Genomic DNA, 109,459 nt, shown 5'->3' with positions numbered 1-109,459 from the left:
ATCTGACCCAACTTGCCGAAACCATCCGCCTGCATGAGGTGGCACAGGGCCAGCCGATTTCGCGCCTTGGATATTTCTGCGCGCCGTTCCGCCCCGCCTCGGGGCCGTTTTCCGACAAGGTGATCAAGGTCTATCGCGGCCTGCCCGACGCCGCCGCGCTGGACCGGCTGGCACAGGCGCATGACGATTATGTCGCCGCGCTGCGTCAATGCGGCGTGCCGCTGCCCGAGACGGAATTTCACCTGCTCGACGCGCCGGGGGGGCGCTTTCCCGTCATCGTGCAGAATGCCCTGCCCGAAAGCGCCCTGATGCGCCCCCGAATCCAGCGCGAAAGTCGCGAGGCGACGCTGGCGATGATGGAGGCCGCCGGGCAGGTCATCGCCCGGTTCTGGAATGCCGCCGACGCGATTGCCCCTCGCATCGGCTTTCACCCCTCAATTCGCAATTTCGCGGTGCTGGAGGATGAGGCGATCTTTTACGACACCTTCCCGCCGCTGATCGGCTATTCGCGCGAAGAGATGGGCCGGATGCTGCTGCTGTTTTCGGAAAAGCGGCTGATGCGCTGGGTCGGGCCGCTGATGCGCGCCCGTGTCACCGGCATTCAGGATGAATGGTACAGCGCGCCCGAAACGCTGGTGGGGCTGGTCGGCTCGGCCTGTCGGCTGCGGCCGGAACATGCGCAGGCCTATCTTGACTGGGGCCGTGAGTTTGCCGCGCGCGAGATGCCGCGCTGGGCGGATGAGGCCATCGCCGGAATGCATTTGCCGCCGAAGCTGCCCGGCTACTGGACAGGCTTTCGCAAGCTGCTGGGCTTGCAGGGCGAACCCAACGTCTGAAAACGGCGTCCGGGAAGGCCCCGGACGCCAGAGATGTCAGGCCGGTTGTCGGCGCCGCGTGGTGAATACCAGCGCGATCTCGACAGCCGCGAGCAGCAGCATCGTCAGGCCGACCAGCGGAAAGAACAGCCCCGCCGCCAGCGCCATCACCAGCAAGCCGCGCGGAATGCGCCAGTCGGCGGGCACTTGCGGCACGCCAAGCGCGCCCGAGGGGCGGCGTTTCCACCACATCGTCGCCGCCGACACGCACAGCCCGACCATGGCAAGGCAGACCAGCAGCAGCCCTAGCTGGTTCACCAGCCCCCATTCCTGCCCCATATGCACGCTGATCCCCCATTCGGCCCAACGCCCGAGCGTGCCAAGATCGGCCAGCCCTGCGTCGTACAGCACCGCGCCGCTGTACTGATCCAGATGGATCACCCGTTCATAGGTGATGTCATCGGGATAGACCGAGGCGGTGAACACCCCGGTCTCACCGCTTGGCATGCTGACCGAATAGCCCGGAACGATCCCCAAGGCTTCGACCCGCGCGACCACGCTGTCCAATGCCAAAGGCACGCCAGCGGTGGTTTCGGACAGCGGCATCGGCTGGTTTTCCATGATCCACGGCGCGCGATCGACCACATCCTTGACCGGCACCGTCGAGACTGGCTTGTTCGACCAGTAGCCATCGGGCATCCCCAGCCCCAGCGCATAGGCGCTGTCGTAGAATTTCGGCCCCCAGACGGCGGACCACGGCAGCCCGGTCATCGCGAGAAACACGATGAAGCCACCGACATACAGCCCCGTCACCGCGTGCAGGTCGCGCCACAGCGGCCGCCCCCGCTTTGCCTTGACGGTGACGGTGCCAAGATTGCGCCCGCGCGGCAACCACAGATAGATGCCGGTGCCGACCAGCAGCACCATCCAACCGGCGGCGGCCTCGATCAGCCAATTGCCGAGCCAGCCGACATATTCCAGCGAATGCAGCTTGCGCACGACGTACATCGCCGGGCTGCCAGAGGCTCCGGCATCCCACAGCGTGCCCAGCACCGCGCCGCTATAGGGATCGACATAAACCGTATCGCGCAGCCCGTCCTCGCCCAGAATGTCGACCTCGGCGCTGCGATCCGGGGCGCTGGGCGGCGTATAGGCCTTGAGCGTGCCGGGATGTTCCCCCAGCGCCGAGGCGACAAGCTGCGAGGGCGCAAGGGGGCTGCCCGCGGCTTCGACAAAACGCAGCGGCGCATGGGCGGCGTCGTTGATCTCGTCCTTGAAAAGATAGATGCCGCCGGTGATCGCGAGGATCAGCATAAAGGGCAGGACGATCAGCCCCGCGATGAAATGCCAGCGCCAGACAGCACGATAGAGCGCGGCAGTGGCCGCACGAGGGGTGTTTTCGGTCATGAATCCATTCCGATTGGCCCGCCGGTTCGAGGCGGGCAATATACAAAAGAGCCAGATGCGTTGCAGTCAGGCCGACGCGGGGGGCGCTCTTGGGGAATGGTTCGGGTTGCGGGCCTGCGCGGCGCGCCACAGATCGTCGCCGCGCCGCCATCTGTCATGCGCGCGCAGCAGCGTGGTGACATCGGCCCGCGCAAGGCGTGGCGCCTCTGGCAGGCCATGGCAGAGCGGGCAGTGATGCTCGGCGTGGGCCATCTCGCCGCAAAGCTCGATGTCCGAAAGGCCAAGCGCCAAGGCCTGCGCTTCGAGCTGAAGTGTGGCGCGGTCGGGGGCCATCATCGCCGACGACACGACGCTCGACATGCTGAACAGCAAGGCGAGGGCAAGGGCGAACACAGATGTCAGCCGCGGTGTCATCACACAGCTATGACATTTCGTGAGCGGTTCGGGAAGCGCGGCGTCAGCAGCTTTCTTCGAGATAGGCGAAAAGCGGCCCGGTCATCGGTTCTGGCAGCGCAGCGGCGAGGCAGTCGCGCAGCAGCGGCCATTCCTCTGGCAGCTCGCGGATGGTTTCGCGCAGGTCCATCATCACGCCGCGCGCGCCGCGCGACAGCAGCCCGTCTTCGTCGCCGCTGGACAGGGCGTCATCGAGCATGTCGTCGAATGCCTCGCCGAAATCTTCGGGCGAGGCGCGGTAGAGTTCCTGCTGACAGGTCTGATAGGCAAGGATCAGCGCGCGCTTTTCCAGCAGGCTGAGGCCCGATTCAACCTGCCGGATGGATCGCGGTGTGCCCTTGCCCCAGCCCATCTCAGACGATCTTGATGCCGGCGGTCTCGGCATCCGTCAGAAAGGCGGTAAGGCCCTTGTCGGTCAGAACATGGCTGGCCATCGCCTTGATGACAGCAGGCGGCGCGGTGGCCACATCGGCCCCGATCTTGGCACACTCCGACATGTGGTTGGCCGAACGGATCGAGGCCGCAAGGATCTGCGTCTCGTAGCCGTAATTGTCATAGATCCGCCGGATGTCGGCGATCAGTTCGAGCCCGTCGATGTTGATATCGTCCAGCCGCCCGACGAAGGGCGAAATGAACGTCGCCCCCGCCTTGGCCGCCAGCAGCGCCTGATTGGCCGAAAAGCACAGGGTGACGTTGACCATGCGCCCTTCGGAAGTCAGGGTCTTGCAGGCGCGCAGCCCGTCCAACGTCAGCGGCACCTTGATGGCGATGTTCGGGGCGATCTCGGCAAGGACGCGGCCTTCCTCGAGCATGGTCTCGTAATCTGTGGCGACGACTTCGGCCGACACCGGGCCATGCACCAGATCGCAGATCTCGCGGATGACCTCGATGATGTTGCGGCCGGATTTGGCGATCAGCGAGGGGTTCGTGGTGACACCATCGACCAGCCCCAGCGCGATCAGGTCGCGGATGTCATCGACATTGGCGGTGTCTACGAAGAATTTCATTCGCTGCGGCCCTCCCGGCCAAGCTTGGCATTCGGATTTTGCTGTCATACCCCATGCAGGGGCAGGCCGAAAGGGCTGCCTTACGTGCGCAGATGGAAAGGGCCCCATGGATTCGTTCTTCGAAGAAGGCAGCCTCGTCGCGGTTCTGACAACCCAGCCGCTGGATCGGACGCTGGATTACAAGGCGCCTGCGGGCGGCTGTTTCGAGGGCGCCTATGTCGAGGTGCCGCTTGGCCCGCGCAAGATCATGGGCGTGGTCTGGGGGCTGGGACGGGGCGATTTCGATATCGCGAAGGTGCGATCGGTAATCCGGGTGCTTGACGTGACCCCGATGCAAGCCGAGCTGCGCGAGTTCCTTCAGCGCGCGGGCGATTACACGTTGACGCCGATGCCAGCGATGCTGCGGCTTGCCACCCGCGCGCCGGGGCTGTCCGAGGCGCCCTCGCTGCGCAAGATCTATCGGCTTGGCGATGTCGAACCCGACCGGATGACCGATCCGCGCCGCCGCGTGCTCGAGGTGCTGCGCGAGATCGGCGGGCTGGCCTATACGCTGGGCGAACTGGCAGAGGCCGCGGGCGTGACGTCATCGGTGATCAAGGGGCTGGCGAAGCAAGGTGCGGTGCGCGAGGAAGAGGCCCCGCGCGATGTGGCTTTTGCCCGGCTCGACCCCGAACGCGGCGGCAAGACGCTCACCGCCGATCAGGAGGCGGCGGCGCAGGTGCTGCGCGAGGCGATCGCCTCGGGGCGCTATGGCACCACCTTGCTGAAAGGCGTCACCGGCTCTGGCAAGACCGAGGTCTACCTTGAAGCGGTGGCGGCCTGCCTGCGCAAGGGGCGTCAGGCGCTGGTCCTGCTGCCGGAAATCGCGCTGACGGCGGAATTCCTGACACGGGTCGAGGCACGCTTTGGTGCGCGCCCGGCGGAATGGCATTCCGGGGTCACCATGACCGAACGGCGGCGGGTGTGGAAACAGGTGTCGCAGGGGGGCGCGCAGCTGGTGGTCGGCGCTCGCTCGGCGCTGTTCCTGCCGTTTCGCGATCTTGGGCTGACCATCGTCGATGAAGAACATGACACCTCGTACAAACAGGAAGAAGGCGCTTTGTACAACGCCCGCGACATGGCGGTGCTGCGTGCTTCGATCTGCGCGGGGCAAGTGGTGCTGGCCTCGGCGACGCCGTCGCTGGAAAGCTGGGCCAACGCGGATGCGGGCAAGTACCGGCGGCTGGATCTGGTGTCGCGCTTTGGCGCGTCGGTGATGCCCGAGATGGGCGCGATCGACATGCGCGGGCAAGAACTGCCCTCAAATCGCTGGGTGTCGCCGGCGCTGGCGGCGCAGGTGCGGGCGCGGCTGGAAAAAGGCGAGCAGGCGATGCTGTTCATCAACCGGCGCGGCTATGCCCCGGTGACGATCTGCCGGGCCTGCGGCCACCAGATCGGATGTCCCCATTGCGACGCGCGCATGGTCGAACATCGTTTCCTTCAGCGGCTGGTCTGCCACCAGTGCGGCGAGACCATCCCCAAGCCCTCGGAATGCCCCGAATGCCATGCCGAAGACAAGCTGGCCGCCGTCGGCCCCGGTGTCGAACGGCTGGCCGAAGAAGCCGCCGAGCTGTTCCCCGAGGCGCGGCTGGCGGTGCTGTCGTCGGATCTGTTCGCCTCGGCGCGGGCGCTGAAGGACGAGATCGAAAAGATCGCCAGCGGCGGCGCTGACATCATCATCGGCACGCAGCTTGTGGCCAAGGGGCACAACTTTCCCCACCTGACCCTTGTCGGAGTGATCGACAGCGATCTCGGGCTACAGGGCTCGGATCTGCGGGCGGCAGAGCGGACGTTCCAACTGATGCGGCAGGTGGCCGGGCGCGCCGGGCGGGCGGAAAAACCCGGCACGGCGCTGATGCAGACCTTTCAGCCCGAACACCCGGTGATCCGGGCGATCCTGTCGGGCGACGAGGAAGATTTCTGGAAAGCCGAAGCCGAAGAGCGCCGCGCCGCCGGAATGCCCCCATACGGCAGGCTCGCCGGGATCATCCTGTCTTCGACCGAGGCACAGGAGGCATTCGACCTTGGCAACGCCTTGGCGCGGCAGGATGGGCCGCTCCGCCGGGTCGGCGCGCAGGTCTATGGGCCCGCGCCTGCACCAATCGCAAGAGTACGTGGCCGCCACCGGGTCCGGCTTCTGGTGAAAGCACCAAAGGGCGCGGCGCTGCAACCCGCGCTCACGGCATGGGCCGCCCAGTTCCGGCTGAAGGGCGAGCTGCGCATGGCGATCGATATCGACCCGCAGAACTTTTTTTGAGTCGTGGCGCCTTTCTCTTTTTGTTGCAGGGGGCTCTGCCCCCGCCCTTCGGGCCCCCCGGGATACTTTGGGCCAGAAGAAACCAAGGCGCAGCGCCTTGACTTCATCTTGCCAGATAAACTCCCGCCGGAGGCATCCGGCAGTGAAGCTGGCGCGGCAGTGGGCAGTCGGGTGATGCTGTCAGGCCCGGCCGAGCCAGAGCTTGTATTGCAGCCGGGCACCTGCGCGGCGCGCGAGGGTCAGCTTATCGACGAGAAGCCGGAAGGCGCAGGCGGGGTTGTGGTGATCCTCCCAATTGCTTCCCGGGGCGTCGGCGCCGAGGATTTCCCAATCAGTATCGCGGGGGGGTTCGTGAAGGGTCAGGGCTGACGCTTCCATCAGCCGAACGCCGTAGCCGCGCATCAGCGCGTAGCGGGCGAGGCTTTCGGCCTGCAGGGCCGAAAGCCAGGGGGTGCCCGCGCCGGTTTGGCCGGCGCTCAGCCACGCATCGAGCGTGGGGCGCGGCGAAGGAGCCGGCGCGGGGTTTGTCATCACACGCTCAGGCAGACGTATTTCAGCTCGAGGTAATCCTCGATGCCGTGGTGGGAGCCTTCGCGGCCAAGGCCGGATTGCTTGACGCCGCCGAACGGCGCGCCTTCGGTCGAGATGATGCCGGTGTTGACGCCGACGATGCCGTATTCCAGCGCCTCCGCGACCTTGTAGACGCGGCTCAGGTCCTTGGCGTAGAAATACGACGCAAGCCCGAAGATCGTGTCATTGGCCAGCTCGATCACGTCCTCTTCGGTCTCGAACTTGAACAGCGGTGCCAGCGGGCCGAAGGTTTCATCGGTCGAGAACAGCATCTCGCGGGTGGCCCCGGTGACGATGGTCGGTTCGATGAAATTGCCCGTCCCCTGAAGCACATCGCCGCCGCCAAGAATCACGCTCGCGCCTTTTTCCTTTGCGTCTGCGATGTGTTGCTGCACCTTGTCGATGGCCTTGGGGGTGATCAGTGGGCCAAGATCGGTGCCCTCTTCCAGCCCGTCGCCGACCTTCATCTTCGACACGGCGTCCTTGAGCTTTTCGGCGAAGGCGTCATAGACGCCGGCCTGCACATAGATCCGGTTGGCGCAGACGCAGGTCTGGCCGTTGTTGCGGAACTTGCACATGATCGCGCCCTGCACCGCGGCATCCAGATCGGCATCGTCGAACACGATGAACGGCGCGTTGCCGCCCAGTTCCATCGAGCATTTCTTCACCTGATCGGCGGCCTGGGCCAGCAGGATGCGCCCGACGCCGGTCGAGCCGGTGAAGGTCAGCTTGCGCACCTTGGGGTTCTCGCAGAATTCCTTGCCCACTTCGGAGGCGCTGTCCGAGGGCAGCATGTTGAGCACGCCCGCCGGAATGCCCGCGCGGTCGGCCAGCACGGCCAGCGCCAGCGCCGACAGAGGCGTCTCAGATGCAGGACGCCCAACAAAGCTGCACCCGGCGGCCAGCGCGGGCGCGGCCTTGCGGGTGATCATCGCGTTGGGGAAGTTCCACGGCGTGATCGACGCTGCCACCCCGATCGGCTGCTTCATCACCATGATCCGCTTGTCGGGCTGGTGGCCGGGGATGGTTTCGCCGTAGATGCGCTTGGCTTCTTCGGCGTAGAATTCGATGAAGGACGCGCCGTAGGCGATCTCTCCGGCGGCCTCTGCCAGCGGTTTGCCCATCTCGGCGGTCAGGATCGTGGCAAGGTCTTTCTGGTTCGCCATGATCAGGTCGAACCACTTGCGCAGGATCTGGCTGCGCTCTTTGGCGGTGCGGGCGGCCCAGGGTTTCTGCGCGGCATAGGCACCGTCGATGGCACCGGCGATCTGCGCGCGCGACAGATTCGCCACTCGCGCGATGACATCCCCGCGCGCCGGATTGGTCACGTCGAATTCGCCGTCCGCGCCAGTGATCCATTCACCGTTCACATAGGCTTTGGTCTGCAAGAGAGTGGGATCGTCCAGCAGCGAAGGGAGATTGGTTGCGGTCTGGTCGAGCATGGCATCCTCTTCGAAATTGATTTCTGCGCTGGGCAGAACAGGTGTGTTCGAAGAAGTCTAGCGCCATCACGGGGAAATACCATGGATCTGAGCGACTCCTACGCCAACGGACGCTACATTGCGCAGGCGGAGGACTACCCGCCGCGCTGGGCCGGGGCTGCGGCCTGCTTTCGCAAGGCAATGGCGCTGAGCGGGCGGTTGCGCGAGGGGCTGTCCTATGGCCCCGCCGGGCGCAACCGGTTCGATCTGGTGCTGCCAAAAGGCTCTGCGGCGGGGCTGGTGGTCTTTGTGCATGGCGGCTACTGGATGAAATTCGGGCGGGCCGACTGGACCCATCTGGCCGGCGGCGCGGTGGCGCGCGACTGGGCGGTGGCGCTGCCATCTTACGAGCATTGCCCGCAGGTCCGGATTTCCGACATCACCCGGCAGATCGCCGACGCAATCACCGCAGCGGCGGTCGAGGTCTCTGGCCCAATCCGACTGGCCGGGCACAGCGCCGGAGGCCATCTTGTGGCGCGGATGCTGGCAGGCGGCCTGTTGCCGGACGCGGTGGCCGGGCGGCTGGCGCATGTGATGCCGATCTCGCCGCTGTCCGACCTGCGCCCGCTGTTGCAGACCGACATGAACGCGACCCTGGGGCTGGATGCCGCCGAGGCCGAAGCGGAGAGCCCGGTTTTGATGCCGCAGCCCATGGTGCCGGTCACCGCCTGGGTTGGCGGCGACGAACGCCCCGCCTTCATCGATCAGGCGCGCTGGTTGTCGCAGGCCTGGGGCTGCGGGCTGGTGATCGACGAAGGCCGCCACCACTTCAACGTCATTGACGGGCTGGCGGCGCCGGATAGCGCGATCACCGACCGGCTGCTCGGCTAGGCCTCGGGCGAGGCTTCTGGGCGGGCAGGGCGCCCGCCTGCCTGTCACGCCCGGCGGCGGATCACCGCAATCCCGAAAAGCCCGAGGCCCAAATCCCAGATTGCCGCCCGGCCGCCCCAAACAGGCGCGCCGCTGTCGATGGTGACGTTGAAATCGTTGACGCCGGTCTTCGGAACGGCGGTTCGGGCCGCAATAGGGTGGCAGTGTGACACGGCGCCAATCCAGGGGCGATCCGGCGTGAAAATGCACCTGTCGCCGGACCGTCACGGAACCGTCGCGAGATCGTTACGCGCCGGGTCCAATGGCTGCAGCGGACACTTGGATAGGGGATACCCATGACACTGCGCACGATCTGCCTGACTTCTGCGCTCGCGCTGACGGCGTCGGCTGCCGCCGCCGAGATGAACTTCAATCGCATCGCGTCGTTTGCCACGCCGGACAACATGGCCGATGGCGAAGACAGGGGCCGCGTCACCTCGGCCGAGATCATCTACGCCACCGAAGATGGCAACACGCTGGTCTATACCGACAGCCCGTTGGGGGTGATCGGGCGCATCGACATCACCGATCCCGCCATGCCCAAGCCGCTGGGCAATATCGACATGGGCGGCGAGCCGACCTCGGTCGCCATTGCCGGCACCACGGCATTTGTCGGCGTGAACACCTCGGAGAGCTTCACCAATCCGTCGGGCAAGCTGGTGGTGCTGGATGCGTTGTCGGGCGAGCTTGCCGGAGAATGCGACCTTGGCGGGCAGCCGGATTCAGTGGCGCTTTCGCAGGATGGCAGCTTTGTCGTGATCGCCATCGAAAACGAGCGTGACGAAGACCTCGGCGATGGCCGGGTCGGGCAGATGCCAGCGGGCTATGTCACCATCTTCGACGTGGCCGGTGGCATGGCGCAATGCGACAGCATGGTGACGGCCGATGTCACCGGCCTCGCCGAGATCGCCCCCGAAGACCCCGAACCCGAATTCGTCGACGTCAACGGGCTGGGCGAAATCGTCGTGACCATGCAGGAAAACAACCACATCGTGGTGCTGACGAAGTCAGGCGAGGTGTTGTCGCATTTCTCTGCCGGGGCAGTGGATTTGGAAGGCATCGACGCGACCGATGAACGCGCGGCGCTGCTCTTTACCGAAAGCCAGCCGGGCCGCCTGCGCGAGCCGGATTCGGTGCAGTGGATCGATGACGACCATTTCGCCACCGCCAACGAAGGCGACATGGATGGCGGCTCGCGCGGTTTCACGATCTTCGCCAAGGACGGCACCGTGGTCTATGAATCGGGCGCGGATTTCGAAAAGGCGGTGATCGAGGTCGGTCATTACCCGGACAAGCGTTCCGATGCCAAGGGCGCCGAACCCGAAGGGCTGGAATTCGCGACCTTCGACGGCACGCCCTACCTGTTCGTGATGTCTGAACGCGGCTCGGTGGTCGGCGTCTACGACGTGAGCGATCCTGCAGCCCCGGTGCTGACACAGATGCTGCCCTCTGGGATCGCGCCAGAAGGCATCGTGGCGATCCCGTCGCGGGGCCTAGTGGCAACCGCCAACGAGGAAGACCTTGTGGAAGACGGCGGCGTGCGCTCCCATGTCATGGTCTACGACTACACGGACGGCGCGGCGCAATACCCGACGCTGACCTCGCAAGGCGCGGACGAGCTGATCGGCTGGGGCGCGATCTCGGGCATGGTCGCGGGCGATGACGGCATGATCTACGCGGTCAACGACAGCTTCTACGGCTTCCAGCCGACGATCTTCACCATCGACCCGTCGCAGACCCCGGCACGGATCACCAAGGCGCTGCGCGTCAGCCGTGGTGGCTATCCGGCGCAGAAGCTCGATATGGAAGGCATCACAACCGACGGGCAGGGGGGCTTCTGGATCGCCTCCGAAGGCCGCTCGGACCGGCTGGTGCCGCATGCGCTGTATCACGTGGACGCCCAGGGCGTGATCACGGACGAGATCGGCCTGCCCGCCGAGTTGCTCGCAAACGAGGTGCGCTTCGGTTTCGAAGGCATCACGATGATCGACGGCACGCTGTGGATGGCGATGCAGCGCGAATGGGGCGACGATCCCAAGGATCACGTCAAGCTGCTGTCCTACTCCCCGGACACCGGAGAATGGGGCGCGGTGCTCTATCCCAAGGCATCCCCGGAGAAGGGTTGGACAGGCCTCTCCGAAATCACCGCCCATGGCGACCACGTTTATATCGTCGAGCGCGACAACCAGATTGGCGCGGCCGCAGTGACCAAGAAAATCTACCGCGTATCCGTCGCCGACCTCAAGCCCGCCGCGCTTGGCACTGACCTGCCTGTGGTGTCCAAGCAAGAGGTTCGCGATCTGATCCCTGATTTGAAAGCGTGGGGCGGCTACGTCGTCGACAAGGTCGAAGGCATGGCGATTACGGATGACGGCACCGTCTACGTCGCAACCGACAACGATGGCGTTGATGACAGCTCCGGTGAGACCTTCTTCTGGTCCTTCAAGCTGAACAATTGATCTTTAGAGAAAAAGGGGCGGGGGCCGAAAGGTGCCCGCCCAGTCCGGATGCCCCACCCGGCCAAAATGCCCGGCCTGCCTCCGGCGGGAGTTTTTCTGGCAAGATGAAGGCAAAGCGCCGCGCCCCTCCTTCATCTTGCCAGATAAACTCCGGGGGGAGCCGAAGGCGGGGGGCTGGCCCCCCTCAGACTTCAAAGTCCGTTTTTTCCGGTCGATCATTGCGGGACGCGGTCAGGCACGCTAAATGGCGTCCCTGCATCGGACTGGACGATGCATCCCCGTCCCGACCCCAAACGAGGCCCGACGCGCATGCAGACGCCCTATTACCTGATCGACAAGTCCCGACTTCTTCCGAACATGGAGAAGATCGCCCGGCTGCGCGAGCAGTCCGGTGCCAAGGCGCTGCTGGCGTTGAAATGCTTTGCGACCTGGTCGGTTTTCGACATGATGGCCGAGTACATGGACGGGACCACCTCCTCCTCGCTGTTTGAGGTCAAGCTGGGGCGCGAGAAATTCCCCGGCGAGACCCATGCCTATTCCGTTGCCTGGGCGCCCCATGAGATCAACGAGGTGCTGGCGTCTTCCGACAAGGTCATCTTCAACACCGCCCAGCAACTGGCACGTTTCGAAGAGATCAGCCGTGATCACATACGCGGCCTGCGCGTGAATCCCGGTGTTTCGACCTCCGGCTTCGATCTTGCAGACCCGGCACGGCCGTTCTCGCGTCTTGGCGAACACACACCCGAGGATATCGAGCCTGTCATCGACCTTGTCAGCGGGTTCATGTTCCACAACAATTGCGAGAATGCCGATTTCACCCGTTTCGACGCGATGCTCGGCATGATCGAGCAGCGCTTTGGCCATCTGATCCGTCGCATGGACTGGATCAGCCTTGGCGGCGGCATCCATTTCACCGGCGCGGATTATCCGTTGGACGCCCTGGCCGAGCGGCTGAAACGCTTTGCAGGCGAAAACGAGGTGCAGGTCTATCTCGAGCCCGGCGAGGCGGCGATCACCAACTCCACCACGCTTGAGGTCAGCGTTCTAGACACGCTTTACAACGGCAAGAACCTTGCCATCGTCGACAGCTCGATCGAGGCGCATATGCTCGACCTGCTCATCTACCGCGAAAGCGCCAAGATGCTCGAGGATGGCGAACAGGAGTGGATGATCTGCGGTAAATCCTGCCTTGCGGGCGACATCTTCGGCGAATTCCGCTTTCCCAAGGCGTTGCAGCCAGGCGACCGGCTCTCCATCCAGGATGCCGCCGGCTACACCATGGTCAAGAAAAACTGGTTCAACGGGGTGCAGATGCCATCCATCGCCATCCGCGAGCTGGACGGGACCGAACGGCTTGTGAAAGCTTTCACCTACGACGATTTCGCGGCTGCCCTGTCGTGATCTGCCTGCGCCCGCAAACGGCGCCTCATCATCCAAGGGGGTTCTGACTTGAAGAAGAACGTTCTCATCATCGGCGCCGGCGGCGTCGCCCAAGTGGTCGCGCATAAATGCGCCCAGAACGCCGATGTGCTGGGCGAGCTGCACATCGCCAGTCGCACCAAGTCCAAATGCGAGGCCATCATCGCATCGGTGCGCGCCAAGGGTCATGACTGTGCCTTTACCGCCTATGCGGTCGATGCCACCCAGATCCCGGAGGTCGCGCAGCTGATCCGCGACACCGGTGCCCAGATCGTCATCAACGTTGGCACTGCCTTTGTGAACATGCACGTGCTGGATGCCTGCATCGACACCGGCGCCGCCTACATCGACACCGCCATCCATGAAGAGCCGGAAAAGATCTGCGAAACCCCGCCCTGGTACGCCAATTACGAATGGAAGCGCCGCGAGAGCTGCGCCGAAAAGGGCGTGACCGCGATCCTCGGTGCCGGGTTCGACCCGGGCGTGGTCAATGCCTATGCGCGCTTTGCCATCGACCAGATGGACGAGGTCAAAAGCATCGACATCGTCGATATCAACGCCGGCAGCCACGGCAAGTATTTTGCCACCAATTTCGACCCCGAGATCAACTTCCGCGAATTCACCGGCACGGTCTACTACTGGGAAGACCAGCAGTGGAAGGAAACCTCGATGTTCGCGTCGGGCCATGAATGGGATCTGCCCGTCGTCGGCCCGTCCAAGGCCTACCAATCCGGCCATGACGAGGTGCACAGCCTCGCCACCAACTACCCTCAGGCGGATGTGCGCTTCTGGATGGGCTTTGGCGATCACTATATCAACGTCTTCACCGTGCTGAAGAACATCGGCCTGCTGTCCGAAAAGCCGGTCACCACCGCCGAAGGGCAAGAGGTCGTGCCGCTCAAGCTGGTCAAGGCCTGTCTGCCGGACCCGGCCAGCCTCGCGCCCGACTACACCGGCAAGACCTGCATCGGCGATCTGGTCAAAGGCACCAAAGACGGCAAGGACATCGAGCTCTTCGTCTACAACGTTGCGGACCACAAGGATGCCTACACCGAAGTCGGCAGCCAAGGCATCTCCTACACTGCCGGCGTGCCGCCGGTCGCCGCCGCCATGCTCGTCGCGACCGGCGAATGGGACGCCAAGACCATGAAGAACGTCGAAGAACTCGACCCCAAGCCCTTCTTCACCCTGCTCGATCGCATCGGCCTGCCGACCCGTGTCATCAAGGGCGGCCTCAAGGGCGAAGACATGGCCTGGACCGACTACACCGGCTGACAGAGGCGCCGCGCCCGGGCTTCTTCTGGCTGAAAATATCCCGGGGGTCCGGGGGCTGGCCCCCGGCCGACCTCACAAATAGCAAAAAGCCCCGGCCAATGCCGGGGCTTTCCAACTCTCAGACCTGCATGGCTCAGTTCACCGACGAGCCATCCACCACATCCTGCGCAATCGCCGGATGGCTAGAGGCTCGGGCGATCTCGATCCGGCGCGGTTTCAGCGCTTCGGGGATCTCGCGCTTGAGGTCGATGTGCAGCATGCCGTGCTCATGTACGGCACCGGTGACACGCACATGGTCGGCAAGGGTGAAGCGGCGCTCAAAGGCGCGGGTGGCGATGCCACGATGCAGGTAAGTCTTGCCCTCATCTTCTTCGGCCTTGCGGGCCGAAACCACCAGCTGCTGTTCCTTCAACTCGACCGACAGGTCGCTGTCGGCAAAGCCCGCCACGGCGATCGAGATCCGCCACGCATCCTCGGCGGTCTTCTCGATGTTGTAGGGCGGGTAGCTCGGCTGCGGTGTGTCGCTGGCAAGCGTGCGGTCCATCATGTCGGCGATCTGATCGAAACCGACAGTGGCGCGGTAGAGCGGGGCGAAATCAAAATGACGCATGGGGTATCCTCCGTAAAGCGAAACCATGGTGTGATGCGCCTTCCCTTCAGGGACAGGCGACTGAGTGAGCCGGGGCCCGATCATCGGCACCCCGGTCAGGCGAATCTGGGAACGGGAAATCGGGGTTTCAAGACCCTGCTAGCGTCACGGCGTCACGAAACGCGCTGTCATGCCGGACCGATCACTGCCCAGAGTGATCCGCCGGGCGCCGGCGCTGACCGGAGGGCGGCTGCCATCCCGGCTCAGTCGCGCCGACAGGCCCGATACCAGCGCGGGCAGGCTGGGCCCGTAGGCCTCGCCGCTGCCGGTGATCGACGAGACCACCGACAGGATGCGCAGCCGCCCGTCTTCGCGCACGAACACCGGCGCGCCGGACGAGCCGAAGATCACGTCGCAGTCAAATCCCAGAATGCCGTCCTGATACTCTCGCGTCAGCGCGCAGTCACGCTGGCGCGACAGCACCTCTTCGCGGCCCCGGCCATAAGAGGCGACCGACAGCGGTGTTCCGGGATCTGCGGCAACGTGAATGCGAAAGGCGTCGGCCTCGGCGCTCGACAGCGGGCTGTCTAGTCGCAGCAGCGCCACGTCAGACGCGACGGCCTCGGCGCTGGTCGCGCGGCCCTTGGCCGCCATAAGCGCAGCGTAGCGGTCTGGCACCACCCAGCGCAGAACCCGCCGCGCGGCGATCTGCTGGCCGCGATGATAGCCCGCGCGAAACACCATGCGGGCGCTGTCACGCGGTGTGCCGGTATCGGTATCATAGACGCAATGCGCCGCGGTCAGCACCGTATCGGGCGAGATCAGCGCCCCGCTGCAAAAACCGCCGCCAAGATCCAGCCGCCCGACGCCTTCCCAGCCCAGCAGCGCGCCGCGACTGTCGAGCACATCGAACACCGCGCCCTGCTGCGCCTGCGCGCCAGAGGCAGAAAGCGCCAGCATCAGCGCGACAGATCTCAGGGCGTTATGAATTTTGCCCCCGTTTCCCGGCGCGCCCCTGCATCCAGCGACAATCGCACCGAATCAAGACTCAGCTCCTCGTACAAGACGTTCAGAGAGCCGGACAGCTCGGTGCCAAGCGACACCTCGCGCCCCAACGCCCGTGCCTTGGCCGAGATCACCGACACGATGCGCGGCTCGCCGTCGACAAAGGCGAACACCGGCGAGCCGGAACTGCCGAAATCCACAGGGCAGGACAGCACGAGCATCTGCGCCTCCTTTGCCAGCACCTGACAGAGACCTTGCAGCGACGGCGCTTCGGAGCGGTCATGCGCATAGGACACAACGCTGAGATCCGCGCCCTTCGACGGGGCCGGGGCCAGCCCGAACGGGGTGATCGTGGTGTTGCGGATCGGCAGCTGCAATTCGATCAGCGCAAGGTCGTGGCGCACCCGTTCGGTCTTTTCGCTGGCGTCGTACACATAGTCGGGATGGGCGACGGCGCGGCGCACCCGCCGATAGGCGGCGGCCCGCCCACTGCGCCAGCCTGCCAGAAACTGGATCTGGTCCACCGGCACCGGCGCGCCGGTTGTCACGTCATACAGGCAATGCGCGGCGGTCAGCACCAGATCCGGCGCGATCAGCGCACCGGTACAGAATGCCTTGCTGGCCAGCTCTAGTCGGCCAACGGCCTCCCATGCGCGCCCGTCCTCGCGGCTGCCCATCGAGAACAGCCCGCCATCGGCGGATGCCGCCACAGGCAGGCACGCCGCCAGCAATAAGCACAGAAGTCGCCGCATGGAATCCCCCGATCGCGCGCTTGAATAGTGGGCTGATATGGCGAAATTGCGGCGGTGCGTTGCAAGGCTGCGTCAGTCGTTCACAAGCGCGCGCGGCTTGGGCCCCCCCGTCGCCCAGTCGAGCAGCTCGACCGTATGCACCACCGGCACGGCTGTGCCCGACCCGATCTGCATCATGCAGCCGATGTTTCCAGCGGCGATGATGTCGGGGGCCTTGGCCTCCAGCGTGCGCAGCTTGCGCGCCTTGAGCTGTCCCGAAATCTCGGGTTGCAGCAGGTTGTAGGTTCCGGCGCTGCCGCAGCACAGGTGGCTGTCGGCGGGCTCGACCACCTCGAACCCGGCGGCGCGCAGCAGCGCCTTGGGGTGATCCTTGATCTTCTGCCCGTGCTGAAGCGAACAGGCGGCGTGATAGGCGACGCGGATGGCGCCCGTTGTCGGCCGCTCGGGGGCAATGTTGATCCCGGCGATCTCGTCGCGGGCCTGATTGCGGGGCGCCGCCGGGGCCTCTGGCATCAGCTTTGCCAGCAGTTCCGAAATGTCACAGGCCAGCGCCGAGACCTGCGCCGCCTCTTCCGCCAGCGCTTCGGTGCGGAACATATGACCGTAATCCTTGACCGTGGTGCCGCAGCCCGAGGTGTTGATGACGATGGCATCCAGCCCCTTGCCAGCCTTCTCGGCCATCCATGCGCGGATGTTGGCGGCGGCAGAGGCGTGGCTTTCGGCCTCGCGCCCCATGTGATGGGTCAGCGCGCCGCAACAGCCCGCGCCCTTGGCCACCACCACCTCGCAGCCCAAACGGCGCAGCAGGCGGATGGTGGCATCGTTGATGTCGGTGTTCAGCGCCTTTTGCGCACAGCCGGTCATCAGCGCAACGCGCATCTTCGGCGCGGTTTGGGGTGCAAAGCTTTGCGGGTCGTCATTGCGCGACACCGGGGGGATGCGCTTGGGGGCCATTTCAAGCATGGCGCGCAGCCGCGGATCAGGCAGAAACCGGGCAAGGGGCCGCGCGACCTTGGCGCCCAGCAGCGCCAGCCGGAACCGCCCGGGGTAGGGGATGATCCGCGCCAGAAGCCAGCGCAGCGCCCGGTCGGAAAACGGCCGCTTGTAGCGCTTTTCGATATAGGCGCGGGCGTGGTCGACAAGATGCATGTAATGCACCCCCGACGGGCAGGTGGTCATGCAGGCAAGACAGCTCAGGCAGCGGTCGATGTGCTTGACGGTGCGCGCATCTGGCTCGCGATCATTCTCGAGCATGTCCTTGATCAGGTAGATCCGGCCCCGCGGCGAATCCAGCTCGTCTCCGAGCACCTGATAGGTCGGGCAGGTGGCAGTGCAAAAGCCGCAATGCACACAAGCGCGCAGGATCTCGTTGGCGCGGGCGGTGCCGGGGTCGGCCAGTTGCGCGTCGGTAAAGGTGGTCTGCATGTCGCGAACCTCTGGTCAGGGAACAAGGCTGCGGGCGGTGGCGAGCCCGAACCAGGGAAGGGTGGTGGCCAGCAGGCCAATGATCATGGTCCAGCGCTGCCGCGCCGTGCCCAGCCTGCGCCGCGTGGTCACCGCCAGCAGCGCCAACGCCAGAACCCAGGCCAGCCACAGCATGGCCAGTGCGCTCAGCATCCAGCCGCCAGCCTGCATCAGCAGCGCGGCCACCACGCTGGCCACCGTGGCCAGCGCCAATGACAAAAGCACGCGCAACGAGTTGCCGTATTGCAGCAGCAGCGCAAACAGCAGCGGCCCGGCCACGAAACAGGTCACAAAGACCGCGAGGGCCGGAGCGCTCATGCCATGAGACCGGGGTTGAGAATGCCCCTCGGGTCGAACCGCGCCTGCAGCCCCTTGGCAATCGCCGCAACGGCCTCCGGTTGCGGCGCAAAACGTGGTTGCGAGGCGCCGCGCACCAGCGTGGCATGGCCGCCGATCCCGGCCAGCGCTGCACGGGCATCGGTTCCGGTGGGCAGCAACGCCCAGACCAGCCCGCCACCCCAATCCAGCAGCAGATCGCCGCCCAGCCGCGCGGCCACCTCGGGCGCATCCGACGGCTTGCACGAAATCCGCCAGACATCGCCGGCGCGGCCATGAAACGGCGCAACGTCACGAATGCCGCGCCAAGCCTCTTCAACCACCACTACGTCACGCTCGATCCGCCCCGCCAGCAATGCCTGCAGCCGCTCGGCGCGATAGTCAACGCTGCCCTCGAAGCCCTCGATGCGCAGCAAGGTCCGCCCGGCCAGCGGATCATGCGCCGCCCCGGTCACATCGAACGCCGAGCCAAGCGCCCGCGACATCGCCGCCACCGCCTCGGCCACCGAAAGCCCCTCAAGCACCAGCATCGCCTGCGCGGCGGGCTTGGGCAGCACCTTGAACGCCACCTCGGTCAACACCCCGAGCGTGCCGAAACTGCCCGCCATTAGCTTCACTAGGTCATAGCCGGTGACATTCTTCATCACCCGCCCGCCATTGGACACCACGCGCCCCGCGCCATCGACAAACCGCACGCCCAGCATGTAATCCCGGCAGGCCCCCGCCTGAATGCGCCGCGGCCCCGAAACATTGGCCGCTGCCATGCCGCCAACGGTCGGAACGCCCTCGCTCTCAAGCAGGCCGCGCGCATCCATCGGCTCGAACGGCAGGCGTTGATCCGCGCCCTCAAGCACCGCCTCCACCTCTGCCAGCGGCGTGCCAGCCTTCGCCACCAGGGTCAGCGCCCCCGGCTCGTGCAAGACGATGCCCGACATCCCGCCGGTCTGCAGAACCTCGCCTGCGCCGCTCAACCCGCGCGTGCCGCCGCCGCAGATCCGCACAGGCCCACCTGCCGAGGCAATCATCCCGGCCAGTTCGTCTTCGCTCGATGGTTTCATGTTTCTTCTGGCCTCAAATATCCCGGGGGGAGCCGTAGGCGGGGGGCAGCGCCCCCCTCTCGCCGCGCCGCTGTCACTCCGCCGCGATCCGCCGCGCCGCGCTGGCCGCCAGCGGAAAAACCTTCGCCGGGTTCAGCAACCACTTCGGATCGAACACATCCTTCACCGCCATCTGCGCCTCAAGGTCGTCGGGGCGATATTGCACGCCCATCAGGTCGCGCTTTTCGATGCCGACGCCGTGCTCGCCGGTCAGGCAGCCGCCCACCTCGACGCACAGCTTGAGGATCTCGGCCCCAAGCTGCTCGCACAGCTCGAGCTGCCCGTCCTGATTGGCGTTGAACAGGATCAGCGGGTGCATGTTGCCATCCCCGGCGTGGAACACATTGGCGACCTCCAGCCCGTATTCCGCCGACAGCTCGCCGATCCGGCGCAACACGCGCGGCAGTTCGGACACGGGGATCGTACCGTCAAGGCACATGTAATCGTTGATCTGCCCCATCGCGCCAAAGGCGCTCTTGCGGCCCAGCCAGATGCGCCCGGCCTCTTCGGCGTCCTTTGCCTCGCGCAGCTCGACCGGGTTGTGCCGCCGCGCGATGTCCAGGATCAGGTCAAGCTGCTCGTCGATCTCGGCATCCGAGCCTTCGACCTCGACGATCAGCAGCGCCTCGCAATCGGGGTAGCCCGCCTTGGCAAAGGCCTCGCAGGCGACGATGCAGGGGCGGTCCATGAATTCGATCGCCACCGGCAGCACGCCCGCCTTGATGATGTCCGACACGCATTCCCCGGCGACCTCGTTCGAGTCAAAGCCCATCAGCACCGGCCGCGCGCCCTCGGGTTTGCGCAGGATGCGCAGGGTCGCCTCGGTCACCACGCCTAGCTGGCCTTCGGAACCGCAGACCACCCCCAGCAGGTCCAGCCCGCCCGCATCCAGATGCGCCCCGCCCAGCTCGATCACCGTGCCATCCATCAGCACCATGGTCACGCCCAGCAGGTTGTTGGTCGTCACGCCGTATTTCAGGCAATGCGCCCCGCCGGAGTTCATCGCGATATTGCCAGCGATGGCGCAGGCCAGCTGCGAGGACGGGTCGGGCGCGTAAAAGAAATCATGCTCTTCCATCGCGCCGGTGACCGACAGGTTGGTGCGCCCGGTCTGCACCCGGATAAAACGGTTGTCGTAATCGGTTTCCAGCACCTCGTTCATCCGCGCCACCCCAAGGATCACGCAATCCGCCGTCGGCAGCGCGCCACCAGCCAGCGAGGTGCCCGAGCCGCGCGGCACCACCGGCACGCCCATCTCGTGGCAGAGCGCCAGCACCGCCGACACCTCTTCGGTCGACGATGGCAGCACGGCACAAAGCGGCGGGCAGCGATAGGCCACCAGCGCGTCGCATTCATAGGCGCGGGTTTCGACGGGATCGTCGATCACCGCATCGGGCGGAAGCACCTGCCGCAATCGCGAGACGATCTCGGCCTTCAGCGACAATACGCGCTTGCTCGGGTCCGGCATCTGCATCGGGTGGATCCTCCTTCGCCGTGAGTGGCGCCAGTATTGGTAAAGTCTTGTAACCAATTTGGCCATGCTCGGAAAGAACTTTTCCGCGCTTCGCGCCGTGACGCCCCTTGCGCAGGCGCATAACCCCGGCCATCAAGGGCCTATGGATTGGGTCAAGATCATACATCTTCTATGCGTGATGGGGTGGATGACCTCCATCTTCGCGGTGCCGCGCGCGCTGATCTACTGGAAGCGCGAATACACCCGGCTACAGGCTTTTGGCCCGCTGGGCGATCTGACGGTGCGGCTGTATCGCTTTTCGGCAGGGCTGGCGGTGATCGCGGTGATCACCGGGCTGGTGCTGGCCGATTTCTGGTCTTGGGCACCTTGGGTGCATCTCAAGATCGGGCTCGTGCTGCTGCTGGCGCTGCATTACGGCTGGACAGGTCGTCTGGTGATGCAGGCGCGCAAGGGGGTCTTTCCCGACTCCGATCTGTTCCTGCGGATCTTCAACGAGGTCAGCGTCCTTGGCGTGATCGCGATCCTCTGGGTCGTCGTCGCCAAGCCGTTCTGAGCATGGACTGGGTCATCCGTCTGTCATATTTCTCGGTGCTGGACGGGATCGCCGTGGCGCTGCTGGTGCTGGCATGGCTCGGCTCGTCGCGCATCATCGAGCACCCGCCGAAATCGCGACCGTCGGTGTCCAAGCTGATGACGCGCTACCGGCGGGCATGGATGGTGCATTTCGTCACCCGCCAGCCGCGCATCTTCGACAGCCAGATCGTCGGCTCGCTGCGGCAAAGCACGGCGTTCTTTGCCTCGGCGGCGATGATTGCCATATCGGGTCTGTTTGCGCTTCTGGGTGATGCCGACCGCTTGCGGGGCGTGGCGGGAGATTTCGCCGATGCCGACGCGCCGGTGATCGTCTGGGAGGTCAAGCTGTTCCTGACCTTGCTGTTCGCCGCCAATGCCTTTTTGAAATTCGTCTGGTCGAACCGGCTGTTCGGCTATTGCTCGGTGATGATGGGCTCGGTGCCCAACGACGCGTCGGACTTGGCCTATCTGCGCGCTGCCAAGGCCGCCGAGATCAACATCTTTGCCGCGCGCAGCTACAACCGTGGCCTGCGCTCGGTCTATTTCGGCATCGCCAGCGCCGCGTGGCTGCTGGGGGCCGAGGCGCTGGTGCTGGCCACCGGGGTCACCCTGACGGTGATCCTGCGCCGGGAATTCGCCTCGCAATCGCGCGAGATCCTGATGCAGGATGAGCCCAAGCTCTGAAAGGCTTGCAAATCCCCAGGTGAAGCATTTGCGTGCACATAATCACTCACGAGGACACCATGACCACTGATCCCTTCTTCCACCCCGTTTCCGGCATGGATCTGCCGCGCTTTGCCGGCATCCCGACCTTTATGCGCCTGCCGCTGGTGCAGCCCGATCACGACCGTTTTGCCGAGGTCGATATCGGCCTTGTGGGCGTGCCATGGGACAGCGGCACCACCAACCGTCCCGGCCCGCGCCATGGCCCGCGACAGCTGCGCGACGCCTCGACGATGATCCGCGCCCAGCATGCAGTGACCGGGATGCGCCCGTTTGAAACCGTCGCCTGCGCCGATCTGGGCGATGTCGGGCCGAACCCGGTCGATATTCTCGACAGCATGGAACGCATCACCGCCTTCTACAACAAGATGAAGCGGGCCGGCATCCGGCCGCTGACGGCGGGGGGCGACCATCTGACCTCGCTGCCGGTGCTGCGATCGGTGGCGCGCGACGATGCGCTGGGCATGGTGCATTTCGACAGCCACACCGACCTGTGGCACAGCTATTTCGGTGGCCAGCTCTACACCCACGGCACGCCGTTCCGCCGCGCCGTCGAAGAAGGGCTGCTGGACCCGAAGCGCGTGGTGCAGATTGGCATTCGCGGCAGCATGTATGACACCGAAGATCGCGATTTCGCCGCCGCCAATGGTATCCGCATCATCCCGATCGAGGAATTCCACGCCCGCGGCGTCGCCGATGTCATGGTCGAGGCGCGCGAGATCGTCGGCACCGCGCCGACCTATGTCAGCTATGACATCGATTTCGTCGACCCGACCTTTGCCCCCGGCACCGGCACCCCCGAGATCGGCGGGCCGAACAGCTATCAGGCGATTCAGGTCGTGCGCGAACTTGCCGGGCTGAACATCGTCGGTGCGGATATGGTCGAGGTGTCGCCGCCCTTCGACCAGACGGGCGGCACCGCCTTTCTGGGCGTGACCATCATGTTCGAACTGCTCTGCGTCATGGCGGGCAATTCGGCGGGCAAGTAAGACAGCGCCGGGCGGTCAGTCGTTGTCGACCGCCCGGATCAGCTTGCGTTCCAGAACGCGCAGCACGGTCCGCAGATCCTGCCCGCGCTTGAGCACCTGCCCCTCGGGGCCAAACACCGCGTACATGCCTTGCTTGCCGCGCAGCTTTGGGTGTTTCTCAATCCGGTACATCGGGTTTTCGGCGGTGCGCCGGAACACCGCGAACACCGCGCGATCCTTCAGCGAGGAAATCCCGTAATCGCGCCATTCTCCGGCGGCGACCATGCGGCCATACAGTGACAGGATGATATTCAGCTCGGGTCTCTGGAAGGCGACGACCTCTGGCGAGGCCGCCCCCCGACCCGGAAAGGGCGTGAGGCTGTTCATCCTTTGAAGCTGCGCCCGGTTGGCGCACAAATCAAGCCCAAGCTGCGCGGCGGGCGGGCAATTGCATAGGGTTGTCCATGATCGGGATCAAGAGCGGGGCCGTTCGGGGCGCGCCGAGTCGCCCTTTCCACGGGCCTTGAGCGAGCGCCAGCGCCAAACCAGAGCAAAACGGCGTGATCGCGGTGGGCCTTTAAACGCGTGCGAATAGCGCAAATTGTCGCAGAAGGTGCACGTTGAGGGCATCTTTTTTCAAGCCTGCGTGAGTTTTTCACCTTTGGCGCCAGATGTGGCGATCCGTCGCAGCGCTACCTTGGCGCGGCGGGGCTAATTGACGCCTGCAACCCTTGCTCCGGACTGCCTGCTCCTCCCCCTTGCTGGCGGCGTTCCCGGACTAACAAGAGGCCGAAACATTGTTTGCTATCAAAAAACCGCTACTGGCGGCACTGGGCGCCTTGGCGCTGTCCGGGTGCCAGTATGACGTGCTCTTTCCGCACGGCTGGGTTGGTGAGCAGCAGCGCGACCTGCTGATCATCTCCACTCTCCTCATGCTGATCGTGATCGTTCCCGTGTTGATCATGGCGGTATGGTTCCCGCTCAAGTATCGCGCCGACCGCGAGGACATCTCGGATTACGATCCCGATTTCGAACATTCCAACAAGCTCGAAGCGGTGGTCTGGGGCGTTCCGATCCTGATCATCATCGCGCTGGGCTGGTACACTTGGGTCTATACCCACCGGCTTGACCCCTATGCCGCTCTGCCCACCGAGGTTTCCGAGCAAGAGCCGCTGCGCGTGCAGGCGGTGTCGCTCGATTGGAAATGGCTGTTCATCTACCCCGACTACGGCGTCGCTTCGGTTAATGAACTGGCGATCCCGGCCGGGCGTCCGGTGGAATTCTCGCTGACCTCCTCGACCGTGATGAACACCCTGTCGATCCCCGCGCTGGGCGGCATGGTCTATTCGATGGCCGGCATGGAAACCAAGCTGAACCTGATCGCCGGTCAGCAGGGCACCTATGCGGGGCGGTCTGCGCATTACTCGGGGCCGGGTTTTGCGGGCATGATCTTTGACACGCTGGCCATGAGCAACGCCGAGTTCGACACATGGGTTGCCGAGCGCCGCGACAGCGGCGATGCGCTGACCCGCGCCAGCTATCTCGAGCTGGAAAAGCCGACCATGAACGCGCCAGTGCAATATTACGGCAGGGTTGAGGACGGTCTGTTCGGCCGGATCGTCGAGCTGTGCGTCGAAGACGGCAAGGTCTGCATGGGCCACATGATGATGCAGGACAAGATGGGCGGCGGCGGCCTTGCGGGCATTCCAGATGCGGCGGCCTACAGCCACGACCGTGCCCGCACCATCGACGGCTTTGGCAACCTTGTCGAACTGCCGCCGCTGGAAGGCCACGGTGCCCACGGCGCCGGTCACGATGGCCATGATGGCCACGATGCCGAGCACGGCAGCGACCACGAGGCGCTGAACACAACCGAAACCCGGAACTATGTTCTGGCGCTTGATTCCAACGCACTTTGCAGCCCCCTCGGGGCCCAGACGGAGGCACAGACGAATGGCATCTGAGCAACCAGCAGAAACCTTCTCGCCGATCTTCGGGCGTCTGACGCTTGACTGGATCCCGATCCACGAACCGATCCTGATCGGCACCTTCGCCGGCGTTGCACTGGGGGGGCTGATCTTCCTTGCGTTGATGACCTACTTCAAGCTGTGGGCGCCGCTCTGGAACAACTGGGTGGTCAGCATCGACCACAAGAAGATCGGCATCATGTACATGGTGCTTGGCTTCATCATGATGGTGCGCGGCTTTGCCGACGCGCTGATGATGCGCGGCCAGCAGGCCATGGCCGCCGGTGGCAACGAAGGCTGGCTGCCGCCGCACCACTACGATCAGGTGTTCACCGCGCATGGCGTCATCATGATCTTCTTCGTGGCGATGCCTTTCGTGACCGGTGTGATGAACTATGTCATGCCGCTTCAGATCGGTGCCCGCGACGTGGCCTTCCCGTTCCTGAACAACTTCTCGTTCTGGATGACGGTGTCGGGCGCGCTGCTGATCAACGTCTCGCTGTTCATCGGTGAATTCGCGCGCGTCGGCTGGCTGGCGTTTCCGCCGCTGTCGGGGGCGAATTATTCGACCGGGCCGGGGATGGACTATTATCTCTGGGCGCTACAGATCGCGGGCGTGGGCACCACGCTGTCGGGCATCAACCTCATCGCGACCATCCTCAAGATGCGCGCGCCGGGGATGAAGATGTTCGACATGCCGATCTTTACCTGGACGGCGCTGATCACCAACGTGCTGATCGTTGCCGCCTTCCCGGTGCTGACGGCCACGCTGGCGCTGCTGACGCTGGACCGCTACCTTGGCTTCCACTTCTTCACCAACGACTTTGGCGGCAACGCCATGATGTATGTGAACCTGATCTGGATCTGGGGGCACCCCGAAGTCTACATCCTGATCATTCCCTGCTTTGGCATCATCTCGGAAATCGTGTCGACCTTCTCGGGCAAGCCGATCTTTGGCTACCGCACGATGGTCTGGGCGACCGCCTGCATCATGGTGCTGTCCTTTATCGTGTGGCTGCACCACTTCTTCACCATGGGGTCGGGCGCAAGCGTCAACACCTTCTTCGGGATCACCACGATGATCATCTCGGTGCCGACGGGGGTGAAGATCTTCAACTGGCTGTTCACCATGTACAAGGGCCGCGTGCGGCTTGAAGTGCCGATGCTCTGGGTGATCGGCTTCCTCGTGACCTTCACCATCGGCGGCATGACCGGCGTGATGCTGGCCATCCCGCCCGTCGACTTCCAGCTGCACAACACGCTGTTCCTCATCGCCCACTTCCACAACGTCATCATCGGCGGGGTGGTGTTCGCGATCTATGCGGGCGTGACCTACTGGTGGCCGAAGGCCTTTGGTTTCCAGCTCGACGAGAAATGGGGCAAGCGCGCCTTCTGGGGCTGGTTCATCGGCTTCTACGTTGCCTTCATGCCGCTTTACGCGCTTGGCCTGATGGGCGTCACCCGCCGGATGAACAGCTACCCCGACGCGGGCTGGCAGCCGTATTTCATCATCGCCGGCATCGGTGCGCTGATCATCCTGTTCGGCATACTGTCGACCTTCATGTGCTTTGCCGTGTCGATCATGAACCGCAAGAAGCTTGCCTGCGGCAACGATCCTTGGGATGCGCGTACGCTGGAATGGGCGACCCAGTCCCCGCCGCAGCAGTACAACTTTCCGCAGGAGTTGAATGTCACCGGGCGCGAAGCATTCTGGCACATGAAGAAGGCCGGCTTCAAATGGTCGACCGACTATGCGCCGATCCACATGCCCAAGGACACCGCCACGGGCGTCGTCATCGCCGGTATCGCGTTTGTCTTCGGCTTTGCCATGGTCTGGTACATCTGGTGGCTGGCGATCCTGACCTTTGTGGCGATGATCGCCGTCGGCATCGCGCATACCTTCAACTACCACCGCGACTACTACATCCCCGTGGATGAAGTGCGTCAGACCGAAGCGAAAGGAGCCCTCACATGAGCACCGTGACCTCTTCGGCGGGCAAGTCGATCGTCGAGCCTCTGGCCGACGAGCCGATGCACCACGCAAGGCCCACCAGCGGCCATGAGACCGACCATCAGCACCATAGCCCGACTCCCATCGGGTTCTGGATCTACCTGATGAGCGACTGCATCATCTTTGGCGCGCTGTTCGCCACCTATGCCGTGCTGGGCTACAGCTATGCCGGCGGACCGGCGCCGATAGACCTGTTCGAGCCAGGGTTCGTGGCGATGGAAACGGCGCTGCTGCTGTTCTCGTCGGTCACCTTCGGTCTCGCCATGCTACAGGCTGACAAGCAGAAGGTGGACGGCGCGCTGATGTGGCTTGGCGTCACCGCGCTGTTCGGCATCGGCTTCATCGCGATGGAGGTGTATGAATTCAACCACCTCATCCACCTCGGGGCGGGGCCTGACCGATCGGCCTTCCTGTCGGCGTTCTTTGCGCTGGTGGGCACGCACGGTCTGCACGTGACCTTTGGTCTGGTGTGGCTGTTCACGCTGATGGCGCAGATCAAGATGCACGGCCTGATCCCGGCCAACATGCAGCGTCTGGGCACGCTGTCGATGTTCTGGCACTTCCTTGATCTGATCTGGATCGGGGTGTTCTCGTTTGTCTATCTCGTGAGGCTCGTCTGATGGCTGATCATACCGCACATTCGCACGGCACCATGGGCCAGCTGATGATCGGCTTCGCGCTCGCCGCGATCCTGACCATCATCCCGTTCTACCTGATCATGGCCGAAGTCGACCTGCCACGCACCACCCTGATCGCTTGGATCATGGGCCTTGGCGCGGTGCAGATCATCGTGCATCTGGTTTTCTTCCTGCACGTCAACAAATCGGCCGAGGAAGGCTGGACCCTGTCCGCCACCATCTTCTCGGTGGTGATCCTTGTGATCGTTCTGGCTGGCTCGCTCTGGGTCATGCACAACATGAACGAGAACATGATGCCGATGCACGAGATGGATCAGCAGATCGAACAGATGAAGAGCCTTCAGTCCCAGCAGGGCTGACCTCTTTGCGCACGCCATTCGCCGGGGCCGTTCGCGGCCCCGGCTTTGTTTCGAGGACCTCAGCAAGATGACCCTCCGCCTCATCATCGTATCGCTTCTGGCCGCCGTGCTGCTGGCCTGTTTCGCCGCGCTCGGGACATGGCAGGTTCACCGCCTCGCGTGGAAGCTTGATCTGATCGAGCGGGTCGACGCGCGCATCCACGCCGATCCGGTGCCCGCCCCGGCCTTCGATGCGCCCGTGGCGCGCGACGCCGACGAATACCGCCGGGTGAGCGTGACCGGCAGCTATCTCAACGATGACGAGGTGCTGGTCTATACGCCGTCCGATTTCGGCCCCGCCTACTGGGTGCTGACCCCGCTGCAACGCGCCGACGGCAGCATCGTGATGATCAACCGGGGCATCGTGCCCCAGCACAACGGCGATATCGCCGATTTCGACCACATCGATGGCGAGACCACCGTCACCGGCCTGCTGCGCATCTCGGAAGCCGACGGCTGGCTGTTCTCGCGCGAGAGCAACCCGGACGAACAGCTCTGGTATCGCCGTGACATCGGCTCGATCACGCAGGCCAAGGGCTTTGAGCGGGCCGCACCGTATTTCATCGACGAAGAGCTGACAGCCAACAGCTGGCCGCGCGGCGGGCAGACCGTGGTGTCGTTCCGAAATTCGCACCTGAGCTACGCCATCACTTGGTACGCGCTCGCGCTGATGGTGATCGGCGGTTACGGCATGCTACTCTGGCACGAAATTCGCCACAAGAACTGAATATTTGGGCGCGGTTTGCGGGCCGCGCCTTTGACAAGGCCTCGCCCAGCTTGACTGTGCGGCTGATCGTCTACACCGTCAGCAGATTGTATATCCGGACCTGACAGATGCGCCTTTCGAAATTCACCGACTATGCTTTGCGCGTCTGTCTGTATCTCGCGGCCCATGAGGGCAGGCTTGTTTCGATCTCGGAAATCTCCCGGGCGCATGAGGTGTCGCAAAGCAATCTGATGAAGGTGGTGAACCAGCTTGTCGATCATGGTGTGCTGCAAAGCACGCGGGGCCGGTCTGGCGGGGTGAGGCTGGCGCATTGCGCGTCGGACATTCTTGTCGGTCAGGTCGCGCGCAAGATGGAAGGCGATGCTGCGCTGGTCGATTGCGACAGTTGCATCCTGCGTGGCTCTTGCGGGCTGGTGCGCGTCCTGCGCGAGGCAAAGGACGCATTCTACGCCAATCTCGACAGGGTGACCCTGCGCGATGCTGTCGGGGCGCATCCGCGCACGCTGGATATTCTGCTGGGGGCAGGGGCCGCCCACGCGCCCTGACCTTCGAATCCTGATCAATGCGGCTCAATTCGGCGCGCAGGTCGGGCGCGGATCATTCTTGGGTTGCACAAAAGCAGCGCTGATTTCCAATTATCGCCATCTATTTGTGCGCCTGACGGGAGGAGAAGGTGGTTTTCCTCTCGCGCCAACGGGTGGGCGCGATCTTTTGTTGCGCGGTTGAATCATTCTTCGTATCAGAATGTTTAACGAGAGGCGGTGTCGCCTCTCATTAGGCCGCAACGGCGCGGCGATTTCCGTCAAATACCCGAATGCGGCTCCGCAGCAATGAGGCTGCCCGCGCACTGATCCGTCAGTCTGCGAGTGCTTGTCTGCGTCCACGTTCAAGTCCTGACCGAAACCGCTGCGACCGGGATCTTCCGGTTCGCCAGAGCCCGAGGACCAGTCATGTCCAAACCACGCCTTGTGATCATCGGAAACGGCATGGCCCCCGTCCGGATGTTCGAGCAGCTGCTAGCGCCGGGCGCGGCGGCCTATGACATCACCATCTTCAACGCCGAGCCACGGGGGAACTACGATCGCATTCTGCTCTCGCCGGTACTGTCGGGCGAGAAGACATTTGCGGACAGCGTGATCCATGACGAGGATTGGTATGCGGCGCAGGGCATCACCCTGCACAAGGGCGAAAAGATCGTCGAGATCGACTGCGCGGCCCGCAGCGTTCGCGCGCAAAGCGGCCTGTCGGCCAGCTATGACAAACTGCTGATTGCGACCAAGTCGTCGCCGTTCATGACCCCGGTGCCGGGGCGCGAGCTTCCCGGCGTGCTGGCCGACCGCGATCTGAATGACGTCGACGCGATGCTGCGACAGGTCCGCAGCGGCGGGCGCGCCGTGGTGATCGGGGGTAGCCTGCCGGGGCCCGAAGTGACCGCCGGTCCGAAGGCACAGGGCAGGCCGGTGACGGTGGAGAACCTGATGGAACGCCAGCCTGATGCCTCTGCCGGCTACCCTCTGAAAAAGGAGCTGGAATCGCGCGGGATCGATCTCCGCTGCGGGGGGAATACCAAGGCGATCCTTGGCCGCGACAAGCTGGTTGGCGATGTCAGTGTTGGCGCATGGTGCAACGACCTGCTGAGATCTGGCGAGAGTTGCGAGCGCCACGGCGCGCGGAATATCGCCGTCTTCCATACCTTGGATGACCGCATCTTCACGCTCGAGGATCGCTGCCCCCACAAGGGCGGCCTCTCAGCAGCGGCATCGTGCATGGGGGCTGCGTGACCTGCCCGCTGCACAACTGGGTGATTTCCCTAGAAACCGGCGCCGCGCAGGGTGCCGATGACCGCCGTCCCGTCCGCATCAGTGGCCGGGATATCTCTCTCGAACCGAACCTCGACGCCTGACTGGTCAGGCCACCACCCCTCGAAAGGACTTTAGACATGTCGTATGTCATGCCCAAGGAATTCGCGGCCAAGATGGTCGATGCCGGCGAATCCAAGATCTTCATGGCCACCAAGGACACCCTGATCCGCTCTTACATGGCGGGTGCCATTCTGGCGCTTGCCGCCGCCTTTGCCGTCACCATCGCGGTGCAGACCGGCAATTTCCTTGTCGCCTCGCTGCTGTTTCCAGTGGGCTTCTGCCTGCTGTACCTCATGGGGTTCGACCTGTTGACCGGGGTGTTCACCCTTGCGCCGCTGGCGGTGCTGGCGAAGCGTCCGGGCTGCACATGGAAGGGCGTGTTCCGCAACTGGGGGCTGGTGTTCTGCGGCAACTTCGCCGGGGCCATGACCACCGCCGTGCTGATGGCGATCGTCTTTACCACCGGATTTTCCGCCGAACCCAACGAGGTCGGTCAGAAGATCGGCCAGATCGGCGAGGCCCGCACGCTGGGCTATGCCGCCGCCGGGGGCGCAGGTCTGCTGACCGTCTTCGTGCGCGCCGTGCTGTGCAACTGGATGGTGTCGACCGGCGTGGTCGCCGCGATGATGTCGACCTCGACCTCTGGCAAGATCATGGCGATGTGGATGCCGATCATCGTGTTCTTCTACCTTGGGTTCGAGCATTCCATCGTCAACATGTTCCTGTTCCCCAGCGGCATCATGCTGGGCGGTGAATTCACTTGGGCCGACTATTTCATCTACAACGAGATCCCGGTCGTGGTGGGCAACCTTGTCGGCGGCCTGACCTTTGTGGGCGGCATGATCTACGCCACGCATTTCCGCGAAAGCCCCAAGCGCGGCGCCGCGCGCAATGACGACGCCGCTGTCGTGCCGGCGGAATAGCTCTGACCTCCCTGACTGGGGTCCCCTTCGGGGGCCCCTCTTTTCGCCGAGCGAGGCCATCCATGCCACGGGATATGATGACAGACCGGCTGGAGGCCGTGATTGGCCAATGCGCCTCTGCGGGCCGCAAACCGCTGATGCAGGATTTCCACGGCGCGCGGGTTCCCGAGGGCGATGCGCTGATGCTCAAGGGCATCGTCCTTGCCGTGGCCGACGGCATTTCCAGCAGCCAGACCAGCGGCGTCGCTGCCCAGAGCGCGGTCAGGATGCTGCTGTCCGATTACTATGACACCCCCGATGGCTGGACCGTAAAGACCGCCGCAAGCCGGGTGCTTCAATCCGCCAACGCCTGGCTTTACGGGCAGAACCGGACGCTTGCGGATCTTGACAGCGGCATGGTCTGCGCCTTTGCGGCGTTGATCCTCAAGGGGGGCGCGGGCCATGTGCTGCACGCGGGCGATGCCCGGGTGGCGCGCTTTGCCGATGGCCTGCTTGATCCGCTGACCGTCGATCACCGCTCTGGCGAGATGCTGGCCCGCGCGCTTGGCGCGGCCGAGACGGTCGCGCTCGATTATCGCCGCGTGCCTCTACGCGCTGGCGATGTCTTTGTCCTGAGCACCGACGGGCTGTACGAGCATATCAGCGGTGCGGATGTCGCCCATGCCCTGACCCTGCCTACGCTGAACGATGCCTGCCGCGCATTGGTCGATACGGCGCTGAGCCGGGGCAGCGCCGACAACCTGACGGTGCAGATCGTGCAGGTGATCCGGCTGCCGCAAGAGGCTGGCCTGCCGGAAACCGCCGCGCTGCCGGTGCCGCTGCTGCCCAAACCGGGAGATACGCTCGATGGGCTGCGGGTGCTGCGTACGCTCAGCCAGACGCCGCGCAGCCATGTCTTTCTTGCCGCCGACCCGAACGGGCGCAAGATCGTGCTCAAGATCCCGGCGTCGGAAACGCTCGAAAACCCCGCCGCGCTGCGCCGTTTCACGCTGGAGGAATGGGTGGCGCGGCGGGTCAGTTCTGTGCATGTGATGCAGGCCGCCGATGTGCCGCAGCCGCGCTCGGGGCTATACGTCGCGATGGCATATCTGCCGGGGCGGACGCTTCGGCAATGGATGACCGACCATCCCGGCGCGCCGCTGGACAAGATGCGCGACATCGCCGGGCAGATCATCAGCGGCCTGCGCGCGCTGCACCGGCGCGAGATGATCCATCAGGACATTCGCCCCGAAAACATCCTGATCGACGAGGACGGCAGCGTGCGGATCATCGACCTTGGGTCGGTGTCTGTCGCCGGGGTCGAGGAGGCCGCCCCCGGTCTGCTCGGAGAGCTGCCCGGCACGTTGCAATACACCGCCCCCGAATACCTGTCGGGCGATGTGGTGAGCTGGCGGTCGGATCAATACGCGCTGGCAGTCATCCTGTATGAAATGCTGACCGGGCGGTTGCCCTACGGCGCGCAGGTGGCGCGCATCGCCACCCGCGCCGATCAGCGGCGGTTGCAATACGCCCCGGCCCGCAGTGACGACAGCACCGTGCCCGCCTTTGTCGACGCGGCGCTGCGCCGTGCGCTGCATCCGGACCCGCTGCGCCGTTACAACGCGCTGTCGGAATTCCTCGCCGATCTGCACCGCCCCGGCAGCGCCGCCCGCGCAGCCCACCACATTCCGCTGGCCGCGCGCGATCCGCTGCGCTTCTGGCAGGCACTGACCATCATTCTCGCAGTGATCTGCGTGATTCTTGCCGCGCAACTTGCCGGCTGACCCACAGGAGAACAGATATGAAAGATCTTACGGCCGAGGAGTTCCTCGACAAGGAAGACGTCACCGCGCTGATCATTGCCGCGAAAAAGCGCGGCAAGCTGACATGGGAAGGCATCGCATCGGGCATCGGCATGTCGCCGGTGTTCACCCATTCCGCCTGCATGGGGATGAACGCCTTTCCGCCTGAAAAGGCCGCCGCGCTGGTCGAACTGCTGGGCCTGCCGGAGGAGGCCGCCGAGGTTCTGTCCGAAAGCCCGACCAAGGTGTTCGCCCAGACCGTGCCGACCGATCCCTGCATTTATCGCTTTTACGAGGTGGTCGGCGTCTATGGCCCGACGCTCAAGGCGCTGATCCACGAGAAATTCGGCGATGGCATCATGTCGGCGATCGACTTCGACATGTCCGTCGAACGCGAGCCGAACCGCAAGGGCGATCGCGTGGTGATCACCATGTCGGGCAAGTACCTGGCCTATAACAGCTGGTGACCCCCGAAGAATTTCAAAGGGCCGTGCCTTCTGCCGAGGTGCGGCCTTTTTGCGTGCCGGGTCGTGAACTTGGTGCGGGTGAAGGGACTCGAACCCCCACGCCAAAGGCGCCAGAACCTAAATCTGGTGCGTCTACCAATTCCGCCACACCCGCCAGTTCGAGAGCTGTCCTATCAAAGCCGCAGAGCTTAGGCGAGTGGAAAATATGTGTTTCGAATTCGAGACTTTAACGCGACCTTTTCCGCGCCTGACGCAGAGTGAGCCGCAGTGAATAGCAGGATTGCGCCGATGAAACCGAATATGGTCTGGCGCGACAGCACCGATGTGTCAGGCGGGTCGCGCCCGGCCCGTCATGTGGTGTCGCCCGAAACCCTCAACGCGCTTGTCGCGGGCACCAATGTGCTGACGCTCGATGGCGCTTTGCCGGTCGAATATCTCGCCCCCGGTGATCGGGTGATCACCCGCAACGCTGGTGCGGCAACGCTGCTTGGCATCCGCCGCTATCGGGCGAGGGTGCGGCTGGTGGCGATCAGGGCCGGAACGCTTGGAAACTGCCGCCCCGACCGCGACGCGCTGTTGCCTGCCGGGCAAGAGGTGCTGGTGCGCGACTGGCGCGCGGGGGCACTGTTCGGCGCGTCGCGGGCGCTGGCGCCGGCGCGACGGCTGGTCGACGGGCAGTTCATTCGCGTCATCGGCACGCGCGAGGTCGATCTGGTCGAGCTGATGCTTGACGGCCCGCATATCCTTTACGGTGACGGGCTGGAACTGGCCTCGGCGGTGGCTGTCCCCGCCTAACCCTGCGGTGTCATGCCCTGACGCGCCTTGAACTGCTTCAGCCCCAGATAGCGTTCGCGCAGGATGATCGCCACGCCAGAGGCGATGACGATGGACGAGCCTGCCAGCATCAACGGGGTGGGGACCTCGGCAAAGAACGCGTAGCCGATGACGATGGCAAACAGGATCGACGCATAGTCAAACGGCGCCAGCAGCGCCGCCTCGGCCCCCTTGTAGGCGGCGGTCAGACAGATCTGCGCCACGCCCCCGATCAGCCCCGCCGCGATCAGCATCAGCGTCTGGTCCAGTGGCGGCAGCACCCAGCCAAAGGGCAGGGTGAGCAAGGACAATACCGTCGAGGTCATGGTGAAATAGAACACGATGGCCGAGGTCTGCTCGGTCGCGGCCATGCGCCGGATGTGGATCTGCACCAGCGCCCGCAGCACTGCCGAAACCATGACAAAGCCGATGCCCAGCAGCACCGCCTGATTGACCTCGGACAGGGTCAGCAGCGGCCACATCACCAAAGCCACCCCCAGCAACCCGACCATCACTGCCGTCAACCGGAACAGCCGCACCTGCTCGCCCAGCAGGATCGCGGCGAAGATCACCGTCAGCAGCGGCGCGGCATAGCCTAGCGCGGTGACCTCGGGCAGCGGCAGCAGCCCCAGCGCGGCAAAGCTGAAGCCCATGGAGGAAACGCCCACAACCCCGCGCAAGACGTGTTTCCACAGGCTGTTGACGCGCAGCCCGGTGCGCAGGTCGCCGCGCCAGATCAGCCAGCCAAGGATTACCGGCAGCGCAAAGAAAGAGCGGAAGAACACCGCCTCGCCGGTGGGCACATCCGAGGCCTTGATCAGCGCCGACATAATGACGAACAGCACGACAGAGGCGAGTTTCAGCGAAATGCCGCCGAGCGGGGTCATGAGGGCCTCGTATGGTATACCAATTTGGCACACCATGGCGTGACAAGCGGCCGGGCGCAATCGCCGGCGTGCGGATCGCGGGCGCGGCGCTTCAGCTGGTTTCGAGACAATGCCGCCGGAACGCCCGCTTGAGCATATCCAGCTCGGCGCGCAGCAAGGCCATCTCGGCGCGCAGATCATCGCCTGCCGCCTCTCCGGCGATCAGGGTGAAACTGTCGAGCTTTTCGCCGCTCATTGCATCGAGGATCAGAAAGGTCTGCACCCCGTCGCCCACCGCCTGAACCGGCACCGGTACCTCGAGCGCCCAGCGACCGGGGGTGGTGCTTTGCGATACGGTGACACCGCGCACCGGCGCATCCTGAAGGGTGACCACGACTTCGGGTGGCGGGGCATCGGCGGTCTGCGCCACCAGCAGCCCTTGCCAGATGCCTTCGACAAAGCGGGTCTTGGTCAGCGAATAGGCGGGCATGTGTTTCGTCCTCAGAGTTCGGCGCGCGGGCGGCGGCTGAAGGTCAGATCGCGCAGGATCACCTGATTCATCTGCGGGCCCTCAAAGATCAGGTCCAGCCACATGCGATCGGCGCGTTTCTCGTTGAGCCGGGTATAGGCCAGATCGAATTCGATGCAGATGTCTTCTTCGTGCAGGGGCAGCTCGCGCACGATCTGTTCGGTGTTGGGGCCATGGCGGATGTTGAGCCGGGCAAAGATTTCCAGTGGTTTTTCCATCTCGACGATGGTGTCGATGCGGATCAGGTGCTTGCGCTGCAGACCCGTTGCCGCCTCGGTCGGCAGGTCGATGGCCAGCGACAGGTAGGAGCCGTCGAAGTTCAGCACGTCAAGCCGCAGCCCATAGGAGGCAAGATCTGCCTCGCGCAGGTTGCGCAGCTGGCGCAGGGTGATTTCCGAGCGGGCGCAATCGTGGAACAGCGTCGCCTCGGCCCCAAGCATCGACTGGTTGGGCACCGAAGCGAGGCCGGGCACCGGCAGCGGTGCGCACCATAATTCGGGGCGCCAGGCCCAGTCGGCATCCTTGGGGCGCGCAAACGCCTGATTGCCGATCACCGGCAGCGCCAGCCGACTATCTGCGATGAACAGCAGCCGGTCTATACGCGTCTTCAGTTTGCGCGCCGCTGCGCGTTGACGGCGCAGCACCCGCAGGTCGGCGGTGTCGGCGTTGCGCGCGGCGCGCGACCACCGCCTGAGCGATGCCGCCGCGAGCGCGCGCCCGATCCACCCGTCTGTCATCCCTGCCATGGCCCGCCCTGCGTCTGTTCTTGTACCCTTATCCCCAAGATCCTTGAATTCGGTGAATGGTCAATCACCCCTTGGGGCTGAGCGCTCCGATCCGGTCGCGAACGGCGCGCAACATGGCGGCGCCCTCGGCCCCGGCAAGCGGGCTGCCCTTGCCGGCATAAAGCGCAAGCCCGACCATGCGCTGCCCTTGCAGGAAGGTGCCGCGCCAATAGCGCGGATCGCCGTCTGCGATCACCTCGGTGCCGCCGCTGGCAAGATGCGTCAGGGTGAGCCCGCCGGATCGGATGCCGCCGATCATGCGCTGCCCCACCTCTTCCGCGAGGGCGGAAGCGTCGGGCAGGGTTGCTTGTGGGGTTTGCTCAGCGACGGTGACGGTGACAACCATCGGCTCGACCATCGGGCCGGTGTCGTCGCCGGTCAGATTCCGGCATGACGCGATCATGGCAAAGGTCCGGTCCGGTCCGCGCGGATATGTTTCGGGGTCGATGCAATAACCGGGCGGGCCCCCGACCACCACGGCCCCATCGGCAAGGCTGGCGGTCTCGATCCCGTCCCCGCGCGAGGCGGTCACGCAGCCCGCCATCACAAGAGCTGCGCCCAGAAAGGCAGAGTTCCGCAGCTGTCCCATCGTCTGTGTGCCCCCGTAACGTCTTGTAACCCGTGGCAATAGCCGGGCAGTGCCCTGCGGACAAGTCCGGGGCTTGCGCCGGGCCGCGCGCCATGCGTGCAATGCCCGCATGCAATATGACCCGTTTCGCCTGATGACCGATCCCGCCCGCCGCACGTCGTTGCCGCGCCTTGCCATGGGGCTGGGCCTTGCGGTGGCGCTGACCGTCGGCATCGGGCAGGGGCTTCTGGCGCTGGCGGAACAGGTGCTGAGCGCGCAAACCCACGCAGCGCTGATCGGCCAGATGCGGCGCGGCGACACGGCGCTGGGCATGTATGCGCTGCTGTTCAGCACGGGTGCGATGGGGATGGCGGCACTGATCACGGCGCGGCTGGTACATGGGCGCAGGGGGCGCTCGCTGCTGGGGCCGTTGCCGCTGGCGCTGCGCCAGTTCGGGCGCGCGGCCTTGGCGCTGCTGCTGATTCAGGTGCTGCTGATGGGGCTGTTGATGCTGTGGCCGCCATGGCCGATGGCGGCGCAGATGCTGCCCGCGATGGCCCTCGACCGCTGGGCGCTGCTGCTGCCTCTGACGCTGCTGGCGTTGCTGGTACAGACCGGTAGCGAAGAATTGCTGTTTCGCGGCTACCTGCAATCACAGCTTGCTGCGCGCCTTTCGCGCCCTTGGGTCTGGCTGCTGCTGCCGTCGGCGCTGTTCGGGCTGGGGCATTGGGCACCGGGGATCTATGGCGGCAATGCGGGGCTGGTGACGCTATGGGCGGTGCTGTTCGGACTGGCGGCGGCGGATCTGACGGCGCGCACCGGCACGCTTGGCCCGGCGCTGGCACTGCACCTGATGAACAACCTTGTCGCTGTCGCCGTTGCGGCGCCGAACGGGCCGATGACCGGCCTTGCGCTGTACATCCTGCCCATCGACATTGAAGATGAGGCGATGCTGCGGGCGTTTTTGCCGGTGGATCTGCTCGGGATCGGCGTTGGCTGGCTGGCGGTGCGGCTTGCGCTCCGGGTCTGACGTTGCATTCCGCGCCCCGTCTGCATAAATGGGCCGCAAACGCCAGCCGCGAAGGGCCCAGAGATGAACTGGATCACCAACTACGTCCGTCCCCGCATCAACTCGATCTTCTCGCGCCGCGAGATGCCCGAGAATCTCTGGATGAAATGCGACGGTTGCGGCACCATGCTGTTTCACCGCGAGGTGACCGACAATCTGGGTGTCTGCACCAACTGCGGTCACCACATGCACATCACGCCGCGTGCGCGCTTTGAGTCGCTGTTCGACGGCGGCGTGTTCAACGAGATCGCCGTGCCGGTGCCGATCGCCGATCCGCTTCATTTCCGCGATCAGAAGAAATATCCCGACCGGATGCGCGCCGCGCAGAAAACCACCGGCGAAAAAGAGGCGATGCTGGTCGCCGCTGGCGAGATCGGCCGCACCCCGGTGGTCTGCGCCGCGCAGGATTTCAGCTTCATGGGCGGGTCCATGGGGATGTATGTCGGCAATGCGATCATCAAGGCGGCGCAAGAGGCCAAGCGGCTCAAGCGCCCGCTGGTGCTGTTCTCGGCGGCGGGCGGGGCGCGGATGCAGGAAGGTATTCTGAGTCTGATGCAGATGCCGCGCACCACCGTCGCCATCCAGATGCTGCGCGAGGCGGGGCTGCCTTATATCGTCGTTCTGACTCATCCGACCACCGGCGGCGTCACGGCATCCTACGCCATGCTGGGCGATGTGCAGATCGCCGAGCCCAACGCGCTGATCTGCTTTGCCGGGCCGCGCGTCATCGAACAGACCATCCGCGAGAAGCTGCCCGAAGGCTTTCAGCGCGCCGAATATCTGCTGGAACACGGCATGCTCGACCGCGTCACCGACCGGCGCAAGATGCGTGAAGAGCTGATGACCATTCTGCGGATGCTGATGCACATGCCCCCGGCGGTGCATGGCGAGCTGCCGCCTCCGGGCGATCTGTCGGCGCCGGAGATGCCCGAGGAATGACGCAAGGCTCCGACGCCATCCTTGCACGGATGATGTCCCTGCATCCCAAGATCATCGACCTGACGCTGGACCGGGTCTGGCGTCTTCTGGCCGCGCTGGATCATCCCGAACGGCAGATGCCGCCGGTGATTCACGCCGCCGGGACCAATGGCAAAGGGTCGACCCTTGCCATGCTGCGCGCCGGATACGACGGCGCGGGCAAGACGGTGCATGCCTATACCTCGCCGCATCTTGCGCGCTTTCACGAGCGCATTCGCGTCGCGGGCAAGCTTATCGACGAAGACGCGCTGAGCGCGGTTCTCGATGAATGCTGGCAGCGCAATGGCGGCGAGAGCATCACTTATTTCGAAATCACCACCTGCGCCGCCTATCTGGCCTTTTCGCGCAGCGCTGCCGATGTGGCGCTGATCGAGACCGGCCTTGGCGGGCGGCTGGATGCGACCAATGTGTTCGACGCCCCGGCGCTGACAGTGATCACGCCGATCTCGCTGGATCATCAGCAATATCTGGGCGAAACGCTGGCCGAGATCGCTGGCGAAAAGGCCGGTATCCTCAAGCGCGGCGTGCCCTGCGTGGTTGGCCCGCAGCCAGAGGAGGCGATGCAGGTGATCGAGGCCCGTGCCGCCCGTCTGGGCGCGCCGCTGCTGGCGCATGGCCAGCATTGGCAGGTCTGGGAAGAACGCGGGCGGCTGGTGTTTCAGGACGAAAACGGCCTGCTCGACCTGCCGCTGCCGAACCTGCCCGGCGCGCATCAGATCGAAAACGCCGGCGCGGCGCTGGCGGCGCTGCGTCATCTCGGGCTTGGCCCGGAGGCCTGCGAGGCCGCCGTCACCCGCGCCGACTGGCCCGCGCGGATGCAGCGCCTGACAGATGGGCCACTGCCCGCGCTGGTGCCGCAAGCCGAGCTTTGGCTCGACGGCGGGCACAACCCGGCGGCGGGCGCGGCGCTGGCGCGCCATCTCGGTGGCCTGCCGAAGCGGCCGACGCATCTGATCTGCGGAATGCTCAACACCAAAGATATCGCGGGCTATCTGCGCCCGCTTGCCGGCCACGCTGACCGGCTGACCGCCCTGTCGATTCCGGGCGAAGCCAATACGCTGCCCGCTGGCGAAACCGCACGGGTCGCGGCCTCGGTCGGCATGGTGTCGCAGGTTGCCGACAGCGTCGAGGACGCGCTGCAGCGCATCGCCAGCGACACACCCGAGGCGCGCATCCTGATCTGTGGCTCGCTCTATCTGGCGGGTGACGTTCTACGCAAACAGGGCGGCTGAGGCGGCAATCTGCCTGATCTAAAACGTTTTATTGTAAATTCGGACAAATTCCCTTGGGCGAATCACTTTTGCTTGACCGATTCGCTGCCGGTTGACTATATATTGTGGCAGACACGCTATGAGGACACGCTGCCACGGCGTTTCTGCTGTATCTAGGGGATGAACATTCATGCTGCGCAAGATTTGCCGCGCGCTGACGCTTGGGCTGTGCCGTTTTTCTGGCCGCGTCCCTGCGAAAGCTGCGGACGTCATCGACGAGGTCTCGTCGCGCGGCGCTTGCGCGACTGGCCAGACAGTTCTTTCCCTCGCCATTTTCGACGCGATGCGCAACGCGCTCGCGACTCCCGACCAATTCAAGGTCGGTCAGACACTGACACTCCCAGTGCGCTGACCGAAAAAACTGCAGGCAAGACCATCGAGCAACTGGGGCCGGCAACGACCGGCCCCATTTTTCTTGGCTAGAGTTCTTCGCCCCATTCGGCGGCCTGCATTTCGTTCAGGCGGCTGGCGGTGCGTTCGAATTCAAAGGCACCAGTGCCTTCGATATACAGGCTTTCTGGCACGTCTTTGGCGCTGACGATCAACTTGACCTTCGCCTCGTAAAGCGCGTCGATCAGCGTCACGAAGCGTTTGGCCTCGTTGAAGTTGCTGCGCCCGAGGCGGGGCACGTTTTCCAGCACCAGCAGGCGCAGCGCATCGGCGATGGCGAGGTAATCTCCCGGCCCCAGCATCTGCCCGCACAGGTCGTAAAAGCTGACACGGGCCATGCCGTTCTTGTAGCGCGGCAGGGTCAGCTTGCGCCCCTTGATGGTCAAGGTCAGCTCTTCTTCGTCGCCATGGGTCAACTCGGCCCAGAGCCGGTCGATCTCGCTGCGCGCGGCGGCGTCGACGGGGGTGAAATAGGTGCGCGCTCCGCGCAGGCGGTCCTGCCGGTGGTCGCGCTCGGAGGCCAGCTCGCGCACCTCGAGCCGGTCCTTGATCATCGCGATGAAGGGCAGGAACAGCTGCCGGTTCAGGCCGTCCTTGTACAGATCGTCCGGCAGCCGGTTCGAGGTGGTGACCACCACGGTGCCCGCCTCGAACAGCTGTTCGAACAGCCGCCCCACCAGCATGGCATCGGCGATGTCGGTGATCTGCATCTCGTCAAAGGCCAGTACCCGCACGGCGTCGCTGACCTGCTTGGCCATCGGCTTGACCGGGTCTTCGATGCCTTTGCTGCGCAGGCGGTGCAATTCTGACTGCATCTCTTGCATGAAGGCGTGAAAATGCACCCGCCGCACCGGCACATCGAGGCTGTCGACGAACAGATCCATCAGCATCGACTTGCCGCGCCCGACGCCGCCCCACAGGTACAGCCCGCGGATCTTTGGCAGCTCGGGTTTCTTGCGGAAGAAGCCGCGCCTTTGCGGCGTCTCGGGGGTCTGCGCCAACTCGGCGCGGATGCGTTCGAATGCGGGCAGGGCGGCCTGCTGCGCGTCATCGCGCGTGAGCCGTCCTTCGGTGACGCGGGCGTCATAGAGCTGGTGCAACGTGGTCATGCTGGGCAATTAGCGCGCGCCGCATCGTTTGTGTAGACCCGGCGTGCCGCACAGCGGCAAAGAGGATTGTACCCGGCACATTTCTGGCGTTGACCTGCCCGAGGCTGCGGCAGAATTTGCGCCGCAAAGGAGCCCTCATGACCAGCCAACGTCTTTTTACCCCCGTTCTGATCACCGGTTGCGCGATCATCCTGATTTCCTTCGCGGTGCGCGCCAGTTTCGGGGTATTCCAGATCCCGATTGCCGAGGAATTCGGCTGGGCGCGGGCGGAGTTTTCCATGGCCATCGCCTTGCAGAACCTGTTCTGGGGCATCGGCCAGCCGCTGTTTGGCGCGATGGCGGAAAAGATCGGCGATCGCAAGGCGGTGATCCTGGGGGCGATTGCCTATTCGGCGGGGCTGCTGCTGTCGTCGCAGGCGGTGACGCCGGGTGCGATGCAATGGTCCGAGGTGCTGGTGGGCTTCGGCATCGCGGGCACCGGGTTTGGCGTGATCCTTGCGGTGGTGGGCCGGGCGTCGTCGGAGGAAAACCGCTCGATGTCGCTGGCGATCACCACCGCGGCGGGCAGCGCGGGGCAGGTGCTCGGCGCGCCTGTCGCCGAGTACCTTCTGGGCATGTTCCCGTGGCAGACTGTGTTCATCGTCTTTGCCGCAGTGGTCATCGCCATGCTGCTGCTGTTGCCCTTCATGCGCGCACCGACGCCCCCGGCCAGCCGCGCCGAGCTGGAGGAATCGCTGGGTGCCATCCTGCTGCGCGCGGGACGGGACCCGAGCTTTGCGCTGATTTTCCTCGGCTTCTTCAGTTGCGGCTATCAGCTGGCCTTCATCACCGCGCATTTCCCGGCCTTCGTGACCGAGATGTGCGGCCCGATCGCGCCGGGCGGCATCCTGCACGGGCTGGGCATCACCACGACATCGGCGCTTGGTGCGCTCAGCATTGCGGTCATCGGCCTGTGCAACATCGTCGGCACGCTGACAGCCGGTTGGGCGGGAAAGCGGTTTTCGAAGAAGTACCTGCTGTCGGGCATTTACGTTGCCCGCACGCTGGCGGCGGCGCTGTTCATCCTGCTGCCGATCACGCCAACCTCGGTGCTAGTGTTCTCGGCGGCGATGGGCTCGTTGTGGCTGGCGACGGTGCCGCTGACTTCGGGGCTGATCGCGCATATCTACGGGTTGCGCTACATGGGCACGCTTTATGGTATCGTCTTCCTGTCGCACCAGCTGGGCGGCTTCCTCGGCGTCTGGCTGGGCGGGCGGATGTATGACCTGAACGGGGATTACACGCTGGTGTGGTGGATTGGCGTCGGCGTCGGTGCGCTGAGCGCGGTGGTGCACCTGCCGATCCGCGAAGTGCGGGGGCCAAAGCTGGCCCCCGCCTGATCAAAGCCCCGGCCTGATCAAATCACCGGTGCTTGCAGGACGCCATGCTTCAGCAGGCAGTCCTGCCAGCCCTCGGGGTGTTTGAACACATGGGTTTGCCAGCCGCGCGCGGCGGCTGTGGCGATGTTGTCCTCGCGGTCATCGGCAAACAGCAGGGTCGAAGGGGCAAGCCCGCAATCTTCCTCGACCATGCGGTAGATGTCTTCATAGGGTTTTACCGCCTTCATCTCGCCCGAGATATAGGCGCGGTCGTATTCGCGCAGGAAGGGGTAAACCTCGAGCCCCTGCTCGAACGGCCCCATGCCGATGTTCGACAAGAAGAACACCGGCACCCCGGCGTCGCGCAGCGCCATCAGGATGCTGACCGATCCGTCAATGGCCGGCGCGGCGAGCGAAGTCCAGTTGTCATGCCAGTGGCGGATTTCGGCGGCAAATTCGGGGTGGGCCTCGGCGCAATCATAAACCTGCTTGCGGAACGGCTCGCCCGCGTCGAGGCCTTCGTTCATGGCGTGCAGATCGACGGCGTCGAACATGGCGCGGCGACGCTCTTCGCCGATCAGCGCGTCGTAATACAGCTCGGGCTGCCAGCGGATCAGCACGTTGCCGATATCGAAAATCACGGCGGAAATGGCCATATGTCTATCCCTTAGCCTGTCGTAGCGCCTGTTCCAGCGCGCCCAGAAACCGCGAGCGGTCTGCTTTGGTGAACCCCTTGCCGCTGCCCCCTGATCCCAGAGGATTGGCGGCGCGCAGGTCGGCCATCAGATCGCGCATGGCAAGCTGCTGGCCGATGTTGGCGGCGGTGAACCGCTCGCCGTTGTGACGCAAAACCTGCGCGCCCGCCTCGATACATTTTGCGGCAAGCGGAATGTCTCCGGTCACCACCACATCCCCCGGCCCGCAACGCTCTGCGATCCACATATCGGCCACGTCCGGCCCGTCGGGCACGATCACCGTTTCCACCAGCGGGTTGCGCGACGGGCGCAGACCCCCGTTTGACACCACATACATGACACAGCGATGACGGGTTGCGACGCGCTCGGCCTCGTCCTTGACGGGGCAGGCGTCAGCGTCGATGTAAAGGCTCATCGCACCAGTCCTATGATGGTGCTCAGCGTGACGATGCTGAGCGCGGTTGATATCAGGATGGTCGCCGACACCCGCTGCGGCGCGATGCCGTAATGCTGGGCCATCATAAAGACATTGCCCGCCACCGGCATCGCGGCGGCGCTGATGGCAACGGCGGCCTGAAACGGTGTCACAGGGTAGATCAGGAACACCGCAGCGGCAACGCAAAGCGGGTGCAGCACCAGCTTGGCGAAGCTGAGCCAGCCCGCCACCGCCAGCCGCTCCGCCGATTTCGACGCCAGCGAGGCGCCGATTGCGAACAGGGCACAGGGGGTTGCGGCATTGCCGAGCAGGGTGACGAATTCGCTCATCACATGTGGCACCGGCAGGCCAAGCGCCGAGACCGCAAGCCCGGCGCTGATCGACATGATCATCGGGTTGCGCAGCAGCCCCAGCGCCACCGAGCGGAAAATTTGTGCGCTGATCCGCCCTTCGCGGGCGCCGGCGACAAGAACGACCAGCAGCGTGGCAAAGACCACGAGGTCGATGGTCAGCATCAGGATGATCGACGGCACAGCCGCATCGCCATAAAGCAATGACAGCATCGGCAAGCCAAGAAACCCGGCGTTGCCTATGGCGGCGGTCTGCGCCTCGATGGCGGCGGTTTGCAGATCCTGCCGACGGGCAAAGGCGACGGCGGTGGCGATACCATAGACCGCAAGGGTGCCTAGCAGGTAGGCCGAGGCAAGGCGTGCGTCGAAGATTTCCGCGATGGTCAGCGAGGCGGAGAACCGGAACAGCATCGCCGAGAGCGCAAAGAAGAACACGAACTTCGTCAGCGCGGCGGTGGCGGTTTCCGAAAAGAAGCCGCGCCGCGCTGCGCCATAGCCAAGGCCGATCAGGGCAAAGAACGGCACGGTTTCCAGAAAGATGGCAAGCATGTCAGGCGGGCCGATGCGGCCGCGCCGAGCTCAGACCTTGCCCTCGAAATCCTTGTGGACGTATTTCGCATCGCAATAGGGACATTCGACAAAGCCTTCGGTCTGCGGGATCAGCAGCCACACCCGCGGATGGCCAAGCGCGCCTTCGCCACCGTCGCAGGCGATGCGCCAGCTGTCGACAACCTTGGTTTCGGGGGCTTGCGTCGTCATGGCCGAGGTTTCCTTTTCGTCGCACCTGCACTACCTGCGTTATGGGCGGAAAAAACCACAGGAGCAAGGCTCGGGATGACTAGCGACGCGATCCGGATCGAGGGTCTGAGCAAGACCTATGCAGGCGGCAAACAGGCGCTGAAGGGCATCGACCTGACGATCCCGCAAGGAGCGATCTTTGGGCTGCTGGGGCCGAACGGGGCGGGCAAGTCGACGCTGATCAACATTCTTGCCGGGCTGGTGGTGAAATCGGCGGGCAAGGTGACGATCGCGGGCTGGGATCAGGACCGCAATCCGCGCCAGTCGCGCGGCGCCATCGGCGTGATGCCGCAAGAGCTGAACCTTGACCCGTTCTTCACGCCGCGCGGAGCGCTCGAGGTGCAGGCGGGGCTGTATGGCGTGCCCAAGCGCGAGCGGCGCTCGGATGAGATTCTGGAGATGATCGGGCTGACCGACAAGGCCGATGCCTATGCCCGCACCCTGTCGGGCGGCATGCGGCGGCGGCTTTTGCTGGGCAAGGCGCTGGTGCATCACCCGCATATCCTCGTGCTCGACGAGCCGACCGCGGGGGTGGATATCGAGCTGCGCCAGATGCTCTGGCGCAATGTGCGCCGGCTCAACGAAGAGCGCGGCATGACGATCATCCTGACGACGCATTACCTCGAGGAGGCTGAAGAGATGTGCGACGAGATCGCCATCATCAGCCAGGGCACGGTGGTCGCCCGTGACAGCACCCGCAACCTGCTGGGCCAGCTTGACGCCAAGACGCTGGTGATCGAGCCTGTGAGCATGCCCGAAACGCTGCCGCAGGCGCCGGGCATCACCGCAGAGCGCCGCCCCGGCGGACTGATCGCGCTGAGTTATCGCGCCTCGCAGATTTCGGCCGGGCAGGTGTTGGCGCTGGTGCAGGACGCGGGCATCGGCATCCGCGATGTGCGCACCGAGCAGGCCGACCTTGAAGATGTGTTTCTGGAGATCACCCGGGCGCGCGGGGCCGCCTGAACAGCTTGCGGTTCCGGGAGGGAGGGGGCCGGCCCCCTCGCCCTTGCGGGCTCACCCCCGGAGTTTGTCTGGCAAGATGAAGGGGCGGCTCAGCCCTGCTGCAGCATTCGTCCAAGCGGGCGGCCGCCGAGGATGTGGATGTGCAGATGGGGGACTTCCTGCACGCCGTGCTGCCCGGCGTTCGAGATCGTGCGGAAGCCGTCTGTCTCGACGCCTTTCATCTTGCAGACCTCGCCGATGGCGCGGGTGAAATCGAGGATTTCGGCGTCGGAGGCGTTGCGGGCGAAGTCGTCGTAGTTGACGTAGGCGCCCTTGGGGATCACCAGAACGTGGACCGGCGCCTGCGGGCGAATGTCGTTGAAGGCGAGGCTGTGATCGGTTTCCAGCACGGTATCGTTGGGGATCTCGCCGCGCAGGATTTTGGCGAAGATGTTCTGATCGTCGTAAGTGTAGGCCATTTTTGTCCTCAGTCGGCAAAGAGATGGTTGGTGGTGGCAAGTGCCATGGCCTTGTCTTCGCTGATCTGAAGAAAGGCGGCGATGGCGCGGGCGTTCTGGTCTGGGTCGGCGATTTCGCGCAGACGGTGGTGGTTGGCAAAGCTCTTGTCGCGGATATTGTCGCTTTCCAGAACGGTGTCGGTGCGGATCGTGGGCAGTAGGCGTGACAGGGTTTCGCGCGGCGTGCGCTCGCCTGCAAGGCCAACGCGCATGGCGTGACCGATCAGGTAGAGATCGGAGAACTGGCAGTCGATTTCCAGCAGCCGGGTGAGCGAGCGGTCGCGGCAGAAATCCTCGATCAGGTCGAGGTTGGAGGGATCGAGGCAGATCAGCAGCCGGTCGCTGTCATAATAATCGTAGAGCATCCGCAGCAATGCGCGCCGGTGGCGGTGGCGTTTGTCCATGGTGGCCTGAATACCGCCGAGGTCGGGCAGCGCGCAGCTGTCTTCGTTGAACAGGTATTCGATGCAGGGAACGTTGGTCATCTGGCGCATGCGGTTCACCAGCCGTTTCGCCACGTGCCATTTCTTGCAGATCACGATCAGCAATTCGCGTTCGCGCCCGAGGGTTGATTCGGTTTCCCAGAAACGCGGGGCGAAACGGCGGCCGGTGCGGCCCTTGCCGGTGAGGAAGGTGAAGAGCGAGCGCCCCTCGTTCGAGATCTGGAACTGCGCGCCTTCGGTGGAATAGAGCACGCCGAGGCGGCGGCGCAGGTCACGCGCTTCGGCCGAGATCTTGCGGGCAAACAGGAAATCCTGACTGAGCAGCAGGTCGTAATGGTCGTTGTAGAAGGTCACTGGCATGCCGTAATCGGTGAACATCAGGAAGGTCAGTGTGCGGTTGTCGATTTCCTGTTCCGGCACGAGATGGCGCACGAGGGTCTGAAAGAACGTCTCGTCGGGAATCCAAGTGCTGCGGAAGAAGCGTATCACGTCAGGGCGCTGCCTGCAAAAATCGAGGATCCACTCCACCGTGCGCCGGCGCAGGCACCACCATTGCGAGCCGATCATCACCTCGATGTCCTTGGGGATCTCGCGCGTAAGGCGGAGCTTTTTCTGAAGCTCGAACAGGGCGTAGAAGCGTTTCTTCTGGGTGCGTTCGTTGAACCAGTGGCGATAGATCAGGCGCTCTTCGCGCCAGCCGGTCTTGATCCAGTCGGATTTGAAATAATCGAAGCTTTCGATGTAGTCGATTTCGCGCCGATCCAGAAAATCATGCGCGTATTGCGCCGATTTGATCGCCATGCAATCGCCCGAGAGCATGTAGAAATGCGTGGCGCGCGGGAAGGCATCGATGGCTGCGCCGAGGGCGTGCAGCGTTGCCTGCACCAGCGACCATTCACCCCAGCCGCATTTGACGCGCCGCGGCGCGAAGGTGACATTGGGGTTGTCTGCCAGCGCCTTATGGATCCTGTCGAAATCGGCCTGCGGGGCGCGCGCATCGAAATGGATCGACATGCAATCGCCCACGGCGGTCAGGCTCTGCGCCTGTTTGATGACGGCGTCAGGGTCCTTGTGACACAGCAAGATGAAGGCGATCTTGGCCATAAGCCCCGTGGGTTGCTATCGTTCCGGGTGAGTGTTTCGGTGATAAAGCTGAACGGGCGTTGAAGAAACCGTGTTGTTCTGATTTCTTTCATCCCAAGGGGCTACAAGCAAGACGCAGGCCTTGAGAAGAGGGAAGAGCGAATGGGTTTTCCGGGCACCTGGATGACCGAGAGCGAGAGCATGGTGTACCGCGTGGTGCCCAAATGTGCCTGCTCTACGATCGGGCAGATCATGTATTACTCCGATCACGGCAGATTCTTCGACGGGGATATCCACGACGCAACCGACGGCCTGCACAAATGGGCGCGCGAGGACAGTCAGGCGGCGATCAAGGCCAACGTCAAGACGCGCGGAGCCTATGCGTTCACCTGCGTGCGCAACCCCTATACGCGGGTGCTGTCATCGTTCTTCGACAAGATCTGCGGCATTCAGCGCAACGGCAAGCGCTACCGCGGCAATCTCGTGCCGTTGCTGATGCAGAAATACGGCATCGAGGTCGGCGGCGAGGATGGCTCGGAAGATTTCGATCAGATCCGCAGTTTTCGCCGCTTTCTGCTGTTCGTGCGCGACACCATCCGCTGGCGCCGCCCGATGGAGCCGGATATCCACTGGTCTTCGGTGTCGGGGCATGTGTCGACCTTTATCGTCAACGGCGGGCGATACGATCAGATCTTCTGGACGGAGAAATTCAACGACGGCATGCAGGTGGTGCTTGATAACATCCGCTCGCCGCACAATGTCGATCTGGCGCAGATCCCCCGGTTCAACGAATCCGAAGGCCATGGCCCCAAGCGTCTGCATCCGGTCGAAGACTATTTCGACGATCTGTCGATGCATCTGATCTACGAGATCTACAAACGCGATTTCGAGCTGTTCCGCTACGATTTCGCCAATCCGGGCAACAAGATGCCGCTGGGAGAGATCGACCTCGACGAGGTGCACGCCAAGCTCGGCGACTAGCCTTCCAGCGCGAAGACCACCCCATTCGAGCGCACGCCAATGCGCCCGTCGTGCTCTTCCCCAAGCTCGGCAAGCCGGTAGAACGTCTTGCGGTCGATCAGCGCCTCGAGCCCGTCGCGCACCATGACATAGGGCGAGGGCGCGCCGGTTGCGGGGTCTTCGCTGACGCGGATCGGGCAATCTGGCCCTGCATCGGTGGTTTCGCCGACATTGGTGGTAAAGTGCAGGACCTGAGCGTCGCCATCCCCGATCACATCGACATCGACGGCAACAAAAGGCGCATCTTCGACGGTGATGATCCATTTCTCGACCGGAGAGACCAGAACGAATTCTTTACCATCTTTTCGCAGAATCGTGGAGAACAGGCGCACCAGCGCCTCACGCTGGATCTGTGTGCCCTCGTGCCACCAGCTGCCGTCGCGGCGGATCACCATGTCCATCGTGCCCGACAAGGGCGGGTGCCACTTGTGGACCGGTGGCGGGCCTTTCTTGGCGCTCGCAGAGGCAGCGAGCGTGTCGAGTGGCGTTGTAACGGAATTTTGTGATGTCATTTCTTTGGCACTTCCCGAACCCCGCGATACAGTTTGAACCAAGATCACCGAAAAGCAAGGAGTCGCATGATGGCCGAGGACCTGGTTGCCGAGATCGAGGCACTCGAAGACAAGCTGGCGGAGGCCAAGCGTGCGATCAACGCTCGCTTCATCGGTCAGGAACGGGTGGTCGAGCTGACCCTCGCCGCGTTGCTGTGCGGCGGGCACGGGCTGCTGATCGGTCTGCCGGGGCTGGGCAAGACCCGGCTGGTGGATACGCTGTCGACGGTGATGGGGCTGCACGGCAACCGCATCCAGTTCACGCCCGACCTGATGCCCGCCGATATTCTCGGCTCCGAGGTGCTGGAAACCGGCATGGATGGCAGCCGGGCGTTCAAGTTCATTCAGGGGCCGATCTTCTGCCAGCTGCTGATGGCCGACGAGATCAACCGCGCCTCGCCGCGCACGCAATCGGCGCTGCTTCAGGCGATGCAGGAAAAGGTGGTGACCGTGGCGGGCGAGACGCGGCATCTGGCGGCGCCCTTCCACGTGCTGGCAACCCAGAACCCGATCGAACAGGAAGGCACCTATCCGCTGCCCGAGGCGCAGCTTGACCGGTTTCTCGTGCAGATCGACGTGGCCTACCCGGACCGCAAGACCGAAAAGGATATCCTGCTGGCGACCACCGGCACCGAAGAGGCGCAGGCGCATCAGGTGTTCGATGCGGCCTCGCTGATGGCGGCGCAGACGCTGCTGCGGCGGATGCCGGTGGGGGATGCCGTGGTCGAGATGATCCTCGATCTGGTGCGCGCCTTTCGCCCCGATGAGCCGGGGGTTTCGCAACGGGTCCGGGACACCGTGGCATGGGGGCCGGGGCCGCGCGCGGCGCAGGCGCTGATGCTGACGGTGCGGGCGCGGGCGCTGCTCGAAGGGCGGCTGGCGCCGTCTCCGGCGGATGTAATCAACATGGCGCGCCCGGTGCTGGTGCATCGCATGGCGCTGACCTTCTCGGCGCGGGCGCGCGGCGAGGATCTTGGCGCGATCATCGACGAGGTCGCAAGCGGGCTTGCCCGCACCGAGGCGGCGGCTTGAGCGACACCGTCACCTATCTGCGCCGGGATGCGCAGATCGAGGCCTCGCGATTCCCGGCGCTGCTCGCGCGGGCCGAGCAACTGGCCGGAACTGTTCTGCTGGGCGAACACGGGCGGCGGCGTTCGGGGATGGGCGATGATTTCTGGCAATACCGCCCGCTGCGCAGCGGCGATTCGCTGCGCAGCGTCGACTGGCGCCGGTCCGCACGCGGTGACGAGCAATTCGTACGCGAACGCGAATGGCAGATCGCGCAATCGGTGCAGCTCTGGGTCGATCCGGGGGCGTCGATGCGGTTTTCATCGTCGAAAGACTTGCCGCAAAAGGGCGATCGGGCGCGGCTGATCGCGCTTGCGGCCTCGATCCTGCTGATCCGGGGCGGTGAGCGGGTCGGCTTCACCGGCTGGTCGCTGCCGCCGCGCAATGGCGATGTGCAGGTGCTGCGCCTTGCCGAGGCCCTGTCCGAAGACACCGCCGAGGATTACGCGCTGCCCGAACATCGCGGCATCATTCCGCATTCGCGGGCGATGTTCGTGTCGGATTTCCTTGGCGATCTCGACACCGTGGAACTGGCGCTGACCAAGGCGGCGGATCGCGGCGTGCGCGGCGTGCTGCTTCAGGTGCTCGACCCAACCGAGGAGAGCTTTCCGTTCAAGGGGCGTACCATTTTCGAAAGCGTCGGCGGCAGCCTTGCGCATGAAACGCTCAAGGCGGGCGATCTGCGCGAGAGATATCTCGAACGCCTGATCGAAAGAAAGGCGCGTCTCGACCATTTGTCGCGGCTGACGGGCTGGCAATATCTGTGCCACCATACTGACGACAGCGCGCAGAACGCCTTGCTGTGGGTCTGGCGCGCGATGGATGGAGGCCACGGATGATCATGCTTGGCCCGCTGGGCTTTACCGCGCCGTGGCTGCTTTTGGGGCTTCTTGCCTTGCCGATCCTGTGGCTTATCCTGCGCGCGGTGCCGCCCGCGCCGATCCGGCGGCGGTTTCCGGGGGTCGCTCTGCTGCTGGGGCTCAGCGACGACGACACTGTTACCGACCGCACGCCGTGGTGGCTGTTGCTGATGCGGATGCTGGCGGTGGCGGCGGTCATCCTCGGCCTTGCCGGGCCGGTGCTGAACCCGCGCGGCGAAGCGGGCGAGCAGGCGGGCAATGGCCCGCTGCTGGTGGTGATGGATGCCAGCTGGTCCTCTGCAACCGACTGGACGCAGCGTCAGCAAGCGCTTGAGGCGCTGTTGACCCGCGCCGAACGCGCCGGGCGTCCGGTCGCGCTGTTGCGCCTGACCGCGCCCGACGAGGTGAGGTTTCAGGGCGCCGATGTGCTGAAGACCCGGCTTCAGGGCATCTTGCCCGAACCGTGGCAACCCGACGCGGCGCGCATGGACCGGGCGATTTCGCTGCTGCCGGATCAGGAATTTGACAGTTACTGGATGTCCGACGGGCTTGCCCGCGATAGCCGCGCCGCGATGCTGGCCGCGCTTGAAACCCACGGCAGGGTGACGGTCTTCGAAGGCCCGCGTGCGCATTACGCGTTGCTCCCCGCAACTTATGAGGATGGCAGCGTCACCCTGACGCTGCGCCGCCTGCGCCCGGGGCCAGAGGCCGAGATCTCCGTTGCGGCCCATGGGCTTGATCCGGCGGGCAACCCCGCGGTTCTGATGCGGGCAACGGCAGTCTTTGACCCGTCTGCCACCGAGGCCGCACTGGCGCTTGCCATGCCCGCCGAATTGCGCTCCCGCATCACTCGCTTTGAAATCGAAGGCGCGCGTAGCGCCGGGGCCGTGAGCCTGCCCGACGACAGCCTGCGCCGGCGCGAAGTTGCGCTTTTGGCCGGGAACGAGAACCGCGAGGGGCTGGAACTGCTGTCGCCGCTGCATTTCCTGCACAAGGCCCTGGAACCGACAGCCGATCTGCTTGACGGCGCGCTTGGGGATGTGCTGCCCGCCAACCCCGACGTGATCGTGCTGGCCGATGTGGCGACGCTGTCGCCCGGCGAAGAAGCGGGCGTGCTGCAATGGGTCGAAGAGGGCGGCACGCTGCTGCGTTTTGCCGGGCCGCGCCTTGCAGCAAGCGATGTCAGCCGCGACGGCGAAGACCCTCTGATGCCCGTTCGCCTGCGTGCCGGCGGCCGCAGCGTTGGCGGCGCGATGAGCTGGGGCGAGCCGAAGACCCTTGCGCCCTTCACCGAGGACAGCCCGTTTTACGGCCTTCGGATCCCCGCAGACGTGACGATTTCCTCGCAGGTCATGGCGCAGCCGGATCCGACGCTCGCTGCACGGGTGATCGCGCAGCTGACCGATGGCACGCCGCTGGTGACCCGCAAGCGCATGGGGCAGGGGCAGGTGGTGCTGTTCCATGTCACAGCCAATGCGGAATGGTCCTCGCTGCCGCTTTCGGGGCTGTTCGTGCAGATGCTCGAGCGGCTCGCAGTGTCGTCGATGCCGACCTCACCGGACCCTGCAGACCTTGCGGGCACGATCTGGCAGCCGATCCGTGTGCTCGACGCCTTTGGCCGCGTCGTCGATGCGGGCAATCTGCCCGGTGTCGCCGGAGAGAACCTGATGGGGGCATCGCTTGGCCCTGATCTTCAGCCCGGGCTGTATCGGGGCGAAGATCGCAGCCTTGCGCGCAACGTGATGACGCCTGACATGGCGTTCGAGCCTGCGGTCTGGCCGGATCGGATCGCCGTGGAAGGCCTGTCGCGCCCCGACGAAACGCCGCTTGCGGGCTGGCTGCTGGCGCTGACGCTGCTGTTGCTGATCGCGGATGCGATCGCGTCGCTTGCCCTGTCGGGCCGTCTGTCCGGCGCGCGCGCCACAAAGGCGGCGGCGGTGCTGCTGGCCCTTGCGCTTGCCGCGCCGCAAGCCCGCGCACAGGAGGACGCCGCCGCCATCGTTGCCGCATCCGAGGTGACGCTGGCCCATGTGCTGACCGGGGATCGCCAGCTTGATGATCTGGCGCAGGCCGGCTTGCGCGGGTTGTCGGATGTGCTGTACTTTCGCACCTCGGTCGAGCCTGCCGAGCCAATGGGCGTGAACCTTGAAACCGATGAGTTGGCTTTCTTTCCAATGCTCTACTGGCCGGTGACGGCGAGCCAGCCGACCCCGTCCTCCGAGGCCTATGCGCGTTTGAACGATTATTTGCGCTCGGGCGGGATGATCCTGTTCGACACGCGCGATGCGGATGTTGCCAGCTTCGGTGCGTCCAGCCCCGAGGGGCGCAAATTGCAGGAGCTGGCCGCGCCGCTGGACATTCCGCCGCTGGAGCCGATCCCGCAGGATCATGTGCTCACCCGCACTTTCTACCTGCTGCAGGATTTCCCCGGTCGCTATGCCAGCCGCGATGTCTGGGTCGAGTCCGCGCCGCCCGACGCCGAGATGATCGAGGGGATGCCGTTTCGCAATCTCAATGACAATGTGACCCCGGTGGTGATTGGTGGCAATGACTGGGCCGCGGCTTGGGCGGCGGATGATCGCGGCGCGCCGCTGGTCCGCATGGGCTCTGGTTTCGCAGGAGAGCGACAGCGCGAGATCGCCTATCGCTTCGGAGTCAATCTCGTGATGCATGTGCTGACCGGCAACTACAAATCGGATCAGGTGCACGTGCCTGCGCTTCTGGACAGGCTGGGCCAATGACCGGACAACTCGTTTTCGACCCGCTTCTGCCTTGGTCCGCAATTGCGGTGCTGGGGGGGCTTTCGGCGCTGGGCGTGATGCTTGCGCTGTGGCGCGGATTGCGCGGCTGGCCGCTGCGCTTCTTTGCTGGCGTGGTGCTGGTGGCGGCGCTGGCGCAACCCTCGTTTCAAGAGGAAGATCGCGCGCCGCTGTCCGATATCGTGTTGATGGTGGTCGACAAAAGCGCGTCGCAGCGACTTGCGGGCAGGTTGCAGACAACCGAGGACGCCGCCGCGACTCTAGCCGCGCGCCTCGAGGCGCGCCCGAATACCGAGGTGCGCCGCATCGAGGTTGGCGATGGCGACGGTGACACCGGCACCCAGTTGATGACCGCCCTGTCGGCGGCGATGGCCGAAGAGCCGCGCGGGCGGATTGCCGGGGTGTTCGTGCTATCGGACGGGCGGCTGCACGATCTGGACCGCGCGCCGAACCTGCCTGCGCCGATGCAGTTGCTGCTGACCGGGCGCGAGCAGGACTGGGACCGCCGGCTGGTGGTCAGCAACGCGCCGGCCTTCGCCATTCTGGGCGAGCCGGTGACGCTGACGCTGCGCATCGACGACGACGGCGCCGCGCCGCGCGCCGTTCAGGCACCGCTGGAGATCGAGATCGATGGCGGCGAGGCGCAAAGCTTCACCATCCCGGTCGGCGAGGATGTCGAATTGCCGATCGAACTGCCCCATGGTGGGCTGAACGTGATCCGCTTTTCCACGCCCGAAGCTGCGGGCGAGCTGACCGATCGCAACAACGCGGCGCTGGTGCAGATCAACGGGGTGCGCGACCGGCTGCGGGTTCTGCTGGTATCCGGAGAGCCGCATGCAGGCGGCCGAACCTGGCGCAACCTGCTGAAATCGGACAGCTCTGTCGATCTGGTGCATTTCACCATCCTGCGGCCTCCGGAAAAACAGGATGGCGTGCCGGTGAGCGAGCTGTCCCTGATCGCCTTTCCGACACGCGAGCTGTTCCTTGAAAAGATCGACGATTTCGACCTGATCATCTTTGACCGTTACAAGCGGCGCGGCATCCTGCCGTCGATCTATCTCGACAACGTGCGCAACTATGTTGAAACCGGCGGTGCGGTGCTGGTGGCCGCGGGGCCGGATTTCGCCAGCGCGGATTCGATCTATCGCTCGCCGCTGGCCGATATCCTGCCCGCCGAGCCGACCGCGCGCATCATCGACGAAGGTTTCCGCCCCAAGGTCACAGACCTTGGGCAGCGCCATCCTGTCACGGCCGGATTGGCCGGGGCCGAAACCTGGGGTCGCTGGCTGCGGCAGGTCGAGGTCGAACCAGGCGATGGCGAGGTGTTGATGTCGGGTGTCGACGACAAGCCGTTGCTGATTCTCGACCGCGTGGGCGAGGGGCGCGTTGCGCTTCTTGCGTCGGATCAGGCGTGGCTCTGGTCGCGCGGATACGAGGGCGGCGGGCCGCAGCTCGACCTGCTGCGCCGCCTGGCGCATTGGATGATGAAAGAGCCCGATCTGGAAGAAGAGGCGCTTTGGGCCGAGGCATCCGGCCAGTCGATGCGGATTATCCGCCGCACGCTTGAAGATTCCGTGGGGACAGTGACGATCACCAAGCCCGATGGCACGACCGAAGAGGTGAGCTTGTCAGAGGTGTCTCCGGGCCGGTTCGAGGCGCTATATGAAGGGCCGGAAATCGGGCTTTACCGGCTGGCCGAAGGCGACGAGATGGCGGTTATCGGGCTTGGCCCCGCCGCGCCGAAGGAGTTCGAGCAGACCATCGCCAGCGGCGATGCGCTTGAACCTGCGGTGAATGCGTTGCGCGGTGGGGTGTTGCGCCTTGAAGATGGGCTGCCGAGCATCCGCGCCGTTGCCGTGGGGCGGCCTGCGGCAGGGCGCGGCTGGATCGGGATTACCCCGCGCGAGGCCTATCAGACCATGGATGTGCGCCAGATCCCGCTGCTTCCGGCGTGGCTGACTTTGCTGCTGGCCTCGGCGTTCATCATCGGCGCATGGCTGCGCGAGGGGCGCCGCTAGGCGTCACAGCCGGGCGTGGCGCGTGACGGGGCCATCGCCTTGGGCGTTGATGCGGTTGACCGCCTGCGTCAGCCCTTCGAACGCGACCGCCATGTGGAAGGCATTGGCGTGCAGGATCTGGTCCGGACCGCTCACAAGGGCGACATGGCCCTTCCAGAACAGCAGATCGCCGCGCTGCGGCGTCGTGCCTTGCGGCAGGGTCTGGCCAAGGGTGTTCTGTTGCAGGTCGCTGTCACCGGGGCAGGCGCGGCCACAGGCAATCAGCGCTGCCTGAACCAGCCCGGAGCAATCAATGCCAAAGCCGCTGTTGCCCCCCCACAGATACGGCGTGCCTAGGTACAGCCCGGCGATGGCGACAGGATCCGCCGCAACCCCCTCGGCAAGGTGGGGCGTGGGAACCCAGCCGAGTTCGGTTTCGGTAAACCCTCCCTCGCGCCGCCCGGTGGCGGACAGGGCCGACAGGTGGGTCAGGGCGCATCGCTCGCGGGTCTTCATGTCGGGCAGCGGGTAGACATGCGTCTGCCGGACGCCGATACGCAGCGTTGGCGCAGGGCGCGCCGTGGCAGGTTGCACGGTTCCGTCCGCCAGCCAGCCGGCGTAATCAGCGCCCGGGGCATAGACGAACAGCGCGCTGCCGCGTTCTTCGAGCACATCGACCGCATCGCCATAGCGCAGCTGCCGTGCGCGCTTGCCGCCGGGCGTTTCGGCAAGATCGACCACCGAGACGCTGACAAAACAGGCGCGCGGGTCGACCGGCGTCAGGTCGGGGTATTGCGCCGAAAACACACGGCTGACGACTCGATCATTCGCGGGCCGCTGGCGGGCGTCGGTCACAGCCCGAGCACCGTTGGCAGCGCCCCGAGGATCGCGCGCGGCCCTTGGCCGGCCGCGCCCTTGGACCGGGCGGGCAAGGCCGACGGATTCCAGGCGTAGATGTCGAAATGCACGTAGGCGGGCGTGTCGGTGACGAAGCGGCGCAGGAACAGCGCGGCGGTGATCGAGCCCGCCATGCCGCCGGCGGGCGCATTGTCGAGATCGGCGATGCCCGGCTCGATCTTCGCCTCGTAAGGTTCCCAGAACGGCATCCGCCAGAGCGGGTCCGCCGCCGCAGTGCCCGCCGAGGACAGCGCTGCCGCGATACCATCGTCATCGCAGTAGAACGGCGCAAGGTCCGGCCCGACCGCGGTGCGCGCCGCGCCGGTCAGCGTCGCCATCGAAATGATCAGGTCCGGCGTTTCCTCATCCGCGAGCGTCAACGCATCGGCGAGCACCAGCCGCCCCTCGGCGTCGGTGTTGTTGATCTCGACCGTAAGACCCTTGCGCGAGGTCAGAATGTCCTGCGGGCGGAAGGCATCGCCCGAGACCGAATTCTCGACCGCCGGGATCAGCACGCGCAGTTGCAGATCGAGCCCGAGCGCCATGATCATCTGCGCCAGACCCAGCACATTGGCCGCGCCGCCCATGTCCTTTTTCATCAGCCCCATCGATGCGCCCGGCTTCAGGTTCAGCCCGCCGGTGTCGAAGCACACGCCTTTGCCGACCAGCGTCAGCCGAGGGCCTTGCGTACCCCAGCGCATGTCGATCAGGCGCGGCGCGCGCGGGCTGGCCCGGCCGACGGCGTGGATCATCGGGAAGCCCTCGTGCAGCGCGTCGCCTTCGATGATCTCGATGGTGGCGTCGAACCGGGCCGCAATGTCGCAGGCGGCGGCGGCAAGCTCGGCAGGCCCCATGTCCGAGGCCGGCGTGTTCACCAGATCGCGGGTCAGCGCCTCGGCCTCGGCGAGGATCTCGACGCGGGCGGCGTCGATGGCTTCGGGGGCGACAAGCTGGGCCATCTCCGGGGCGCTGCCCGCGTAGCGGGTAAAGCGATAGGAGGCCAGCAGCCAGCCAAGCGCCTCTTCCTCGGCTCTGTCGGCGGGCAGGCCCGAAACAATGCGGTAGGTGCCTTTGGGCAGCGTTCCCGCCGCCAGCACGAATCGCATCCGCTTGCGGGCCTTGTCGGTGCCATAGCCAATCAGCGCGCCCGCGGGCGTTCCATCCGGGCCGGGCAGCACGAGGGTTTCGCCGATGCCAGCCGAAAACCCGGCGGCCTCGACCCATGCCTGAACAGCTGCGTCCTGAGTGGCAAGCCAGTCCGGCAGGTGGCCCTGTTCGACAACGTGTACAGGCACGGCGTCAGCGTCAGGCGCGGCAAAACGGAATGGCATCTGGGTGTTTCCTTGCAGGTGGGTCTGGTGCGCCAAGCCTAGCGTCCCCATCGCCACCCGCAAGGGGTTGGATCAGACCGGAATATCCTGAAGATCCCACACCGCGTAGAGCGAGCGTTCGCCCACCCGCGCCATGCGCGCAAGCGTGGCGGCAAGCGCCACGGCATCGCCATCATCGATGCATTGCACGACATCGGCCGAGATCCGCGTCAGCGCGCTCATCCCGATCTGGTCGGCAATCGCGCCAAGCGTATGCGTACATTTGCGCATCTCGGCGAAATCCGTCGTTTCGTAAAAGCGATCAGCCTGCCCGAGCCGATAGGCAAGTTCTTCCATGGCCCGGCACAGGACATCTTCGCCCTCTTGTGCACCGAGCCGCTGGTAAAGTCCTTCCAGTCGTTCGGGATTCAAACCAGCCTTCTCGCTCGGCGAAAGCACTGCAACCTGTTCCACCACGCGTCCTATCCTTTATCGTGACCCCACGCTGTCAGGGGATACAGATCCATAGTTCCCAAAACGTTAGACCCGGATCATTTCTTCTCTCGAATTCCAGCAAAATTCAGCGTATTCCCGGGGGATCACCATGCGACCAGGAGGATGTGATGCACCGAGCGCGACCTCTCCCACAGTATCTTGTCCAGCGCTATCACGGCTGGAAAGCGACGAGCTATGCGGAGAACCACGCATGGTTTCGTCGGCTTGCCTCGCAAGGGCAGCATCCAAGGGCGATGATTATCTCATGCTGTGACAGCCGCGTTCACGTAACGTCGCTGTTTGGTGCGGATACCGGCGAATTCTTTATCCATCGCAATATCGCCAATCTCGTGCCGCCCTACGAGCCTGACGGCAAGCAGCACGGCACCTCGGCGGCGATCGAATATGCTGTCTGCGTGCTCAAGGTGGCGCATGTCATCGTCATGGGGCATTCCAGCTGCGGCGGCGTGCAGGGGTGCATCGACATGTGCTCGGGCAATGCGCCGGAGCTCGAGGATCAGTCGAGCTTTGTTGGTCGCTGGATGGATGTTTTGCGTCCGGGCTATGAGAAGGTGAAAGATCTGCCGGCCGAAACCCGTCCGAAGGCGCTGGAACATGAGGCGGTGCTGACGTCGATCGGCAATCTGCTGACGTTTCCCTTCGTGCGCGAGGCCGTCGAGTCCGAGGACATGACCCTGCACGGGCTTTGGCACGAGATCGGCACCGGCAAGATCGAAGTCTTCGATCCCAGCGAGGACGGCTTCGTCGAGATCTGATCTCAGGTATGAAGAACCGCCGAGCGTCCGTCTGCTGACATCGTCAGCGACGGGCGACCAAGGCGGTCGGACAGCGTCTTTAGCGGAACGCCGATGGCGGCGCCGGTGCTGATCGCTTCCCCGGTGTAGCACTCGACGAACAGCATGCGCCCGTCACGGAAATGCAGCTCATAGCCTTTGAGAGCAAGCGCAGCTGACAGGCTTTGCCAGTCGCGGGCGGCGTCGAGCAGCGGGCGCAGCACGATGCGCAGCATCGTTGCGGTTTCGGTATCAAGCGGGCGATGAAGCGAACTGGACATGGCCGGACCTTTCAGGGTGGGGGCCGTGCAAGCTTGCTGGGCGTCGGTTAATCAATGCCTGACGTGGCGCCCGTTGTGTGACCGGCCCGTGCCAATCCCATTCAGCATGAACATGCGCGCCAGCTGGCTTTCCCGCGCCGGACGGGGCTGTCTCTCGCAGAACCGCTGGCTGCGGGTGCGGGCGAAACAAGCGGTTTCGATGCGGGCGCGCTTCGACAGGAGCTTGCTTTGACACGGCTTCTGGTCGGTGTGCGGTGTCGTTCTCGCCGCCGGGAAGGCCGGTGAACCGATCCACGCCAGCCCCCGTGAAACCTGCCTTTGGCAAAGGGGCGGTGCGCAATGTTTTGAAATATCTTTCTTTTTAACGAAAGCGGCGGCGTCCCGCAGGAGCGCCGCCGCCAGTCAGTCAAATCCAGGAAAGGGGCGTCGTTTCAGCCCTTTTTCAGCGCTTTCTGGCCAAGGACCTCGGCGATCTGCACCGCGTTCAGGGCCGCGCCCTTGCGCAGGTTGTCCGACACGCACCACAGGTTCAGACCGTTGTCGATGGTCGAATCCTGACGGATGCGGCTGATGAAGGTGGCGAAATCGCCGACGCATTCGACCGGGGTGATGTAGCCACCGTCTTCGCGCTTGTCGACAACCATGATGCCGGGGGCCTCGCGCAGGATGTCGCGGGCCTCGTCCTCGTCAAGGAACTCCTCGAATTCGATATTGATCGATTCCGCGTGGCCGACAAAGACCGGGACCCGCACGCAGGTCGCCGTGACCTTGATCGACGGATCGACGATCTTCTTGGTTTCGACGACCATCTTCCATTCTTCCTTGGTCGAGCCGTCCTCCATGAAGACGTCGATATGCGGAATCACGTTGAAGGCGATCTGCTTGGGGTATTTCTTGGGCGGCACTTCGGTCACGGGGTTGTAGATCGACTTGGTCTGATCCCAGAGCTCGTCCATGCCTTCCTTGCCGGACCCCGACACCGACTGGTAGGTCGAGACCACGACGCGCTTGATCTTGGCGCGGTCATGCAGCGGCTTGAGCGCCACGACCATCTGCGCGGTCGAGCAGTTGGGGTTCGCGATGATGTTCTTCTTGGTGTAGCCCATCACGGCGTCGGCGTTCACTTCCGGCACCACCAGCGGAACATCGGGGTCGTAGCGATACAGCGAAGAGTTGTCGATCACCACGCAGCCGGTCTTGGCGGCCTTGGGGGCATATTCTTTCGTGGCCTCGGAGCCGACGGCGAACAGCGCAATGTCCCAGCCGGTGAAATCGAAGGTGGCCAGATCCTTGATCTTGAGAGTCCGCTCGCCAAAGCTCACTTCGCTGCCGAGCGACCGGCGCGAGGCCAGCACGGCAATCTCGTCCACCGGGAATTCGCGCTCGGCAAGAATGTTCAGCATTTCACGGCCCACGTTGCCGGTGGCGCCGACGACGACGATCTTGTAGCCCATCGGAGTCTCCTTCAGACTTTCACACTCAGGTGCCCCCTGGCACCCGGGCGGGTTGGCGCGCGTCATACCGCAAGGACTGCGTCTGCGAAAGAGGAGAGTAGGGGCGGGCTTGCCGGGCGCGAATCCCCAGTGCCGCAAAGCCTGCCCGCGTTCGGACACGCTTTGCCGGTTTTCCGGGCAACTGCCGGCATTGGCGCTGGCAAAATCCCCGCGACTTGCTCAAACGCAACGCGCTCGGTGAATTTTCGCCCATTTGTGCAAGTGCAGAAATTCCAGACTTGTCTAGGGAATGGGCAATCGCGTAGGAAATCCATAGTTTTGATCACAGGTTAGGCATCGCTTGCTTCGAGCCCGCCAGACCGCCGCAGGACCTTTCATCCAGGTGCGGGGCCTTACGATAGTGACTTTGACAGTACCACGTATGTGGAAGGAAGACCGGAATGCTTTATTGGCTCGTCACGTCCCTTACGCGAGCGCAGAAACAGGTCCTCTTTCTGCTGACAGATATCGCAATGGTCGTGGTGTCCATGGTCTCGGCCCTTCTCCTGAACGCCGCGGTCAACCCTGATCATCCGCCCCTTGAGCAACTGATACCGCTGATTGCCGCGACGGGTTTGGCCGGGGCGGGCGCAAGCTGGTATTTCGGCCTGCCGAAGTTCACGCTCAACGCCTATGACACGCGGGGCATTACCCGCACCGCAGGCTTTGCCGCCATCAGCGCGGTGGTGGCGGTGCTGATCAACAAGACGATGACGCCGCAGCTGTCGCTGCCGCTTTTCTTCAACTTCGGTCTGATTCTCGTGGTTCTCGGCGCAAGCTGGCGCATTCTTGCCCGGTACCTGACGCTTGAAATCTACAAGCGTGGGCTGAACCGGATGCGGGTGCTGATCTATGGCGCCGGGCAGACCGGCCAGCAACTGGCCGCCGCGCTGCGCCACGACAACAAGATCGACCCGGTCTGCTTTGTCGATGACAACCCGACGTTGCAAAGTCAGGTCGTGGCGGGGCTTCGCGTGCACGCGCCCTCTGCCATCCCCGAGATCATCCAGCGCCGGTCCATTGATCGCGTGGTGCTGGCGATGCCGTCGAGCAGCCCGCCGCAGCTGGCGCGCATCGCCCACAAGTTGCGCACCATCGGCTGCGAGGTCCACGCGCTGCCGTCCTTTGCCGAGCTGGTTGGCGAGCGCGAGCTGCGCAAAAGCGTTACCCCGGTGTCGCTGGACGATCTGCTGGGCCGCAACCGGCTGGAATCCGAACTTCCGGGCGTCAGCCATGCCTATTCTGGCCGGCGTATTCTGGTGACCGGCGCGGGCGGGTCCATCGGATCGGAACTGTGCCGCCAGCTGATCGCCTGCAAGCCCGAATGCGTGGTGCTGGTCGATCATTCAGAGCTGGGTCTCTACAACATCGAGAAAGAGCTGAAGGACCTGACCGCCGGCATGACCATCGTGCCGGTCCTTGGCTCGGTTCTTGACGCGAACCTGATGGCGCGGACGATGGAGGTGTATCGCATTGAGGCGGTGCTTCACGCCGCCGCCTACAAGCATCTGCCACTGGTCGAATGCAACGTGCTGTCGGGGCTGAACAACAACGTCATCGGCACCAAGACACTGGCCGAGGTGGCACGCGAAGCTGGGGTCGAGCGGTTCATTCTGGTGTCTTCGGACAAAGCCGTGCGGCCGACCAACGTGATGGGCGCGTCCAAGCGCCTGTCGGAACTGGTGGTGCAGGATCTGGCGACGCGCAGCACCGGCACCCGGTTTTCGATGGTGCGGTTCGGCAATGTTCTGGGCTCGTCCGGATCGGTGATTCCGCTGTTCGAAGAGCAGATTTCGCGCGGGGGGCCCGTCACCCTGACCGATCCGAAGGTGACGCGCTATTTCATGACGATCTCGGAAGCGGCGCGGCTTGTGCTTCTGGCGGGGTCTTTTGCGCGAGGCGGCGATGTCTTCGTGCTCGACATGGGGGCGCCGGTGCCGATCAAGAAGCTGGCGCGGCAGATGATCGAAGGCGCGGGCTATTCGGTGCGCGACGACAAGAACCCCGATGGCGATATCGAAATCGAGGTGACCGGCCTGCGCAAGGGCGAAAAGCTGCACGAAGAGCTGCTGATCTCTCCCGACATGCTGACCACGCCGCATCACAAGATCATGCGGGCGCAGGAAGGCTATCTGTCGGAATTCGAGATCGCCACGGCGCTCAGGGAGCTGCGCAGCGCGATTCACAGTCTCGACGAGGGGCAGGCGCGGGATATCATCGCGCGCTGGGTCGAACATGGCGAAGACGAGGTCGACGCCAGTGAGGCGCAACGGGTCTGACAGCAGCGCCGGCTGAGGGGGCAGGATGCCTCCGGCGGGAGTTTATCTGGCAAGATGAAGAGGGGGCGCGTCCGGACCGGGCGCGCCCCTGATCTGTTGTCGGGCTATGGGCGCGGGCGTTACCGGCCCGGAATATCGTCGCGGGCGGGGGAGGGATCCCATTCCTCGATGATCGCCGTGGCTTCGTCGGCAGTTTCGACGAAGCGGAACAGGTCGAGATCTTCGGGGCTGATGGTGCCCGCGTCTTCGAGCGCGTCCCAGTTGATGATCTTTTCCCAGAAGGCGCGACCGAACAGCAGGAAGGGCACGCGGCTCATCCGGCCGGTCTGGATCAGGGTGAGCGCCTCGAACATCTCGTCAAGGGTGCCGAAGCCACCCGGAAACACGCAGATCGCGCGGGCGCGCATCAGGAAGTGCATCTTGCGGATCGCGAAGTAATGGAAGTTGAAGCACAGGTCGGGCGTGACATATTCGTTCGGAGCCTGCTCGTGCGGCAGCACGATGTTGAGGCCGATCGATATGCCGCCTGCCTGCTGTGCGCCCAGATTGCCTGCCTCCATCACGCCGGGGCCACCGCCGGTGGCGACGATGAATTCACGGTTGCCCGAAGCGATGGATTTCTCGGTCATCTTCTGCGCGAAAAGGCGGGCCTCTTCGTAGAAATGCGACAGATCGGCGAGGGTCTTGGTGCGGGCGCCACCCTTTTCCGCCGGAGAGGGGATGCGGGCCCCGCCAAACAGCACGATGGTCGATTGCACGTCATGCTCATCGAGGATCAGCTGCGGCTTGAGCAGTTCGAGTTGCAGACGCACCGGCCGCAGTTCGTCCTTGCACAGGAACGACTCGTCGGCAAAGGCCAGCCGGTAGGATGGGGCACGCGTCTGCGGCGTGTCGGGGATCTGTTCCGCGGTCTTGCGGTCGCGACCGGCGTCGCGGAAGATCGAATGGCGTTCGTCGTTCATGCGGAGGGCATCCCTTCTGCTGCGCCTTACATAGGTAGTCGCATCCCCTGCGTCGCGCCAGCGGGCAAAGATGAAATTGCCTTGAAATTGTGCGAATTCGCTCAGAGTGCCGCGTTCAGCGCCAGCCAGGCGGCGGTTTCGGAGCATATCTGTACCGCGCCGAGCACGTCTCCGGTCTGCCCGCCAATGGTGGTTCTGGCGCGCCATGCCACCAAAGCGGCGGCGGCGGCGGCGGCTGATATGGCGATCAGGCCAGCCCAGCCGAGCGGGAGTGCCAGCAATAGCGCCAGCGCCGCACCGGGTAGCCATGCCGGCCCGCCGCCCTGCGCCGACGCTCCGAGCCCGCCCGCGCGGGCGGGGGGCAGCAGCGCCAGTACCAGCACCATGGCAAGGCGGCTGATCACTGCCGACAGCATCAGCGCGGCGCCTGCGCGTGGCATGGTGGCCAGTGCCGATGCGCCCAGCCCGCAGACCAGCACCAGCGCCAGCACGCCGAAGCTGCCGACCCGGCTGTCGCGCATGATCTCGAGCCGGTGCGCGCGGTCGCGACCTCCGGCGGCGTCGGCCATATCAGCGAGCCCGTCGTGATGCAGCCCGCCGGTCGCCAACGCCATCGCCGCCAGCGCGGCAAAGCCGCAGGGCAGCGGGGCCAGCCCCAGCGCCGCGCCGCCCGACAGCGCGCCCCAGCCGATCAACGCCACCGGCAGGCCGGTCAGCGCAAACGCCCAGCGGGCGGCGGCGATATCGGGAACGTCGCCCTTGATCTGCCCGGCGGGCAGCCGGGTGAGCAGCATCAGCGCAAGGCGCGCCTCGTCGAGGCGGCTCACCCGGCTGAGACCCCGGCCTCGGCAAAGGTCGCCATGCCGGAATGGCAGGCCAGCGCCCCGCGCAGCACGCCAAGCGCCAGCGCGGCGCCCGAGCCTTCGCCGAGCGCCATGCCAAGGTCGAGGATGGGGCGCTTGCCCATCGCCTCACACAGGCCGCGATGGCCCGGCTCGGCGCTGGCGTGGCCGATCAGGCAATGATCGAGCAGCCCGGGGTTGGCGGACCAGAGCGGCGCGACCGAGGCGGTGCAGATGAACCCATCCAGCAGCACCGGCACCCGGTGCAGCCGTGCGGCCAGCACCGCGCCGCAGATCGCCGCCTGTTCGCGCCCGCCAAGCGCCGCAAGCTTGCCCATCGAGGTGCGTGCCGCATGCAGCGACACACCGCGCGAGATCACCTCGGCCTTGTGGGCCACCGCTTCGGGATTCGATCCGGTGCCGCGCCCGACCCAGGTTTGAGCATCGCCGCCAAGCGCGGCATGGGCCAGCGCGGCGGCGATGGTGGAATTGCCGATGCCCATCTCGCCAAGGATCAGCACATCGCCCGGCGTTACGGCGGCCGCGCCGCGCTGCATCGCATCCAGCGTTTCGGCCTCGCTCATCGCAGGGCCTGCAGTGAAATCCTGCGTCGGGCGGTTGAGATCGAGCGCCACCACCGACAATTCGGCCCCGTTGAGCCGGCACAGCTGGTTGATCGCCGCGCCGCCCCGTTCGAAATTCGCGACCATCTGCGCGGTCACCGCTTGCGGAAAGGGGTTCACCCCTTGCGCGCAGATGCCATGGTTGCCGGCAAACACCAGCGCCTGCGCCGCGTCCAGTGCGGGCAGGGCGCGGCCCTGCCAGCTCGCAAGGAATTCGGCCAGCTCTTCGAGCCGTCCCAGCGATCCCGGAGGCTTGGTCAGCTCGGCCTGCCGGGCCCGCGCTGCGGCGGCGGCAGAAGCGTCGGGCGCGGGCAGGGCCAGCGTGGCGACATCGTCGATATGGTGGATCGGCAGCATGGTCATTTCACCTTGATCGGGTGGCCCGCGACGCAGAGCCAGAGCTCGTCGCAGCTGCGGGCGATGGATTGGTTCACCAGCCCCGCCGCGTCGCGATAGGCGCGGGCGAGGGCGTTTTCAGGCACGATCCCGTCGCCGACCTCGTTGGTGACAAGAATCACCGGCGCGCGCTGCGTTGGGATCAGCGCCGCCAGATCGTCGGTGGCGGCCTGCCAGTCGGCACCTGACAGCATCAGGTTGCTCAGCCACAGCGTCAGGCAATCCACCAGCCGGGGCGCATCGCCATCGGTGTCGCGCAGCGCCTGCGCCAGCGCCAGAGGCTCGGCCACCGTGCGCCATTCCGCTCCGCGCCGGGCTTGGTGTCGGGCGATGCGGTCGGCCATCTCGGCGTCATGCGCCTCGGCCGTGGCGATATAGATCGCCGAGGCGCCAAGCCCCAGCGTCATGTCTTCGGCGAGGCGGCTCTTGCCAGAACGCGCGCCTCCGGTGATCAGGATCGACTTTGCCATGGCGCCGTGACAAATCAGGTTCTGCGTGATTTGGAAAGCCTCTATGACCCCGCCCGACCCATCCGAAATGATCCTGATCCGGCACGCAGCTGCCGACCACAAGGGGCGGCTGTGCGGACGCAGCGATGTGCCCGCGATCCTGCCCTTGCCCGTGATTCCGAGGCCCTTGCGCGACTGGCTTGCGCCCTGCGCGCTGGTGTGCAGCCCGGCGCTGCGCTGCCGCCAGACGGCACAGGCGCTGTTTCCGGATCGGCTGCCGGACTGTGACCCGGCGCTGTGGGAACAGGATTTCGGCGCACAAGAGGGGATGGCGTTTGCAGAACTGCCCGACCTTGGCCCGATGAGCCGCGCCGATCTGGCCCGTCACGCCAGCCCCGGCGGCGAAAGCTTTGCCGATCTGGTGGCGCGGGTCGCCCCGGCGCTGGAGCGACACGCGCAGCGTCCCGGCCCGCTGGCGATCGTCGCCCATGCGGGAACGGTGCGCGCCGCGCTTGGCCTTGCGCTGGGAGATCCGGCGCAGGGGCTGGCCTTTGAAATCGCACCGCTGTCGGTGACCCGGCTGCGACGACTGGACGCGGGATTTGCAATCCTCAGCGTCAACGGGCGGCTGACATGATGTTCGCCGGAGCCATGGCGCTGGCGCTTATCGTCGATGCGCTGCTGGGTTGGCCTGACTGGCTGTTTCGCCGCCTGTCGCATCCGGTGGTGTGGATCGGCGCGCTGATCTCGGCGCTTGATCTGCGCTGGAACCATGGCTCGGGGGCCCGCCGACGGGTCTTTGGCGGGATCTGCGTCGGCGCGGTGCTGGCGGCGGTGATCCTGCCGGCGGCGCTGGTGCAATGGGCGCTGCCGGGCGGCCTCTGGGGCGCGGCGCTGACGGCGCTGTTCAGTTGGCCGCTGGTCGCCGCGCGCTCGCTGAACGATCATGTCGTAGCCGTGGCGCGCCCGTTGGCAAGCGGAGATCTTGCGCAGGCGCGTGCCGCCGTGTCGCGGATCGTCGGGCGCGATCCGATGACGCTTGGGCAGGCGGGGATCGCCCGTGCGGCGCTGGAGAGCCTTGCAGAAAACGCCTCGGACGGGGTGATTGCGCCGCTGCTGTGGGGGGCAGTCGCGGGCCTGCCGGGGATCGCCGCCTACAAGTCGATCAACACGATGGATTCGATGATCGGTCACCGCAACGCCCGCTATGAGGATTTCGGCAAGCCCGCCGCGCGGCTTGACGATCTGGTCAACCTGATCCCGGCGCGGCTGACCGGCGCGCTGCTGGCGTTGGCATCGGGGCGCTTGCGCCTGTGCCTGCGCGCCATGATGCGTGACGCGGGCAAGCACCGATCTCCCAATGCCGGATGGCCGGAAGCGGCGCTGGCCGCAGCCGTCGGCGTGCGCCTGTCCGGCCCAAGGGTCTATGGTGGCACCGTCGCCGACGAGCCATGGGTCAACGACGGCGCGCCTGACCCGGATGCGGCGGCGATGCGGCGCGCCATTGCACTGTATCGGCGGGCGATGCTGCTGGCCGCGTTGTTGCTGGGCGGTCTGGCGCTGATGTGATCAGCTCAGTGCGGGGTGGGGATGTGCGAATGCACTGCTTGCGCTAGGCTCTGTGCATCAGACGGAAGGTTGCCATGCCCGCGTTCGACCCCACCCTTGCTGAAATACGCTTTGGCTGCGGCCTGTCGCCGAACATCGCGCCCGCCCAAAGCGTGGCGGCGATGCTGGCCACGCTGCAAGGGCCGGACCTTGCTGCCGCCCGCCATCCGATCGAGCCGTTCGATACGTTCCGCGCCCGCATCGTGCGGTACAACGAACAGGGCAGGCTGCGCAGAGATTTGCGCGGGACCGCCGCCGAGAAGACCGCGCTCAAGGCGATGCGCGTAATGAACAAGCAGGCGCGGCAGGCGCAGATGACATGGCTTGGCCAGTCGCTGGCCCGTTGCGTGACCACGCAGGCGCCGTTTCGCGAACGGCTGTCGGCGTTCTGGGCCGATCATTTCACCGCGCAGGGCAAGGCGGCGCTGATGCGTCGCGCCGTGTCGCCCTATGTCGAAGAGGCGATCCGCCCACATCTGTCGGGTCGCTTCGAAGATCTGCTGATTGCCGCCGTCACCCATCCGGTGATGGTGAGCTATCTCGATCAGCGCGGCTCGGTCGGGCCAAACTCGCCGCGCGGCAAGAAGGCCGGGGGCGGGCTGAACGAGAATCTCGCACGCGAGATCATGGAGCTGCACACGCTGGGCGTCGGCGGCCCCTACACGCAGGGCGATGTGCGCGCGCTGGCCGAATTGCTGACCGGGCTGACCTTCAATCCGCAGGTCGGGCGGGTGTTTCGCAAGGATTCCGCCGAGCCGGGGCCCGAAACGGTGCTTGGCAAGGACTATGGCGGCGATCCCGCCAAACTGTCCGATATCGAATCGGCGCTGCGCGATCTGGCGCGCCACCCGGCCACGGCGCGCCATCTGGCCCGCAAGCTTGCGGTGCATTTTGTGGCCGATACCCCCGACCCGGCGCTGGTGCAGGAGATCGAGACCGCCTTGCGCGACAGCGGCAGCGATCTGTCGGCGGGTTATGCGGCGATGCTGGCGCATCCGGCGGCGTGGAATGCCGCGCCCGGCAACGTCAAGCGACCGTTTGAATTCATGGCCTCGGCGCTGCGCGCCTTGGCAATCCCGCCCGAAAGCTTCGTGCCGCTGAAGGAAAAACAGTTTCGCGACTACATCCAGTATCCGCTCCATCTGATGGGCCACAGCTGGGAAAGGCCGGTCGGCCCTGACGGGCTGTCCGAAGACGACAGCGCATGGATTACGCCGCAGGGCCTTGCCGCGCGGTTGCAATGGGCGCTCGCCGTCCCGCAGATCCTTGCCGGCACGCTGCCCGATCCGCGCGAATTCCTCATCACCGCTCTGGCTGGGCGGGCAACGCCCGCGGTGCAATTTGCCGCGCAGGCGGCGGAGAGCCGCGCCGATGGGGTGGGGCTGATCCTTGCCTCTCCCGCCTTTCAGAGGAGCTGAGACCATGACGCTATCACGGCGCGCCTTCCTGACCCGCTCGGCGCTGATCGGCTGTTCACTGGCGGCCAGCCCGCTGGTGACGCCGGTCACCTTTGCGGCGGCGCCGGGCGACAACCGGCTGGTGGTGATCATTCTGCGCGGCGCGATGGATGGGCTTGCCATGGCGCAGCCCTGGGGCGATCCGGCGTGGAAGGCGCTGCGCGGCGGCGCGCTGCCCGACGCCGAGGGCGGGCCGCTGGATCTGGACGGGCGCTTTGCGCTGCACCCGTCGATGGCCGGGCTGATGCCGCTATGGCAGGCGAAAGAGCTGAGCGTGGTGCACGCTGTCTCGACTCCCTATCGCGACAAGCGCAGCCATTTCGATGGGCAGGATCTGCTCGAAGCCGGGGTGGCGGATCTGGCCAGCGGCGCGCGGCGCGACGGCTGGCTCAACCGGATGCTGCAACATTATCCGGGCATCGGCACGCAGACCGCATGGGCGATTGGGTCTGATCCGCTGGCGGTGCTGCGCGGCGCGGCGCCGGTGGCTCGCTGGGTGCCCGAGGCGGATCTGGCGCTGAGCCCGCAGGCGATCCGCCTTGCAGAGCGGGTGATGCAGGATGACCCCGCCTTTGCAGCCGCCATGTCCGAGGCCTTTCGCATCGCCGACGGCGACGGTGATGCGCTGGCGAGCGCGCTCAGCCCGCAGGAGATGGGCGAGAGGATGGGCGCCGACATGGCCGCCGCCAGAGGCCCGGGCGAGGCGCGCCTTGCCGCGTTCGTCGCACAACAGCTGCGCGCTGAGGCCCGGATCGCGGCATTCTCGATCACCGGCTGGGATACCCACGCGCGGCAGGATGCGCCGCTGGGCCGGGCGCTCGGCCGATTGTCGAGCGCGATCCTGACGCTGCGCGACGAGCTTGGCCCGCAGGCATGGCAGCGCACGGCGGTGGTGGCGATGACGGAATTCGGGCGCACGGTGCGCTTCAACGGCACCGGGGGCACCGATCACGGCACCGGGGGCGCAATGCTGATGGCGGGCGGCGCGCTGCGCGGCGGGCGCGTGGTGACGGATTGGCCCGGACTGGACGAGGCGGCACTGTACGATCGGCGCGACCTGATGCCGACGCGCGATCTGCGCGCTCATGTCGGCTGGCTGATGCGCGGCCTCTTCGGGCTCGATGCCGGTGTTCTGGAGCGCGAAGTGTTTCCCGGCGTCGAGCTTGGGGGCGATCCGCGTCTATTGCTGTAGCGGCGTTGGGTCGGCGCGCTCTGGCCGAGGTTCTGAACACCCCTCAATATGCTGCGCGCGCAGCGTGTCCGCCTGCACCGTTTACAGATCTTGCTGGCTTTGTCGCACAAATCGGGTGAAGGGCGAACTGCCCCTTCCTCAGGCGGATTTATCCGACGGGCTCGGTGACAGGTATGCCGAGCGCAGAATAGCGATTGAGCATGGCGATATGGATTTGGATTTCTGCGACCTGCCTGTTGAAGTCCCGTGCCATGAAAGATTGGCCCATCAGCTTTCGGCAGAGCCTCCACTGACCGACCAGGACAAAGGGCGCGCAAAGCAATGTCACGACAGGTTTGGTTTCGACGCGGCTTCGGCGAGGGTACACGCTCCAGCGTCGCCAGAGTGCGCGCGCTAGGTATGGTAAAGCGTTCGGACAGGGTGATGGTCTCGGAGACCGCTTCGACGCGAGGAGCAGGTGTTGCCGTCGATGCCGCCCGAGGATCGCGCTGAAGACGAAGCATGTGCTTCCCCGGCAACTCTTTCGACTGGGACAGAAGGTGAAGCCAATACTCGTCGAGTTGATCTGCGGCGCGTCTGGCCCTTGCCTCAGCGATTCGGGCGGATCTCGTGCGAGGCGAAAATGCGGTTGGGGGTGAGGTGTAGTGGCTCTTCAGCTTGGTCGGGATGCGACAGCTGAAGTAAACGATCCCATATTCAACGTAGCTAAACGAGGATGAAACGGGACCCTACATGGTCTGTGGATCCTAACAGCTTAGAAGGGCTGTAGATAGACCAATGTATTCCATAGAGTAGTGGTGCCCAGGAGAGACGCAGAAATCGCGTTTCGTCCTGTCGGGTGCTGTAAAGAATACGCAAGGGCATCAAGGGGATAGGCATTCCCGCTGTCCGAATCAGTTGCGATCAATAACGCCCATGCACTACCATTTTTGGCGGGTAGGATGTGGAGCCGATATGCCAAAGATGGTGCCCGAAATGGGAGCCTTAGACATAAAGCGCCTGCGTCACCCTGGCCGGGGGCGCAATGTTACGTTCGCGGTTGGCGGTGTTCCGGGCTTGCTTTTGCAGATTACCCCGACCGGCGCGCGGTCCTGGATACTGCGCACAATGATCGGCAAAAAGCGGCGTGATGTGGGCTTGGGCAGCTACCCCGGCGTGTCGCTGTCTGATGCCCGAAATCTGGCCCGTGAAGCGCGAGACAAGGTGCGCCGGGGCATCGACCCAATCGAAGAACGCAAAGCCGTCAGGGCGGAGCTTATAACCTCTCAAAGCCGTGGTCTTACCTTCACGGATGCTTTGGACCGGTATTGCGATGCGAAGCTGGTTGAACTGGCAACCGACCGGGACCGGGTGCGGTGGCGCTCTATGGTCGAACGATACGCCGTGCCAGAGATCGGCGGCATGTTGGTTGGCGATCTGACGACGCAGGACATGCTTCGCGTTCTCGAACCTGTATGGGTCACGAAACACGAAACCGCCCGCAAGCTGCGCAGTCGCATCGAGGCGATATTGGCTTGGGCGACCGTGACCGGACACCGAAAGGGCGACAACCCGGCAGCGTGGAAGCACAATCTTTCCGCGCTGCTGCCAAAGCCCGATAAGGTCGCGAAGGCAGCACACTGGCCTGCCGTCGCGCTCTCTGATGCTGCCCCATGGTTTGCCGAGCTTGGGCAGCGCCAGGGAATCGCCGCGCGCGCCCTGGAGTTTCTGACGCTCACGGCAAGCCGATCTGGCGCGGTACGTTCTGCCGAGTGGCACGAGATCGACACTGCGCGTAATTTGTGGATTGTTCCCGCCGCGAAGATGAAGACGGGCCAAGAGCATCGTGTGCCATTGACCGCCCCTGCGCTGGCGATTGTTGGTGCGATGCCAAGGCGGGCCGACTCCTCGTACATCTTTGCAGCCCCGCGTGGCGGAACGCTGTCCGATATGTCGCTGGGCAAGGTTATGCGCGATATGCAGGCCCGCGCTGAGAAGGTGGCGGCACAGGCCGGTGAGGATGTGAACAAGGCAGGCTGGCGCGATTCACGCTCTGGCAAGCCTGCCGTGCCCCATGGGCTGCGCTCGACATTCCGCGACTGGGCGGGAGATTTGACGGATTGGCCGAGTGACATGGCCGAACTCTCGCTGGCGCACCAGGTCGGCTCCGAGGTCGAACGCGCCTACCGGCGTGGCGACATGATCGAAAAGCGGCGGCAGATGATGGACGATTGGGCAAAGTTTTTGGGGGCAGCATGATGGAAGATCGGATCGAATCCCTGTTGTCTCGCATCGACCTTCACGAACGATATGCTCAGTCGATAATGAACGACACAAGATTGCCGCTCATCTTGGAAATTCAGACCGACCAAGCATGGAAAGACTTCATCCGTGAAGCCCTCGACGCTAAGCGCAACGGCGATTTTTTCGTTAAGGCTCGAAGCTTGCTTAGGCTGGCCGCCAAAGACACATCGGAAGCCCCCTCCCTCTGCGACACTGTGGAAGCAACGCTGGGCACTTTTGACGCGAAGCGCAAATACCTCAGTCAGATGGTCGCAGCGTGGGATAGGTCGATAGCGATGAAGTCCGCCGCCGAAAAGGAAAGGTCTCGGAAGCAAAAATCGACCGCTGGGAAGAAAAACAAGCGCAGGTGGTGGGCAATCGAAATCGCCAGTCAAATTTCGAGGTGGGACGACATTCCCGAAAGCCATGCCCCTAAATTGATCGAAGCGCTTGAACGCGATTTCATTTTTTACCGAGACGGAAACACGCTCTGCTGTGAAGACTTCCACACCGCCCAAAGCATCGGAACCTTGAAGAAAGATTCTTTCCGAAGACGCTATCTTAGCAAGAGGGCTAAATCCGGACAGTAACGGCGTTAGTGTCCAATCCAGTGTTTTAATTCTGCTGCATCCGTCAACCGCGCTACGGCGCAAAACAGGATGCAACGATATGGCATACACGCAAAACCCTGAAGTCGCTGACGCCTTGGGCGTCACTTACATCTCTGACCGCCAAGTCGCAGAACGCTATGGCGTCTCGCGTCCGACCATCTGGGCATGGGTGAAGACCGACGACAGCTTCCCGAAGCCCACCAAACTCAGCCCCGGCTGTACCCGCTGGAAGCTCGACGAGCTTCTGGAATGGGAAAACGCGCGCCGCGCGGCCTGAAAGGATTCCGACCATGACCCCCGCAAACTGGAACAAGCAGATTGTCCGTCGCACGATGGAGGGCGCAGGCCAATACCCCGGCGTGCAGCTCCATTTCCTGCTGATGCGCTTGGAACAGCACCCCGAGGCCATGCCCGCGATCATCGAAGCGGTTCAAGACATGGGCAAATGGTATCTGGCGCAGGCAGATGAACTTGAAGCCGAAGGTCGCCGCCGCGCTGGCGGCGCCAAGATCCCAACCATCGAGAAATAGAAAACCCGCACCGATTGGACGCGGCACGGGGTTTCAAAAATTCGATGCGGGCAGCTTCGATTTCAAAATGTACCATCGCCGCGCCTTTCGGGCAACCCGATTGGCAACATCATGACCACAATCCAAATCCGCCGCCTGATGCGTCTGCATGGCCTTACCATTGCACAGGCTGAGATCTTCGCGACCCTAATCTGGGGGGCGCAGTGATGGCGACTGACGCCCGAGCAATCACCGAACACCTATGCGGAAAGTGGCACCGCCGATATGGTGCCGCCCCTTGCCCCATCTGTCAGCCCGAGGGCCGCAAGGAACAGAACGCCCTGACGCTTGCCGATGGCCGCGACGGGCGGTGGCTGCTGAACTGCAAAAAGGCCGGATGCAGTTTCACCGACATTCTCGCCGCTGCCGGGGTTTCCCCTGGCAGCCACGCCGCGCCCGATCCCGCTGGGATGGCACGCCGTGACGCGGAAGCAAAGGCCGATGCCGAGAAACGCGAGCGGCAGGCCCGCGCGCTCTGGTCCGAGGCCCGACCGATCGCTGGCACCCTTGTCGAAACCTACCTGCGCGCGCGGGGGATCACCTGCGCGTTGCCCAACACGCTTCGCTTTCACCCTGCGTGCTGGCATCCGACCGCCAAACGCTTCCCAGCGATGATTGCGCGCGTCGATGGCGTCGAACGCTTCGCGGCACATCGCACCTACCTGCGCCCGGATGGCAGCGGCAAGGCCGAGGTGACACCGCCCAGGGCGATGCTTGGGGCCGTCGCTGGCGGCGCTGTGCGACTTACTCAGGCCGAGGGTCCGCTTGTGGTGGCCGAGGGCATTGAAACCGCCCTGTCGCTTGCCTGCGGCCTGCTGCGCGTCCCTGCGACGATCTGGGCCGCGCTGTCCACATCCAGCCTTTGCTGCCTGCATCTGCCTGATCCGCCCGGACGCCTGACCATAGCGTCAGATGGCGACGACGCAGGCCGTGCCGCCGCTCACGCCTTGGCCGAACGCGCTCACGCGCTGGGCTGGGCCGTGTCTCTGCTGCCCGCGCCAGATGGCACCGATTGGAACGACATTTTGAACCTGAAAGGGGCAAGCGCATGATGACCTCCGAAGCTATCTCGTTCACGCCTGACTGGCCCGAAGCCGATAAACGCCTTCTGCGCGCCGATCTGCCTGAACCGCCCGTCCTACCGCTGGATGATGTTTTCTCGCCTGCATGGGCATCATGGATGCGCAGCGCGGCGGTGTCGAAAGGTGCGCCTGCCGATTATGTCATGGCTGCGCTCTTGTCCGTCTGTGGTTCGTTGATCGGCAACACGCGCTGGCCGTCGCCTTGGGCCGGATGGGCCGAGCCGCCCGTGGTCTGGTCGGTTATTATCGGCAACCCGTCCGCTGGCAAAAGCCCTGCCATGGATGCAGTCCTTGTACCTCTAAAGCGTGTCGAACGTGCCATGCGCGAGGCGGCGCAATTCGAACTGGCAGAGTGGCGCGGGAAGGCCGAAGTCGCAAAGCTGGCCGAAAGCGCTTGGAAGGAGGCGGTCAAGGCCGCAATCAAATCCGGCGATGAACCGCCCGCGCGTCCGTCCAGCGCCAATCCCGGTGCCGAACCGCCCATGCCACGCCTTGCTGTGTCAGATGCCACCGTTGAAAAGCTGGCGGTCATCATGGCAGGCCAGCCGCGCGGAACCCTGATGGCCCGAGACGAGCTGGCGGGATGGCTGGGCAACATGAGCCGCTACTCTGGCGGATCAGATCGCCCCTTCTGGTTAGAATCCTATGGCGGTCGGTCCTTTTCGGTCGAACGCATGGGGCGCGATCCTGTCTATATCGACCGGCTGACCATCGGTGTTTTGGGCGGCATCCAACCCGACCGCCTGCGCAGTCTGTTAATGAAGTCGGACGACGACGGACTGCTGGCGCGCTTTCTGCCCGTCTGGCCGCATCCTGCGCCGGTCAAGCGCCCCGATGCGCTGCACGACGAGGCCTTCATCGACAACGCTTTGCGTCGCCTGTTGTTGCTGGAAATGCCCGTAGATGACGAGGGACATAAGCGCCCCTGGTTCATCCCTTTCGAGGATGACGCCCGCGATCTGCTCGACATGTTCCGTCAGTTTGTCAGGGAGTGGGAAATCGGGGCCGAGGGATTGCTTCTGTCTTTTGTCGGCAAGTTGCCGGGTTTGGCGGTGCGGCTGTCTCTGGTGTTGGCGATGATGGAATGGGCTACCGGCGAGTTTGATGAACCGCACACTGTGACGGCACATCACTTCGGGCGCGCGTCACATCTTGTTGCCGAATACCTCTTGCCGATGGCGCGCCGGGCCTATGCCGAACATGCCGGTGGCCAATCGCAACGAGCCGGACGGGCATTGGCCGCACTGATCCGTGAAGAAGGTTGGCAGCGTTTCACTGCCCGCGATGTTCGCCGCAAACAGCGGACCCACCTTCAGGACATGCAGGCGATCAATCCTGCCTTGAAGATCCTTGAAACCGCAGACCTGGTGAAGCTGATCGAGGTGCCGTCAGGGCCGAAGGGCGGCGCACCCAAGCGTCTCTATTCCGTCAACCCCTTGGTGCATGAGGTAGACCAATGAGCATCTGGCTTGAAGCGGCGAGAAAGAGTCTCTGCCAAACTGACAGAACTGACATTACTGACAGAACCTCCGAAACCCGAACGGAAACCTGTTTGAAAACGGTGCCCGCAGAGGTTCCGTCAGTTTTGTCAGTTTGTCAGTACGATGGGATTGCCCCCATCGCGCCCGCGACGTTCACGGCGGAGCGCAAGAAGGCGTATCTTCGGAAGTATCCCGAGACGGCGGCGGGGGTTGCTGGCGGAAAGGCGCGCCAAGGTTCAGCGGCGGACAACTTGTCATTTGCTGAAGACCAAGCATCCAAGACCGGCGTGTCACCCTATCCGGCATCGGTCGGAAACCGGCTGACAACCTGGACGGGGCGCGTGGTCAGTCTCGACGCATGGCGCAGCCTGACAGATTGGGAATGCCACGGGCCGCGAGGCAAGCATTGGAGCGGGATCACCCGCCAGTGGGAGGACGCCGATCATGGACGATGATGTTGCAGCCCGCTTCGACCGCATCGAAGCCATGCTAGAGCGCATGACGGAAGGGCATCCCGATTTCCTTACCCCGGCGTTGCGTAGGGCAATGCGCACCGAATGGGTGACGGCAGGCGAGCTATGGGCGCTTGCGCAAGCTCTGGACATGGCAGCGGAAGCCGAGGGCAACCCGAGGCCGGAGCTGCCCGAAGCCCTGCAACTCGCCGGTCTTTTGTCATCTCATGGCTTGGGCCGATGGCTGGCAAAGCGTGAAGGCCAAGGCTTCATCCGGGGTGCCGCGACCAATGGCGGAACGCTCTGGCACGTCGAATGAACGACCGGGGGGGGCGGTCAATCTCGCCAGCGGGTCGAACCGGAAACCGGGATACTACCTCCGTTTGCAATATCTGCGCCCGGAAAGGGGGGTGGGGGTTTGACCGACCCGTGATTTCACCGGCCCGAGATCACCGACGCCATTTCGAGACCATCGCGAACGTGAGATGATTCAACCATGGCCGCTGTGAAGCGCCCGATCCCATAGAAGGAACCGACTGTTGAATAGGGCCTATTCAAAATTGACCATCAAAAGCGTGGATGCGGAAACCGGCATTATCGTCGGACTCGCATCCACGCCGCAAACCGACCGCATGGGCGATGTGGTAGAGCCGCAAGGCGCGGTATTCAAACTGCCCGTTCCCCTGTTGCTTTCGCACGATCACAACGCGCCGGTTGGTGCTGTCATCGAGGCCGCGATAACACCCGAAGGCATCCGCGTTGTGGCCAAGCTGGCATTGCAGGCGTCGGATCGAGTGCGCGAATGCTGGGAATTGATCAAGGCGGGCGCGCTTCGCGGCCTGTCGATTGGTTTCACGTCCCTGAAACACGAACCCCTCCCCGGCGGAGGATACCGTTTCACATCATGGGATTGGCATGAACTGTCTGTCTGCGCAGTCCCTGCCAATGCCGGTGCCACAATCGCCAATATCAAACATTTCGCAGCCCAGCCGGTGAAGGCGCTGCGCATCCATCCTGTCTCGGAAACTCGCAAGGAAGCCAAGCCCATGAAGATCGCAACCCGAATTGATGATCTGGAACAGATTTCCAACGGCGCCCTTGTGCCGTGGCTGAGCCGTATGAAAGCGCTTGGCGTTGCACAGAGCGGCAACATCGAGGCCACGGCGCGCGAGATGGGCGCGCCTGCCGAACTGGCTGCAAAGCTCAAGGCCGCTGTCGGTGCCGAAACCACTGACGGCGCGCCCGGTCTGGCGGGATCTTCCGCCGCCGTTGTCGGCTTCATTTCTCAGATGCGCACGCAATCCGTTCTGGCGCGCATCTTTTCCGAACGCTGGGCGATGCAGGTGCCGTTCAACACGCGGCTGATGAGCATCGGCCTGGAAGCGAATGCCGCCGTTGTCGGTGGTGGTCTGCCGATCCCGGTGCAGGGCCTGCCATGGGATGATCCGCTAATCGTGAACCCCGAGAAGATCGCGGCGGCGCTGGTGCTGACCAATGAACTTTGGAACAACACCAGCGCGGCGGGCCAGAGCTTTGTGAACGTCCAGTTGCGCGCGGCAATCGCTGCGGCCTGCGACCGTTTCCTTTTCACCAAGCTGACAAGCGGTGGCACCTTTGACGGAACCGTCAACACGCAACTCGGACGCCCTGACCCCGACGGCCTTCACGTTGCACTGCTGGCCGCTCTGAACCGGGTCAACACCCGCGCGGCGGGCAATCTGGTCTGGGCCGTCTCTCCCCAAGCGGCAAACATGCTGGCGCTGCTGGATGACGACACGCTTAACCCGTTTGGCGGCACCATCGCCAAGATCCCAGCCGTCATGACTTCCGCCTTTACGGGCAGTCGCCTGAGCTTGATCGACGCGGCGGCAATCGGTGGCAATATAGAGCGGCTGGAAATCACATCGTCCGACGAGGCCGCAATTGAAATGGCCGACGATCCCACGAACACGTCGGCAACCCCGAGCGGCACCAACCTTGTTTCGATGTTCCAGACAAACAGCACGGTGGTCAAGTATGTGCTGAACCTTGGACTTGAGCCGGTGCGCGACGATGCCGCTGCGTTCATCAGCTTTGAGGAATACAGCTAATGGCCCCGACACGGGAACAGATCCTTTCAGCCTGGGCGAAGTGGGATGCGGCGCAGCCCATGACTGCCGAAGAACAGGCACTACTGACAACCGACGCCACTGGGGCGCGGCACATCCCCGATGACCCACACGCGGCACAGATGAAAGCCTTCCTGGCGGAACACGGACACAAGCCGGTCACGCACAAGGCTCTGTCGGACCTGATGCAAGGTCAGGCCGAAATCTTCGCGGATGTGATCCGACCTTTGCGCCGCCGCATCGACGCACTGGAAGCCGAGGTTCGCGCCGGTCACGCGCGGGTCTTGGCGCTGGAAGCTGAACAGGAGGACTATACCGATGCTGACTGACGACATAGCCGCCGCATTCCGGCAGGCGCTGAACCGGGAACTGCTGGGCATCGAACAGATCGACGCAGAGCTTACAGAGGATGCGCGGTGCGTCTTGCTCTATGGTCACACGTCTGACCCGAGCGTGACCTACATCGCATCGCTGCCGATCCCCGGTGCAATCGAGTGGTGCAAAGCATGACAGGGGGGGCGATCAATTTTCTATCCGCTCAAGGATCGGAAACCGGTCGCCCCGTCTTCTGTACGCACCTCCAATTCAACATTTTGGAAATGACATGGCGAGACCAAGAACGCCGATGGCGAAAGCAAAGCTGACAGGGGCAGACAAGGCGCACCCCGAACGGTTCCGAGGCAGGTTCAACCCGAAGGGAGAGCAGCCGGTGGGAGATCCGCCCTCGTTCATGACTGCCAAGGAAAAGACCGCATGGCGGGATTTCGCCCGGCGCTGGCCTTGGCTGACGGCAGCGGATGAGCCTGCGCTAGTCGCACTCGCCCAGCTTCGGGCGCTGATCGAAGACCCGAAAGAGCAAAAGACGGCGGCGCTGTATACGGCCTACCGGCTGGCGATTAACGAGTTTGGCGGAACGTCGGTGTCGCGCTCAAAGGTTCACGCCCCTGTCGCCGAAGACGAAAGCGACCCGTTCGCAAAATTCGGAATGCAGTGAGCTGCGTTGAACTTGCGAGTTGGCGTTAAAGGTTCACGCTTTCCGCAGCCTGACCCCTGCGCCGCCGCCATTCTCTGCGATGAACTCGACCCCGGCGGATTCGAGGGCCGCGCGGATTGCAGAGATTGCCGCGTCAGAAACGATACGCCGCTCACGCTCGAAATCAATCACGGTGGATTGCCCTAGATCGGAAGCTTTCGCCAACTCTGTCTGCGTCATCGAGATTAGACCACGGGCGGCGCGGGATTGTGCTGGTGTCATGTATCAACGTTTTTCATTGACGGCACGTCTGCCAAGGATTATCAACGTAAAACATTGATAACCTCAATCGGAGATCCTGACAATGACCAATCAACAACCCGCCAGCGGGACCGCTACCGGCTTGCCCGATCAGGTTCGCGGTATGAAAAAAACGACCGTAGACACCCCGAGCGGCTCTTACTCGTTCTACCGTGAGTCCGATGCAGACCTGGCCACGACAGAGGGCAGGATTGACTGGTTCTGCGCTCACTTCGAGGTAGAGCCGCCGATGCTTACATACGACCCGGATGAACCCAACGCGGTCTTGCTGACTGACGAACTGCTCGAATGGGTGAAAATCGAGGGAGCCAGCATCGACTGGCTATTCACGGGGGCCGTGTCCGGGGCGCTTGCCGCCTACCGCGAGAAATATCGGATCACACCCCAAAAGGCCAAATGGACCAAGATCGTTGGCGAATTTGACGACACGGAAAAGCGGATCATTTCGGCGGGGCTATCGCTGGTGCTTGATGCCGGGGCCGACATGGATGCCGTGATGCAGCAGGTAGCTGCCCAGGTTGGCGAGTACCGCAAGACGAGGGCGGAGGCATGACCCATCACCGCAAGCTCTGCGCCGTCATCGCGATCCTGCAAGATCACATCCTTGCCGACGACGCCAACTGTGATCCCGCAAAGCTGTTCCCCCTGGGGCGGTACTCGACGGATTCCTTGGAGGTCGCGGTGCAGCTCGCAACCGAAGTCCTGGACGCGCTGGAAAAGCTGGAAGGCTGAGGCGTAAGGAATCGTCGCTTCTAGCAAAGCCCAGTCACATCAAGGATGAGGGGTAGGATAGAGGGCGGGAAGTCTGGAAATCGAATAAGTACAGGAAAATCAATGACTTACTCAGATAATTGGTGCCCAGGAGAGGACTCGAACCTCCACGGCCTTGCGGCCACTGGCACCTGAAGCCAGCGCGTCTACCATTCCGCCACCTGGGCACAGGTGGTGAGGGGGCGTTTAAAGTTGGTAGGGGGGAGTGTCAACAGAGTTTTTCAAATTGTTTTCCCTCTTTCGCAACGGCACCTTGTCGGGGCTACCCCGGACCGGTATTCAGGGCGCAACAGCCTCGCACAAGGAGCAGTCAGCATGAGCAAACTCGTCACGATCTACGGTGGCTCGGGCTTCGTCGGGCGCCATGTGGCGCGGCGCATGGCCAAGCTTGGATGGCGTGTTCGCGTTGCGGTGCGGCGCCCGAACGAGGCGCTGTTCGTCAAGGCATATGGCGCCGTCGGCCAGGTCGAGCCGGTGGTCTGCAACATCCGCGATGACGCGTCGGTGCGTTCTGTCATGCTGGGCGCGGATGCGGTGGTGAACTGTGTCGGGACCTTTGACGCGAAGGGCAAGAACAGCTTCGAGGCGATCCAGCATCAGGGTGCGGAGCGCATCGCCCGCATCGCCGCCGAACAGGGCGTGGCCCATATGGTTCAGCTTTCGGCGATCGGTGCCGACACGGACAGCGCCAGCGCCTACGCCCGGTCCAAAGCGCAGGGCGAAGAGGCCGTGCTCAAGCACATGCCCGGCGCGGTGATCTTGCGTCCGTCGGTGATCTTTGGCCCCGAGGATAGTTTTTTCAACCGGTTCGCCGGCATGTCGCGCATGGGTCCGGTGCTGCCGCTGGTCGGCGCCGAGACCAAATTCCAGCCGGTCTACGTCGATGATGTGGCGCATGCCGCCGTGCTGGGCGCGACGGGCGAGGCCGCGCCCGGCGTCTATGAACTCGGCGGACCAGAGGTCGCGACGTTCCGGGCGTTGATCGGGCAGATGCTGACGGTGATCCGGCGTCGCAGGGCGGTGGTGAACCTGCCGTTCGGGCTTGCTTCGGTGATGGGCAGCGTTTTCGAGACGCTGGCCGGGCTGAGCGGCGGCATCATTCCAGCGCAGATCACCCGCGATCAAGTGGCCAGCCTGAAATCCGACAATGTGGTGTCTGCCGGGGCGCGTGGTTTTGCCGAGCTTGGGATCACCCCGACCTCGCTTGAAGCGGTGCTTCCCGACTACCTGTGGCGGTTCCGCCCCTCGGGGCAGTATGACCTGATCAAGGAATCCGCCAAACACATGCGGCAGGGCTGACCGAAAGATCACCTTGCGGCGCAGCATCGGACAGGACGGCGGGCCGCTGTTCTGCTGAACGCGTTCAATGACGTCGGCGAAGGCGCGCCAGCGTTGCGCTGATGCAGCAGCCCTGCGGGGCAGAGGCCGCGATGCAGGTCTGACGGCCCAGCCAGCTTTCGCACGAGGACACGACGGGGCAGCCGCGGCAACTGGTGACCATCCGGGCGTATTCCTCGGCCTCGAGCCTGCCGCAGCGCATCTCTTCGGCGAGACTGAGCCCCATGACCCGCGCCACGCTTCGGGTCATCCAGAAATGTCGCGCGGGATCTCCAAGGGGACGTGGCATCGGTTTCACTCTGCTTGCAGTCTGGTCCTCAGGTCGGCGAAATGCGCGCGGTTGCCGCAATTGGCTGGCGTGTCACGCAGCGCCTGTTCGGGCTGGTCGAGCCAACGCTGGCAGCCCTGCACCCAAGCGCAGCCGCGACAGCGTTCGATCATCGCTGCCCATTGCTCTTGCGTCAGGTGGCCGTCATCGCTGGCGGCGGCAAGATCGGTGCCGTTGGCGCGTGCCATGCGCTGGACCAGCCAGTAATGATCGGTCCGCGCGCCCAGTGGCCGAGGGCGGCGCGTGTCTTGCGCCTTCGTGGTTGGCGGGGTGTCGAACATGTTGGTTTCCTCTCCCATCGGTGCGCCCTGTCAGGCGTCGCGCAAGGCCGCGAACAGGATCAGGTTGCGGCAGTAATGCGGGGCGTCGGACGCAACATCGGTGCGCGCGGCCAGCCAGGATTCACAGGCGCCGGGCTGGGTGCAGTTGGTGCAGCTGAGCACCGCGTCCTCGATCGCGCCAAGGTTGAGTTTGCCGCGCAAGATCTGTTCTTCGAGATCGACCCCCAAGGCGGATGCCATGTGATCGACAAGCTTTGCGTGACGCTCAAGCGGATTGGGGCCGGGCATATCTTCATTCCCCCATGCTGGGTATGTCGGACGATCGTTCCGACATCCTAGCAAGGTGAAGACGCGGTGCCTTTGATGCAGGTCAACGCTCGCCCTTTGCGTGCAAGGGGCGTGACGTGGTTGGCCTCTGGCAGGGATCAGTTGGTGGCGCGGTAGGTTTCGGCGGTGCGGCGGACGATCTCGATCCGGGCCGCGTTGGGCGGGTGCGAGCCAAGGAAACGATCGCCCGGATCGGGGATGCGGGTGAAGAAGGCCGCGCCTTTCAGCGGATCATACCCGGCCTTGATCGCAAGGATCGTGCCCAGTTGATCTGCCTGAAGCTCGTATTCCTTGGAAAAGGTCCGCGCGCCCACCGACGCCCCGAATTCCTCGGCAGTGCGCACCGCCGCATCGTCGGCGCCGGACATGGCGGCAAGGCCGGAAAAGATGATGGCGCCAACTGCTGCATCCTCTTCGACGCGGGCAAGATGCCCGAGGATGTGATGCGCCGATTCATGACTCATGACAAATGCCAGCTCGTCGGGGTTCTGCACCGAGGCGATCATCGCAAGATTGAAGGCAAGAATCGGGCGCCCGTAATCGTCGAGCGTTTGAAAGGCATTGGCCTCGGTGGCGGGCCGGTCGTCGACAACGATGAGAAAGTCGCAGTTCAGCCCGCGGGTGCTGCGCCGGCATTCGTCTTCGACCACCGGCTCGACGGTGGTGGCGACGTCGATGAACTGGCGGGTCGCCCGTTCGGCGCGCTGCTCTGCCGAGGTCATCGGGGCGCTGCCGGTCGGCGTGGTCGCGATCGGAACGGCCCCGCAGGCCGCAAGAGCGAGAAAGAGCAGCGGCAGGAAGCGGCGCATGGCGAACAATGCCTTATTCGGGACTATCATGCCCCAAGCATAGGCGCGCCGGAAGGGCGGCGCCAGACATGCGACCGGCCACGCGGCGAATTTCAGGGATAGGCAGCCTTGATGCAACGGGCTAGGCTGGCCGTATGTTCAGCATAGAGCACGAATTCGACGCCACGGTCGTCACGCTTGTCGACGAGGGCGCCCCACATCTCCAGGAAGACGTGATCGTCTCCGGGTTCGAGGAGTGCGTAACGGTCGAGCAATACGACCCGCGCACCGACAGCGTGAACAAGATCACCCTGTCGATGACCCAGATGCGCGACCTTGCCGCCGCGCTTTCGCTGCCCGAAGGGGTCTACGTGCGCAGCAAGCCCGACTAGGGCTCGACCCGGAACAGCTTGTCGCGTGACGTGGCGCCGCGCAGCAGGGTCAGCCGCGATTTCGGCACGCCAAGCGCTTTTGCCAGCAGCTTGATCACGGCGGCATTGGCCTTGCCGTCTTCGGGCACGGTGGTGACATAGACGCGCAGTGCGCCGTCTTCGTCGCGGATCTCGTTGCGCGAGGCCTTGGGGGTCACGCGCAGCTCGATCAACGCGCCGGGCGTTGCAAGATGGGGCAGGGTGGGCTTGGCCATAGGGTCTCCGTTGGGCTGAAGCAGCGGTAGCAGGGGCGGGCAGGCCCGGCAACGGCGGCTTCGGGTTGAAAGCCCGCGCCGAAAGCCTGACATAAGGGCTGACCCTTCAAGGAGATGCGCATGCCCGTTCCCAACCCCGCAGCGATGGAGTTTCTGCTGAGCCGGCGCTCGCGTCCGGCCAAGACGCTGACCGGCCCGGCCCCCGACCGCACGGCATTGCTGCCGATCCTCGAAGCGGCGGCGCGCACGCCCGATCACGGCAAACTGGAGCCGTGGCGATTTATCGTGCTGCAGGGCGACGCGCTGGCCCGGCTGGCCGAGGCGGCGGGCGCACGCGGCACGGCGCTGGGTCTGGCCGAGGACGTCGCGGGCAAGGGGCGCAAGCAATTTGCCGACAGCCCGCTCTGCGTTGCCGTGGTGGAATCGCCCAAGGACAGCCCCAAGGTGCCCGCCATCGAACAGACCTATTCCGCCGGCGCAGTCTGCCTTGCGCTGCTCAATGCCGCGCTGGCCAGCGGCTGGGGGGCGAACTGGCTGACCGGCTGGATCGCCGAAGACCGGGAGTTTGTCGAGCAGACGCTGGGCCTTGCCCCGCATGAGCGCATCGCCGGGTTCCTGCATATCGGCACCGAAACCTCGGCGCCGCCGGATCGCCCGCGCCCGGATCTGGATGCCGTCGTAAGCTGGGTCTCGGAATGATCCCCGGCGCGTTTCTGGCCGCCGTCGGCCAACTTGGAGATCCGCGCTTTCGCATGGTGCTGCTCAAGGGGGTGGGCATCACCATCGGCATTTTCGTGGCGATTTACGTGCTGTTTGTGCAGGTGATCGGCTGGTTCATCGGCGATGGGGTCAGCCTGCCGTGGGTCGGCACGGTGACTTGGGTCGATGATGCGGTCAGCTGGGGCGCTGTCCCGCTGATGCTGCTGCTGTCGGTGGTGCTGATGGTGCCGGTCGCCTCGGCAGTGACGGGGCTGTTTCTCGATGATGTGGCGCAGGCGGTCGAAGATCGGCACTATCCGGGGCTGCCCCCGGCAAACGAGCTAAGCCTGCTGGACAACATCCGGGATTCGCTTGGATTTCTTGGGGTTCTGGTGCTTGCGAACGTGGTGGCGCTGGTGTTGTACCTGCTGCTGGCCCCGCTTGCGCCGTTTATCTTCTGGGGGCTGAACGGCTTTCTGCTCGGGCGGGAATATTTCACCCTTGCGGCGATCCGCCGGGTGGGGCGCACGGGCGCGGCGCAGCTGCGCCGCCGCTACCTGCCGACGATCTGGATCGCGGGCGTGCTGATGGCGGTGCCGCTGACCATCCCGCTGGTGAACCTGCTGGTGCCAATCCTTGGCGCGGCGACCTTCACCCACCTGTTCCAGCGTCTCGAGGCGCGCGCCGCGAGACGCTAGGATCACAGCTCGGGGCGCGGGCTCATCCGCTGGAACATCCACGAATCGAGTTCGCGCACCGAGATCACTCCAGACAGGATCACCCATGCCGCAAGCGCCCAGATCACCGCCGCGATGCCGGTGGTGATCAGCGCCTTGCGGCGCAGGTTGTGAACCTCGGGGCTGCTGGCATGGGTGCCATGCACCACCTCGCCGCGATCGCCCTGAGTTTCCAGCCGGAACGGGATGACGGACAGGAAGGTCATGAACCAGATGACCGCGAACAGAACAAGGCCTGAAACCGGATCCATCAGACCTGCTCGAGCTCAGTCAGGGTGCCCTGAAAATCCTTGGGATGCAGGAACAGAACCGGCTTGCCATGCGCGCCGATCTTCGGCTCGCCATCGCCAAGCACCCGTGCGCCTTGCGATTTCAGATGATCACGCGCGGCGATGATGTCTTCGACCTCGTAGCAGACATGGTGCATCCCGCCCGAGGGGTTCTTGTCGAGAAACGCCTTGATCGGAGAGTTTTCGCCCAGCGGATAGAGCAGTTCGATCTTGGTGTTGGGAAGTTCGATGAACACCACCGTGACGCCATGGTCGGGCTCGTCCTGCGGCGCGCCGACATTGGCCCCAAGCGCGTCGCGATACTGAGCCGCGGCGGCTTCAAGGTCGGGAACAGCGATGGCGATGTGATTCAGGCGGCCGATCATAGGTGTCTCCTCCAGACGTTGACGCTGAGGTTATCGCGCAAGGGGGCGGGGCTCACAAGATGGGTGCGACGTTAACCCGCCATTAGGAACAATTCGTGAAGACTGTGATGGTACCTTGATGGAGAGTGTGATGACCGACTCGGATGCCCTGCCTTCGATCCCGCGCCCCACGGCGAGCCGTCCTTTGCTTGGCATGACCGTACTCGTGGTCGAGGACAGTCGTTATGCCTGCGACGCGATGCGCCTGCTGTGCCTGCGCAGCGGTGCGCGAATCCGGCGCGCGGATTGCCTGCAATCGGCCCGGCGGCACCTGCGGGTCTATCGTCCGACAGTGGCGGTGATCGATATGGGGCTGCCGGATGGTTCGGGGGCGGAACTGATCTCGGAACTGGCGGCAACCATGCCGCGGATTTCGGTGATCCTTGGCACCAGCGGCGATACTTTCGCCGAAGATGTGGCGATGGCCGCCGGGGCCGACGGGTTTCTGCCAAAGCCAGTGGACAGCGTGATCGGCTTTCAGAACATGATCATCTCGAACCTTCCGGCCGAGCGTCGCCCGCGCGGGGTGCGTATGGTCTGCGATGAAACGGTGCGGCCCGACCCTTTGGCCTATCGCGATGACATGGCCCATGCGGCGGATGTGCTGGGCGATGATGGCGACGAGCGGATGCTGGACTACGTGACCGCGTTCCTGCGCGGCGTGGCTTTCAGCGCGGGGGATCATGCGCTGGTCGATGCCGCCGATGGGCTTGCCGACGCCCGCTCGGACGGGCGTCCGACCAAGTCGGACATCGCCCGCATTGCCGGGCTGGTGCAGGACAGGCTCGCGGATCGGGTCGCGATCTGAACCGGGCTTTCGCCGCCCACAGGACCAGCAAGTGCAAGGATACTGGCGGAATGTATCTCACGCCGGGCGTGTCGCCATCGGCGCTCACTGCTGACGTCCTTCAGCCCTTGGGTAAAGATTTTTGCGCGAAAGGCTTCGCTACGGTGCACGTTCATGAATCTTGGCAGGGTCTCTGTCGCAGATCATCCGGTCGTGCCCGTCGCTCAGCGCTGTTTGCGCCGAGCGTGCCGGACGCTCGGCGGTGGTCACGCGCCTTTCACCAGCCGCGCAGGATGGGCCAGTCTTCGGTGATCTGCATCCCGTCGCAAACGGCAAAGGCCGGATGCATCGCAACCGTCGCGCAGGCATGATTCGGGTAGATGCGCAGGCGGCTGCCGATGGGCAGTTCGGGCAGGGTGCCACTGCTGCCGGGCCGCAGGGCAAGGATGCCATGTTCCTGGCTCACAGCCCTGACGACAAGATCGCCAAAAGGCGTTCCATCCAGCGCAGCCACAAGGCCGTAGCCCTGATCGACAGGCATCGCCGCGGTGCCGTGATCCTTTGACAGCGCCATGAAACCCGCGTCGGTGACGATCCAGCCGCGGCTCGGCTGGTGGCCGATGACCGTGGTGACGACGCTGGCAGCAATGTCATCCACCGTGCCGACGCCAAGCCCTGCCATCATCAGATCGGACAGGGTGTAGACCCCGGCGCGCAGTTCAGTGATCCCCGTAAGGTCCGTGCCGTACCATGCCGTGGGGGTCGACCCGACGCTGATCACCGGGCAGGGCAGCCCCGCGTCCGTCAGCGCCTTGGCCGCCGCGAGCGCACCATCGCGTTCTTGCGTGGCCAGCGCCTGCATCGATGCCGGATCGAAACAGCCGTAAGACGCGCCGCCGTGGGTGAGAACCCCGCGCAGCGCGGCGCCCGCGTCAAGGATGCGGCCGATCTGCACGATCTCGGGCGCATCAGGGGCAAGCCCGGCGCGGGCGCCGTCGGTGTCGATCTCGATCAGCGCCGGGATCGGCGTGGGACAGCTAACAACCGCTTCGGCCTGCGCCACGCTGTCGAGAATCACCGCGATGTCGACCCCCGTTGCCCGCAGCGCGGCGACTCGGGGCAGCTTGGCTGGCGCGATGCCAACCGCATAGATCAGGTCGGTTGCGCCCGCTTGGGCAAAGGCCTCGGCTTCTTGCAGGGTCGAGACGGTTGCGGGCGCGCTCATCTCGCCAAGGATCGCCTTGGCGGCAGGCACCGATTTCACCGTCTTCAGATGCGGGCGCAGGGTGACGCCAAGCGCGTCGGCTCGGGCGCGCATTCGAGCGCAATTGGACATAAGGCGCGCCTTGTCGAGCGCAAGGAAGGGCGTGTCACGGGTGTGCAGATCCTGCATGGAACCTCCGGAAAGTCAGGGGTGGGCGAGCGCCGGCGGCCGTTGCCCGGGCCAGTCGGTCGCACGGTGATAGGCGTCGGACATGGCAAGGATCGCCGCGTCGCTGCCAGTGGGGCCAAAGAGTTGCAGGCCCATCGGCAGCCCGCTGTCCGAGAACCCGGCGGGCAGGCCCATGCAGGGCAGGCCGGCAAGGCTCACCGGCACGACGATCTCCATCCAGCGATGATAGCTGTCCATCGCCTTGCCCGCGATCGTCGAGGGCCAGCGCCAATCGACTGGAAACGGCCAGACCTGCGCCGAGGGCAGCACCAGCGCATCGAATTGCGTGAACAGCGTGGCGGCGCGGCTGTACCAGTCCGAACGGATGCGCGCGGCATCAAAGAAGGCGGCCATGGGCAGGCCGCTGCCCTGTTCGATCTCCCACAGCGATTCTGGCTTGGTCAGGGCCCGTTTCTCTGGATCGTCGCGCAGCGTACGCTTGGCATTGGCGTTGAGCCCGGCGCGCAGCGTGGTCCAGGCTGTCCAGAGGTCGTCGGCGGCGAAGGGCGGCGCCACCGGCTCGACCGTGGCGCCAAGCGTTTCGAACACCAGCAGCGCCTGTTCTACGGTTTCCAGAATTCCCGGCTCGGTCGGGTAGGCCCCGCCCCAGTCGCCAAGCCAGCCGATGCGCTTGCCCGCAAGGCTTTCGCCAAAACGGGCGGTGAAATCCTCGGACTGCCGGCCAAAGGGCACTTGGGGGTTGGGCCCGGCCAGCACCGACAGCAGCAGCGCCACGTCGCGCGGGCTGCGCGCCATTGGCCCTTCGGTCGACAGGGTCGACAGAAAGGTCTCGTCCCCGGCGTCCTTCGGCACGAGTCCCCAGCTCGGGCGAAAGCCGTAGACGTTGTTGAACGCCGCCGGATTGCGCAGCGACCCCATCATGTCGGAGCCGTCTGCAAGCGGCAGCATCCGCGTGGCCAGCGCCGCCCCGGCCCCGCCCGAAGAGCCGCCCGCGCTGCGCGTCAGATCATAGGGATTGCGCGTCGCGCCGAAGATCGGGTTGAAACTGTGCGAACCATGGCCCCATTCCGGCGTATTGGTCTTGCCGATCAGGATCGCCCCGGCGGCCTTGAGCCGGGCGGCGACCAGGGCGTCGGCCTCGGGCACGTGGTCTGCGAACACCGGAGATCCAAAGGTGGTCCGGATGCCTTGGGTTTCGACCAGATCCTTGACCGCGATCGGCATCCCGGCAAGCGGTCCGGGGTGGGGCGCGGACTCATGGGCTTCGGCCTCTGCAATCAGCTCCTCGCGCGGGCGCAGCGAGACGATGGCGTTGACCTGCGGGTTCATCGTCTCGATTCGGTCGAGGAATGCCTCCATCACGCTGCGGGCGGACAGCCCGTCGCGCATCCGGGCCGCAAGGTCGCTCGCGGCAAGGGTCGTGGGGTCGAAAGCGGTCATCGGCAGGCTCTCCTCTGGGGCGTTGCGCCGGTTCTGGCACGCGGCGGGCTGGGCTGGAACCCTTGGCCGCCGGATGGTGCAACGGAGGCCGCACCGCATGGAATAAAATGGGCGATTTTTCCGCTTGACCCAGCCGCGCGGCTCCCTTAGATCGCCCCTCACGGTTTGGCGGAGTAGCTCAGTTGGTTAGAGCAGCGGAATCATAATCCGCGTGTCGGGGGTTCAAGTCCCTCCTCCGCTACCATTAATCCCAAACAGTTTCCCCTCCTCGCCCTAAGAGCAGGGTTGAGCCGCTGGGAGTATTCGTTCTCCTTTCGTGCAGTTCCAGCTTCCGAATGGTGGATACGCCAAGCGCCGAAGCGCGATTCAGATAGTGAGCGTCTAGGATCGACGCGACCTCTTTAAGGCTGTGCCCAGTGATAATGGCGATTTCCGCTGTCGTGCATTCCGCCCGTGCGAGCCGAGTCACAGCGGTGCCGCGCAGATCGTGGAAGGTGAGCCCGTCAAGCCTTTGATCCAGCCAAGGTGATGGCGGCGTCCGGCGATCTGGAGTCTGCCGATCGTGCGACATTTTAAGGCGAAATGCCGGTGGATGTCGCGGCGGCGCGGTCCTGTTGCTGCGGTGCGGCGGATTTTGTCACCCTGTTGGGTTAACGTTTTCTTCATGCATTGTGCGATGGAGGCGTTTCTCATGACTGACTGTCCCGACATTCATCCTCTGGTTCCGGTTCACCTGCGCAAGTCACTGTCGCGTGGCATCGCGCGCGAGGCTTTCGAGCTTGCGGCGCGCGATGATGGCGACATGGCGCGCGTCATCGAGGCCACCGCTGGGCTTACCCGCCATGCGTCGAACCAAAGGCGCGTCGGAACGCGGCTGCGCAAGCTGCCGGGTGTGGTGCGGGTTGCGCGCAGCGGCGATGGCCTCTCGGTGGCGCTGCGCACCCGGCGCGAGATGATCCTGCTGGACGACGAGGGAGAGCAGTTTCGCGAAGAGGTGCTTGTCTACACGCGCGTGCGCGTCGCGCCGGCGCCGCATCGTCGACGTTACAGTATGGTACGGGTGTCGTTTTCCCCTCATGCGCTGCAGCGTCTGGTGCAGCGCTCGACCTGCGGCCTTGGCGGATTGCTACGGTTGATCGATGGCGAGGCGATAGCGCTGTTCGGGAGGCGCGGCCTGGTGGAGCAATCCGGTCCGGACAGATGCTGCCACCGCTCCGCGCGCTACGATGGAGTCTGGGCCGGGCAAATGGATCATTCCATGGTCGGCGATCACTGGCCGCTGCGCTATGAAACCGACCGTGACCGGCGCATCCCCACCTTCAGCGTCCGCACCTTCCTGTCGCCCGAAGAAATGTCGCCAAGCCTGTGGCTGGCATGGCAGGGCGATGACAGCCTGTCGCTGGCCTGCTGATCGGACAGGGCGCTGTGAAAACAGCTTGGCAAGAGCGCTCGCAGGCTGTAATGCCACCCGTGTTGGGGCGTTCGCGATTCGCGAAGGCCCTATTTCGTCCGAGACGGTGGGTTGGAGCAATCCTGTAATTCCTGCCCGAGACGGGAAGAGACATAACGTTCCGGATACTTGTGTTCCGGCTGCGCGATGCGACGACCCGACTTCGGACCTTTGCGGTCAGGGAAACCTGACCATAACGAGCCGGAGGGGTCTTCCCCCTCCATGAACTGGAGAGAAACTGTGGATAGAGCCCAGAAAGAGAAATTGGTCGATGAACTCGGCCAGATCTTCGCAAGCTCTGGCGTCGTGGTGGTTGCCCGCTACGAGGGTCTCACGGTTGCCGAGATGACGGACCTTCGCTCGCGCGCCAGCGCTGGTGAATCTGCGGTCCGCGTCGCCAAGAACAGGCTCGCCAAGATCGCTCTCGAGGGGACGCCGTGCGAAAGCATTGCTGAGTATCTCGGGGGCATGACCGTTCTCGTCTATTCCGAAGATCCCGTGGCAGCTGCCAAAGTGATCGAGGATTTCGCCAAGGATAACAAGAAACTCGAAGTCCTTGGCGGGAATATGGGCGGGACGGCACTGGACCGTGCCGGTGTTGAGGCCGTGTCGAAGATGCCGTCGCGCGATGAGCTTATTGCTTCCATCGTCGGCTGTATCGGCGCACCCGCCGCGAACATCGCCGGTGCCATTGGCGCACCTGCTTCGAACATCGCCTCCATCCTCTCGACGATCGAGGAAAAGGCGGCGTAAGCGCACCCGAATACCTTCGCGGGAGTCAAACCCCGCACGTTGGAACACAACTAAACAAACGGAAGTAGCAAAATGGCTGATCTTAAAGCACTTGCTGAGCAAATCGTGGGTCTGACCCTCCTGGAAGCTCAGGAACTGAAAACCATCCTCAAGGACGAGTACGGCATCGAGCCCGCAGCTGGCGGCGCCGTCATGATGGCAGGCCCGGCAGCAGCCGCAGGCGAAGCCGAAGAGGAAAAGACCGAGTTCGACGTGATCCTCAAAGCCGCTGGCGACAAGAAGATCAACGTGATCAAGGAAGTCCGTGGCATCACCGGTCTGGGCCTGAAAGAAGCCAAGGAACTGGTCGAAGCCGGCGGCAAGCCCGTCAAGGAAGGCGTCTCCAAGGCCGAAGCCGAAGAGCTCAAGAAGAAGCTGGAAGAAGCAGGCGCAGAAGTCGAGATCAAGTAATCTCGGTCTGCACCGTTCTTTCGAAAGGCGCCTCGCTTGCGGGGCGCCTTTTTCCATGTCTGGCGGCGGGATATCGATCGGACTGCTTGGTTGAAACCTTTCGGGAGGGGCGGGCGGAGGGTGGCGGGGCGGCGGCGTTGGTGAACTCTTGACGGGCAGGCACAATTCTGAGACTGTCATATCGTCCCGGGCTGCCGATTTTCGTGCGAGGCCCTTGCGTTCGATCTGTTCACACCTTATTTGGGAATTTCCTGCGGCTTCGTGCGATTCGAAGCTGCCGTTCGGCGTTTCGCCGGTCGCCGGATGAGACCCTTGAAAGGAGTGGCGGAAAACTCGGGATGATCAAAGGCTTTGCCTGCATCCTGATTCTGTAATCGTCGACAACCCTATTCCCCGACTTGGCAAGCTCCCCCGCTGGGGAGCTTTCCAAGGCAGGGATCGGATCGAGTGACCCGCGGTGGGACGCAGGTCGAGCATGGATCTGATGAATTGCCGTCTCGGATGGAGGCGCGGCCGGTGCCCGACGGCCCGCACCTTCGTTGAGAAGCTGAAAAGGTGACCAACCTCATGGCGCAAAGTTTCCTTGGCCAGAAACGTCTTCGCAGGTACTACGGCAAAATCCGTGAAGTGCTGGAAATGCCGAACCTTATCGAGGTTCAGAAATCCTCTTACCAACTTTTCCTGAAATCCGGCGACCAGCCCCAGCCGTCCGACGGCGAAGGCATCAAGGGCGTTTTCCAATCGGTTTTCCCGATCAAGGATTTCAACGAGACCGCGGTTCTCGAGTTCGTGTCTTACGATCTGGAAAAGCCGAAATACGACACCGAAGAGTGCATGCAGCGCGACATGACCTACAGCGCGCCGCTCAAGGTGACGCTGCGTCTCATCGTGTTCGATGTCGATGAGGATACCGGCGCGAAGTCGGTCAAGGACATCAAGGAACAGGATGTCTTCATGGGCGACATGCCCCTGATGACCCCGAACGGTACGTTCATCGTGAACGGCACCGAGCGCGTGATCGTGTCGCAGATGCACCGTTCGCCGGGCGTGTTCTTCGACCATGACAAGGGCAAGACGCACAGCTCGGGCAAGCTGCTGTTCGCCTGCCGGATCATTCCCTACCGCGGTTCGTGGCTCGACTTCGAATTCGACGCCAAGGACATCGTCTTTGCGCGCATCGACCGTCGCCGCAAGCTGCCGGTCACCACGCTTCTGTACGCTCTTGGCCTTGGCCAGGAAGAGATCATGGATGCGTATTACAACACGGTCGATTACACGCTGCGCCGTGGCGAGGGCTGGGTCACCAAGTTCTTCCCCGAGCGTGTGCGCGGCACCCGCCCGACCTATGATCTTGTCGATGCGGATTCGGGCGAAATCATCGCCGAAGCCACCAAGAAGATCACCCCGCGCGCCGTCAAGAAGCTGATCGATGAAGGCAATGTGCAGAACCTGCTGCTGCCGTTCGAGCAGATCATCGGCAAGTTCGTCGCCAAGGACATCATCAATGAAGAGACCGGCGCGATCTACGTCGAGGCTGGCGATGAGCTGACCTGGGTCGTCGACAAGGATGGCGAAGTCACCGGCGGATCGCTCAAGGATCTGATGGATGCGGGCATCACCGACATCCCGGTGCTGGACATCGACAACATCACCGTCGGCCCGTACATGCGCAACACCATGGCGGCAGACAAGAACATGGACCGCAGCGGCGCGCTGATGGACATCTACCGCGTCATGCGTCCGGGCGAGCCGCCCACCGTCGAGGCAGCCTCGGCGCTGTTCGACACGCTGTTCTTTGACAGCGAGCGCTATGACCTGTCGGCCGTGGGCCGGGTCAAGATGAACATGCGCCTTGCGCTTGAAAAGCCCGACACCCAGCGCACGCTGGACCGTGACGATATCGTCAAGTGCATCAAGGCGCTGGTCGATCTGCGCGACGGGCGCGGCGACATCGACGACATTGACCACCTCGGCAACCGCCGCGTGCGCTCTGTCGGCGAGCTGATGGAAAACCAGTACCGCGTCGGCCTGCTGCGCATGGAGCGCGCCATCAAGGAGCGTATGTCCAGCGTCGAGATCGACACGGTCATGCCGCAGGATCTGATCAACGCCAAACCGGCGGCCGCGGCTGTCCGCGAATTCTTCGGCTCTTCGCAGCTGTCGCAGTTCATGGACCAGACCAACCCGCTGTCCGAAGTGACGCACAAGCGTCGCCTGTCGGCCCTCGGGCCGGGCGGTCTGACCCGCGAACGCGCTGGCTTCGAGGTGCGCGACGTGCACCCGACCCACTATGGCCGGATGTGCCCGATTGAAACGCCGGAAGGCCCGAACATCGGTCTGATCAACTCGCTCGCCACCTTTGCCCGCGTCAACAAGTACGGTTTCATCGAAACCCCGTATCGCGTGGTCAAGGACAGCCAGGTCACGGACGAAGTCCACTACATGTCGGCGACCGAGGAAATGCGTCACACCGTGGCGCAGGCCAACGCGTCGCTGGACGAGGCTGGCAAGTTCACCAACGAGATGGTCAACACCCGGAAATCGGGCGACTATACGCTGGCCGCACGTGAGGCCGTCGATCTGATCGACGTCTCGCCCAAGCAGCTGGTCTCGGTCGGTGCCTCGCTGATCCCGTTCCTTGAAAACGACGACGCAAACCGCGCCCTGATGGGTGCGAACATGCAGCGTCAGGCGGTTCCGACCCTGCGCGCCGAGGCGCCGCTGGTCGGCACCGGCATCGAAGGCAAGGTCGCCATCGACTCCGGCGCGGCCATTCAGGCCAAGCGCGCGGGCATCGTCGATCAGGTCGACGCGCAGCGGATCGTGATCCGTGCGACGTCCGATCTGGAGCTGGGCGATGCCGGGGTGGATATCTACCGGATGCGCAAGTTCCAGCGTTCGAACCAGAACACCTGCATCAACCAGAAGCCTCTGGTGAAAGTGGGTCAGACGGTCGACAAGGGCGAGATTGTGGCCGACGGCCCGTCGACGGACATGGGGGAACTGGCGCTCGGCAAGAACGTCATGGTCGCCTTCATGCCGTGGAATGGCTACAACTACGAAGACTCGATCCTGATCTCCGAGCGCATCGCCCGCGATGACGTGTTCACCTCTGTCCACATCGAGGAATTCGAAGTGGCGGCGCGCGACACCAAGCTCGGGCCGGAAGAGATCACCCGCGACATCCCGAACGTCGGCGAGGAAGCTCTTCGCAACCTCGACGAAGCCGGTATCGTCTACATCGGCGCCGACGTCGAACCGGGCGACATCCTTGTGGGCAAGATCACCCCCAAGGGCGAGAGCCCGATGACGCCGGAAGAAAAGCTGCTGCGCGCCATCTTCGGCGAAAAGGCATCGGATGTGCGCGACACCTCGCTGCGGGTCAAGCCGGGTGATTACGGCACCGTTGTCGAAGTGCGGGTGTTCAACCGTCACGGCGTCGAAAAAGATGAACGTGCGCTGCAGATCGAGCGCGAGGAAGTCGAACGTCTGGCCCGTGACCGGGACGACGAGCTGGCGATCCTTGACCGCAACATCTACGCGCGTCTGCACGATCTGGTCCTTGGCAAGATCGCGGTGAAGGGGCCCAAGGGCGTCCGCCCGAATGCCGAGATCACCGAAGAACTGCTTGGCACGCTGAGCCGTGGCCAGTGGTGGCAGCTTGCCCTTGCAGAAGAGCAGGACGCGCAGATCGTCGAGGCGCTGCACGAGCAATACGAGGTGCAAAAGCGTACGCTTGATGCTCGCTTCGAAGACAAGGTCGAGAAGGTCCGTCGTGGCGACGACCTGCCGCCGGGTGTGATGAAGATGGTCAAGGTCTTCGTAGCGGTGAAGCGCAAGCTGCAGCCGGGCGACAAGATGGCCGGTCGTCACGGCAACAAGGGCGTCATTTCCCGTGTTGTTCCGATGGAAGACATGCCGTTCCTCGAAGACGGCACGCCGGTCGACTTCTGCCTCAACCCGCTGGGCGTGCCCTCGCGGATGAACGTCGGGCAGATCCTCGAAACCCACATGGGCTGGGCATCGCGCGGTCTTGGCATCAAGATCGACGAGGCACTTCAGGATTATCGCCGCTCTGGCGACCTGACGCCGGTTCGCGAAGCCATGCGCATCGCCTATGGTGACGAGGTCTACGACGAAGGCATCGAAGGCATGGACGAAGAGCAGCTGGTGGAAGCCGCTGGCAACGTCACCCGCGGCGTTCCCATCGCGACCCCGGTCTTCGACGGCGCTAAGGAAGCCGACATCGACGACGCGCTGCTGCGCGCAGGCTTCGATTCGACGGCGCAATCGCGTCTGTTCGACGGGCGCACCGGCGACGAGTTCAGCCGCAAGGTGACGGTGGGCATGAAGTACCTGCTCAAGCTGCACCACCTTGTGGATGACAAGATCCACGCGCGTTCGACCGGGCCGTACAGCCTTGTGACCCAGCAGCCGCTGGGTGGTAAGGCGCAGTTTGGTGGCCAGCGTTTCGGGGAAATGGAGGTCTGGGCTCTGGAAGCTTACGGCGCCGCCTACACCCTGCAGGAAATGCTGACCGTGAAATCGGATGACGTCGCAGGGCGGACCAAGGTCTACGAAAGCATCGTCAAGGGCGAGGACAATTACGAGGCGGGCGTTCCCGAGAGCTTCAACGTGCTCGTCAAGGAAGTCCGCGGCCTCGGCCTGAACATGGAACTCCTGGACGCCGAAGGCGGGGAAGAGTGACGAAGGATTTTCCCACGAAAATTCTTCCGAGCCTGAAGTCCCAAGATCTTTCCTCCGAAAGATCTTGGGCGCCCCACCTCACCGGCAACCATGACACAAAGGTTTCGACATGAACCAGGAACTGACGAACAACCCGTTCAACCCGCTGACCCCGCCCAAGGTTTTCGACGAGATCAAGGTCTCGCTCGCATCGCCCGAGCGTATCCTCAGCTGGTCCTACGGTGAGATCAAAAAGCCCGAGACGATCAACTACCGCACGTTCAAGCCCGAGCGCGACGGCCTGTTCTGCGCACGCATCTTTGGTCCGATCAAGGATTACGAATGCCTGTGCGGAAAGTACAAGCGCATGAAGTATCGCGGCGTTGTCTGCGAAAAATGCGGTGTGGAAGTCACGCTGCAAAAGGTGCGCCGCGAGCGCATGGGCCACATTGAGCTGGCCGCGCCCTGCGCGCACATCTGGTTCCTCAAGTCGCTGCCCTCGCGCATCGGCCTGATGCTGGACATGACGTTGCGCGATCTGGAACGCGTGCTGTATTTCGAAAACTACGTGGTGATCGAACCCGGCCTGACCGATCTGACCTATGGTCAGATGATGACAGAGGATGAATTCCTCGACGCGCAGGACCAGTTCGGCATGGATGCCTTTACCGCCAATATCGGCGCTGAAGCGATCCGCGAAATGCTGGCCGCGATCGACCTTGAGGCCGAAGCCGACACGCTGCGCGCTGATCTCAAGGAAGCGACCGGCGAGCTGAAGCCCAAGAAGATCATCAAGCGCCTCAAGGTGGTGGAATCCTTCCTTGAATCCGGCAACCGTCCGGAATGGATGGTCCTGACGGTGATCCCGGTCATCCCGCCCGAGCTGCGTCCGCTGGTGCCGCTGGATGGTGGCCGCTTTGCGACCTCCGACCTCAACGACCTGTATCGCCGGGTGATCAACCGGAACAACCGTCTCAAGCGGCTGATCGAACTGCGCGCGCCCGATATCATCGTGCGCAACGAAAAGCGGATGCTGCAGGAAGCCGTCGACGCGCTGTTCGACAACGGTCGCCGTGGCCGCGTCATCACTGGCGCCAACAAGCGCCCGCTGAAGTCGCTGTCCGACATGCTCAAGGGCAAGCAGGGCCGCTTCCGTCAGAACCTTCTGGGTAAGCGGGTCGATTTCTCGGGCCGTTCGGTCATCGTGACCGGTCCGGAACTGAAGCTGCACCAGTGCGGTCTGCCCAAGAAGATGGCGCTCGAACTGTTCAAGCCGTTCATCTACTCGCGGCTCGAGGCCAAGGGCCTGTCTTCGACGGTCAAGCAGGCCAAGAAGCTGGTCGAAAAAGAGCGCCCCGAAGTCTGGGACATCCTCGACGAGGTCATCCGTGAGCACCCGGTTCTGCTGAACCGCGCGCCCACGCTGCACCGTCTGGGCATTCAGGCGTTTGAACCGCAACTGATCGAAGGCAAGGCGATCCAGCTTCACCCGCTGGTCTGCTCGGCCTTCAACGCCGACTTCGACGGTGACCAGATGGCCGTTCACGTGCCGCTCTCGCTGGAAGCCCAGCTTGAAGCGCGCGTGCTGATGATGTCGACGAACAACGTTCTGTCGCCCGCCAACGGCGCGCCGATCATCGTTCCTTCGCAGGACATGATCCTTGGCATCTACTACGTCACTATCATGCGCGAGGGCATGAAGGGCGAAGGCATGATGTTCTCGTCCATCGAAGAGGTCGAGCACGCCCTGACCGCTGGCGAAGTGCACCTGCACGCCAAGATCCAGTGCCGGGTCAAGCAGATCGACGAGCATGGCGACGAGATCGTCAAGCGCTACGAGACCACGCCGGGCCGTGTGCGGCTTGGTGCGCTGCTGCCGATGAACGCCAAGGCGCCGTTTGACCTTGTCAACGGGCTGCTGCGCAAGAAGGACGTGCAGAAGGTCATCGACACCGTCTACCGCTACTGCGGCCAGAAAGAGTCGGTCATTTTCTGCGACCAGATCATGTCGATGGGCTTCAAGGAGGCGTTCAAGGCGGGCATCTCCTTCGGCAAGGCCGACATGGTGATCCCGGACAACAAGTGGACTCTGGTCGAGGACACCCGTGATCAGGTCAAGGACTTCGAACAGCAGTACATGGACGGCCTGATCACTCAGGGCGAAAAGTACAACAAGGTGGTCGATGCCTGGTCGAAGTGTAACGACAAGGTCACCGACGCCATGATGAACACCATCTCGGCCAAGAAGACCGATGACAATGGCGCCGAAAAGGAACCGAACTCGGTTTACATGATGGCGCACTCCGGTGCGCGTGGCTCGGTCACGCAGATGAAGCAGCTGGGCGGGATGCGCGGCCTGATGGCGAAGCCGAACGGAGACATCATCGAAACGCCGATCATCTCGAACTTCAAGGAAGGTCTGACCGTTCTTGAATACTTCAACTCGACCCACGGCGCGCGGAAGGGTCTGTCGGACACCGCTCTGAAGACGGCGAACTCGGGCTACCTGACCCGCCGTCTGGTGGACGTGGCGCAGGACTGCATCGTTCGTCAGCACGATTGCGGCACCGACAACGCCATCACCGCCGAAGCGGCGGTGAACGACGGTGAAGTCGTGGCGAGCCTTGGCGAACGTCTTCTGGGCCGTGTCGCGGCCGAGGATATCCTGCGTCCGGGCACCGACGAGGTGATCGTGCGTCATGGTCAGCTCATCGACGAGCGCATGGCGGATGCGGTCGAAGAGGCCGCAGTTCAGGTGGCGCGCATCCGTTCGCCGCTGACCTGCGAAGCCGAAGAGGGCGTTTGCGCCATGTGCTACGGGCGTGACCTCGCGCGCGGCACCATGGTCAACACCGGCGAGGCTGTCGGCATCATCGCCGCGCAGTCCATCGGCGAGCCGGGCACCCAGCTGACGATGCGGACCTTCCACATCGGCGGCGTTGCGCAGGGTGGCCAGCAGTCCTTCCTCGAAGCCTCGCAAGAAGGCGTGATCGAGTTCGAGAACGCCTCGACGCTCGAGAACGTCCTTGGCGAGACCCTCGTGATGGGCCGCAACATGAAGCTGCGCATCATGGGCGAGGACGGCAAGGAACGTGCCAGCCACAAGCTGGGTTACGGCACCAAGCTGTTCGTCACCGATGGCGGCACCGTGGCCCGCGGCGACAAGCTGTTCGAATGGGATCCCTACACCCTGCCGATCATCGCCGAGGCGGATGGTATCGCGCGTCACGTCGACCTTGTTCAGGGTATGGCCGTGCGCGACGAGACCGACGATGCCACCGGCATGTCCCAGAAGATCGTGATCGACTGGCGTGCGGCACCGAAGGGCAACGAGCTCAAGCCCGAGATCATCCTGATGGATGGCGACGGCGAGCCGCTGCGCAACGCCGCTGGCAACCCGATCACCTACCCGATGTCTGTGGACGCGATCCTCAGCTGCGAAGACGGGCAGGAGATCAAGGCCGGTGACGTCGTGGCGCGTATTCCGCGCGAAGGTGCGAAGACCAAGGACATCACCGGTGGTCTGCCGCGTGTGGCCGAACTCTTCGAAGCACGTCGTCCGAAAGACAACGCGATCATCGCGGAAATCGACGGCTACGTGCGCTTTGGCAAGGACTACAAGAACAAGCGCCGCATCGCGATCGATCCGGTCGACGATACGCTTGAGTCCAAGGAATACATGATCCCGAAGGGCAAGCACATCCCGGTGGTCGAAGGCGACTTCGTCCAGAAGGGCGATTACATCATGGACGGCAACCCGGCGCCGCATGACATCCTTGCCATCATGGGTGTCGAGGCTCTGGCGAACTACATGATCGACGAAGTGCAGGACGTGTATCGACTGCAGGGCGTGAAGATCAACGACAAGCACATCGAGGTCATCGTCCGCCAGATGCTGCAGAAGTGGGAGATCTCGGACTCGGGAGATACCACGCTGCTCAAGGGTGAACACGTCGACAAGGCGGAATTCATCGCGGCAAACGAGAAGGCCGAGAAAAAGGGCGGGCGTCCTGCTCAGGGCGAGCCGATCCTTCTGGGGATCACCAAGGCGTCGCTTCAGACCCGGTCCTTCATCTCGGCTGCCTCCTTCCAGGAGACGACGCGCGTGCTGACCGAAGCTTCGGTGCAGGGCAAGCGCGACACGCTCGTGGGCCTCAAGGAGAACGTCATCGTTGGCCGCCTGATCCCGGCGGGCACCGGTGGCGCGACCCAGCGGGTGCGCAAGATCGCAACCGATCGCGACGGCAAGGTCATCGATGTCAAGCGTGCCGAGGCGGATGCCGCGGCCCGTCTAGCGGCGCCCGAGCCCGACATGTCGAGCAGCGACGTCATCGGCGGCGACGAGTTCGACAACCTCGTGGTGGATACACCGGAAAGCCGCGAGTAATCGCGACCGCCTGAAACGAACCGGGGGCCTCCGCAATGCGGGGGCCCTTTTTCTGTCTGCCGAGGGGCGGAAAATTGTACGTGGTACAACAAATCCTCTTTTCCGGCAGGATGGCTTTGCGTACCGCTTGGCGTATGGTCACCCTTTCCGATAATACCCGCGGCGCGCTGCTGATGATGGGCTCGATGGCAGGGTTCGTGATGGGCGATACCTGCGTCAAGGCCATCGGCACGGCGCTTCCTCTTGGCGAGGTGCTGCTGTTGCGTGGTCTTCTGGCGACCGGGCTGGTGACCCTGCTGGCGTGGCGCCTGAGGGCCCTGCGCTTCGATCTGGGATGCCGCGACTGGCTGCTGGTACTGGCCCGCGCACTGGCCGAGATCGGCTCTACATGGTTCTATTTCGTGGCGCTGCGCAACATGCCACTGACCAATGTGACGGCGCTTTTGCAGATGCTGCCGTTGACGCTGACGCTTGGCTCGGCGGTGGTGTTCCGCGAGCCGGTAGGGTGGCGGCGATGGCTGGCGATCGGGGTGGGGTTCTGCGGAATGCTGCTGATCGTGCGCCCCGGCACCGAGGGGTTCACGGTGTATTCGGTGTCCGCGCTGATCGCGGTGGTGTTCGTGACCATCCGCGATTTGCTGATCCGGCGCATGTCGCGCCATGTGCCGTCGCTGATGGTGGTTTGGGTGGCCTCTGTGGGGGTGATCCTGTTTGCCTGCGCGCTGTCGCTAAGCGAGACATGGGTGCCGCTCGACGGGCGCACCGGCGGGCTGTTGGCATTGGCGGCGGTGCTGGTGTCGATGGGCTACAGCCTGTCGGTGATGGTGATGCGCCACGGCGAGGTCAGCTTTACCGCGCCGTTCCGCTATACCGGGCTGGTCTGGGCGCTGGTGTTGGGCCTGCTGGTGTTCGGAGACTGGCCGCACCCGCTGACCCTGATCGGCGCCGCGATCATCGTGGCGACCGGTGTGTTCACGCTGGTGCGCGAAGCGCAGCTGCGCCGCCGTGCGCTGCGTCAGGCAAAGATGCGCCTGATCTGATCGGCATCAATGGCGTACAGCCTGCGGAACTCGGCCTCGCCCTGCGCGTCGAGCCGGGGCAGGGAGACCGGCTTTACATGGGATTTCTGCCGTGAATCATTATGCGCATTGTGGCCGCGCACATACATCGGGCGATCGGTGAAGGTGAGCGTCGGCATGAAGCGCAGGATCTTGTTGTGCCCGAAGTTCATGATGCTCTGCCGTACCCGCGGCTGCACCGCCATGGCCTGCGCTACACCCCAGTAGGGCGTCACGCTTTCTTCGGCGCAGATGCCTTGCGCGTCGGGGCGGGCGACATGGCCCCGATTCCAGTCAAAGCCCACAAGCCGGTGCTTGGCCAGCAGCGGCAGCACGTCGGAGGCCGCCTCGCGCAGGGTGGCGACGAAATCCACGCTCACCGCATCGTCGTCGTCATGGCGGAACTGCAGGCAGGGTTCGGACAGATCGCGCGCCTCGTTGATGACCTCCTGACAGACGCTCCGGTGCGGCCCGGCGGGGCGCGCTACGATGCGGGCCTGCGGGAAATCCGCCAGCAGCGCCTCGAGCCGGGCGCGGTATTGGGCGGGCAGCGACGTGCCCACCAGCACCAGAAACAGGAAGTCTGAATCGGTCTGCGCCTTGAGCCCGGGCAGGCAGATGGTCTCGAAATATGCGAAGCGTTCTTGCATGCGTGCAGGGGCGTAAAGATAGGCCTCGCGAGTCGCCAGATCGTCGTGTTCGACCTGGAATCCCCCCTCTGCAGGCCATGAAAACCGGCAGAAACCGATGACTTGCATTCGGGCAACTCCTCTGCGACACCGCTTTGATGTGCATGGCACCGCAGCATTGCGCTTGCAAGGGCAGGGCGTTGTTGACATGGGGCGCGACTCCTCATATACGCGCCTCAATTCGTCGCGGCCTTAGTCCGTCCGGCGCAATTTACACTACTGAAGCGGTCAAGATCCGGGCCGAAATGCCCCGATCCTCTGTACATCCACCGCGGCGTCCCGATCGGGACGGGTGCGGTGCTTTGCGTCTTTTCTGATGACCGTCAGGGGGCGCGCAAGCCGGTGACCTGCGGACGCGCAGGGCGCCTTGAAATTTGGAACCAGCACGGGCTTCCCGTGCACACATATGTGAGAAACGGGGAAGACACCCATGCCCACGATCCAGCAGCTGATCCGCAAGCCGCGGCAGCCGAAAGTCAAGCGTTCGAAGTCCATGCACCTGCAGGAATGCCCGCAGAAGCGTGGCGTCTGTACGCGCGTTTACACCACCACCCCGAAGAAGCCGAACTCCGCTATGCGGAAGGTTGCCAAGGTTCGCCTGACCAACGGCTTCGAGGTCATCAGCTACATCCCCGGCGAGAGCCACAACCTCCAGGAGCACTCGGTCGTGCTGATCCGTGGCGGCCGTGTGAAAGACCTTCCGGGCGTTCGTTACCACATCCTGCGTGGCGTGCTCGACACCCAGGGCGTCAAGGATCGGAAGCAGCGTCGCTCGAAGTACGGCGCGAAGCGTCCCAAGTAAGAGGATTTACGGATATGTCTCGTCGTCACGCCGCTGAAAAGCGCGATGTCCTGCCCGACGCCAAGTTTGGCGATGTCGTGCTGACCAAATTCATGAACAACCTGATGATCGATGGTAAAAAGTCGGTCGCGGAAAAGATCGTCTACAACGCGCTTGAGCGCGTCGAAGGCAAGATCAAGCGCGCACCCGTGGAAGTGTTCCACGAGGCGCTTGAAAACATCAAGCCGTCCGTCGAAGTGCGTTCGCGCCGCGTCGGTGGTGCCACCTATCAGGTGCCCGTCGAAGTGCGTATCGAGCGTCGCGAAGCGCTGGCCATCCGCTGGCTGATCAACGCATCGCGCGCCCGTAACGAGAACACCATGGAAGAGCGCCTCGCGGGCGAGCTGATCGACGCGGTCCAGTCGCGTGGTGCAGCCGTCAAGAAGCGTGAAGACACGCACAAGATGGCCGACGCAAACAAAGCGTTCAGCCACTACCGCTGGTAACAGAACTTCCCTCCGGAAAGGCAGTCCATTATGGCACGCGAATATCCGCTCACACGTTACCGCAACTTCGGGATCATGGCCCACATCGACGCGGGCAAGACCACGACGACTGAGCGTATCCTCTACTACACCGGCCGGTCGCACAAGATCGGCGAAGTCCATGATGGCGCCGCCACCATGGACTGGATGGAGCAGGAGCAGGAGCGGGGCATCACGATCACATCCGCTGCCACCACCACCTTCTGGCAGTGGCAGGAAGATCCGACCGAGGAAGGTACCTCGGACACGAAGTTCCGCTACAACATCATCGACACTCCCGGCCACGTTGACTTCACCATCGAAGTCGAGCGTTCTCTGGCCGTGCTCGACGGTGCCATCTGCCTTCTGGACGGGAACGCCGGCGTCGAGCCGCAGACCGAAACCGTGTGGCGTCAGGCTGACCGCTACAAGGTTCCGCGGATCGTCTTCGTCAACAAGATGGACAAGATCGGCGCCGACTTCTTCAACTGCGTGAAGATGATCAAGGATCGCACCGGTGCGATTCCGGTTCCGGTCAACTTCCCGATCGGTGCGGAAGACCAGCTCGAGGGCATCGTCGACCTCGTGACCATGGAAGAGTGGGTGTGGAAGGGTGAAGACCTTGGCGCCTCCTGGACCCGTGGCCCGATCCGCGACGAGCTGAAGGATCTTGCCGACGAGTGGCGCTCGCACCTGATCGAGCACGCGGTCGAGCAGGACGATGCGGCCATGGAAGCCTATCTCGAAGGCGAAGAGCCCGATATCGCAACCCTGCGGAAGCTGATCCGCAAGGGCACGCTTTCGCTGTCCTTCGTTCCGGTTCTGGGTGGCTCGGCGTTCAAGAACAAGGGCGTTCAGCCGCTTCTGAACGGCGTTGTCGACTTCCTTCCCGGTCCGCTCGACGTGCCCGCCTACACGGGCTTCTCGCCGGACGACGAGACGGAAACCCGCAACATCGAGCGTCATGCCGATGATAGCGAGCCGTTCTCGGGCCTCGCGTTCAAGATCATGAACGACCCGTTCGTGGGCACGCTGACCTTCACCCGGATCTATTCCGGGACCCTGAAGAAGGGCGACGGCATCATGAACTCGACCAAAGGCCGCAAAGAGCGCATCGGTCGTATGATGATGATGCACTCGAACAACCGCGAAGAGATCGACGAAGCCTTCGCAGGCGACATCATCGCGCTGGCCGGTCTCAAAGAGACCACCACCGGTGACACCCTGTGCGACGCTCAGAAGCAGGTGGTCCTTGAGACCATGACCTTCCCCGAGCCGGTGATCGAGATCGCGATCGAGCCCAAGACCAAGAACGACCAGGAGAAGATGTCCCAGGGTCTGCAGCGGCTTGCCGCCGAAGATCCGTCCTTCCGCGTCGAGACCGACATGGAGTCGGGTCAGACCATCATGAAGGGCATGGGCGAACTTCACCTCGACATTCTGGTCGACCGCCTCAAGCGCGAGTTCAAGGTCGAAGCCAACATCGGTGCGCCGCAGGTGGCCTATCGCGAGACCATCGGTCACGAGATCGAGCACACCTACACCCACAAGAAGCAGTCGGGTGGTTCGGGTCAGTTCGCCGAAGTGAAGATGGTCATTTCGCCGACAGAAGCTGGCGAAGGCTATTCCTTCGAAAGCAAGATCGTCGGCGGCGCCGTGCCCAAGGAATACATTCCGGGTGTGGAAAAGGGTGTGAAGTCGGTGATGGACTCCGGTCCGCTTGCAGGCTTCCCGGTGATCGACTTCAAGGTGCAGCTGATCGACGGCAAGTTCCACGACGTGGACTCCTCGGTTCTCGCCTTCGAAATCGCCTCGCGGATGTGCATGCGTGAAGGTCTTCGCAAGGCTGGTGCGAAACTGCTCGAGCCGATGATGAAGGTCGAAGTGATCACGCCGGAAGAATACACCGGTTCGATCATCGGCGATCTGACCTCGCGTCGGGGTCAGGTGTCGGGGCAGGATACGCGCGGCAATGCCGTGGCGATCAGCGCCTTCGTTCCGCTGGCCAACATGTTCGGCTACATCAACAACCTGCGCTCGATGTCTTCGGGCCGCGCGCAGTTCTCGATGCAGTTCGACCATTACGACCCGGTTCCGCAGAACATCTCTGACGAGATCCAAGCGAAATACGCATAAGACGGGTGGCGGGGGAAACCCCGCCCTACCCATTCCCGTAGGGTGCGCATCCGCGCATCATCCGACAAGACAGAGGAGCCAATACCATGGCAAAGGAAAAGTTTGCGCGGAACAAACCGCACTGCAACATCGGCACGATCGGGCACGTTGACCACGGCAAGACGACGCTGACGGCGGCGATCACCAAGTACTTCGGCGACTTCCGCGCCTATGACCAGATCGACGGCGCGCCCGAAGAGAAGGCCCGCGGCATCACGATCTCGACCGCGCACGTGGAATACGAGACCGAAGCGCGTCACTACGCCCACGTCGACTG

112 protein-coding genes, 3 tRNA genes and 5 pseudogenes (1 of these 120 cut by a window edge) are annotated in these 109,459 nt (G+C 64.1%); 69 read left to right on the top strand and 51 right to left on the bottom strand.

Going from position 1 to position 109,459, the window contains the following annotated elements:
* Positions 1–836: the 3' portion of a DUF6206 family protein gene (locus Q4543_RS05115; protein WP_303436697.1), read on the top strand. It extends 7 nt beyond the left edge of the window; only the last 836 of its 843 coding nucleotides appear in the window; its start codon lies off the left edge, out of view; its stop codon occupies positions 834–836.
* A 36-nt stretch (positions 837–872) separates the two neighbouring features.
* On the opposite strand, the gene Q4543_RS05110 is transcribed toward Q4543_RS05115, so the two are convergent.
* The 4 genes from Q4543_RS05110 to fsa form a co-directional block, all read right to left on the bottom strand.
* On the bottom strand, positions 873–2,222 hold the full coding sequence (locus Q4543_RS05110) for a PepSY domain-containing protein (protein WP_303436695.1): 1,350 nt from the start codon (positions 2,220–2,222) through the stop codon (positions 873–875).
* 66 nt (positions 2,223–2,288) lie between these two features.
* The gene (locus Q4543_RS05105) at positions 2,289–2,636 is read right to left on the bottom strand and encodes a hypothetical protein (RefSeq protein WP_303436694.1); all 348 of its coding nucleotides are present in this window, start codon (positions 2,634–2,636) and stop codon (positions 2,289–2,291) included.
* Between the two features lie 43 nt (positions 2,637–2,679).
* Complete coding sequence (locus tag Q4543_RS05100) at positions 2,680–3,027, bottom strand: hypothetical protein (protein ID WP_216006291.1); 348 nt, start codon at positions 3,025–3,027, stop codon at positions 2,680–2,682.
* Between the two features lies 1 nt (position 3,028).
* Positions 3,029–3,682, bottom strand: coding sequence for a fructose-6-phosphate aldolase (gene fsa, locus Q4543_RS05095; protein ID WP_303436693.1), 654 nt, complete (start codon positions 3,680–3,682; stop codon positions 3,029–3,031).
* 106 nt (positions 3,683–3,788) lie between these two features.
* On the opposite strand from fsa, the gene Q4543_RS05090 reads away from it, so the two are divergent.
* Positions 3,789–5,978, top strand: a complete 2,190-nt coding sequence (locus tag Q4543_RS05090) for a primosomal protein N' (RefSeq protein ID WP_303436692.1) — start codon at positions 3,789–3,791, stop codon at positions 5,976–5,978.
* A gap of 180 nt (positions 5,979–6,158) precedes the next feature.
* Here the strand turns inward: Q4543_RS05090 and Q4543_RS05085 are convergent, their stop codons facing one another.
* The gene (locus tag Q4543_RS05085; RefSeq protein ID WP_303436691.1) at positions 6,159–6,509 is read right to left on the bottom strand and encodes a hypothetical protein; all 351 of its coding nucleotides are present in this window, start codon (positions 6,507–6,509) and stop codon (positions 6,159–6,161) included.
* Complete coding sequence (locus Q4543_RS05080) at positions 6,509–7,990, bottom strand: NAD-dependent succinate-semialdehyde dehydrogenase (RefSeq protein ID WP_303436689.1); 1,482 nt, start codon at positions 7,988–7,990, stop codon at positions 6,509–6,511. Before Q4543_RS05080 ends, Q4543_RS05085 begins: the two co-directional genes overlap by 1 nt.
* A gap of 81 nt (positions 7,991–8,071) precedes the next feature.
* On the opposite strand from Q4543_RS05080, the gene Q4543_RS05075 reads away from it, so the two are divergent.
* From Q4543_RS05075 to Q4543_RS05060, 4 genes are all read left to right on the top strand, one after another.
* Positions 8,072–8,860, top strand: coding sequence for an alpha/beta hydrolase (locus tag Q4543_RS05075; RefSeq protein ID WP_303436687.1), 789 nt, complete (start codon positions 8,072–8,074; stop codon positions 8,858–8,860).
* 335 nt (positions 8,861–9,195) lie between these two features.
* Complete coding sequence (locus Q4543_RS05070) at positions 9,196–11,358, top strand: esterase-like activity of phytase family protein (protein ID WP_303436686.1); 2,163 nt, start codon at positions 9,196–9,198, stop codon at positions 11,356–11,358.
* A 309-nt stretch (positions 11,359–11,667) separates the two neighbouring features.
* Positions 11,668–12,759, top strand: a complete 1,092-nt coding sequence (locus Q4543_RS05065; RefSeq protein WP_303436684.1) for a carboxynorspermidine decarboxylase — start codon at positions 11,668–11,670, stop codon at positions 12,757–12,759.
* Positions 12,760–12,807: 48 nt separating this feature from the next.
* Positions 12,808–14,052, top strand: coding sequence for a saccharopine dehydrogenase family protein (locus tag Q4543_RS05060; protein ID WP_303436683.1), 1,245 nt, complete (start codon positions 12,808–12,810; stop codon positions 14,050–14,052).
* A gap of 133 nt (positions 14,053–14,185) precedes the next feature.
* On the opposite strand, the gene Q4543_RS05055 is transcribed toward Q4543_RS05060, so the two are convergent.
* The 7 genes from Q4543_RS05055 to Q4543_RS05025 form a co-directional block, all read right to left on the bottom strand.
* A complete protein-coding gene (locus Q4543_RS05055; RefSeq protein ID WP_303436682.1) occupies positions 14,186–14,662 on the bottom strand; it encodes an Hsp20 family protein in 477 nt (158 codons plus the stop codon).
* 144 nt (positions 14,663–14,806) lie between these two features.
* Positions 14,807–15,601, bottom strand: a complete 795-nt coding sequence (locus Q4543_RS05050) for a serine protease (RefSeq protein ID WP_303436681.1) — start codon at positions 15,599–15,601, stop codon at positions 14,807–14,809.
* Positions 15,602–15,615: 14 nt separating this feature from the next.
* Positions 15,616–16,398, bottom strand: coding sequence for a serine protease (locus tag Q4543_RS05045; protein WP_303436680.1), 783 nt, complete (start codon positions 16,396–16,398; stop codon positions 15,616–15,618).
* Between the two features lie 72 nt (positions 16,399–16,470).
* A complete protein-coding gene (glcF, locus tag Q4543_RS05040; protein ID WP_303436679.1) occupies positions 16,471–17,823 on the bottom strand; it encodes a glycolate oxidase subunit GlcF in 1,353 nt (450 codons plus the stop codon).
* Positions 17,824–17,838: 15 nt separating this feature from the next.
* On the bottom strand, positions 17,839–18,180 hold the full coding sequence (locus Q4543_RS05035; protein WP_303436677.1) for a hypothetical protein: 342 nt from the start codon (positions 18,178–18,180) through the stop codon (positions 17,839–17,841).
* On the bottom strand, positions 18,177–19,256 hold the full coding sequence (locus Q4543_RS05030; protein ID WP_303436676.1) for an FAD-binding protein: 1,080 nt from the start codon (positions 19,254–19,256) through the stop codon (positions 18,177–18,179). Before Q4543_RS05030 ends, Q4543_RS05035 begins: the two co-directional genes overlap by 4 nt.
* A gap of 73 nt (positions 19,257–19,329) precedes the next feature.
* Positions 19,330–20,769 (bottom strand): FAD-linked oxidase C-terminal domain-containing protein, encoded by a 1,440-nt coding sequence (locus Q4543_RS05025; protein ID WP_303436675.1) that lies wholly within the window; start codon positions 20,767–20,769, stop codon positions 19,330–19,332.
* Positions 20,770–20,911: 142 nt separating this feature from the next.
* On the opposite strand from Q4543_RS05025, the gene Q4543_RS05020 reads away from it, so the two are divergent.
* The 3 genes from Q4543_RS05020 to speB are packed head-to-tail and all read left to right on the top strand — an operon-like array spanning position 20,912 to position 23,054.
* Entirely contained in the window at positions 20,912–21,322 is a 411-nt protein-coding gene (locus tag Q4543_RS05020; protein WP_216006275.1) for a CopD family protein, read from the top strand.
* 2 nt (positions 21,323–21,324) lie between these two features.
* Positions 21,325–22,026 carry a DUF599 domain-containing protein gene (locus Q4543_RS05015; RefSeq protein ID WP_303436674.1) on the top strand — a complete coding sequence of 234 codons (702 nt, stop codon included), beginning with the start codon at positions 21,325–21,327 and terminating at the stop codon, positions 22,024–22,026.
* 59 nt (positions 22,027–22,085) lie between these two features.
* Positions 22,086–23,054: an agmatinase gene (gene speB, locus Q4543_RS05010; RefSeq protein WP_216006273.1), complete on the top strand. Its 969-nt coding sequence runs from the start codon at positions 22,086–22,088 to the stop codon at positions 23,052–23,054.
* Positions 23,055–23,069: 15 nt separating this feature from the next.
* On the opposite strand, the gene Q4543_RS05005 is transcribed toward speB, so the two are convergent.
* Complete coding sequence (locus tag Q4543_RS05005) at positions 23,070–23,420, bottom strand: DUF2794 domain-containing protein (RefSeq protein WP_216006272.1); 351 nt, start codon at positions 23,418–23,420, stop codon at positions 23,070–23,072.
* 410 nt (positions 23,421–23,830) lie between these two features.
* Between Q4543_RS05005 and cyoA the strand changes: the two genes are divergently transcribed.
* The 11 genes and pseudogenes from cyoA to cynS all read left to right on the top strand — a co-directional run bounded on the left by cyoA (position 23,831) and on the right by cynS (position 33,807).
* Positions 23,831–24,997, top strand: a complete 1,167-nt coding sequence (cyoA, locus tag Q4543_RS05000) for a ubiquinol oxidase subunit II (RefSeq protein WP_303436673.1) — start codon at positions 23,831–23,833, stop codon at positions 24,995–24,997.
* Entirely contained in the window at positions 24,987–26,975 is a 1,989-nt protein-coding gene (cyoB, locus tag Q4543_RS04995) for a cytochrome o ubiquinol oxidase subunit I (protein WP_216006270.1), read from the top strand. The genes cyoA and cyoB overlap by 11 nt, the downstream gene beginning before the upstream one ends.
* 56 nt (positions 26,976–27,031) lie before the next feature.
* Positions 27,032–27,631: a cytochrome o ubiquinol oxidase subunit III gene (gene cyoC / locus Q4543_RS04990; RefSeq protein ID WP_368502152.1), complete on the top strand. Its 600-nt coding sequence runs from the start codon at positions 27,032–27,034 to the stop codon at positions 27,629–27,631.
* Positions 27,631–28,008: a cytochrome o ubiquinol oxidase subunit IV gene (gene cyoD / locus Q4543_RS04985; RefSeq protein ID WP_216006268.1), complete on the top strand. Its 378-nt coding sequence runs from the start codon at positions 27,631–27,633 to the stop codon at positions 28,006–28,008. Before cyoC ends, cyoD begins: the two co-directional genes overlap by 1 nt.
* Before the next feature lie 67 nt (positions 28,009–28,075).
* On the top strand, positions 28,076–28,774 hold the full coding sequence (locus tag Q4543_RS04980; RefSeq protein WP_303436672.1) for an SURF1 family protein: 699 nt from the start codon (positions 28,076–28,078) through the stop codon (positions 28,772–28,774).
* Positions 28,775–28,881: 107 nt separating this feature from the next.
* Positions 28,882–29,319 (top strand): Rrf2 family transcriptional regulator, encoded by a 438-nt coding sequence (locus tag Q4543_RS04975; protein ID WP_303436671.1) that lies wholly within the window; start codon positions 28,882–28,884, stop codon positions 29,317–29,319.
* Positions 29,320–29,724: 405 nt separating this feature from the next.
* Positions 29,725–30,354: pseudogene (locus tag Q4543_RS04970) on the top strand (NAD(P)/FAD-dependent oxidoreductase); the annotation flags it as partial.
* A gap of 51 nt (positions 30,355–30,405) precedes the next feature.
* A pseudogene (locus Q4543_RS04965) lies at positions 30,406–30,677 on the top strand (Rieske 2Fe-2S domain-containing protein).
* 36 nt (positions 30,678–30,713) lie between these two features.
* A complete protein-coding gene (locus tag Q4543_RS04960; RefSeq protein WP_216006264.1) occupies positions 30,714–31,559 on the top strand; it encodes a formate/nitrite transporter family protein in 846 nt (281 codons plus the stop codon).
* Positions 31,560–31,621: 62 nt separating this feature from the next.
* Positions 31,622–33,322 carry a bifunctional protein-serine/threonine kinase/phosphatase gene (locus Q4543_RS04955; protein ID WP_303436670.1) on the top strand — a complete coding sequence of 567 codons (1,701 nt, stop codon included), beginning with the start codon at positions 31,622–31,624 and terminating at the stop codon, positions 33,320–33,322.
* A 17-nt stretch (positions 33,323–33,339) separates the two neighbouring features.
* Entirely contained in the window at positions 33,340–33,807 is a 468-nt protein-coding gene (gene cynS, locus Q4543_RS04950) for a cyanase (protein WP_303436669.1), read from the top strand.
* Positions 33,808–33,877: 70 nt separating this feature from the next.
* Here cynS and Q4543_RS04945 read toward each other — a convergent pair.
* A tRNA-Leu gene (locus tag Q4543_RS04945) sits at positions 33,878–33,961 on the bottom strand.
* A 134-nt stretch (positions 33,962–34,095) separates the two neighbouring features.
* On the opposite strand from Q4543_RS04945, the gene Q4543_RS04940 reads away from it, so the two are divergent.
* Positions 34,096–34,602 carry a Hint domain-containing protein gene (locus Q4543_RS04940; protein ID WP_303436667.1) on the top strand — a complete coding sequence of 169 codons (507 nt, stop codon included), beginning with the start codon at positions 34,096–34,098 and terminating at the stop codon, positions 34,600–34,602.
* Here the strand turns inward: Q4543_RS04940 and Q4543_RS04935 are convergent.
* The 4 genes from Q4543_RS04935 to Q4543_RS04920 all read right to left on the bottom strand — a co-directional run bounded on the left by Q4543_RS04935 (position 34,599) and on the right by Q4543_RS04920 (position 37,389).
* Entirely contained in the window at positions 34,599–35,507 is a 909-nt protein-coding gene (locus tag Q4543_RS04935; protein ID WP_303436666.1) for a DMT family transporter, read from the bottom strand. The genes Q4543_RS04940 and Q4543_RS04935 overlap by 4 nt on opposite strands.
* A gap of 91 nt (positions 35,508–35,598) precedes the next feature.
* Positions 35,599–35,976: a hypothetical protein gene (locus Q4543_RS04930; RefSeq protein WP_303436665.1), complete on the bottom strand. Its 378-nt coding sequence runs from the start codon at positions 35,974–35,976 to the stop codon at positions 35,599–35,601.
* 11 nt (positions 35,977–35,987) lie between these two features.
* A complete protein-coding gene (locus tag Q4543_RS04925) occupies positions 35,988–36,761 on the bottom strand; it encodes a DUF6478 family protein (protein WP_303436664.1) in 774 nt (257 codons plus the stop codon).
* A 64-nt stretch (positions 36,762–36,825) separates the two neighbouring features.
* Positions 36,826–37,389 (bottom strand): dihydroxy-acid dehydratase, encoded by a 564-nt coding sequence (locus Q4543_RS04920; protein WP_216006257.1) that lies wholly within the window; start codon positions 37,387–37,389, stop codon positions 36,826–36,828.
* Between the two features lie 133 nt (positions 37,390–37,522).
* Here Q4543_RS04920 and Q4543_RS04915 point away from each other — a divergent pair, with 133 nt between their 5' ends.
* The 4 genes from Q4543_RS04915 to Q4543_RS04900 all read left to right on the top strand — a co-directional run bounded on the left by Q4543_RS04915 (position 37,523) and on the right by Q4543_RS04900 (position 41,038).
* Positions 37,523–38,398 carry a CPBP family intramembrane glutamic endopeptidase gene (locus Q4543_RS04915; protein WP_303436663.1) on the top strand — a complete coding sequence of 292 codons (876 nt, stop codon included), beginning with the start codon at positions 37,523–37,525 and terminating at the stop codon, positions 38,396–38,398.
* A gap of 63 nt (positions 38,399–38,461) precedes the next feature.
* Entirely contained in the window at positions 38,462–39,376 is a 915-nt protein-coding gene (gene accD, locus Q4543_RS04910) for an acetyl-CoA carboxylase, carboxyltransferase subunit beta (RefSeq protein ID WP_303436662.1), read from the top strand.
* Positions 39,373–40,647: a folylpolyglutamate synthase/dihydrofolate synthase family protein gene (locus Q4543_RS04905; RefSeq protein ID WP_303436661.1), complete on the top strand. Its 1,275-nt coding sequence runs from the start codon at positions 39,373–39,375 to the stop codon at positions 40,645–40,647. The genes accD and Q4543_RS04905 overlap by 4 nt, the downstream gene beginning before the upstream one ends.
* Before the next feature lie 169 nt (positions 40,648–40,816).
* The gene (locus Q4543_RS04900) at positions 40,817–41,038 is read left to right on the top strand and encodes a hypothetical protein (RefSeq protein ID WP_303436659.1); all 222 of its coding nucleotides are present in this window, start codon (positions 40,817–40,819) and stop codon (positions 41,036–41,038) included.
* 67 nt (positions 41,039–41,105) lie between these two features.
* Here Q4543_RS04900 and zapE read toward each other — a convergent pair whose 3' ends face one another.
* A complete protein-coding gene (gene zapE, locus Q4543_RS04895) occupies positions 41,106–42,185 on the bottom strand; it encodes a cell division protein ZapE (protein WP_303436657.1) in 1,080 nt (359 codons plus the stop codon).
* Positions 42,186–42,322: 137 nt separating this feature from the next.
* On the opposite strand from zapE, the gene Q4543_RS04890 reads away from it, so the two are divergent.
* The gene (locus tag Q4543_RS04890) at positions 42,323–43,564 is read left to right on the top strand and encodes an MFS transporter (RefSeq protein ID WP_303436656.1); all 1,242 of its coding nucleotides are present in this window, start codon (positions 42,323–42,325) and stop codon (positions 43,562–43,564) included.
* Between the two features lie 17 nt (positions 43,565–43,581).
* Here the strand turns inward: Q4543_RS04890 and Q4543_RS04885 are convergent, their stop codons facing one another.
* The 4 genes from Q4543_RS04885 to Q4543_RS04870 are packed head-to-tail and all read right to left on the bottom strand — an operon-like array spanning position 43,582 to position 45,783.
* Positions 43,582–44,199 (bottom strand): HAD family phosphatase, encoded by a 618-nt coding sequence (locus tag Q4543_RS04885; RefSeq protein ID WP_303436655.1) that lies wholly within the window; start codon positions 44,197–44,199, stop codon positions 43,582–43,584.
* Positions 44,200–44,203: 4 nt separating this feature from the next.
* Complete coding sequence (locus tag Q4543_RS04880; protein WP_216006249.1) at positions 44,204–44,653, bottom strand: YaiI/YqxD family protein; 450 nt, start codon at positions 44,651–44,653, stop codon at positions 44,204–44,206.
* A complete protein-coding gene (locus tag Q4543_RS04875; protein WP_303436654.1) occupies positions 44,650–45,573 on the bottom strand; it encodes an AEC family transporter in 924 nt (307 codons plus the stop codon). Before Q4543_RS04875 ends, Q4543_RS04880 begins: the two co-directional genes overlap by 4 nt.
* Before the next feature lie 30 nt (positions 45,574–45,603).
* Positions 45,604–45,783, bottom strand: a complete 180-nt coding sequence (locus Q4543_RS04870) for a zinc-finger domain-containing protein (RefSeq protein ID WP_216006247.1) — start codon at positions 45,781–45,783, stop codon at positions 45,604–45,606.
* A gap of 75 nt (positions 45,784–45,858) precedes the next feature.
* Here Q4543_RS04870 and Q4543_RS04865 point away from each other — a divergent pair, with 75 nt between their 5' ends.
* Positions 45,859–46,785 (top strand): ABC transporter ATP-binding protein, encoded by a 927-nt coding sequence (locus tag Q4543_RS04865; protein WP_303436652.1) that lies wholly within the window; start codon positions 45,859–45,861, stop codon positions 46,783–46,785.
* A gap of 89 nt (positions 46,786–46,874) precedes the next feature.
* On the opposite strand, the gene Q4543_RS04860 is transcribed toward Q4543_RS04865, so the two are convergent.
* Positions 46,875–47,243: a histidine triad nucleotide-binding protein gene (locus tag Q4543_RS04860; protein WP_303436651.1), complete on the bottom strand. Its 369-nt coding sequence runs from the start codon at positions 47,241–47,243 to the stop codon at positions 46,875–46,877.
* A gap of 8 nt (positions 47,244–47,251) precedes the next feature.
* Entirely contained in the window at positions 47,252–48,829 is a 1,578-nt protein-coding gene (locus tag Q4543_RS04855; RefSeq protein ID WP_303436650.1) for a DUF5928 domain-containing protein, read from the bottom strand.
* Between the two features lie 141 nt (positions 48,830–48,970).
* Between Q4543_RS04855 and Q4543_RS04850 the strand changes: the two genes are divergently transcribed.
* The gene (locus tag Q4543_RS04850) at positions 48,971–49,789 is read left to right on the top strand and encodes a sulfotransferase family protein (protein WP_303436648.1); all 819 of its coding nucleotides are present in this window, start codon (positions 48,971–48,973) and stop codon (positions 49,787–49,789) included.
* Here the strand turns inward: Q4543_RS04850 and Q4543_RS04845 are convergent.
* Positions 49,786–50,340: a DUF1285 domain-containing protein gene (locus tag Q4543_RS04845; protein WP_303436646.1), complete on the bottom strand. Its 555-nt coding sequence runs from the start codon at positions 50,338–50,340 to the stop codon at positions 49,786–49,788. The genes Q4543_RS04850 and Q4543_RS04845 overlap by 4 nt on opposite strands.
* Positions 50,341–50,409: 69 nt before the next feature.
* Between Q4543_RS04845 and Q4543_RS04840 the strand changes: the two genes are divergently transcribed.
* The 4 genes from Q4543_RS04840 to Q4543_RS04825 are packed head-to-tail and all read left to right on the top strand — an operon-like array spanning position 50,410 to position 57,084.
* A complete protein-coding gene (locus Q4543_RS04840) occupies positions 50,410–51,411 on the top strand; it encodes a MoxR family ATPase (RefSeq protein WP_216006241.1) in 1,002 nt (333 codons plus the stop codon).
* On the top strand, positions 51,408–52,286 hold the full coding sequence (locus tag Q4543_RS04835; protein WP_216006240.1) for a DUF58 domain-containing protein: 879 nt from the start codon (positions 51,408–51,410) through the stop codon (positions 52,284–52,286). The genes Q4543_RS04840 and Q4543_RS04835 overlap by 4 nt, the downstream gene beginning before the upstream one ends.
* Entirely contained in the window at positions 52,283–55,048 is a 2,766-nt protein-coding gene (locus Q4543_RS04830) for a DUF4159 domain-containing protein (protein WP_303436644.1), read from the top strand. The genes Q4543_RS04835 and Q4543_RS04830 overlap by 4 nt, the downstream gene beginning before the upstream one ends.
* On the top strand, positions 55,045–57,084 hold the full coding sequence (locus Q4543_RS04825; protein ID WP_303436643.1) for a glutamine amidotransferase: 2,040 nt from the start codon (positions 55,045–55,047) through the stop codon (positions 57,082–57,084). The genes Q4543_RS04830 and Q4543_RS04825 overlap by 4 nt, the downstream gene beginning before the upstream one ends.
* 3 nt (positions 57,085–57,087) lie before the next feature.
* Here Q4543_RS04825 and Q4543_RS04820 read toward each other — a convergent pair whose 3' ends face one another.
* The 3 genes from Q4543_RS04820 to Q4543_RS04810 form a co-directional block, all read right to left on the bottom strand.
* Positions 57,088–57,918, bottom strand: coding sequence for an NlpC/P60 family protein (locus tag Q4543_RS04820; RefSeq protein ID WP_303436642.1), 831 nt, complete (start codon positions 57,916–57,918; stop codon positions 57,088–57,090).
* A complete protein-coding gene (locus tag Q4543_RS04815) occupies positions 57,915–59,291 on the bottom strand; it encodes a M17 family metallopeptidase (RefSeq protein WP_303436640.1) in 1,377 nt (458 codons plus the stop codon). The genes Q4543_RS04820 and Q4543_RS04815 overlap by 4 nt, the downstream gene beginning before the upstream one ends.
* Positions 59,292–59,363: 72 nt before the next feature.
* Positions 59,364–59,756: a hypothetical protein gene (locus Q4543_RS04810; protein ID WP_303436721.1), complete on the bottom strand. Its 393-nt coding sequence runs from the start codon at positions 59,754–59,756 to the stop codon at positions 59,364–59,366.
* A gap of 137 nt (positions 59,757–59,893) precedes the next feature.
* On the opposite strand from Q4543_RS04810, the gene Q4543_RS04805 reads away from it, so the two are divergent.
* On the top strand, positions 59,894–60,541 hold the full coding sequence (locus Q4543_RS04805) for a carbonic anhydrase (RefSeq protein WP_303436639.1): 648 nt from the start codon (positions 59,894–59,896) through the stop codon (positions 60,539–60,541).
* 2 nt (positions 60,542–60,543) lie between these two features.
* Here the strand turns inward: Q4543_RS04805 and Q4543_RS04800 are convergent, their stop codons facing one another.
* Positions 60,544–60,840, bottom strand: a complete 297-nt coding sequence (locus Q4543_RS04800) for a hypothetical protein (RefSeq protein WP_303436638.1) — start codon at positions 60,838–60,840, stop codon at positions 60,544–60,546.
* Between the two features lie 431 nt (positions 60,841–61,271).
* Entirely contained in the window at positions 61,272–62,294 is a 1,023-nt protein-coding gene (locus Q4543_RS04795) for an aspartate-semialdehyde dehydrogenase (protein ID WP_216006233.1), read from the bottom strand.
* Between the two features lie 440 nt (positions 62,295–62,734).
* Between Q4543_RS04795 and Q4543_RS04790 the strand changes: the two genes are divergently transcribed.
* On the top strand, positions 62,735–64,612 hold the full coding sequence (locus tag Q4543_RS04790) for a nucleoside-diphosphate sugar epimerase/dehydratase (RefSeq protein ID WP_303436637.1): 1,878 nt from the start codon (positions 62,735–62,737) through the stop codon (positions 64,610–64,612).
* Positions 64,613–64,731: 119 nt separating this feature from the next.
* On the opposite strand, the gene Q4543_RS04785 is transcribed toward Q4543_RS04790, so the two are convergent.
* The 4 genes from Q4543_RS04785 to cobU form a co-directional block, all read right to left on the bottom strand.
* Complete coding sequence (locus Q4543_RS04785; RefSeq protein ID WP_216006231.1) at positions 64,732–65,574, bottom strand: LOG family protein; 843 nt, start codon at positions 65,572–65,574, stop codon at positions 64,732–64,734.
* Between the two features lie 101 nt (positions 65,575–65,675).
* Complete coding sequence (locus Q4543_RS04780) at positions 65,676–66,401, bottom strand: adenosylcobinamide-GDP ribazoletransferase (protein WP_368502151.1); 726 nt, start codon at positions 66,399–66,401, stop codon at positions 65,676–65,678.
* The gene (gene cobT, locus Q4543_RS04775; protein ID WP_303436636.1) at positions 66,398–67,402 is read right to left on the bottom strand and encodes a nicotinate-nucleotide--dimethylbenzimidazole phosphoribosyltransferase; all 1,005 of its coding nucleotides are present in this window, start codon (positions 67,400–67,402) and stop codon (positions 66,398–66,400) included. The genes Q4543_RS04780 and cobT overlap by 4 nt, the downstream gene beginning before the upstream one ends.
* Positions 67,399–67,905: a bifunctional adenosylcobinamide kinase/adenosylcobinamide-phosphate guanylyltransferase gene (cobU, locus tag Q4543_RS04770; RefSeq protein WP_303436635.1), complete on the bottom strand. Its 507-nt coding sequence runs from the start codon at positions 67,903–67,905 to the stop codon at positions 67,399–67,401. The genes cobT and cobU overlap by 4 nt, the downstream gene beginning before the upstream one ends.
* A 43-nt stretch (positions 67,906–67,948) precedes the next feature.
* Here cobU and Q4543_RS04765 point away from each other — a divergent pair, with 43 nt between their 5' ends.
* The 4 genes from Q4543_RS04765 to Q4543_RS04750 all read left to right on the top strand — a co-directional run bounded on the left by Q4543_RS04765 (position 67,949) and on the right by Q4543_RS04750 (position 72,141).
* On the top strand, positions 67,949–68,521 hold the full coding sequence (locus Q4543_RS04765) for a histidine phosphatase family protein (RefSeq protein ID WP_303436634.1): 573 nt from the start codon (positions 67,949–67,951) through the stop codon (positions 68,519–68,521).
* Positions 68,518–69,453, top strand: coding sequence for an adenosylcobinamide-phosphate synthase CbiB (cbiB, locus tag Q4543_RS04760; RefSeq protein ID WP_303436633.1), 936 nt, complete (start codon positions 68,518–68,520; stop codon positions 69,451–69,453). Before Q4543_RS04765 ends, cbiB begins: the two co-directional genes overlap by 4 nt.
* A gap of 74 nt (positions 69,454–69,527) precedes the next feature.
* Positions 69,528–70,910, top strand: coding sequence for a DUF1800 family protein (locus Q4543_RS04755; protein ID WP_303436632.1), 1,383 nt, complete (start codon positions 69,528–69,530; stop codon positions 70,908–70,910).
* 4 nt (positions 70,911–70,914) lie between these two features.
* Positions 70,915–72,141: a DUF1501 domain-containing protein gene (locus tag Q4543_RS04750; RefSeq protein WP_303436631.1), complete on the top strand. Its 1,227-nt coding sequence runs from the start codon at positions 70,915–70,917 to the stop codon at positions 72,139–72,141.
* Between the two features lie 148 nt (positions 72,142–72,289).
* Here Q4543_RS04750 and Q4543_RS04745 read toward each other — a convergent pair.
* Together Q4543_RS04745 and Q4543_RS24610 are read right to left on the bottom strand one after the other, a co-directional pair.
* Positions 72,290–72,541 (bottom strand): annotated as a pseudogene (locus Q4543_RS04745) (hypothetical protein); the annotation flags it as partial.
* 151 nt (positions 72,542–72,692) lie between these two features.
* Positions 72,693–72,830, bottom strand: a pseudogene (locus tag Q4543_RS24610) (DUF6538 domain-containing protein); the annotation flags it as partial.
* A 265-nt stretch (positions 72,831–73,095) separates the two neighbouring features.
* On the opposite strand from Q4543_RS24610, the gene Q4543_RS04740 reads away from it, so the two are divergent.
* The 13 genes and pseudogenes from Q4543_RS04740 (at position 73,096) to Q4543_RS04680 (ending at position 81,700) form a co-directional block, all read left to right on the top strand.
* Positions 73,096–74,379, top strand: coding sequence for an integrase arm-type DNA-binding domain-containing protein (locus Q4543_RS04740; RefSeq protein WP_303436630.1), 1,284 nt, complete (start codon positions 73,096–73,098; stop codon positions 74,377–74,379).
* Positions 74,379–74,993: a hypothetical protein gene (locus tag Q4543_RS04735; RefSeq protein ID WP_303436629.1), complete on the top strand. Its 615-nt coding sequence runs from the start codon at positions 74,379–74,381 to the stop codon at positions 74,991–74,993. The genes Q4543_RS04740 and Q4543_RS04735 overlap by 1 nt, the downstream gene beginning before the upstream one ends.
* A 79-nt stretch (positions 74,994–75,072) precedes the next feature.
* Positions 75,073–75,291, top strand: coding sequence for an AlpA family transcriptional regulator (locus Q4543_RS04730; RefSeq protein ID WP_303436628.1), 219 nt, complete (start codon positions 75,073–75,075; stop codon positions 75,289–75,291).
* A gap of 13 nt (positions 75,292–75,304) precedes the next feature.
* Entirely contained in the window at positions 75,305–75,544 is a 240-nt protein-coding gene (locus Q4543_RS04725) for a hypothetical protein (protein ID WP_303436627.1), read from the top strand.
* Positions 75,545–75,750: 206 nt separating this feature from the next.
* Complete coding sequence (locus Q4543_RS04720) at positions 75,751–76,635, top strand: toprim domain-containing protein (protein ID WP_303436626.1); 885 nt, start codon at positions 75,751–75,753, stop codon at positions 76,633–76,635.
* Positions 76,636–76,763: 128 nt separating this feature from the next.
* Positions 76,764–78,125 carry a YfjI family protein gene (locus tag Q4543_RS04715; protein WP_303436625.1) on the top strand — a complete coding sequence of 454 codons (1,362 nt, stop codon included), beginning with the start codon at positions 76,764–76,766 and terminating at the stop codon, positions 78,123–78,125.
* Complete coding sequence (locus tag Q4543_RS04710) at positions 78,122–78,601, top strand: hypothetical protein (protein WP_303436623.1); 480 nt, start codon at positions 78,122–78,124, stop codon at positions 78,599–78,601. Before Q4543_RS04715 ends, Q4543_RS04710 begins: the two co-directional genes overlap by 4 nt.
* The gene (locus Q4543_RS04705) at positions 78,591–78,917 is read left to right on the top strand and encodes a hypothetical protein (RefSeq protein WP_303436622.1); all 327 of its coding nucleotides are present in this window, start codon (positions 78,591–78,593) and stop codon (positions 78,915–78,917) included. The genes Q4543_RS04710 and Q4543_RS04705 overlap by 11 nt, the downstream gene beginning before the upstream one ends.
* A gap of 313 nt (positions 78,918–79,230) precedes the next feature.
* Positions 79,231–79,506 (top strand): annotated as a pseudogene (locus tag Q4543_RS24605) (HK97 family phage prohead protease); the annotation flags it as partial.
* Between the two features lie 138 nt (positions 79,507–79,644).
* Positions 79,645–80,688 (top strand): phage major capsid protein, encoded by a 1,044-nt coding sequence (locus Q4543_RS04695; RefSeq protein ID WP_303436619.1) that lies wholly within the window; start codon positions 79,645–79,647, stop codon positions 80,686–80,688.
* Positions 80,688–81,035, top strand: coding sequence for a hypothetical protein (locus tag Q4543_RS04690; RefSeq protein WP_303436618.1), 348 nt, complete (start codon positions 80,688–80,690; stop codon positions 81,033–81,035). The genes Q4543_RS04695 and Q4543_RS04690 overlap by 1 nt, the downstream gene beginning before the upstream one ends.
* Positions 81,025–81,216: a hypothetical protein gene (locus tag Q4543_RS04685; protein ID WP_303436617.1), complete on the top strand. Its 192-nt coding sequence runs from the start codon at positions 81,025–81,027 to the stop codon at positions 81,214–81,216. Before Q4543_RS04690 ends, Q4543_RS04685 begins: the two co-directional genes overlap by 11 nt.
* Before the next feature lie 94 nt (positions 81,217–81,310).
* A complete protein-coding gene (locus tag Q4543_RS04680) occupies positions 81,311–81,700 on the top strand; it encodes a hypothetical protein (protein ID WP_303436616.1) in 390 nt (129 codons plus the stop codon).
* A 33-nt stretch (positions 81,701–81,733) separates the two neighbouring features.
* Here the strand turns inward: Q4543_RS04680 and Q4543_RS04675 are convergent, their stop codons facing one another.
* Positions 81,734–81,961: a helix-turn-helix transcriptional regulator gene (locus tag Q4543_RS04675; protein ID WP_303436614.1), complete on the bottom strand. Its 228-nt coding sequence runs from the start codon at positions 81,959–81,961 to the stop codon at positions 81,734–81,736.
* A gap of 82 nt (positions 81,962–82,043) precedes the next feature.
* Here Q4543_RS04675 and Q4543_RS04670 point away from each other — a divergent pair, with 82 nt between their 5' ends.
* Positions 82,044–82,553: a hypothetical protein gene (locus tag Q4543_RS04670; protein WP_303436613.1), complete on the top strand. Its 510-nt coding sequence runs from the start codon at positions 82,044–82,046 to the stop codon at positions 82,551–82,553.
* A complete protein-coding gene (locus tag Q4543_RS04665) occupies positions 82,550–82,732 on the top strand; it encodes a hypothetical protein (RefSeq protein ID WP_303436612.1) in 183 nt (60 codons plus the stop codon). Before Q4543_RS04670 ends, Q4543_RS04665 begins: the two co-directional genes overlap by 4 nt.
* A gap of 120 nt (positions 82,733–82,852) precedes the next feature.
* On the opposite strand, the gene Q4543_RS04660 is transcribed toward Q4543_RS04665, so the two are convergent.
* A tRNA-Leu gene (locus Q4543_RS04660) sits at positions 82,853–82,938 on the bottom strand.
* Between the two features lie 148 nt (positions 82,939–83,086).
* Here Q4543_RS04660 and Q4543_RS04655 point away from each other — a divergent pair.
* On the top strand, positions 83,087–84,070 hold the full coding sequence (locus Q4543_RS04655; RefSeq protein WP_303436611.1) for a complex I NDUFA9 subunit family protein: 984 nt from the start codon (positions 83,087–83,089) through the stop codon (positions 84,068–84,070).
* 64 nt (positions 84,071–84,134) lie between these two features.
* On the opposite strand, the gene Q4543_RS04650 is transcribed toward Q4543_RS04655, so the two are convergent.
* From Q4543_RS04650 to Q4543_RS04635, 4 genes are all read right to left on the bottom strand, one after another.
* On the bottom strand, positions 84,135–84,398 hold the full coding sequence (locus tag Q4543_RS04650; RefSeq protein WP_216006223.1) for a DUF6455 family protein: 264 nt from the start codon (positions 84,396–84,398) through the stop codon (positions 84,135–84,137).
* Positions 84,399–84,403: 5 nt separating this feature from the next.
* A complete protein-coding gene (locus Q4543_RS04645; protein WP_303436609.1) occupies positions 84,404–84,718 on the bottom strand; it encodes a DUF6455 family protein in 315 nt (104 codons plus the stop codon).
* 30 nt (positions 84,719–84,748) lie between these two features.
* Complete coding sequence (locus Q4543_RS04640) at positions 84,749–85,006, bottom strand: DUF6455 family protein (RefSeq protein ID WP_303436608.1); 258 nt, start codon at positions 85,004–85,006, stop codon at positions 84,749–84,751.
* Between the two features lie 137 nt (positions 85,007–85,143).
* Complete coding sequence (locus Q4543_RS04635) at positions 85,144–85,854, bottom strand: M48 family metallopeptidase (RefSeq protein WP_303436607.1); 711 nt, start codon at positions 85,852–85,854, stop codon at positions 85,144–85,146.
* Between the two features lie 134 nt (positions 85,855–85,988).
* Here Q4543_RS04635 and Q4543_RS04630 point away from each other — a divergent pair, with 134 nt between their 5' ends.
* Entirely contained in the window at positions 85,989–86,225 is a 237-nt protein-coding gene (locus tag Q4543_RS04630; RefSeq protein WP_303436605.1) for a hypothetical protein, read from the top strand.
* Here Q4543_RS04630 and Q4543_RS04625 read toward each other — a convergent pair.
* Positions 86,222–86,479 (bottom strand): DUF167 domain-containing protein, encoded by a 258-nt coding sequence (locus Q4543_RS04625; RefSeq protein ID WP_216006218.1) that lies wholly within the window; start codon positions 86,477–86,479, stop codon positions 86,222–86,224. The genes Q4543_RS04630 and Q4543_RS04625 overlap by 4 nt on opposite strands.
* Before the next feature lie 120 nt (positions 86,480–86,599).
* On the opposite strand from Q4543_RS04625, the gene Q4543_RS04620 reads away from it, so the two are divergent.
* Together Q4543_RS04620 and Q4543_RS04615 are read left to right on the top strand one after the other, a co-directional pair.
* Positions 86,600–87,178 carry a nitroreductase gene (locus Q4543_RS04620; protein ID WP_216006217.1) on the top strand — a complete coding sequence of 193 codons (579 nt, stop codon included), beginning with the start codon at positions 86,600–86,602 and terminating at the stop codon, positions 87,176–87,178.
* Positions 87,175–87,876: an EI24 domain-containing protein gene (locus Q4543_RS04615; protein ID WP_303436602.1), complete on the top strand. Its 702-nt coding sequence runs from the start codon at positions 87,175–87,177 to the stop codon at positions 87,874–87,876. Before Q4543_RS04620 ends, Q4543_RS04615 begins: the two co-directional genes overlap by 4 nt.
* A 2-nt stretch (positions 87,877–87,878) precedes the next feature.
* Here Q4543_RS04615 and Q4543_RS04610 read toward each other — a convergent pair whose 3' ends face one another.
* Together Q4543_RS04610 and mce are read right to left on the bottom strand one after the other, a co-directional pair.
* Positions 87,879–88,166 (bottom strand): DUF1467 family protein, encoded by a 288-nt coding sequence (locus tag Q4543_RS04610; RefSeq protein WP_303436600.1) that lies wholly within the window; start codon positions 88,164–88,166, stop codon positions 87,879–87,881.
* Positions 88,166–88,570 carry a methylmalonyl-CoA epimerase gene (mce, locus tag Q4543_RS04605; RefSeq protein ID WP_303436599.1) on the bottom strand — a complete coding sequence of 135 codons (405 nt, stop codon included), beginning with the start codon at positions 88,568–88,570 and terminating at the stop codon, positions 88,166–88,168. Before mce ends, Q4543_RS04610 begins: the two co-directional genes overlap by 1 nt.
* Before the next feature lie 130 nt (positions 88,571–88,700).
* Between mce and Q4543_RS04600 the strand changes: the two genes are divergently transcribed.
* Positions 88,701–89,417, top strand: a complete 717-nt coding sequence (locus Q4543_RS04600; RefSeq protein ID WP_303436598.1) for a response regulator — start codon at positions 88,701–88,703, stop codon at positions 89,415–89,417.
* 256 nt (positions 89,418–89,673) lie between these two features.
* Here the strand turns inward: Q4543_RS04600 and Q4543_RS04595 are convergent, their stop codons facing one another.
* Both Q4543_RS04595 and Q4543_RS04590 read right to left on the bottom strand, forming a co-directional pair.
* Complete coding sequence (locus Q4543_RS04595) at positions 89,674–90,789, bottom strand: alanine racemase (protein ID WP_303436597.1); 1,116 nt, start codon at positions 90,787–90,789, stop codon at positions 89,674–89,676.
* 15 nt (positions 90,790–90,804) lie between these two features.
* Positions 90,805–92,229 carry an amidase gene (locus Q4543_RS04590; protein WP_303436596.1) on the bottom strand — a complete coding sequence of 475 codons (1,425 nt, stop codon included), beginning with the start codon at positions 92,227–92,229 and terminating at the stop codon, positions 90,805–90,807.
* Positions 92,230–92,396: 167 nt separating this feature from the next.
* On the opposite strand from Q4543_RS04590, the gene Q4543_RS04585 reads away from it, so the two are divergent.
* Positions 92,397–92,473 (top strand) — tRNA-Met (locus Q4543_RS04585).
* Between the two features lie 221 nt (positions 92,474–92,694).
* Here the strand turns inward: Q4543_RS04585 and Q4543_RS04580 are convergent.
* Positions 92,695–92,922, bottom strand: coding sequence for a hypothetical protein (locus Q4543_RS04580; RefSeq protein WP_303436595.1), 228 nt, complete (start codon positions 92,920–92,922; stop codon positions 92,695–92,697).
* Here Q4543_RS04580 and Q4543_RS04575 point away from each other — a divergent pair.
* The 6 genes from Q4543_RS04575 (at position 92,921) to Q4543_RS04550 (ending at position 104,995) form a co-directional block, all read left to right on the top strand.
* The gene (locus Q4543_RS04575; protein WP_303436594.1) at positions 92,921–93,640 is read left to right on the top strand and encodes a hypothetical protein; all 720 of its coding nucleotides are present in this window, start codon (positions 92,921–92,923) and stop codon (positions 93,638–93,640) included. The two genes, Q4543_RS04580 and Q4543_RS04575, sit on opposite strands and share 2 nt — an antisense overlap.
* A 261-nt stretch (positions 93,641–93,901) precedes the next feature.
* Positions 93,902–94,432 (top strand): 50S ribosomal protein L10, encoded by a 531-nt coding sequence (gene rplJ, locus Q4543_RS04570; protein ID WP_216006209.1) that lies wholly within the window; start codon positions 93,902–93,904, stop codon positions 94,430–94,432.
* A 72-nt stretch (positions 94,433–94,504) separates the two neighbouring features.
* A complete protein-coding gene (rplL, locus tag Q4543_RS04565; RefSeq protein WP_216006208.1) occupies positions 94,505–94,882 on the top strand; it encodes a 50S ribosomal protein L7/L12 in 378 nt (125 codons plus the stop codon).
* 567 nt (positions 94,883–95,449) lie between these two features.
* Positions 95,450–99,589 carry a DNA-directed RNA polymerase subunit beta gene (gene rpoB / locus Q4543_RS04560; RefSeq protein WP_216006311.1) on the top strand — a complete coding sequence of 1,380 codons (4,140 nt, stop codon included), beginning with the start codon at positions 95,450–95,452 and terminating at the stop codon, positions 99,587–99,589.
* 109 nt (positions 99,590–99,698) lie between these two features.
* Entirely contained in the window at positions 99,699–103,955 is a 4,257-nt protein-coding gene (gene rpoC, locus Q4543_RS04555; protein WP_303436593.1) for a DNA-directed RNA polymerase subunit beta', read from the top strand.
* 134 nt (positions 103,956–104,089) lie between these two features.
* On the top strand, positions 104,090–104,995 hold the full coding sequence (locus Q4543_RS04550) for a DMT family transporter (protein WP_303436592.1): 906 nt from the start codon (positions 104,090–104,092) through the stop codon (positions 104,993–104,995).
* Here the strand turns inward: Q4543_RS04550 and Q4543_RS04545 are convergent.
* Positions 104,971–105,771 (bottom strand): putative rhamnosyl transferase, encoded by an 801-nt coding sequence (locus tag Q4543_RS04545; RefSeq protein ID WP_303436591.1) that lies wholly within the window; start codon positions 105,769–105,771, stop codon positions 104,971–104,973. The two genes, Q4543_RS04550 and Q4543_RS04545, sit on opposite strands and share 25 nt — an antisense overlap.
* A 361-nt stretch (positions 105,772–106,132) precedes the next feature.
* On the opposite strand from Q4543_RS04545, the gene rpsL reads away from it, so the two are divergent.
* The 4 genes from rpsL to Q4543_RS04525 form a co-directional block, all read left to right on the top strand.
* Entirely contained in the window at positions 106,133–106,504 is a 372-nt protein-coding gene (gene rpsL, locus Q4543_RS04540) for a 30S ribosomal protein S12 (protein WP_007118826.1), read from the top strand.
* Between the two features lie 14 nt (positions 106,505–106,518).
* A complete protein-coding gene (gene rpsG, locus Q4543_RS04535; protein ID WP_216006204.1) occupies positions 106,519–106,989 on the top strand; it encodes a 30S ribosomal protein S7 in 471 nt (156 codons plus the stop codon).
* Positions 106,990–107,019: 30 nt separating this feature from the next.
* Positions 107,020–109,143 (top strand): elongation factor G, encoded by a 2,124-nt coding sequence (gene fusA, locus Q4543_RS04530; protein ID WP_303436584.1) that lies wholly within the window; start codon positions 107,020–107,022, stop codon positions 109,141–109,143.
* 86 nt (positions 109,144–109,229) lie between these two features.
* On the top strand, positions 109,230–109,459 hold a 230-nt coding region (locus Q4543_RS04525; protein WP_303436583.1), incomplete at its 3' end, for a GTP-binding protein.

Origin of the sequence: Salipiger sp. 1_MG-2023 (assembly GCF_030547555.1) — a bacterium.
Classification (GTDB): Bacteria; Pseudomonadota; Alphaproteobacteria; order Rhodobacterales; family Rhodobacteraceae; genus Salipiger.
This window is presented reverse-complemented; position numbering and strand designations above follow the sequence as displayed.

What these genes read in the sequence shown, in the direction of transcription:
- Q4543_RS05110 (WP_303436695.1), bottom strand. Translation starts at nt 2,222, where the DNA reads ATGACCGAAAACACCCCTCGTGCGGCCACTGCCGCGCTCTATCGTGCT.
- Q4543_RS05105 (WP_303436694.1), bottom strand. Translation starts at nt 2,636, where the DNA reads ATGACACCGCGGCTGACATCTGTGTTCGCCCTTGCCCTCGCCTTGCTG.
- Q4543_RS05100 (WP_216006291.1), bottom strand. Translation starts at nt 3,027, where the DNA reads ATGGGCTGGGGCAAGGGCACACCGCGATCCATCCGGCAGGTTGAATCG.
- fsa (WP_303436693.1), bottom strand. Translation starts at nt 3,682, where the DNA reads ATGAAATTCTTCGTAGACACCGCCAATGTCGATGACATCCGCGACCTG.
- Q4543_RS05090 (WP_303436692.1), top strand. Translation starts at nt 3,789, where the DNA reads ATGGATTCGTTCTTCGAAGAAGGCAGCCTCGTCGCGGTTCTGACAACC.
- Q4543_RS05085 (WP_303436691.1), bottom strand. Translation starts at nt 6,509, where the DNA reads ATGACAAACCCCGCGCCGGCTCCTTCGCCGCGCCCCACGCTCGATGCG.
- Q4543_RS05080 (WP_303436689.1), bottom strand. Translation starts at nt 7,990, where the DNA reads ATGCTCGACCAGACCGCAACCAATCTCCCTTCGCTGCTGGACGATCCC.
- Q4543_RS05075 (WP_303436687.1), top strand. Translation starts at nt 8,072, where the DNA reads ATGGATCTGAGCGACTCCTACGCCAACGGACGCTACATTGCGCAGGCG.
- Q4543_RS05070 (WP_303436686.1), top strand. Translation starts at nt 9,196, where the DNA reads ATGACACTGCGCACGATCTGCCTGACTTCTGCGCTCGCGCTGACGGCG.
- Q4543_RS05065 (WP_303436684.1), top strand. Translation starts at nt 11,668, where the DNA reads ATGCAGACGCCCTATTACCTGATCGACAAGTCCCGACTTCTTCCGAAC.
- Q4543_RS05055 (WP_303436682.1), bottom strand. Translation starts at nt 14,662, where the DNA reads ATGCGTCATTTTGATTTCGCCCCGCTCTACCGCGCCACTGTCGGTTTC.
- Q4543_RS05050 (WP_303436681.1), bottom strand. Translation starts at nt 15,601, where the DNA reads ATGCTGGCGCTTTCTGCCTCTGGCGCGCAGGCGCAGCAGGGCGCGGTG.
- Q4543_RS05045 (WP_303436680.1), bottom strand. Translation starts at nt 16,398, where the DNA reads ATGCGGCGACTTCTGTGCTTATTGCTGGCGGCGTGCCTGCCTGTGGCG.
- glcF (WP_303436679.1), bottom strand. Translation starts at nt 17,823, where the DNA reads ATGCAGACCACCTTTACCGACGCGCAACTGGCCGACCCCGGCACCGCC.
- Q4543_RS05035 (WP_303436677.1), bottom strand. Translation starts at nt 18,180, where the DNA reads ATGAGCGCTCCGGCCCTCGCGGTCTTTGTGACCTGTTTCGTGGCCGGG.
- Q4543_RS05030 (WP_303436676.1), bottom strand. Translation starts at nt 19,256, where the DNA reads ATGAAACCATCGAGCGAAGACGAACTGGCCGGGATGATTGCCTCGGCA.
- Q4543_RS05025 (WP_303436675.1), bottom strand. Translation starts at nt 20,769, where the DNA reads ATGCAGATGCCGGACCCGAGCAAGCGCGTATTGTCGCTGAAGGCCGAG.
- Q4543_RS05020 (WP_216006275.1), top strand. Translation starts at nt 20,912, where the DNA reads ATGGATTGGGTCAAGATCATACATCTTCTATGCGTGATGGGGTGGATG.
- Q4543_RS05015 (WP_303436674.1), top strand. Translation starts at nt 21,325, where the DNA reads ATGGACTGGGTCATCCGTCTGTCATATTTCTCGGTGCTGGACGGGATC.
- speB (WP_216006273.1), top strand. Translation starts at nt 22,086, where the DNA reads ATGACCACTGATCCCTTCTTCCACCCCGTTTCCGGCATGGATCTGCCG.
- Q4543_RS05005 (WP_216006272.1), bottom strand. Translation starts at nt 23,420, where the DNA reads ATGAACAGCCTCACGCCCTTTCCGGGTCGGGGGGCGGCCTCGCCAGAG.
- cyoB (WP_216006270.1), top strand. Translation starts at nt 24,987, where the DNA reads ATGGCATCTGAGCAACCAGCAGAAACCTTCTCGCCGATCTTCGGGCGT.
- cyoC (WP_368502152.1), top strand. Translation starts at nt 27,032, where the DNA reads ATGCACCACGCAAGGCCCACCAGCGGCCATGAGACCGACCATCAGCAC.
- cyoD (WP_216006268.1), top strand. Translation starts at nt 27,631, where the DNA reads ATGGCTGATCATACCGCACATTCGCACGGCACCATGGGCCAGCTGATG.
- Q4543_RS04980 (WP_303436672.1), top strand. Translation starts at nt 28,076, where the DNA reads ATGACCCTCCGCCTCATCATCGTATCGCTTCTGGCCGCCGTGCTGCTG.
- Q4543_RS04975 (WP_303436671.1), top strand. Translation starts at nt 28,882, where the DNA reads ATGCGCCTTTCGAAATTCACCGACTATGCTTTGCGCGTCTGTCTGTAT.
- Q4543_RS04960 (WP_216006264.1), top strand. Translation starts at nt 30,714, where the DNA reads ATGTCGTATGTCATGCCCAAGGAATTCGCGGCCAAGATGGTCGATGCC.
- Q4543_RS04955 (WP_303436670.1), top strand. Translation starts at nt 31,622, where the DNA reads ATGCCACGGGATATGATGACAGACCGGCTGGAGGCCGTGATTGGCCAA.
- cynS (WP_303436669.1), top strand. Translation starts at nt 33,340, where the DNA reads ATGAAAGATCTTACGGCCGAGGAGTTCCTCGACAAGGAAGACGTCACC.
- Q4543_RS04940 (WP_303436667.1), top strand. Translation starts at nt 34,096, where the DNA reads ATGAAACCGAATATGGTCTGGCGCGACAGCACCGATGTGTCAGGCGGG.
- Q4543_RS04935 (WP_303436666.1), bottom strand. Translation starts at nt 35,507, where the DNA reads ATGACCCCGCTCGGCGGCATTTCGCTGAAACTCGCCTCTGTCGTGCTG.
- Q4543_RS04930 (WP_303436665.1), bottom strand. Translation starts at nt 35,976, where the DNA reads ATGCCCGCCTATTCGCTGACCAAGACCCGCTTTGTCGAAGGCATCTGG.
- Q4543_RS04925 (WP_303436664.1), bottom strand. Translation starts at nt 36,761, where the DNA reads ATGGCAGGGATGACAGACGGGTGGATCGGGCGCGCGCTCGCGGCGGCA.
- Q4543_RS04920 (WP_216006257.1), bottom strand. Translation starts at nt 37,389, where the DNA reads ATGGGACAGCTGCGGAACTCTGCCTTTCTGGGCGCAGCTCTTGTGATG.
- Q4543_RS04915 (WP_303436663.1), top strand. Translation starts at nt 37,523, where the DNA reads ATGACCGATCCCGCCCGCCGCACGTCGTTGCCGCGCCTTGCCATGGGG.
- accD (WP_303436662.1), top strand. Translation starts at nt 38,462, where the DNA reads ATGAACTGGATCACCAACTACGTCCGTCCCCGCATCAACTCGATCTTC.
- Q4543_RS04905 (WP_303436661.1), top strand. Translation starts at nt 39,373, where the DNA reads ATGACGCAAGGCTCCGACGCCATCCTTGCACGGATGATGTCCCTGCAT.
- Q4543_RS04900 (WP_303436659.1), top strand. Translation starts at nt 40,817, where the DNA reads ATGCTGCGCAAGATTTGCCGCGCGCTGACGCTTGGGCTGTGCCGTTTT.
- zapE (WP_303436657.1), bottom strand. Translation starts at nt 42,185, where the DNA reads ATGACCACGTTGCACCAGCTCTATGACGCCCGCGTCACCGAAGGACGG.
- Q4543_RS04890 (WP_303436656.1), top strand. Translation starts at nt 42,323, where the DNA reads ATGACCAGCCAACGTCTTTTTACCCCCGTTCTGATCACCGGTTGCGCG.
- Q4543_RS04885 (WP_303436655.1), bottom strand. Translation starts at nt 44,199, where the DNA reads ATGGCCATTTCCGCCGTGATTTTCGATATCGGCAACGTGCTGATCCGC.
- Q4543_RS04880 (WP_216006249.1), bottom strand. Translation starts at nt 44,653, where the DNA reads ATGAGCCTTTACATCGACGCTGACGCCTGCCCCGTCAAGGACGAGGCC.
- Q4543_RS04875 (WP_303436654.1), bottom strand. Translation starts at nt 45,573, where the DNA reads ATGCTTGCCATCTTTCTGGAAACCGTGCCGTTCTTTGCCCTGATCGGC.
- Q4543_RS04870 (WP_216006247.1), bottom strand. Translation starts at nt 45,783, where the DNA reads ATGACGACGCAAGCCCCCGAAACCAAGGTTGTCGACAGCTGGCGCATC.
- Q4543_RS04865 (WP_303436652.1), top strand. Translation starts at nt 45,859, where the DNA reads ATGACTAGCGACGCGATCCGGATCGAGGGTCTGAGCAAGACCTATGCA.
- Q4543_RS04860 (WP_303436651.1), bottom strand. Translation starts at nt 47,243, where the DNA reads ATGGCCTACACTTACGACGATCAGAACATCTTCGCCAAAATCCTGCGC.
- Q4543_RS04855 (WP_303436650.1), bottom strand. Translation starts at nt 48,829, where the DNA reads ATGGCCAAGATCGCCTTCATCTTGCTGTGTCACAAGGACCCTGACGCC.
- Q4543_RS04850 (WP_303436648.1), top strand. Translation starts at nt 48,971, where the DNA reads ATGGGTTTTCCGGGCACCTGGATGACCGAGAGCGAGAGCATGGTGTAC.
- Q4543_RS04845 (WP_303436646.1), bottom strand. Translation starts at nt 50,340, where the DNA reads ATGACATCACAAAATTCCGTTACAACGCCACTCGACACGCTCGCTGCC.
- Q4543_RS04840 (WP_216006241.1), top strand. Translation starts at nt 50,410, where the DNA reads ATGGCCGAGGACCTGGTTGCCGAGATCGAGGCACTCGAAGACAAGCTG.
- Q4543_RS04830 (WP_303436644.1), top strand. Translation starts at nt 52,283, where the DNA reads ATGATCATGCTTGGCCCGCTGGGCTTTACCGCGCCGTGGCTGCTTTTG.
- Q4543_RS04825 (WP_303436643.1), top strand. Translation starts at nt 55,045, where the DNA reads ATGACCGGACAACTCGTTTTCGACCCGCTTCTGCCTTGGTCCGCAATT.
- Q4543_RS04815 (WP_303436640.1), bottom strand. Translation starts at nt 59,291, where the DNA reads ATGCCATTCCGTTTTGCCGCGCCTGACGCTGACGCCGTGCCTGTACAC.
- Q4543_RS04805 (WP_303436639.1), top strand. Translation starts at nt 59,894, where the DNA reads ATGCACCGAGCGCGACCTCTCCCACAGTATCTTGTCCAGCGCTATCAC.
- Q4543_RS04800 (WP_303436638.1), bottom strand. Translation starts at nt 60,840, where the DNA reads ATGTCCAGTTCGCTTCATCGCCCGCTTGATACCGAAACCGCAACGATG.
- Q4543_RS04795 (WP_216006233.1), bottom strand. Translation starts at nt 62,294, where the DNA reads ATGGGCTACAAGATCGTCGTCGTCGGCGCCACCGGCAACGTGGGCCGT.
- Q4543_RS04790 (WP_303436637.1), top strand. Translation starts at nt 62,735, where the DNA reads ATGCTTTATTGGCTCGTCACGTCCCTTACGCGAGCGCAGAAACAGGTC.
- Q4543_RS04785 (WP_216006231.1), bottom strand. Translation starts at nt 65,574, where the DNA reads ATGAACGACGAACGCCATTCGATCTTCCGCGACGCCGGTCGCGACCGC.
- cobT (WP_303436636.1), bottom strand. Translation starts at nt 67,402, where the DNA reads ATGACCATGCTGCCGATCCACCATATCGACGATGTCGCCACGCTGGCC.
- cobU (WP_303436635.1), bottom strand. Translation starts at nt 67,905, where the DNA reads ATGGCAAAGTCGATCCTGATCACCGGAGGCGCGCGTTCTGGCAAGAGC.
- Q4543_RS04765 (WP_303436634.1), top strand. Translation starts at nt 67,949, where the DNA reads ATGACCCCGCCCGACCCATCCGAAATGATCCTGATCCGGCACGCAGCT.
- cbiB (WP_303436633.1), top strand. Translation starts at nt 68,518, where the DNA reads ATGATGTTCGCCGGAGCCATGGCGCTGGCGCTTATCGTCGATGCGCTG.
- Q4543_RS04755 (WP_303436632.1), top strand. Translation starts at nt 69,528, where the DNA reads ATGCCCGCGTTCGACCCCACCCTTGCTGAAATACGCTTTGGCTGCGGC.
- Q4543_RS04750 (WP_303436631.1), top strand. Translation starts at nt 70,915, where the DNA reads ATGACGCTATCACGGCGCGCCTTCCTGACCCGCTCGGCGCTGATCGGC.
- Q4543_RS04740 (WP_303436630.1), top strand. Translation starts at nt 73,096, where the DNA reads ATGCCAAAGATGGTGCCCGAAATGGGAGCCTTAGACATAAAGCGCCTG.
- Q4543_RS04735 (WP_303436629.1), top strand. Translation starts at nt 74,379, where the DNA reads ATGGAAGATCGGATCGAATCCCTGTTGTCTCGCATCGACCTTCACGAA.
- Q4543_RS04730 (WP_303436628.1), top strand. Translation starts at nt 75,073, where the DNA reads ATGGCATACACGCAAAACCCTGAAGTCGCTGACGCCTTGGGCGTCACT.
- Q4543_RS04725 (WP_303436627.1), top strand. Translation starts at nt 75,305, where the DNA reads ATGACCCCCGCAAACTGGAACAAGCAGATTGTCCGTCGCACGATGGAG.
- Q4543_RS04720 (WP_303436626.1), top strand. Translation starts at nt 75,751, where the DNA reads ATGGCGACTGACGCCCGAGCAATCACCGAACACCTATGCGGAAAGTGG.
- Q4543_RS04715 (WP_303436625.1), top strand. Translation starts at nt 76,764, where the DNA reads ATGCGCAGCGCGGCGGTGTCGAAAGGTGCGCCTGCCGATTATGTCATG.
- Q4543_RS04710 (WP_303436623.1), top strand. Translation starts at nt 78,122, where the DNA reads ATGAGCATCTGGCTTGAAGCGGCGAGAAAGAGTCTCTGCCAAACTGAC.
- Q4543_RS04705 (WP_303436622.1), top strand. Translation starts at nt 78,591, where the DNA reads ATGGACGATGATGTTGCAGCCCGCTTCGACCGCATCGAAGCCATGCTA.
- Q4543_RS04695 (WP_303436619.1), top strand. Translation starts at nt 79,645, where the DNA reads ATGAAGATCGCAACCCGAATTGATGATCTGGAACAGATTTCCAACGGC.
- Q4543_RS04690 (WP_303436618.1), top strand. Translation starts at nt 80,688, where the DNA reads ATGGCCCCGACACGGGAACAGATCCTTTCAGCCTGGGCGAAGTGGGAT.
- Q4543_RS04685 (WP_303436617.1), top strand. Translation starts at nt 81,025, where the DNA reads ATGCTGACTGACGACATAGCCGCCGCATTCCGGCAGGCGCTGAACCGG.
- Q4543_RS04680 (WP_303436616.1), top strand. Translation starts at nt 81,311, where the DNA reads ATGGCGAGACCAAGAACGCCGATGGCGAAAGCAAAGCTGACAGGGGCA.
- Q4543_RS04675 (WP_303436614.1), bottom strand. Translation starts at nt 81,961, where the DNA reads ATGACACCAGCACAATCCCGCGCCGCCCGTGGTCTAATCTCGATGACG.
- Q4543_RS04670 (WP_303436613.1), top strand. Translation starts at nt 82,044, where the DNA reads ATGACCAATCAACAACCCGCCAGCGGGACCGCTACCGGCTTGCCCGAT.
- Q4543_RS04665 (WP_303436612.1), top strand. Translation starts at nt 82,550, where the DNA reads ATGACCCATCACCGCAAGCTCTGCGCCGTCATCGCGATCCTGCAAGAT.
- Q4543_RS04655 (WP_303436611.1), top strand. Translation starts at nt 83,087, where the DNA reads ATGAGCAAACTCGTCACGATCTACGGTGGCTCGGGCTTCGTCGGGCGC.
- Q4543_RS04650 (WP_216006223.1), bottom strand. Translation starts at nt 84,398, where the DNA reads ATGCCACGTCCCCTTGGAGATCCCGCGCGACATTTCTGGATGACCCGA.
- Q4543_RS04645 (WP_303436609.1), bottom strand. Translation starts at nt 84,718, where the DNA reads ATGTTCGACACCCCGCCAACCACGAAGGCGCAAGACACGCGCCGCCCT.
- Q4543_RS04640 (WP_303436608.1), bottom strand. Translation starts at nt 85,006, where the DNA reads ATGCCCGGCCCCAATCCGCTTGAGCGTCACGCAAAGCTTGTCGATCAC.
- Q4543_RS04635 (WP_303436607.1), bottom strand. Translation starts at nt 85,854, where the DNA reads ATGCGCCGCTTCCTGCCGCTGCTCTTTCTCGCTCTTGCGGCCTGCGGG.
- Q4543_RS04630 (WP_303436605.1), top strand. Translation starts at nt 85,989, where the DNA reads ATGTTCAGCATAGAGCACGAATTCGACGCCACGGTCGTCACGCTTGTC.
- Q4543_RS04625 (WP_216006218.1), bottom strand. Translation starts at nt 86,479, where the DNA reads ATGGCCAAGCCCACCCTGCCCCATCTTGCAACGCCCGGCGCGTTGATC.
- Q4543_RS04620 (WP_216006217.1), top strand. Translation starts at nt 86,600, where the DNA reads ATGCCCGTTCCCAACCCCGCAGCGATGGAGTTTCTGCTGAGCCGGCGC.
- Q4543_RS04615 (WP_303436602.1), top strand. Translation starts at nt 87,175, where the DNA reads ATGATCCCCGGCGCGTTTCTGGCCGCCGTCGGCCAACTTGGAGATCCG.
- Q4543_RS04610 (WP_303436600.1), bottom strand. Translation starts at nt 88,166, where the DNA reads ATGGATCCGGTTTCAGGCCTTGTTCTGTTCGCGGTCATCTGGTTCATG.
- mce (WP_303436599.1), bottom strand. Translation starts at nt 88,570, where the DNA reads ATGATCGGCCGCCTGAATCACATCGCCATCGCTGTTCCCGACCTTGAA.
- Q4543_RS04600 (WP_303436598.1), top strand. Translation starts at nt 88,701, where the DNA reads ATGACCGACTCGGATGCCCTGCCTTCGATCCCGCGCCCCACGGCGAGC.
- Q4543_RS04595 (WP_303436597.1), bottom strand. Translation starts at nt 90,789, where the DNA reads ATGCAGGATCTGCACACCCGTGACACGCCCTTCCTTGCGCTCGACAAG.
- Q4543_RS04590 (WP_303436596.1), bottom strand. Translation starts at nt 92,229, where the DNA reads ATGACCGCTTTCGACCCCACGACCCTTGCCGCGAGCGACCTTGCGGCC.
- Q4543_RS04575 (WP_303436594.1), top strand. Translation starts at nt 92,921, where the DNA reads ATGACTGACTGTCCCGACATTCATCCTCTGGTTCCGGTTCACCTGCGC.
- Q4543_RS04580 (WP_303436595.1), bottom strand. Translation starts at nt 92,922, where the DNA reads ATGAGAAACGCCTCCATCGCACAATGCATGAAGAAAACGTTAACCCAA.
- rplJ (WP_216006209.1), top strand. Translation starts at nt 93,902, where the DNA reads ATGAACTGGAGAGAAACTGTGGATAGAGCCCAGAAAGAGAAATTGGTC.
- rplL (WP_216006208.1), top strand. Translation starts at nt 94,505, where the DNA reads ATGGCTGATCTTAAAGCACTTGCTGAGCAAATCGTGGGTCTGACCCTC.
- rpoB (WP_216006311.1), top strand. Translation starts at nt 95,450, where the DNA reads ATGGCGCAAAGTTTCCTTGGCCAGAAACGTCTTCGCAGGTACTACGGC.
- rpoC (WP_303436593.1), top strand. Translation starts at nt 99,699, where the DNA reads ATGAACCAGGAACTGACGAACAACCCGTTCAACCCGCTGACCCCGCCC.
- Q4543_RS04550 (WP_303436592.1), top strand. Translation starts at nt 104,090, where the DNA reads ATGGTCACCCTTTCCGATAATACCCGCGGCGCGCTGCTGATGATGGGC.
- Q4543_RS04545 (WP_303436591.1), bottom strand. Translation starts at nt 105,771, where the DNA reads ATGCAAGTCATCGGTTTCTGCCGGTTTTCATGGCCTGCAGAGGGGGGA.
- rpsL (WP_007118826.1), top strand. Translation starts at nt 106,133, where the DNA reads ATGCCCACGATCCAGCAGCTGATCCGCAAGCCGCGGCAGCCGAAAGTC.
- rpsG (WP_216006204.1), top strand. Translation starts at nt 106,519, where the DNA reads ATGTCTCGTCGTCACGCCGCTGAAAAGCGCGATGTCCTGCCCGACGCC.
- fusA (WP_303436584.1), top strand. Translation starts at nt 107,020, where the DNA reads ATGGCACGCGAATATCCGCTCACACGTTACCGCAACTTCGGGATCATG.